General features: G+C 66.9%; 100 protein-coding genes, 2 tRNA genes, 1 pseudogene and 1 riboswitch (2 of these 104 running past the window's edge). Of the genes and pseudogenes, 58 read left to right on the top strand and 45 right to left on the bottom strand.

Features of this window, described 5'->3' with window-relative positions:
- On the bottom strand, positions 1-690 hold the 5' portion of the coding sequence (locus GV001_RS08160; protein ID WP_160079139.1) for a YihY family inner membrane protein. Its footprint begins 534 nt before the window's first position; the window shows 690 of its 1,224 coding nt (coding positions 1-690); the start codon lies at positions 688-690; the stop codon falls past the left edge of the window.
- Between the two features lie 86 nt (positions 691-776).
- Between GV001_RS08160 and arsC the strand changes: the two genes are divergently transcribed.
- From arsC to GV001_RS08140, 4 genes are read left to right on the top strand one after another with little or no spacing between them, the layout of a single operon-like run.
- Complete coding sequence (arsC, locus tag GV001_RS08155; RefSeq protein ID WP_160079138.1) at positions 777-1,130, top strand: arsenate reductase (glutaredoxin); 354 nt, start codon at positions 777-779, stop codon at positions 1,128-1,130.
- Positions 1,127-1,732, top strand: coding sequence for an NAD(P)H:quinone oxidoreductase (gene wrbA, locus GV001_RS08150; protein ID WP_160079137.1), 606 nt, complete (start codon positions 1,127-1,129; stop codon positions 1,730-1,732). Before arsC ends, wrbA begins: the two co-directional genes overlap by 4 nt.
- A complete protein-coding gene (locus GV001_RS08145; RefSeq protein WP_160079136.1) occupies positions 1,725-2,135 on the top strand; it encodes a DUF2069 domain-containing protein in 411 nt (136 codons plus the stop codon). The genes wrbA and GV001_RS08145 overlap by 8 nt, the downstream gene beginning before the upstream one ends.
- Positions 2,135-2,818, top strand: coding sequence for an alpha/beta fold hydrolase (locus GV001_RS08140; RefSeq protein WP_160079135.1), 684 nt, complete (start codon positions 2,135-2,137; stop codon positions 2,816-2,818). The genes GV001_RS08145 and GV001_RS08140 overlap by 1 nt, the downstream gene beginning before the upstream one ends.
- A 21-nt stretch (positions 2,819-2,839) precedes the next feature.
- Here the strand turns inward: GV001_RS08140 and hda are convergent, their stop codons facing one another.
- The 4 genes from hda to GV001_RS08120 all read right to left on the bottom strand — a co-directional run bounded on the left by hda (position 2,840) and on the right by GV001_RS08120 (position 6,828).
- On the bottom strand, positions 2,840-3,544 hold the full coding sequence (hda, locus tag GV001_RS08135) for a DnaA regulatory inactivator Hda (RefSeq protein ID WP_160079134.1): 705 nt from the start codon (positions 3,542-3,544) through the stop codon (positions 2,840-2,842).
- 177 nt (positions 3,545-3,721) lie between these two features.
- On the bottom strand, positions 3,722-4,312 hold the full coding sequence (locus GV001_RS08130) for a hypothetical protein (RefSeq protein WP_160079133.1): 591 nt from the start codon (positions 4,310-4,312) through the stop codon (positions 3,722-3,724).
- Between the two features lie 307 nt (positions 4,313-4,619).
- Positions 4,620-5,693 (bottom strand): AI-2E family transporter, encoded by a 1,074-nt coding sequence (locus tag GV001_RS08125; protein ID WP_160079132.1) that lies wholly within the window; start codon positions 5,691-5,693, stop codon positions 4,620-4,622.
- A 109-nt stretch (positions 5,694-5,802) separates the two neighbouring features.
- Positions 5,803-6,828: a DUF2066 domain-containing protein gene (locus tag GV001_RS08120; RefSeq protein ID WP_160079131.1), complete on the bottom strand. Its 1,026-nt coding sequence runs from the start codon at positions 6,826-6,828 to the stop codon at positions 5,803-5,805.
- Between the two features lie 207 nt (positions 6,829-7,035).
- Here GV001_RS08120 and purM point away from each other — a divergent pair, with 207 nt between their 5' ends.
- The 4 genes from purM (at position 7,036) to GV001_RS08100 (ending at position 9,840) form a co-directional block, all read left to right on the top strand.
- Entirely contained in the window at positions 7,036-8,094 is a 1,059-nt protein-coding gene (gene purM, locus GV001_RS08115) for a phosphoribosylformylglycinamidine cyclo-ligase (protein ID WP_160079130.1), read from the top strand.
- Entirely contained in the window at positions 8,094-8,741 is a 648-nt protein-coding gene (gene purN, locus GV001_RS08110; protein ID WP_372238518.1) for a phosphoribosylglycinamide formyltransferase, read from the top strand. The genes purM and purN overlap by 1 nt, the downstream gene beginning before the upstream one ends.
- Positions 8,742-8,752: 11 nt before the next feature.
- Positions 8,753-9,469 carry a DUF3108 domain-containing protein gene (locus tag GV001_RS08105; RefSeq protein ID WP_160079129.1) on the top strand — a complete coding sequence of 239 codons (717 nt, stop codon included), beginning with the start codon at positions 8,753-8,755 and terminating at the stop codon, positions 9,467-9,469.
- A 95-nt stretch (positions 9,470-9,564) separates the two neighbouring features.
- The gene (locus tag GV001_RS08100; protein WP_160079128.1) at positions 9,565-9,840 is read left to right on the top strand and encodes a Rho-binding antiterminator; all 276 of its coding nucleotides are present in this window, start codon (positions 9,565-9,567) and stop codon (positions 9,838-9,840) included.
- Between the two features lie 131 nt (positions 9,841-9,971).
- Here GV001_RS08100 and GV001_RS08095 read toward each other — a convergent pair whose 3' ends face one another.
- From GV001_RS08095 to cysM, 5 genes are all read right to left on the bottom strand, one after another.
- On the bottom strand, positions 9,972-10,511 hold the full coding sequence (locus tag GV001_RS08095; protein WP_160079127.1) for a DUF2058 domain-containing protein: 540 nt from the start codon (positions 10,509-10,511) through the stop codon (positions 9,972-9,974).
- A 20-nt stretch (positions 10,512-10,531) separates the two neighbouring features.
- Positions 10,532-11,362, bottom strand: coding sequence for a nucleoside triphosphate pyrophosphohydrolase (gene mazG, locus GV001_RS08090; protein ID WP_160079126.1), 831 nt, complete (start codon positions 11,360-11,362; stop codon positions 10,532-10,534).
- A gap of 118 nt (positions 11,363-11,480) precedes the next feature.
- The gene (gene relA / locus GV001_RS08085) at positions 11,481-13,727 is read right to left on the bottom strand and encodes a GTP diphosphokinase (protein WP_160079125.1); all 2,247 of its coding nucleotides are present in this window, start codon (positions 13,725-13,727) and stop codon (positions 11,481-11,483) included.
- A gap of 81 nt (positions 13,728-13,808) precedes the next feature.
- A complete protein-coding gene (rlmD, locus tag GV001_RS08080) occupies positions 13,809-15,161 on the bottom strand; it encodes a 23S rRNA (uracil(1939)-C(5))-methyltransferase RlmD (RefSeq protein ID WP_160079124.1) in 1,353 nt (450 codons plus the stop codon).
- Positions 15,162-15,221: 60 nt separating this feature from the next.
- Positions 15,222-16,115, bottom strand: coding sequence for a cysteine synthase CysM (cysM, locus tag GV001_RS08075; RefSeq protein ID WP_160083236.1), 894 nt, complete (start codon positions 16,113-16,115; stop codon positions 15,222-15,224).
- A gap of 294 nt (positions 16,116-16,409) precedes the next feature.
- Between cysM and GV001_RS08070 the strand changes: the two genes are divergently transcribed.
- The 4 genes from GV001_RS08070 (at position 16,410) to GV001_RS08055 (ending at position 21,112) form a co-directional block, all read left to right on the top strand.
- Positions 16,410-19,163 (top strand): response regulator, encoded by a 2,754-nt coding sequence (locus tag GV001_RS08070; RefSeq protein WP_160079123.1) that lies wholly within the window; start codon positions 16,410-16,412, stop codon positions 19,161-19,163.
- A gap of 85 nt (positions 19,164-19,248) precedes the next feature.
- Positions 19,249-20,244 (top strand): 2-hydroxyacid dehydrogenase, encoded by a 996-nt coding sequence (locus GV001_RS08065; RefSeq protein ID WP_160079122.1) that lies wholly within the window; start codon positions 19,249-19,251, stop codon positions 20,242-20,244.
- A gap of 29 nt (positions 20,245-20,273) precedes the next feature.
- Complete coding sequence (locus GV001_RS08060; RefSeq protein WP_160079121.1) at positions 20,274-20,711, top strand: hypothetical protein; 438 nt, start codon at positions 20,274-20,276, stop codon at positions 20,709-20,711.
- On the top strand, positions 20,708-21,112 hold the full coding sequence (locus GV001_RS08055) for an META domain-containing protein (RefSeq protein WP_160079120.1): 405 nt from the start codon (positions 20,708-20,710) through the stop codon (positions 21,110-21,112). Before GV001_RS08060 ends, GV001_RS08055 begins: the two co-directional genes overlap by 4 nt.
- A gap of 102 nt (positions 21,113-21,214) precedes the next feature.
- On the opposite strand, the gene dinB is transcribed toward GV001_RS08055, so the two are convergent.
- On the bottom strand, positions 21,215-22,270 hold the full coding sequence (gene dinB, locus GV001_RS08050; protein WP_160079119.1) for a DNA polymerase IV: 1,056 nt from the start codon (positions 22,268-22,270) through the stop codon (positions 21,215-21,217).
- A 137-nt stretch (positions 22,271-22,407) separates the two neighbouring features.
- Here dinB and GV001_RS08045 point away from each other — a divergent pair.
- The 6 genes from GV001_RS08045 (at position 22,408) to guaD (ending at position 29,160) form a co-directional block, all read left to right on the top strand.
- Positions 22,408-22,484, top strand: a tRNA-Met gene (locus GV001_RS08045).
- A gap of 118 nt (positions 22,485-22,602) precedes the next feature.
- Positions 22,603-22,679 (top strand) — tRNA-Met (locus GV001_RS08040).
- 341 nt (positions 22,680-23,020) lie between these two features.
- On the top strand, positions 23,021-24,460 hold the full coding sequence (xdhA, locus tag GV001_RS08035) for a xanthine dehydrogenase small subunit (protein WP_160079118.1): 1,440 nt from the start codon (positions 23,021-23,023) through the stop codon (positions 24,458-24,460).
- Positions 24,453-26,807: a xanthine dehydrogenase molybdopterin binding subunit gene (xdhB, locus tag GV001_RS08030; RefSeq protein ID WP_160079117.1), complete on the top strand. Its 2,355-nt coding sequence runs from the start codon at positions 24,453-24,455 to the stop codon at positions 26,805-26,807. The genes xdhA and xdhB overlap by 8 nt, the downstream gene beginning before the upstream one ends.
- A 115-nt stretch (positions 26,808-26,922) precedes the next feature.
- Positions 26,923-27,750: a xanthine dehydrogenase accessory protein XdhC gene (xdhC, locus tag GV001_RS08025; protein WP_160079116.1), complete on the top strand. Its 828-nt coding sequence runs from the start codon at positions 26,923-26,925 to the stop codon at positions 27,748-27,750.
- 99 nt (positions 27,751-27,849) lie between these two features.
- Entirely contained in the window at positions 27,850-29,160 is a 1,311-nt protein-coding gene (guaD, locus tag GV001_RS08020; protein WP_160079115.1) for a guanine deaminase, read from the top strand.
- A 32-nt stretch (positions 29,161-29,192) separates the two neighbouring features.
- Here the strand turns inward: guaD and uraH are convergent, their stop codons facing one another.
- Positions 29,193-29,546, bottom strand: coding sequence for a hydroxyisourate hydrolase (uraH, locus tag GV001_RS08015; RefSeq protein ID WP_160079114.1), 354 nt, complete (start codon positions 29,544-29,546; stop codon positions 29,193-29,195).
- A gap of 163 nt (positions 29,547-29,709) precedes the next feature.
- Between uraH and puuE the strand changes: the two genes are divergently transcribed.
- The 9 genes from puuE to GV001_RS07970 all read left to right on the top strand — a co-directional run bounded on the left by puuE (position 29,710) and on the right by GV001_RS07970 (position 39,172).
- Positions 29,710-30,642 (top strand): allantoinase PuuE, encoded by a 933-nt coding sequence (gene puuE / locus GV001_RS08010; RefSeq protein WP_160079113.1) that lies wholly within the window; start codon positions 29,710-29,712, stop codon positions 30,640-30,642.
- Positions 30,639-31,154 carry a 2-oxo-4-hydroxy-4-carboxy-5-ureidoimidazoline decarboxylase gene (uraD, locus tag GV001_RS08005; protein ID WP_160079112.1) on the top strand — a complete coding sequence of 172 codons (516 nt, stop codon included), beginning with the start codon at positions 30,639-30,641 and terminating at the stop codon, positions 31,152-31,154. Before puuE ends, uraD begins: the two co-directional genes overlap by 4 nt.
- A gap of 15 nt (positions 31,155-31,169) precedes the next feature.
- Complete coding sequence (gene alc, locus GV001_RS08000; RefSeq protein ID WP_160079111.1) at positions 31,170-32,162, top strand: allantoicase; 993 nt, start codon at positions 31,170-31,172, stop codon at positions 32,160-32,162.
- Positions 32,163-32,304: 142 nt separating this feature from the next.
- Positions 32,305-32,820 (top strand): ureidoglycolate lyase, encoded by a 516-nt coding sequence (locus GV001_RS07995; RefSeq protein ID WP_160079110.1) that lies wholly within the window; start codon positions 32,305-32,307, stop codon positions 32,818-32,820.
- A gap of 4 nt (positions 32,821-32,824) precedes the next feature.
- The gene (locus tag GV001_RS07990) at positions 32,825-34,009 is read left to right on the top strand and encodes a urate hydroxylase PuuD (protein WP_160079109.1); all 1,185 of its coding nucleotides are present in this window, start codon (positions 32,825-32,827) and stop codon (positions 34,007-34,009) included.
- A 206-nt stretch (positions 34,010-34,215) separates the two neighbouring features.
- Positions 34,216-34,899 (top strand): TetR/AcrR family transcriptional regulator, encoded by a 684-nt coding sequence (locus GV001_RS07985; protein ID WP_160079108.1) that lies wholly within the window; start codon positions 34,216-34,218, stop codon positions 34,897-34,899.
- Between the two features lie 540 nt (positions 34,900-35,439).
- Complete coding sequence (locus tag GV001_RS07980) at positions 35,440-36,981, top strand: ABC transporter ATP-binding protein (RefSeq protein ID WP_160079107.1); 1,542 nt, start codon at positions 35,440-35,442, stop codon at positions 36,979-36,981.
- A 13-nt stretch (positions 36,982-36,994) separates the two neighbouring features.
- Positions 36,995-38,095 carry an ABC transporter permease gene (locus GV001_RS07975; RefSeq protein ID WP_160079106.1) on the top strand — a complete coding sequence of 367 codons (1,101 nt, stop codon included), beginning with the start codon at positions 36,995-36,997 and terminating at the stop codon, positions 38,093-38,095.
- A gap of 150 nt (positions 38,096-38,245) precedes the next feature.
- Complete coding sequence (locus GV001_RS07970) at positions 38,246-39,172, top strand: ABC transporter permease (RefSeq protein ID WP_160079105.1); 927 nt, start codon at positions 38,246-38,248, stop codon at positions 39,170-39,172.
- A gap of 52 nt (positions 39,173-39,224) precedes the next feature.
- Here GV001_RS07970 and GV001_RS07965 read toward each other — a convergent pair whose 3' ends face one another.
- On the bottom strand, positions 39,225-39,683 hold the full coding sequence (locus GV001_RS07965; protein ID WP_160083234.1) for a transposase: 459 nt from the start codon (positions 39,681-39,683) through the stop codon (positions 39,225-39,227).
- 180 nt (positions 39,684-39,863) lie between these two features.
- Here GV001_RS07965 and GV001_RS07960 point away from each other — a divergent pair, with 180 nt between their 5' ends.
- From GV001_RS07960 to rimO, 7 genes are all read left to right on the top strand, one after another.
- Positions 39,864-41,219: an 8-oxoguanine deaminase gene (locus GV001_RS07960; RefSeq protein WP_160079104.1), complete on the top strand. Its 1,356-nt coding sequence runs from the start codon at positions 39,864-39,866 to the stop codon at positions 41,217-41,219.
- A gap of 225 nt (positions 41,220-41,444) precedes the next feature.
- Complete coding sequence (locus GV001_RS07955) at positions 41,445-42,527, top strand: BMP family ABC transporter substrate-binding protein (RefSeq protein WP_160079103.1); 1,083 nt, start codon at positions 41,445-41,447, stop codon at positions 42,525-42,527.
- Positions 42,528-42,751: 224 nt separating this feature from the next.
- Positions 42,752-43,717, top strand: a complete 966-nt coding sequence (locus GV001_RS07950; protein WP_160079102.1) for an isopenicillin N synthase family oxygenase — start codon at positions 42,752-42,754, stop codon at positions 43,715-43,717.
- Positions 43,718-43,871: 154 nt separating this feature from the next.
- On the top strand, positions 43,872-44,822 hold the full coding sequence (locus tag GV001_RS07945) for an adenosine deaminase (RefSeq protein WP_160079101.1): 951 nt from the start codon (positions 43,872-43,874) through the stop codon (positions 44,820-44,822).
- A gap of 318 nt (positions 44,823-45,140) precedes the next feature.
- A complete protein-coding gene (locus GV001_RS07940) occupies positions 45,141-45,932 on the top strand; it encodes an outer membrane protein OmpK (protein WP_160079100.1) in 792 nt (263 codons plus the stop codon).
- Between the two features lie 317 nt (positions 45,933-46,249).
- On the top strand, positions 46,250-46,798 hold the full coding sequence (locus GV001_RS07935) for a cytochrome b (RefSeq protein WP_160079099.1): 549 nt from the start codon (positions 46,250-46,252) through the stop codon (positions 46,796-46,798).
- Positions 46,799-47,156: 358 nt separating this feature from the next.
- Positions 47,157-48,479, top strand: coding sequence for a 30S ribosomal protein S12 methylthiotransferase RimO (gene rimO / locus GV001_RS07930; protein WP_160079098.1), 1,323 nt, complete (start codon positions 47,157-47,159; stop codon positions 48,477-48,479).
- 135 nt (positions 48,480-48,614) lie between these two features.
- Here the strand turns inward: rimO and GV001_RS07925 are convergent, their stop codons facing one another.
- Entirely contained in the window at positions 48,615-49,580 is a 966-nt protein-coding gene (locus GV001_RS07925; protein WP_160079097.1) for an integron integrase, read from the bottom strand.
- Positions 49,581-50,050: 470 nt separating this feature from the next.
- On the opposite strand from GV001_RS07925, the gene GV001_RS07920 reads away from it, so the two are divergent.
- Complete coding sequence (locus GV001_RS07920) at positions 50,051-51,037, top strand: DUF4062 domain-containing protein (RefSeq protein ID WP_160079096.1); 987 nt, start codon at positions 50,051-50,053, stop codon at positions 51,035-51,037.
- Between the two features lie 1,171 nt (positions 51,038-52,208).
- Here GV001_RS07920 and GV001_RS07915 read toward each other — a convergent pair.
- The 5 genes from GV001_RS07915 to cobG form a co-directional block, all read right to left on the bottom strand.
- Positions 52,209-53,918 carry an amidase gene (locus GV001_RS07915; RefSeq protein ID WP_160079095.1) on the bottom strand — a complete coding sequence of 570 codons (1,710 nt, stop codon included), beginning with the start codon at positions 53,916-53,918 and terminating at the stop codon, positions 52,209-52,211.
- Positions 53,919-54,153: 235 nt separating this feature from the next.
- A complete protein-coding gene (gene cobJ, locus GV001_RS07910; protein WP_160083232.1) occupies positions 54,154-55,806 on the bottom strand; it encodes a precorrin-3B C(17)-methyltransferase in 1,653 nt (550 codons plus the stop codon).
- A 7-nt stretch (positions 55,807-55,813) separates the two neighbouring features.
- Positions 55,814-56,560 carry a precorrin-2 C(20)-methyltransferase gene (locus GV001_RS07905; protein WP_160079094.1) on the bottom strand — a complete coding sequence of 249 codons (747 nt, stop codon included), beginning with the start codon at positions 56,558-56,560 and terminating at the stop codon, positions 55,814-55,816.
- Entirely contained in the window at positions 56,560-57,186 is a 627-nt protein-coding gene (locus GV001_RS07900) for a precorrin-8X methylmutase (RefSeq protein ID WP_160079093.1), read from the bottom strand. Before GV001_RS07900 ends, GV001_RS07905 begins: the two co-directional genes overlap by 1 nt.
- Positions 57,183-58,538: a precorrin-3B synthase gene (gene cobG, locus GV001_RS07895; RefSeq protein WP_160079092.1), complete on the bottom strand. Its 1,356-nt coding sequence runs from the start codon at positions 58,536-58,538 to the stop codon at positions 57,183-57,185. The genes GV001_RS07900 and cobG overlap by 4 nt, the downstream gene beginning before the upstream one ends.
- An 84-nt stretch (positions 58,539-58,622) precedes the next feature.
- Positions 58,623-58,818, bottom strand: a riboswitch (cobalamin riboswitch).
- A gap of 62 nt (positions 58,819-58,880) precedes the next feature.
- Between cobG and cbiE the strand changes: the two genes are divergently transcribed.
- Genes cbiE through GV001_RS07880 form a run of 3 tightly spaced genes read left to right on the top strand, consistent with a single transcriptional unit; the run spans position 58,881 to position 61,541 of the window.
- A complete protein-coding gene (cbiE, locus tag GV001_RS07890) occupies positions 58,881-60,083 on the top strand; it encodes a precorrin-6y C5,15-methyltransferase (decarboxylating) subunit CbiE (protein WP_160079091.1) in 1,203 nt (400 codons plus the stop codon).
- Complete coding sequence (locus GV001_RS07885; RefSeq protein WP_256664882.1) at positions 60,080-60,817, top strand: cobalt-precorrin-6A reductase; 738 nt, start codon at positions 60,080-60,082, stop codon at positions 60,815-60,817. The genes cbiE and GV001_RS07885 overlap by 4 nt, the downstream gene beginning before the upstream one ends.
- A gap of 10 nt (positions 60,818-60,827) precedes the next feature.
- Complete coding sequence (locus GV001_RS07880; protein WP_160079089.1) at positions 60,828-61,541, top strand: ferredoxin; 714 nt, start codon at positions 60,828-60,830, stop codon at positions 61,539-61,541.
- 36 nt (positions 61,542-61,577) lie between these two features.
- Here the strand turns inward: GV001_RS07880 and ttcA are convergent, their stop codons facing one another.
- Positions 61,578-62,405, bottom strand: a complete 828-nt coding sequence (gene ttcA, locus GV001_RS07875) for a tRNA 2-thiocytidine(32) synthetase TtcA (protein WP_160079088.1) — start codon at positions 62,403-62,405, stop codon at positions 61,578-61,580.
- A gap of 85 nt (positions 62,406-62,490) precedes the next feature.
- Here ttcA and GV001_RS07870 point away from each other — a divergent pair, with 85 nt between their 5' ends.
- Complete coding sequence (locus tag GV001_RS07870) at positions 62,491-63,084, top strand: DNA-J related domain-containing protein (protein WP_160079087.1); 594 nt, start codon at positions 62,491-62,493, stop codon at positions 63,082-63,084.
- A 166-nt stretch (positions 63,085-63,250) separates the two neighbouring features.
- Positions 63,251-63,850 (top strand): Yip1 family protein, encoded by a 600-nt coding sequence (locus tag GV001_RS07865; RefSeq protein ID WP_160079086.1) that lies wholly within the window; start codon positions 63,251-63,253, stop codon positions 63,848-63,850.
- A 284-nt stretch (positions 63,851-64,134) separates the two neighbouring features.
- On the opposite strand, the gene GV001_RS07860 is transcribed toward GV001_RS07865, so the two are convergent.
- A complete protein-coding gene (locus GV001_RS07860) occupies positions 64,135-65,913 on the bottom strand; it encodes an acyl-CoA dehydrogenase C-terminal domain-containing protein (protein WP_160079085.1) in 1,779 nt (592 codons plus the stop codon).
- A gap of 171 nt (positions 65,914-66,084) precedes the next feature.
- Positions 66,085-67,029, bottom strand: a complete 945-nt coding sequence (locus GV001_RS07855) for a MerR family transcriptional regulator (RefSeq protein WP_160079084.1) — start codon at positions 67,027-67,029, stop codon at positions 66,085-66,087.
- 388 nt (positions 67,030-67,417) lie between these two features.
- On the opposite strand from GV001_RS07855, the gene folM reads away from it, so the two are divergent.
- From folM to GV001_RS07825, 6 genes are all read left to right on the top strand, one after another.
- Positions 67,418-68,128, top strand: coding sequence for a dihydromonapterin reductase (folM, locus tag GV001_RS07850; protein WP_160079083.1), 711 nt, complete (start codon positions 67,418-67,420; stop codon positions 68,126-68,128).
- Between the two features lie 21 nt (positions 68,129-68,149).
- Entirely contained in the window at positions 68,150-68,707 is a 558-nt protein-coding gene (folE, locus tag GV001_RS07845; protein ID WP_160079082.1) for a GTP cyclohydrolase I FolE, read from the top strand.
- Positions 68,708-69,079, top strand: coding sequence for a dihydroneopterin triphosphate 2'-epimerase (folX, locus tag GV001_RS07840; RefSeq protein WP_160079081.1), 372 nt, complete (start codon positions 68,708-68,710; stop codon positions 69,077-69,079).
- Positions 69,080-69,173: 94 nt separating this feature from the next.
- Positions 69,174-69,464 carry a DUF1244 domain-containing protein gene (locus tag GV001_RS07835; RefSeq protein ID WP_160079080.1) on the top strand — a complete coding sequence of 97 codons (291 nt, stop codon included), beginning with the start codon at positions 69,174-69,176 and terminating at the stop codon, positions 69,462-69,464.
- On the top strand, positions 69,464-69,805 hold the full coding sequence (locus GV001_RS07830) for a HopJ type III effector protein (RefSeq protein ID WP_160079079.1): 342 nt from the start codon (positions 69,464-69,466) through the stop codon (positions 69,803-69,805). Before GV001_RS07835 ends, GV001_RS07830 begins: the two co-directional genes overlap by 1 nt.
- Positions 69,806-70,048: 243 nt before the next feature.
- Positions 70,049-70,636: a putative glycolipid-binding domain-containing protein gene (locus GV001_RS07825; protein ID WP_160079078.1), complete on the top strand. Its 588-nt coding sequence runs from the start codon at positions 70,049-70,051 to the stop codon at positions 70,634-70,636.
- 61 nt (positions 70,637-70,697) lie between these two features.
- On the opposite strand, the gene GV001_RS07820 is transcribed toward GV001_RS07825, so the two are convergent.
- On the bottom strand, positions 70,698-72,572 hold the full coding sequence (locus GV001_RS07820) for a 1-acyl-sn-glycerol-3-phosphate acyltransferase (RefSeq protein ID WP_160079077.1): 1,875 nt from the start codon (positions 72,570-72,572) through the stop codon (positions 70,698-70,700).
- A gap of 176 nt (positions 72,573-72,748) precedes the next feature.
- Here GV001_RS07820 and GV001_RS07815 point away from each other — a divergent pair, with 176 nt between their 5' ends.
- The gene (locus GV001_RS07815) at positions 72,749-74,857 is read left to right on the top strand and encodes a TonB-dependent receptor (protein ID WP_160079076.1); all 2,109 of its coding nucleotides are present in this window, start codon (positions 72,749-72,751) and stop codon (positions 74,855-74,857) included.
- 47 nt (positions 74,858-74,904) lie between these two features.
- Here the strand turns inward: GV001_RS07815 and GV001_RS07810 are convergent, their stop codons facing one another.
- The 4 genes from GV001_RS07810 to GV001_RS07795 all read right to left on the bottom strand — a co-directional run bounded on the left by GV001_RS07810 (position 74,905) and on the right by GV001_RS07795 (position 77,416).
- Positions 74,905-75,234 carry an AzlD domain-containing protein gene (locus GV001_RS07810; RefSeq protein WP_160079075.1) on the bottom strand — a complete coding sequence of 110 codons (330 nt, stop codon included), beginning with the start codon at positions 75,232-75,234 and terminating at the stop codon, positions 74,905-74,907.
- Positions 75,234-75,944, bottom strand: coding sequence for an AzlC family ABC transporter permease (locus GV001_RS07805; protein ID WP_160079074.1), 711 nt, complete (start codon positions 75,942-75,944; stop codon positions 75,234-75,236). Before GV001_RS07805 ends, GV001_RS07810 begins: the two co-directional genes overlap by 1 nt.
- Positions 75,945-76,014: 70 nt before the next feature.
- Entirely contained in the window at positions 76,015-76,842 is an 828-nt protein-coding gene (locus GV001_RS07800) for an AraC family transcriptional regulator (protein ID WP_160079073.1), read from the bottom strand.
- Positions 76,843-76,846: 4 nt separating this feature from the next.
- Positions 76,847-77,416: a GNAT family N-acetyltransferase gene (locus GV001_RS07795; protein ID WP_160079072.1), complete on the bottom strand. Its 570-nt coding sequence runs from the start codon at positions 77,414-77,416 to the stop codon at positions 76,847-76,849.
- A 333-nt stretch (positions 77,417-77,749) separates the two neighbouring features.
- Between GV001_RS07795 and GV001_RS07790 the strand changes: the two genes are divergently transcribed.
- From GV001_RS07790 to GV001_RS07780, 3 genes are all read left to right on the top strand, one after another.
- On the top strand, positions 77,750-81,220 hold the full coding sequence (locus tag GV001_RS07790) for a PAS domain-containing hybrid sensor histidine kinase/response regulator (RefSeq protein ID WP_160079071.1): 3,471 nt from the start codon (positions 77,750-77,752) through the stop codon (positions 81,218-81,220).
- Between the two features lie 139 nt (positions 81,221-81,359).
- The gene (locus tag GV001_RS07785) at positions 81,360-82,058 is read left to right on the top strand and encodes a pirin family protein (protein ID WP_160079070.1); all 699 of its coding nucleotides are present in this window, start codon (positions 81,360-81,362) and stop codon (positions 82,056-82,058) included.
- 111 nt (positions 82,059-82,169) lie between these two features.
- Positions 82,170-83,432 (top strand): MgtC/SapB family protein, encoded by a 1,263-nt coding sequence (locus GV001_RS07780; RefSeq protein ID WP_160079069.1) that lies wholly within the window; start codon positions 82,170-82,172, stop codon positions 83,430-83,432.
- 133 nt (positions 83,433-83,565) lie between these two features.
- Here the strand turns inward: GV001_RS07780 and rmuC are convergent, their stop codons facing one another.
- Together rmuC and GV001_RS07770 are read right to left on the bottom strand one after the other, a co-directional pair.
- Positions 83,566-84,927 carry a DNA recombination protein RmuC gene (gene rmuC / locus GV001_RS07775; protein WP_178091850.1) on the bottom strand — a complete coding sequence of 454 codons (1,362 nt, stop codon included), beginning with the start codon at positions 84,925-84,927 and terminating at the stop codon, positions 83,566-83,568.
- A 177-nt stretch (positions 84,928-85,104) separates the two neighbouring features.
- A complete protein-coding gene (locus GV001_RS07770) occupies positions 85,105-85,527 on the bottom strand; it encodes a tetratricopeptide repeat protein (protein ID WP_160079068.1) in 423 nt (140 codons plus the stop codon).
- 439 nt (positions 85,528-85,966) lie between these two features.
- Between GV001_RS07770 and zapE the strand changes: the two genes are divergently transcribed.
- Complete coding sequence (gene zapE, locus GV001_RS07765) at positions 85,967-87,121, top strand: cell division protein ZapE (RefSeq protein ID WP_160079067.1); 1,155 nt, start codon at positions 85,967-85,969, stop codon at positions 87,119-87,121.
- Between the two features lie 6 nt (positions 87,122-87,127).
- On the opposite strand, the gene GV001_RS07760 is transcribed toward zapE, so the two are convergent.
- From GV001_RS07760 to GV001_RS07745, 4 genes are all read right to left on the bottom strand, one after another.
- Positions 87,128-87,880, bottom strand: a complete 753-nt coding sequence (locus tag GV001_RS07760) for an RES family NAD+ phosphorylase (RefSeq protein ID WP_160079066.1) — start codon at positions 87,878-87,880, stop codon at positions 87,128-87,130.
- A 52-nt stretch (positions 87,881-87,932) separates the two neighbouring features.
- A complete protein-coding gene (locus GV001_RS07755) occupies positions 87,933-88,304 on the bottom strand; it encodes an antitoxin Xre/MbcA/ParS toxin-binding domain-containing protein (protein ID WP_160079065.1) in 372 nt (123 codons plus the stop codon).
- Positions 88,305-88,444: 140 nt separating this feature from the next.
- Positions 88,445-89,833, bottom strand: coding sequence for an oxygen-independent coproporphyrinogen III oxidase (gene hemN, locus GV001_RS07750; protein WP_160079064.1), 1,389 nt, complete (start codon positions 89,831-89,833; stop codon positions 88,445-88,447).
- A 28-nt stretch (positions 89,834-89,861) separates the two neighbouring features.
- Entirely contained in the window at positions 89,862-90,110 is a 249-nt protein-coding gene (locus tag GV001_RS07745) for a hypothetical protein (protein ID WP_160079063.1), read from the bottom strand.
- A gap of 188 nt (positions 90,111-90,298) precedes the next feature.
- Between GV001_RS07745 and GV001_RS07740 the strand changes: the two genes are divergently transcribed.
- Genes GV001_RS07740 through GV001_RS07725 form a run of 4 tightly spaced genes read left to right on the top strand, consistent with a single transcriptional unit; the run spans position 90,299 to position 93,458 of the window.
- Positions 90,299-90,832 (top strand): iron transporter, encoded by a 534-nt coding sequence (locus GV001_RS07740; protein WP_160079062.1) that lies wholly within the window; start codon positions 90,299-90,301, stop codon positions 90,830-90,832.
- A gap of 51 nt (positions 90,833-90,883) precedes the next feature.
- The gene (locus tag GV001_RS07735; RefSeq protein ID WP_160079061.1) at positions 90,884-91,210 is read left to right on the top strand and encodes a cupredoxin domain-containing protein; all 327 of its coding nucleotides are present in this window, start codon (positions 90,884-90,886) and stop codon (positions 91,208-91,210) included.
- Positions 91,211-91,248: 38 nt separating this feature from the next.
- A complete protein-coding gene (locus GV001_RS07730) occupies positions 91,249-92,094 on the top strand; it encodes an FTR1 family protein (protein ID WP_160079060.1) in 846 nt (281 codons plus the stop codon).
- Entirely contained in the window at positions 92,091-93,458 is a 1,368-nt protein-coding gene (locus GV001_RS07725; RefSeq protein WP_160079059.1) for a 4Fe-4S binding protein, read from the top strand. The genes GV001_RS07730 and GV001_RS07725 overlap by 4 nt, the downstream gene beginning before the upstream one ends.
- 136 nt (positions 93,459-93,594) lie before the next feature.
- Here the strand turns inward: GV001_RS07725 and GV001_RS07720 are convergent, their stop codons facing one another.
- From GV001_RS07720 to GV001_RS07665, 11 genes and pseudogenes are all read right to left on the bottom strand, one after another.
- Positions 93,595-94,293 carry an anaerobic ribonucleoside-triphosphate reductase activating protein gene (locus tag GV001_RS07720; RefSeq protein WP_160083228.1) on the bottom strand — a complete coding sequence of 233 codons (699 nt, stop codon included), beginning with the start codon at positions 94,291-94,293 and terminating at the stop codon, positions 93,595-93,597.
- 119 nt (positions 94,294-94,412) lie between these two features.
- Positions 94,413-96,611: pseudogene (locus GV001_RS07710) on the bottom strand (ribonucleoside triphosphate reductase).
- A 708-nt stretch (positions 96,612-97,319) separates the two neighbouring features.
- Positions 97,320-98,657 (bottom strand): NADP-specific glutamate dehydrogenase, encoded by a 1,338-nt coding sequence (gene gdhA / locus GV001_RS07705; protein ID WP_160079057.1) that lies wholly within the window; start codon positions 98,655-98,657, stop codon positions 97,320-97,322.
- A 317-nt stretch (positions 98,658-98,974) separates the two neighbouring features.
- Positions 98,975-99,967: a GTP 3',8-cyclase MoaA gene (moaA, locus tag GV001_RS07700; RefSeq protein WP_160079056.1), complete on the bottom strand. Its 993-nt coding sequence runs from the start codon at positions 99,965-99,967 to the stop codon at positions 98,975-98,977.
- A gap of 48 nt (positions 99,968-100,015) precedes the next feature.
- Positions 100,016-100,990, bottom strand: a complete 975-nt coding sequence (locus GV001_RS07695) for a peptidylprolyl isomerase (protein WP_160079055.1) — start codon at positions 100,988-100,990, stop codon at positions 100,016-100,018.
- 201 nt (positions 100,991-101,191) lie between these two features.
- The gene (gene narI / locus GV001_RS07690; RefSeq protein WP_160079054.1) at positions 101,192-101,887 is read right to left on the bottom strand and encodes a respiratory nitrate reductase subunit gamma; all 696 of its coding nucleotides are present in this window, start codon (positions 101,885-101,887) and stop codon (positions 101,192-101,194) included.
- Complete coding sequence (gene narJ / locus GV001_RS07685; protein WP_160079053.1) at positions 101,880-102,635, bottom strand: nitrate reductase molybdenum cofactor assembly chaperone; 756 nt, start codon at positions 102,633-102,635, stop codon at positions 101,880-101,882. Before narJ ends, narI begins: the two co-directional genes overlap by 8 nt.
- A gap of 2 nt (positions 102,636-102,637) precedes the next feature.
- Positions 102,638-104,176, bottom strand: coding sequence for a nitrate reductase subunit beta (gene narH / locus GV001_RS07680; protein ID WP_160079052.1), 1,539 nt, complete (start codon positions 104,174-104,176; stop codon positions 102,638-102,640).
- 11 nt (positions 104,177-104,187) lie between these two features.
- Positions 104,188-107,940: a nitrate reductase subunit alpha gene (locus tag GV001_RS07675; RefSeq protein ID WP_160079051.1), complete on the bottom strand. Its 3,753-nt coding sequence runs from the start codon at positions 107,938-107,940 to the stop codon at positions 104,188-104,190.
- Positions 107,941-108,008: 68 nt separating this feature from the next.
- On the bottom strand, positions 108,009-109,400 hold the full coding sequence (locus tag GV001_RS07670) for a NarK family nitrate/nitrite MFS transporter (protein ID WP_218583057.1): 1,392 nt from the start codon (positions 109,398-109,400) through the stop codon (positions 108,009-108,011).
- Between the two features lie 36 nt (positions 109,401-109,436).
- Positions 109,437-110,705: a nitrate/nitrite transporter gene (locus GV001_RS07665; RefSeq protein WP_160079049.1), complete on the bottom strand. Its 1,269-nt coding sequence runs from the start codon at positions 110,703-110,705 to the stop codon at positions 109,437-109,439.
- 232 nt (positions 110,706-110,937) lie between these two features.
- Here GV001_RS07665 and GV001_RS07660 point away from each other — a divergent pair, with 232 nt between their 5' ends.
- Both GV001_RS07660 and narL read left to right on the top strand, forming a co-directional pair.
- Positions 110,938-112,740 carry an ATP-binding protein gene (locus GV001_RS07660; RefSeq protein ID WP_160079048.1) on the top strand — a complete coding sequence of 601 codons (1,803 nt, stop codon included), beginning with the start codon at positions 110,938-110,940 and terminating at the stop codon, positions 112,738-112,740.
- On the top strand, positions 112,737-113,375 hold the full coding sequence (gene narL / locus GV001_RS07655; protein WP_160079047.1) for a two-component system response regulator NarL: 639 nt from the start codon (positions 112,737-112,739) through the stop codon (positions 113,373-113,375). Before GV001_RS07660 ends, narL begins: the two co-directional genes overlap by 4 nt.
- 166 nt (positions 113,376-113,541) lie before the next feature.
- Here the strand turns inward: narL and can are convergent, their stop codons facing one another.
- On the bottom strand, positions 113,542-114,210 hold the full coding sequence (gene can, locus GV001_RS07650; RefSeq protein WP_160079046.1) for a carbonate dehydratase: 669 nt from the start codon (positions 114,208-114,210) through the stop codon (positions 113,542-113,544).
- 88 nt (positions 114,211-114,298) lie between these two features.
- Between can and modA the strand changes: the two genes are divergently transcribed.
- Positions 114,299-114,488, top strand: the 5' end (the start) of a protein-coding gene (gene modA, locus GV001_RS07645; RefSeq protein ID WP_160079045.1) for a molybdate ABC transporter substrate-binding protein. 557 nt of this gene lie beyond the right edge of the window; the window shows 190 of its 747 coding nt (coding positions 1-190); its start codon is at positions 114,299-114,301; its stop codon lies off the right edge, out of view.

Raw genomic sequence — 114,488 nt, 5'->3', positions numbered from 1 at the left:
GGGGAACAGGCTGACGAACAGGCCGAACAGCGCCTTGGCCACCTCGAACAGCACGGCGGTGAACAGGCCGCCGAGCAGCGCATTGCGCAGCGGCACCCGGGCATTCGGCACCGTGGCATAGATCAGGGTGAAGGCGGCGACACTGGACAGCAGCGGAGCGAAGCCGAGCAGGGTCTTGGCGCCGATCAGCGCATGCGGCCCGGACAGCAGCGACAGCGAGGTGATGTAGGTGCTCACCGCAAAACCCACGCCGAGCAGCAGCGGGCCCAGGCTGAGGATCGCCCAGTACAGCAGGAAGCTGGACACGCCGCGGCGTGGCTGGCGCACCCGCCAGATGGTGTTGAAGGCCTTTTCGATGGTCACCAGCATCATGAACGCGGTGAGCGCCAGCAGGATCACCCCGGCCCAGGTCAGCTTGCGCGCCTGCACGGTGAACTCGCGCAGGTACTCCTGCACCGTGGCCCCGGACGACGGCACGAAGTTGCGGAAGACGAAGCTCTGGATATCCTCGCCCATGCCCTGGAAGGCCGGGATCGCCGAGAGCATGGCGAAGGTCACGGTCATCATCGGCACCACCGCGAACAGGGTGGTGTAGGTCAGCGCAGCGGCGCTCTGGGTGGCGCGGTCGGCGAAGAAGCGCTGAACCAGGAAACGCCAGAACTCCGTGACATCCTCTAGGCGCTGACGCATTCCCTCTCCTTAGCCATGCTGGACTGCGCTGATCCGCGCCGAGGCAGGTAGAATAGCGCCCACCTCAGGCTAGATGCGACCCATCCATGACCGACTTGACCCTCTACCACAACCCGCGCTGCTCGAAATCCCGCGCTGCCCTGGAACTCCTCGAAGCCCGCGGCCTGACGCCGAACATCGTGCGCTACCTGGAAACCCCGCCCAGCGCCGGCGAGTTGCACAGCCTGCTGGGCAGGCTGGGCATCGGCGCGCGCCAGTTGCTGCGCACCGGCGAGGACGAATACAAGGCGCTTAACCTGGCCGACGGCAGCCTCAGCGAGGCGCAGCTGATCGAAGCCATGGTCGCCCACCCCAAGCTGATCGAACGACCGATCCTGATCGCCGGCGACAAGGCGGTGATCGGCCGGCCGCCGGAGAAAGTCCTGGAGCTGTTGGCATGAGTGCGCCCTACATCCTGGTGCTGTACTACAGCCGCCACGGCGCCACCGCCGAGATGGCCCGGCAGATCGCCCGCGGTGTCGAGCAGGCTGGCCTGGAAGCGCGCCTGCGCACCGTGCCGGCGGTATCCAGCGAGTGCGAGGCGACGGCCCCGGCGATTCCCGCCGAAGGCGCGCCGTACGTCAGCCTCGACGACCTGAAGCACTGCGCCGGCCTGGCCCTGGGCAGCCCGACCCGCTTCGGCAACATGGCCGCGCCCTTGAAGTATTTCCTCGATGGCACCAGCAGCCTGTGGCTGACCGGCGAGCTGGTCGGCAAACCGGCCGGGGTGTTCACCTCCACCTCCAGCCTGCACGGCGGTCAGGAAAGCACCCTGCTGTCGATGATGCTGCCGCTGCTGCACCACGGCATGCTGCTCTGCGGCCTGCCCTACAGCGAGGGCGCCCTGCTCGACACCCGCGGCGGCGGCACGCCCTACGGCCCCAGCCACCATGCCGGGGCCGACAGCAAGCGCGCCCTCGACGAACACGAAATCACCCTGTGCCGCGCCCTCGGGCTGCGCCTGGCCAAAACCGCCCAGCAGCTGGAGACCCCGCGTGGCTAAGCAAGCGAAACCCCTTCCGGCCCTCGACTGGCTGCAACCCCGGCTGAAACTCAGCCGCGCCCTGAGCCTGTTCAGCTTCATCGCCCTGTTCGCCCTGCTGCTGGGCTGGAACCTCGGCTTCGCCGACCTGCACGGCGCGCGCATCTGGGTGGTGCTGAGCATCCAGCTGGTGCCGCTGCTGCTGCTCGCCCCCGGCCTGCTGCTGGGCAGTGCCCGCGCCCACGCCTGGACCTGCTTCGTGGTCAACATCTACTTCATCCAGGGCGTGCTGGCCGCCATCGACCCGGCCCGCGCGCTGTTCGGCATGCTGGAAGCGGTGATCAGCTTCGGCCTGTTCTGCTGCGCCCTGCTCTACACCCGCTGGCGCTTCCAGTACGACCGCAAGCTGGCCGGCGAGGCCTGATGCGCCTGCTGTTGCTGCCGGGCCTGAACGGCAGCAGCCAGCTATTCGCCCCGCTGCTGCCCTGGCTGCAAGGCTTGCAGCCTGTGCCGCTTGAGCTGCCACGCCAGGGTCCGCAGGACAGCGACAGCCTGGTCAGCGCCCTGCTGCCCCGGCTCGGCGCCAGCCCCTTCGTCCTGCTCGGCGAGTCCTTCTCCGGACACCTGGCCTACCAGTTGGCCCTGCGCCAGCCGCCCGGCCTGCGCGGGGTGATCTTCGCCGCCGCGTTCCTCCACCGCCCGCACCCGCTGCTACCACTGAGCCGCTACCTGCCACTGCCCAGGCGCCTGCTCAGCCATGAGCGGCTGTTGCAGCTGCTCTGTGTCGGCCGGAACGCCAGCCCGGCGCTGCTCGAACTACTGCGCGAGGAAATCCGCCAGTTGCCCGACACCCTGCTGCGGGCCCGTCTGCACAGCCTGGCACGGCTGCAGGAACCCGCTCAGCCGCTCGACCTGCCCGCCCTGCACCTGTGGCCGCAGCAGGATCGCCTGGTCTCGCGCAACGCCGCGGCCAGCCTGAACCGGCACTGCAGCGATCTGCGTCGGGTTGCGCTGGACGGGCCGCACTTCGTCCTGCAGAGCCGGGCACAAGCCTGCGCACAGGCGATCAGGGGATTTGTCACGGAGCTAGAAGCGCTGCCGGCCTAACAGCCGGCGCCAGGCAAACGGCTACCAGCCGAGGACTTCCTTGAGGAAGGGAATGGTCAGCTTGCGCTGGGCCTGCAGCGAGGCCTGATCGAGGCGTTCGAGCAGTTCGAACAGCGCGCTCATGCTGCGCTCGCCACGGTTGAGGATGAAGCGCCCGACTTCGTCGGTCAGGTGCAGGCCGCGGCGCGAGGCACGCAGCTGCAGGGCGCGCAGCTTGTCCTCGTCGGACAGTGCATGCAGCTGGAACACCAGCGCCAGGGTCAGACGCGACTGCAGGTCGGCCAGGCCGATCGGCAGTTCGCGCGGTGCGGCGGCAGCGGCGATCAGCAGACGCCGACCGCTGTCACGCAGGCGGTTGAACAGGTGGAACAGCGCCTCTTCCCACTCGGGCCGGCCGGCCACCGCCTCCAGGTCGTCCAGGCAGACCAGCTCGCACTGCTCCAGGTTGTCGAGCAGCTCGGGGCCGTAGTCGGCCACTTCGGCCAGCGGCAGGTAGACCACCGCCTCGCCACGCTGCTCGAAACGCAGGCAGGCCGCCTGCAGCAGATGGCTGCGCCCCACCCCCTCACTACCCCAGAGGTAGATCAGGCTTTCGGTCCAGCCGGCATCGGCCTCGCACAGGCGCTCGACATAGCCGAGGGCCGCGGCGTTGGCGCCGGGATAGTAGTTGGCGAAGGTGGCGTCGTCACGCAGACGCACCCCCAGGGGCAGCTGAATCGGGATCATGCAGGGTTGGGCGGTTCCTCAGAACCGCCTCCGGGCTCACCATAGAGGTCGGAAAGTTTATAGTCTTCGGCGCGCCCTGTCATTGCGGGTCTTTTCCCGTCAATTCAGGTACTTAGCTTTCCTTGACCCTGCTACGTGGTTCTTCGCGGTTCAGTGTTTTCGACACTTTTTCGACAGTTAACCCATGGGGCTAAAGCTGTTGGCTGCTGAGCAGTACCGTTCTTTTAGGCGTTCGCTATGGTCTCTTCGGCATTGTTCACGGAAAAACTGCTTGGCGCCTTTTCTGCATTCGCGGTACTCGATTGATCCGCGTTTGTGATTTGAACACACGGTGCTGCTATCAATGCGGTTGTTAATTGCTGTCCATGTTGCTCGATAGCTCCATTCGCCGCTCCACGCTTTGATTACGTGCCACTCATGGTCAACAGTTTTCTGGCGTGTCTGGCTTTCCTGTTTTCCGCTGCTCTGATAGGCGGACGATTGCCGTATTCCCTCTGTGCTCACAACGTTCACTGCCCCTTTCGGGGTGTAGTTGTTGTCGTTAAACACGGTTTGCTTTGGCTGCTGTTTTTTTTGCTGGCTAGCCCAAAACAGTTCATCCGGGGTTGGCCTGGACGGCTTGGGGGTTTCGTTGAGATCGTACCTAGGCGCGAACTGCTCTTGTGGTTCGGGCTCGGCTGGGGGCGGTGTTTCGCCCTTTATAAGCTTCGAACCTACAAACAGTATCGACGCTGTTATTGCACAGCCTGTGGCAAGCGCCATCCCCATTCGCAGAAATTCGTTCCTCCTGCGTCGTACACGACTCGGGGCGTCATCCCAGTCCGCTCTCATCCTTTCTATCTCCTTCGGGCAATCCAGCGCCTAGCTACTTCCTTGCTAATCGCTATCCCGCGTTTTGATTGGGCAAGTTTGAATGGGCCTCGTCATATTCCGGGCTTGTCTGTCCACATTCCGGCGCGATTGCTCCGCTTGCTATGCGCACCTTTCTCCCGCCCATCTGCGCGATGCGCTGCGCTTGAATCCGCTGGATGGTTTCGACACCCACGAAAAGAGAAAAGACAAAAACCCTTAAAAATCATTCACTTAACCTATCTGCGCCATAGGTGTCTGATTGTTTATAGAAATCATGAGCATGGCGCAGCAAAACCATGATGATCGCCGCCACAGGCAGGGCCAGTAGCACGCCGGTGAAGCCGAACAGCTGGCCGCCGGCAAGGATGGCGAAGATCACCGCCACCGGGTGCAGGCCGATCCGGTCGCCGACCAGCCAGGGGGTCAGCAGCATGCCTTCGAGCAGCTGGCCGATGCCGAAGACCACGGCGATGCCGACCAGCGGGTACAGCTCGAAGCCGCCGAACTGGAACAGCGCCGCCACCAGCGCCGCGCCGAAGCCGACGATGAAGCCCATGTACGGCACGATGCTGGCCAGCCCGGCCAGCACGCCGATCAGCAGGCCCAGTTCCAGGCCGACCAGCATCAGGCCGCCGGCGTAGATGCCGGCCAGCGCCAGCATCACCATCAACTGCCCGCGGATAAAGGCGCCGAGCACCTCATGGCACTCGCCGACCAGGCGCACGATGAAACCCTCACGGGCGCGCGGCAGCAGGCCGCGCAGCTTGGCCAGCATCACGTCCCAGTCGCGCAGCAGGTAGAAGGCCACCACCGGGATCAGCAGCAGATTGCCGAGCCAGCCGAGCAACGCCAGGCTGGAGGCGGTGGCCTGGGCCAGCACCAGGCCGACGATATCGCCGGTCTTGCCCAGGTGTTCGCTGAGCGCCGCCTTGAGCTGGCCCAGACGCCAGAAGTCCTCGGCCAGGCCGAACTGGGCCTGCATCCAGGGCAGCGCCTCGTGCTGCAGGCGGTCGAGCATCAGCGGCACCAGCTCATACAGGCGCACCAGCTGGCGGCCGAGCATGGGCAGCAGCACCAGCAGGAGAATCAGCAGCAGCAGACTGAACAGGCCGAACACCAGCACCACGGCCCAGGTCCGCGACAGCTTGCGCCGTTCCAGGTGATCGACCAGCGGGTCGCCCAGGTAGGCCAGCAGCATGGCCACCAGGAACGGCGAAAGAATCGGGGTCAGCAGGTAGATCAGCCAGCCGCCGAGGAACAGCCCGGCCAGCCACATCCAGCGCCTTGAATCGGTCATCTCGGGCTCTCCGCCTCGGTTCATCCCTGTCTCCGCGCGCCTTGGCCCACGGTTGTGTGCGCTGCTTCAGCCCTTGCGCCCGATGGGCGGGGCGCTGCCGCGCGGCAAGCTACCAGCGAAAACGCAGCAGGTTTGCAGGAGCCGGCGCCGGTGCAGCCCCGGCTGCCGCACTGGCATCCAGTGGCGTGGCATCGGCGGGGATTTCCTGCAGACCGGTCAGGGCCAACTGGGCGCGCAGCTGTTCGGCGCTGGCATTGACCTGCCAGGTCAGCTGGTCGCCCTTGACCTTGATCAGGCGCGCGGCAAAGGGTTCGAGCAGATTCGCCAGATTGGCATAGCGCGCCAGGTCGGTGCCCTGTACTTCGACCAGCAGGGCGCTGGCCGCCCCCGGCTTGACCACGAAACGCGGCGCCAGACGTTCGCTCACGGCCAGCAGCACGGCATCGGCCAGGGCCTTCTGGTCGGCGCCCTGGGCCTTGCCCTGCTCGCGGCTGTCGCCCAGCCACAGGCGCCACTCGGCCTGCCACTGACCACCCGCCTCCGTCGCCTGCACGGCCAGCAAGGCATCGGCGGCATAGCGCTCGGAGGCCGGCTGCAGGGCAGTCGGCTGGTCGGCGCCGAGGGTTTCCGGGGTCGCCAGCAGTTGTTCCTGCAGATCGGCCAGCGGCAGGCGCAGCGGCAGGCCACGGTTCTGCGCGGCCTGGCGCAGCGGCGTGGCCGCTTCCTGGCCATCGCCGAGCAGGCTGGAGCCTTCTACCCCGGCATTCAGCCACCAGGCCAGGATCGCCGGGCGATTGGCACCCCACAGGGCCAGGCCGGCCTGGCGCAGCTTGTTCTCGGTGGTCAGCGGATCGAAGTCGACGATCAGGGTGTCGCCCTCGTAGACGTACTGGCTGACCAGTTGCTGCGGGTCCTTGCGCACCCCCTCCAGGCCCGGCGCCTGCAGCGCCTGGGCATCGCCGGTGAGGCGCAGGACCAGAGTTTCCAGGGCCTTGCCCAGGACCACGCCGCGCTCTCCCGGCTGCTGGCTGGTGACCGCCTCGCGCACCTGGTAGAGGCCGCTGACCGGTTCGGCAAGGGACGGCAGGCTGAGCAGCGCACAGCACAGGGCAAACAGACGGACGAACAGGCGCATGTGAGGTCTCGACGGCTGGAGGTGTGTGCGATGGGCGCACGCGAAGGCTTATACCTTAAACAGCCGCCCGCCACGCGGCAACCGTCGGGGCCGGTGGCCGCTGACGGGCAAGCCTGATAAAATCGCGCGCCTTCGCAGACCGGCACGCGCGTGGACTCCCGCCCGGCCCGGTCGACAACCGCATTTCCCCCTTAAAGGCCTGAACCCATGAGCAAGCAACCCTCCATCAGCTACAAGGACGCCGGTGTAGACATCGACGCCGGCGAAGCCCTGGTCGAACGCATCAAAGGCGTTGCCAAGCGCACCGCCCGCCCGGAGGTCATGGGTGGCCTGGGTGGCTTCGGCGCCCTCTGCGAAATCCCCGCCGGCTACAAGCAGCCGGTACTGGTCAGCGGCACCGACGGCGTCGGCACCAAGCTGCGCCTGGCGCTGAACCTGAACAAGCACGACAGCATCGGCCAGGACCTGGTCGCCATGTGTGTCAACGACCTGGTGGTGTGCGGCGCCGAGCCGCTGTTCTTCCTCGACTACTACGCCACCGGCAAGCTCAACGTCGACGTGGCCGCCACCGTGGTCACCGGCATCGGCGCCGGTTGCGAACTGGCCGGCTGCTCCCTGGTGGGTGGTGAAACCGCCGAGATGCCGGGCATGTACGAAGGCGAAGACTACGACCTGGCCGGCTTCTGCGTCGGCGTGGTGGAAAAGGCCGAGATCATCGACGGCTCGAAAGTCGCTACCGGTGACGCCCTGATCGCCCTGCCCTCGTCCGGCCCGCATTCCAATGGCTACTCGCTGATCCGCAAGATCATCGAAGTCGCCGGCGCCGACATCGAAACCACCCAGGTGGCTGGCAAGCCGCTGACCGACCTGCTGATGGCGCCGACCCGCATCTACGTCAAGCCGCTGCTCAAGCTGATCAAGGAAACCGGCGCGGTCAAGGCCATGGCCCACATCACCGGTGGCGGCCTGCTCGACAACATCCCGCGCGTGCTGCCGCAAGGCGCCCAGGCGGTGGTCGACGTGGCCAGCTGGACCCGCCCGGCGGTGTTCGACTGGCTGCAGGAAAAAGGCAATGTGGATGAGCACGAGATGCACCGCGTACTCAACTGCGGCGTCGGCATGGTCATCTGCGTGGCCCAGGACCAGGTCGAGGCCACCCTGGCCAGCCTGCGCGCCTCGGGCGAAGCGCCGTGGCTGATCGGCCAGATCGGCGTCGCTGCCGAAGGCGCTGCCCAGGTCGTGCTGAACAACCTGAAAGCCCACTGATGGCCGACTGCAATGTCGTGGTGCTGATTTCCGGGTCTGGCAGCAACCTGCAGGCCCTGATCGACAGCCTCGCCAAGGGCGACAGCCCGGCCCGCATCCGCGCGGTGATTTCCAACCGCGCCGATGCCTACGGCCTGGAGCGAGCGAAACAAGCCGGTATCGACACCCGCGTGCTCGACCACAAGCAGTTCGACGGCCGCGAGGCCTTCGATGCCGCCCTGGTCGAGTGCATCGACGGTTTCGCCCCGCAGCTGGTGATCCTGGCCGGCTTCATGCGCATCCTCACCCCCGCCTTCGTCAGCCACTACAGTGGCCGCCTGCTGAACATCCATCCCTCGCTGCTGCCCAAGTACAAGGGCCTGCACACCCACCAGCGAGCGCTGGAGGCCGGCGACCACGAGCATGGCTGCAGCGTGCACTTCGTCACCGAGGAACTCGATGGCGGCCCTCTGGTCGTACAGGCCATAGTGCCGGTGCAGTCGGACGACACGCCGGACAGCCTGGCCCAGCGCGTCCACGCCGAAGAACACCGCATCTACCCGCTGGCCATGCGCTGGTTCGCCGAAGGCCGCCTGCGCCTGGGCAGCACCGGGGCAGAATTGGATGGCCAGGCCCTGCCGCCCTGTGGGCAGCAGCTACGTAACTAGGAGATCGATCGATGCGCCGCGCCCTGTTGTTGCTCCTCGCCCTGTTCAGCCTGCCGCTGGCGGCAGCCGAGCTGACCCCGTTCTCGGCCAGCTACACCGCCGACTGGAAACAACTGCCGATCAGCGGTACCGCCGGACGCAGCCTCAAGCAGCTGGACAACGGCCGCTGGGAACTCAGCTTCGAGGCCGCCATGCTGGTGGCCAGCCTCAGCGAAGTGAGCACCTTCCGCGTGGAAAACGGCACCTTCCTGCCGCTGACCTACCGCTTCGACCGCAGCGGCCTGGGCAAGGCCAAGCAGGTCGAGCATGACTTCGACTGGACCGAGAAGCAGGTGATCGGCAGCGATCGCGGCGAGCCGGTGCGCTTCGCCCTCAACCGCGGCATGCAGGACAAGTCGACCTACCAGCTGGTGCTGCAGGAAGACGTCGCCGCCGGCAAGCAGAGCATGAGCTACCAGGTGGTCGACGGCGACGAGATCGAGGTCTACGACTTCCGCGTGCTCGGCGAGGAGCGCGTGCGCACCAAGGCCGGGCTGATCGACGCGATCAAGGTCGAGCGCGTGCGTGACCCGACCCAGAGCAGCCGCAAGACCGTGCTGTGGTTCGCCAAGGACTGGGACTACCTGCTGGTGCGCCTGCACCAGGTGGAGAAGGACGGCAAGGAATACCAGATCATGCTCAAGGACGGCACCGTCAACGGCCGCACCGTCGAGGGCATCAAGGAGTAAGCACTCCTGCCGAAAACGAGCCGGGCAATGCCCGGCTTTTTTCTGCCTGGCGAAAATGCCCTAGGCTGGTCAGTGAGCCATCAGGGGAAAGCGCCATGAACGACAGCTACCAGCCCATCGCCTGCGACCTCTACGACTACCTGGAGATCGCCTGCCTGCACCATTACCAGTTGCGCATCGAGCTGACCGACGGCAGCGAGCTGGAAGCCGAGGCAGTCAATACAGCGATTACCGCGAACAAGGAGGAGTTCTTCGTGGTACGCGGCACCGGCGGCGAGCAGCGCCTGCGCATGGATCGCCTGCTGGCCATCACCCCGCTGGATGCGGGGGCCAGCTTCGGCCGGGTGCTGCTGGGCAATGCGCGCTGCTAGCAGCGCCACCCGGCCAACACCGATTCCGGGTGCGCCCAGTCCAGATCCGGGGCGGGTAAATCCGGTGGCAAAAGCAAACGGGGAGCGCACAAAAAAGCCGGGCAATGCCCGGCTTTTTCATGCAGCGACCTTCACCACATCAGGTCGTCCGGCACCTGGTAGGCGGCGTACGGGTCGTCGGCGTCCGGCGCCTCGGTCTGGGTGTTGAGCAGCAGCACGCGCTGCGGGTCGCGCTCCTGGATCTTCAGCGCGGCCTCGCGCGGGATGATCTCGTAGCCGCCGGCATGCCGGACGATGGCCAGCGAGCCGCGGCTGAGCTTGTCGCGCAGCATGCCGTTGACCGCGATGCGCTTGACCTTCTTGTCGTCGACGAAGTTGTAGTAGTCCTCGCTGTTGATCTTCGGCAGGCGCGAGGTCTCGATCAGCTGCTTGATCTGCGCGGCACGGGCCTTCTGCGCCGCCTTCTCCTGCTGCTGGCGGTTCAGCTCCTGGTCCTTGGCCTGCTTCTCAGCCATGGCCTGCAGGGCGGCCTGTTTCTGCGAATCGTCGACTTCGACCTGGTTCTTCTTCTCCAGGCGCTGCTGCTTCTGCTTCTGCTTGCCGGCCTGCTTGGCCTGTTTTTCATTGACCAGGCCGGCTTTCAGCAGCTGGTCGCGGAGGGAAAGGCTCATAGGGCATTCAATCTCGACAGTTAACAGCCAGGCAGGCGTTTTTCCTGCTGCTTGGCTTCGCCCCACAGGGCATCCAGTTGTTCCAGGCTGCAATTCTCAATGGGCTGGCCGGCTGCGCGCAAGGTTTGTTCGATAAAGCGAAAGCGCCGCTCGAACTTGCCGTTGGCACTGCGCAGGGCGGTTTCCGGATCGACCTTGAGATGACGCGCCAGGTTGGTGACCACGAACAGCAGGTCGCCGATTTCCTCAGCCACCGCCTCGGCGTCGTTTTCGCTCATGGCCTCCAGCACTTCGTCCAGCTCCTCGCGCACCTTGTCCACCACCGGCAGGGCAGCGGGCCAGTCGAAACCGACCCGGGCCGCGCGCTTCTGCAGCTTGGCCGCGCGGCTCAGGGCCGGCAGCGCGTGGGGCACATCATCGAGCAGGGATAGCTGTTCAGGGGCGGCGGCCTTCTCGGCACGCTCCTCGGCCTTGAGCTCCTCCCAACGCTGCTTGACCGCCGCTTCTTCGAGTTTCGCCGCATCCGGCGCGCCATACAGGTCGCCATCGGGAAACACGTGCGGGTGACGGCGGATCAGCTTGGCCGTGATGCCGTCGACCACCTGGGCGAACTCGAAGCGCCCCTCCTCGCGGGCCAGCTGACTGTAATAGACCACCTGGAACAGCAGGTCACCGAGCTCGCCCGGCAGGTGCGCGAAGTCGCCACGCTCGATGGCGTCGGCCACCTCGTAGGCTTCCTCGATGGTGTAGGGCACGATGCTCGCATAGCTCTGCTTGAGGTCCCACGGGCAGCCGTGCTGCGGGTCGCGCAGGCGGGCCATCAGGTGCAGCAGGTCGTCGAGTTGGTACATGACAAGCCCCGAAACAGGTGAGGGTTAGGGTTGGACATGGCAGCGGAAAAGCCCGCCTGGCTGTAGCCAGCGAGCATTTCCGGCGCCACTGCAACCACGCCAGGCCGAGCGCAGCCGCTCAATTGCTGCGGCTGCGGCGGACCTCGATGATGTTGGGCAGCTGCGAGATACGCCCGAGCAGGCGGCCCAGGGCATCCAGCCCGGGAATCTCGATGGTCAGCTGCATCGACGCGGTGTTGTCTTCCTTGTTCGAGCGGGTATTGACCGCCAGCACGTTGAGCCGCTCGTTGAGCAGCAGCTGCGACACGTCGCGCAGCAGGCCGGAACGGTCGTAGGCCTTGATGATGATATCCACCGGGTAGGTCTGCACCGGCACCGGCCCCCAGCTGACCTGGATGATCCGCTCCGGCTCGCGCCCGGCCAGTTGCAGCACCGAGGCGCAATCCTGGCGGTGGATGCTGACCCCGCGGCCAACGGTGATGTAGCCGACAATCGGGTCGCCCGGCAGCGGCTGGCAGCAACCGGCCATCTGCGTCAGCAGGTTGCCGACGCCCTGGATCTGGATATCGCCACGCTTTCCCGGCTTGATGCTGCCGGCGGCGCGCCGCGGAATCAGCTCCAGCTGCTCGCTGCTGCGCTCCGGCTCGACCAGCTGCTGGGCCATGTTGACCGCATGGGCCAGGCGCAGGTCGCCGGCACCGAGGGCGGCGTACATGTCCTCGGCGGTCTTCATGTTGCACTTGTCGGCCAGCTTGTCGAAGTCCACGTGGGGCAGCGCCAGACGCCCCAGCTCGCGGTCGAGCATGGTCTTGCCGGCGGCGACGTTCTGGTCACGGTCCTGCAGCTTGAACCAGTGGACGATCTTCGCCCGCGCCCGGCTGGTGGTGATGTAGCCGAGGTTGGAGTTGAGCCAGTCGCGGCTCGGCGAGCCGTGCTTGCCGGTGATGATCTCCACCTGCTCGCCGGTCTGCAGGCTGTAGCTGAGCGGCACGATACGGCCGTTGACCTTGGCGCCGCGGCAGTTGTGGCCGATCTGGGTGTGCACCCGGTAGGCGAAGTCCAGCGGCGTGGCGCCCTTGGGCAGGTCGATGGCATGGCCGTCCGGGGTGAACACGTAGACCCGGTCCGGCTCGATGTCGACGCGCAGCTGCTCGGCCAAACCGCCAATATCGCCCAGCTCCTCGTGCCACTCGAGCACCTGGCGCAGCCAGGAGATCTTCTCCTCGTAATGGTCGGAGTTGCCCTTGACGTCGGTGCCCTTGTACTTCCAGTGCGCGCACACGCCCAGCTCGGCTTCCTCGTGCATGGCCGAGGTGCGGATCTGTACTTCCAGCACCTTGCCGTCCGGGCCGATCACCGCGGTATGCAGGGAGCGGTAGCCGTTCTCCTTGGGGTTGGCGATGTAGTCGTCGAACTCCTTGGGGATGTGCCGCCACAGGCTGTGCACGATACCCAGCGCGGTGTAGCAGTCGCGCATCTCCGGCACCAGCACGCGCACCGCGCGCACGTCGTAGATCTGGCTGAACTGCAGGCCCTTGCGCTGCATCTTGCGCCAGATCGAATAGATGTGTTTCGCTCGCCCGCTGATGTCGGCCTTGATCCCGGCGGCGGTCAGCTCGTCGCGCAGCTGCTGCATCACGTCGGCGATGTACTGCTGGCGATCCAGGCGACGCTCGTGCAGCAGCTTGGCGATCTGCTTGTACTGCTCGGGCTCCAGGTAGCGGAAGGACAGGTCCTCCAGCTCCCACTTGATATGGCCGATGCCTAAGCGGTGGGCCAGCGGCGCGTAGATGTCGAACACCTCGCGGGCCACGCGGTGGCGCTTCTCGTCGTCGGCATGCTTGACCGCGCGGATCGCGCAGGTGCGTTCGGCCAGCTTGATCAGCGCCACGCGCACGTCGTCGACCATGGCCACCAGCATCTTGCGCAGGTTCTCCACCTGCGCCTGGGAGCCGAGCACCAGGGAATCGCGCGGGTTGAGGCTGGCGCTGATCGCCGCCATGCGCAGCACGCCCTCGACCAGCTTGGCCACCACCGGGCCGAATTTTTCCTGCACGGTCTTGAGGGTGATCTTGCCTTCGCGCACGGTGCGGTAGATCACCGCGGCGACCAGCGAATCCTGGTCGAGCTTGAGGTCGGCGAGGATCTCGGCGATCTCAAGGCCCGTGCGGAAGCTGGAGTTACCCTCGGCCCACAGGTTCTGCGCGGCATTGGCCTGCTGCTCGGCGTCGCGGGCGAACTCGCAGGCGACTTTCAGCGCCGCGCGGTCCAGCGCCGGATCGGCACTCAGGGTGTGGTCCAGCCACGCCTCCAGGTTGATGCTGCCGTCATCGTTGATCGGCTGATGAGCCCTGACCTGTACCATTGTTTACCTTCCCTACGGCGAGCCCTAGCCCTGCCGGATGATCGCTGGCCTTCTCTGAGCCAGTCGGATTGCGTGAGCGTCCTAGCCCACCTCGAATAACGCCATCGCCTCGACATGCGCCGTCTGCGGGAACATGTCGAGGATGCCGGCCCGCTTGAGCCGATACCCCTGGCGCACCAGCTCGGCCGCATCGCGGGCCAGGGTCGCCGGGTTGCACGATACATAGACCAGGCGCCGGGCACCCAGGGTGCCAATCTGTTTGACCACCTCGAACGCGCCGTCACGCGGCGGGTCGAGCAAGACCGCGTCGAACGGCTGCCGGGCCCAGCCGGCCTCGGTCAGCGGTTTCGACAGATCGGCCTGGAAAAAGTGCAGATTGCCCAGGCCATTGGCCGCGGCATTGCCGCGCGCCCGCTCGACCATCGCCTGCACCCCTTCCACCGCCACCACCTCGCGCACCCGCTGGGCCAGCGGCAGGGCGAAGTTGCCCAGGCCGCAAAACAGGTCCAGCACGCGCTCGCCAGTCTGCGGCGCCAACCAGTCTAGCGCCTGTTCGACCATCGCCTGATTGACCGGCTCGTTGACCTGAACGAAATCGCCCGGCCGGTACTGCAGCTCCAGGTTCCACGGTTCCAGGCGGTAACCCAGGCTCAGTCCGGGCTGATCGGCCGCCGGCTCGCCGGCACCGTGCAGCCACAGCTGCGCCCGATGCTCGGCGCAGAAGCTGCGCAGGCGCGTCAGGTCGGCCTCGCCCAGCGGCGCCGTGTGACGCAGCAGCAGGGCCGCCTGGGTGCCGTGGAACAGCTCGACGTGACCCAGCGCCTGGGGTTTATCCAGGCTGCGCAGTAACAGCGGTAACGCGCGCAGCAAGGGCTGCAAGGGCTGTACCAGCACCGGGCAATCGGCGATGGCGACTATGTCCTGGCTGGTGGCGGCGCGGAACCCCACCTCCAGCTGCCTGGCCTTGGCGTCCCAGCGCACGGCGATGCGCGCGCGGCGGCGGTAGGCGAACTCGGGGCCGACCAGCGGCGCCGCCCATTGGTCCGGCTGCACAGCGGCAACCCGCTGCAGTTGCTCACTCAGGCTGCGCTGTTTCAGGGCGAGCTGCTCGGCGTGCGGCAGGTGCTGCAGGGTGCAACCGCCGCAGCGGCCGGCATGCGCGCAGGGCGGCTGACGGCGCAGCTCCACCGCCTGCAGGATGCGCTCGGCGCGGGCCTCGACCACCTGGCTGCGGGCCGCCAGCACGCGCGCCTCGACCTCCTCGCCCGGCAGGCCGCCGGCGACGAACCAGCTGCGCCCGTCGACGAAGGCGATGCCGCGGCCATCGTTGGCCAGCCGCTCGATGGTCAGCTTCTGTTTCTTGCCCACCGGCACCTGCGCCTTGCGCTCGCCGCCACTGGGTTGGAAACGCAAGCCACTGCTGCGCTTGGCCATCTGCACTACCTGCTGATCAATAGGTGAACATGGGCCGCAGCCTGGCTGCGGCCGTGGTGATTACTGCGGGTCGTCGTAGATCCCGGTGGACAGGTAGCGGTCGCCGCGGTCGCAGATGATCGCCACCATCACCGCATTCTCCACTTCCGCAGACAGGCGCAGCATGCCGGCCACCGCCCCGCCGGAGGAAACACCGCAGAAGATGCCCTCCTCGCGCGCCAGGCGGCGCATCACCTGCTCGGCCTCCTGCTGGCCCATGTCGATCACCCGGTCGACCCGCGTGGCGTCGAAGATCTTCGGCAGGTATTCCTCGGGCCAGCGGCGGATGCCGGGGATCGCCGAGCCTTCCTGGGGCTGCAGGCCGACGATCTGCACCGCCGGGTTCTGTTCCTTGAGGTAACGCGACACCCCCATGATGGTGCCGGTGGTACCCATGGAGCTGATGAAGTGTGTGATGCGGCCCTGGGTCTGCTGCCAGATCTCCGGGCCGGTGCTGCTGTAGTGGGCCACCGGGTTGTCGCCGTTGGCGAACTGGTCGAGCACCTTGCCGCGCCCCTCCTCCTGCATCTGCAGGGCCAGGTCGCGGGCACCTTCCATGCTGTCGACCAGGATCAGCTCGGCGCCGTAGGCGGTCATCGCCGCCTTGCGTTCGGCGGTGGAGTTGTCCGGCATGATCAGCACCATCTTGTAGCCCTTGATCGCCGCGGCCATGGCCAGGGCGATGCCGGTGTTGCCGCTGGTGGCCTCGATCAGCACGTCGCCGGGGCGGATGTCGCCGCGCAGCTCGGCGCGGCTGATCATCGACAGCGCCGGGCGATCCTTCACCGAACCGGCCGGGTTGTTGCCTTCCAGCTTCACCAGCAGGGTATTGGAGGTGTTGCCGGGCAGGCGTTGCAGGCGTACCAGCGGGGTGTTGCCGATGCACTCGGCGATAGTGGGGAACTGCAGGCTCATGGCGAACTGAATGATCCGGGTACAGATGAAGACGCCCATGATACCGGCAAACCGGGCCAGGCCATATTGCGGAACGCTCGCAGTTTATTACCGCGGGTTATGAAGAGGCCGCCGAGCCACGGCTGAAGGCGCCGCCGGGCCAGGGGCGTCGTCGTTTCGCCAGCCTCCACCGGGCGCAGTAGAACAGCCGCACAGTCAGCTCCAAGGCCAGTTGCTGGCAATTGCGCAAAAGCCCTGGGAGATTCCCGATCGATGTACCGCTAAACTGCCGGCAACACCACGATGGAGAAGGTCGTGTTCAAGGAACTCGGTATCAAGGGCCGCGTGCTGCTGCTCACCCTGCTGCCCACCAGCCTGCTGGCGCTGGTGCTCGGCGGCTATTTCACCTGGATGCAGTTGGCCGAGCTGCGCAGCCAGCTGCAACAGCGCGGCGAACTGATGGTGCAGCAGCTCGCCCCGCTGGCCGCCACGGCACTCGGACGCAACGACGCCGCGCTGCTCGAGCGCCTGGCCAAGGAGACCCTCAACCAGGACGATGTACGGGCCGTCAACTTCCTCTCCAGCGAGCGCACGCCCCTGGCCCACGCCGGCCCGAGCATGCTCAGCCCGCCGCCGCAAAGCGATGGCAGCCCGCTGGTGCAAAGCAGCGGGCGCGACGCCACACGCTTTCTGCTGCCGGTGTACGGCCGCCACCGCAGCCTGGTCAGCGCGCAGAGCGATGCCGAGGCCAATCGCCTGATCGGCTGGGTCGAGCTAGAGCTGTCGCACCACCGCACTCTGCTGCAGGGCTACCGCAGCCTGTTCGCCAGCCTGCTGCTGATCGCCGCCGGGCTGACCGTCACCGCCCTGCTCGCCCTGCGTATGAGCCGCAGCATCAACGAGCCGCTGCGCAGCATCAAACAGGGGGTGGCCCAGCTCAAGGACGGCAACCTGCAGACGCGCCTGCCGGCGCTGGGCAATCACGAGCTGGACGAGCTGGCCTCGGGCATCAACCGCATGGCCGAGTCGCTGCAGAACGCCCAGGACGAACTGCAACACAGCATCGACCAGGCCACCGAGGACGTGCGGCAGAACCTGGAAACCATCGAGATCCAGAACATCGAGCTGGACTTCGCACGCAAGGAGGCCCTGGAAGCCAGCCGGATCAAGTCCGAATTCCTCGCCAACATGAGCCACGAGATCCGCACCCCGCTCAACGGCATTCTCGGCTTCACCAACCTGCTGCAGAAAAGCGACATGAGCCCGCGCCAGCAGGACTACCTGAACACCATCGAGAAGTCCGCCGAGAGCCTGCTGGGGATCATCAACGAGATCCTCGACTTCTCCAAGATCGAGGCCGGCAAGCTGATCCTGGAAAGCATCCCGTTCAACCTGCGCGACCTGCTGCAGGACACCCTGACCATCCTCGCCCCGGCCGCCCACGAGAAGCAGCTGGAGCTGGTCAGCCTGATCTACCGCGACACGCCGCTGTCGCTGCAGGGCGACCCGCAACGCCTCAAGCAGGTGCTGACCAACCTGGTGAGCAACGCCATCAAGTTCACCCGCGAAGGCACCATCGCCCTGCGCGCCATGGTCGAGGACGAAAGCGACGACCGCGCGCAGCTGCGCATCAGCGTGCAGGACACCGGCGTCGGCCTCTCCGAGGACGACCAGCGCGCGCTGTTCCAGGCCTTCAGCCAGGCCGACAACTCGCTGAGCCGCCAGGCCGGCGGCACCGGCCTGGGCCTGGTGATTTCCAAGCGCCTGATCGAACAGATGGGTGGCGAGATCGGCGTCGACAGCAGCCCGGGCAGCGGCTCGGAGTTCTGGATCAGCCTGAGCCTGCCCAAGGCCCGCGACGACAGCGAAGACCTGCCGCGCGCGCCACTGGGCGGCCGGCGCGTGGTGCTGCTGGAAAGCCATGCGCTGGTCAACCAGTCCCTGCAGCACCAGCTGGAGGACTGCGGCCTGCAGGTGCATAGCTGCAGCAGCCTCGACAGCCTGCTCGAATGCGTGGAGCAGCAGCACCGGGGCGAGTGGCCGATCGAACTGGCGGTACTCGGCGTGCGCGCCCAGGAACTGTCACCGGAACAGCTCAGCCAGCGGGTCTGGGACCTCGAGCGGCTCAACTGCAAGAGCCTGGTGCTGTGCCCCACCACCGAACAGGCGCTGTACCACCAGAGCCTGCCGGATGCACACCGCCAGCTGCAGGCCAAGCCGGCCTGCACGCGCAAGCTGCAACGCGCGCTGATCGACCTGATCTACCCGCGCCCGCACAAGGTCGAGGCGCGCCAGCCGCTGACCAGCCGCGCCCCGCGCCTGCTCTGCGTCGACGACAACCCGGCCAACCTGCTGCTGGTGCAGACCCTGCTCGGCGACATGGGCGCCGAGGTGATCGCCGTCGACAGCGGCTATGCGGCCCTCGACTGCGTCCAGCAGCACAGCTTCGACCTGGTCTTCATGGACGTGCAGATGCCCGGCCTGGATGGTCGCCAGACCACCGAGGCGCTGCGCCTGTGGGAACAGGAGCACGGCCGCAGCCCGATGCCGATCATCGCCCTGACCGCCCACGCCCTGGCCAACGAGAAGCGCGCCCTGCTGCAGAGCGGCATGGACGACTACCTGACCAAGCCGATCAACGAGCGCCAGCTGGCCCAGGTGGTACTCAAGTGGACCGGCCTGGACCTGCGCAGCCAGCCGGCCACGGAGGCGGCCGAGGCGCAGCCGGCAACCAGTACGCTGTGCGTGCTGGACCCCGAGGAAGGCCTGCGCCTGGCCGCCGGCAAGGCCGACCTGGCCAGCGACATGCTGGGCATGCTGCTGGCCTCGCTGGCCGCCGACCGCCAGACCATCCGCCAGGCCCGCGATGCCGGCGAGCGCAACGTGCTGATCGAACGCGTCCACCGCCTGCACGGCGCCACCCGCTACTGCGGCGTGCCGCAGTTGCGCGCCGCCTGCCAGCGTTGCGAAACCCTGCTGAAGCAGGACGACCCGGCGGCGCAGCAGGCCCTCGACGAACTGGACGCCGCCATCGCCCGCCTGGCCGAGGAAGCCGCAGTCAGCGCCTGAGGCCTCGCTGCCGCGCCATGGCAGCGGTCCCTAACCCACTCACAGACGCAGGCTGGCAGCCTGCGCCCAGCCCCGGAAACCTGCCATGCGCACCCTCCTGTTCAGCAGCAAACCCTATGACCGCGACAGCTTCCTCGCCGCCGACTGGCCCGCCGGCTGGCCGCTGCAGTTCCAGGAGGCCCGCCTGAGCCTGGATACCGCCACCCTGGCCGAGGGCTATGCGGTGGTCTGCCCGTTCATCAACGACGACCTCTCGGCGCCCGTGCTGCAACGCCTGGCCGCCGGCGGCACGCGGCTGATCGCCCTGCGCTCGGCCGGCTACAACCATGTCGATCTGAAGGCCGCGCAGCAGCTGGGCCTGACCGTGGTGCGGGTGCCCGCCTACTCGCCCTTTGCCGTGGCCGAACACGCGGTGGCGCTGATCCTGGCGCTCAACCGGCGCATCCACCGCGCCTTCAACCGCACCCGCGAGGGCGACTTCAGCCTGCACGGGCTGAGCGGTTTCGACCTGCACGGCAAGACCGTCGGCATCATCGGCGGCGGCCAGATCGGCCTGGCCTTCGCCCGCATCATGGCCGGCTTCGGCTGCCACAACCTGCTGCACGACCCCTGCCCGCTGGCCAACCTGGACGCCGTCAACGGCCGCCAGGTTGGCCTCGACGAGCTGCTCGCCAGCAGCGATGTCATCAGCCTGCACTGCCCGCTGACGCCCAGCAGCCACCACCTGATCGACGCCGCGCGCCTGGCGCAGATGAAGCCCGGCGCCATGCTGATCAACACCGGGCGCGGCGCGCTGGTCGACACCCCGGCACTGATCGGCGCGCTGAAAAGCGGCCAGCTCGGCTACCTGGGCCTGGATGTCTATGAAGAAGAAGCCGAACTGTTCTTCGAGGATCGCTCCGACCAGCCCCTGCAGGACGACGTGCTGGCGCGCCTGCTGAGCTTCCCCAATGTCATCGTCACCGCCCACCAGGCCTTCCTCACCCGCGAGGCGCTGAGCGCCATCGCCGTCACCACCCGCGACAACATCGCCGCCTGGGCCGCCGGCCGCCCGGTCAATCAGGTGCAACCTGGGCCGTGATAGCATGCCGGCACCATTCCGGAGGACCCATGGCCGAACACGATTTCCGCTATTCCCTGCTTGCCCCGCAACACACCCTGACCGAGTGCCGTGCCCTGTCGCCCGGCCGCTACCAGGTGACCGGCAACGGCGGCTCGATTCAACCCGGCGACACCCTGCTGGTGACCCTCAAGGGCAGCCGTTCCCTGACCCTGCGCCTGCTCGTGGAGAAGGTCCGCCACATGATCACCCCGCCCGGCCAGTGGCTGGCGGTCGCCAACGGCCCGGCCTTCCGCGAACTGACTATCCTCAACTGGCAGGTCAACTGCAACGGCTGCGCCAGCCAGCTGGACTTCGAGTTCGCCGTGGACGCCGCCCTGGGCGAACAGGCCCGCCCGGCCGCCGCCGAGGCACGCATCCGGGAACTCGGCTGGCACAGCCATGACGGTCAGCACTTCTGCCCCCGCTGCACGGAGAAAAGCGCATGAAGCCAACGCTCGCCCTCGGTCTGCTCGCCGCCTGCCTGGCCGGCTGTGCGGCCGACCCGATTCGACTGGAAAGTGACAAGACCTACCAGGTGGAATGGATCGGCGAGCGCCCGCTGATCGACCGCAGCCACCTGACCCTGACCCTCGGCGAGGATGGCCGCGCCTACGGCAACGCCGGCTGCAACCACTGGTTCGCCTCTTTCACCCTGGAGGGCGACAAGCTGACCTTCGGCCCGGCCGGCAGCACCCGCAAGATGTGCGCACCGGCGCTGATGGAGCAGGAGCAGCGCTTCCTCGCCACCCTCGGCAGCGTGCAGCGCTGGGATGTCTCGGGGATCGGCCAGCTGCGCCTGTGGCCGGCCGAAGGCAAGCCCATCCGCCTGTGGCCGGAAGAAGGCTGAGGCCAGCCCCGCAGCTTTCCAACCTCGCCGTAGGGTGCGCCGTGCGCACCAGAGGCCCGTACGTGGCTTGTGGTGCGCGCGGCGCACCGACTTGAACCCAGCCTAGGGCGCAAACAGCTCCAGCTGTTCATGGCGTCCGCGCAGATCGACCAGCCTGACTCCCACGCCCAATAACCGCACCGGCTTGTTGCCGCGGGCGAAGGCGGCGCTGAGCAGCAACTGGTAGCTGTTCAGGTCGCGCCGCGCGCCGGCCTGTTCCAGGGTGGTCTGGCTGAAGTCGTGGAACTTGACCTTGACGAAGGGTTTGTCCGCCTTGTAGCTGCTGTCCAGGCGCGCCAGGCGGGTTTCCAGCTGCTCCAGCAGCTCCGGCAGGCGCTTCAGGCACAGCGCCAGGTTGGGGATGTCCTCGTCGTAGGTGTTTTCCACGCTCACCGACTGGCGCCGGCTGTCGGTCTGCAGGGCGCGCTCGTCGATGCCGCGGCAGAGGTTCCACAGGCGCTCGCCGAAACTGCCGAACTCGCGGGCCAGGGCCAGCCGGCTCCAGTCGCGCAGGTCCAGGCAGGTGCTGATGCCCAGGCGCCCCAGCTTGTCCGCGGTGACCTTGCCCACCCCGTGCAGCTTGCTCACCGGCAAGGCGGCGACGAACGCCTCGACCTGGTCCGGGGTGATGACAAACAACCCGTTGGGCTTGCGCCAGTCGCTGGCGATCTTGGCCAGGAACTTGTTCGGCGCCACCCCGGCGGACACGGTGATATGCAGCTCCTGCGACACCCGGCGGCGGATTTCCTGGGCGATGCGCGTGGCGCTGCCGGAAAAATGCGGGCTGGCGCTGACGTCCAGATAGGCTTCATCCAGCGACAAGGGTTCGATGATCTCGGTGAAATCGCGAAAGATGCCGTGAATTTCCCGGGAAACCGCCTTGTAGGCGTCCATCCGCGGCCTGACCACCTGCAGATCCGGGCACAGTTTCAGGGCCTGGCGCATGGGCATGGCCGAACGCACGCCCCAGGCCCGCGCCTCGTAGTTGCAGGTGGCGACCACCCCGCGGCGATCGGCGGCGCCACCCACGGCCAATGGCTTGCCGGCCAGGCGCGGGTCGTCACGCATCTCGATGGCGGCGTAGAAGCAGTCGCAATCCACATGGATGATCTTGCGCACGAAAAGTCCGGAAAGCCCCAGCAGGCAAGCCCTGAAGAGCCCGAGTCTACCATCCGCCCATCGCTAAGCACCTGAGTGATCAGGATTTTTTCCAAGTTAAAGGTTGACAGCCGAGGATTTGGCGATAGAATTGGCGCCGCGGGATGGAGCAGTCTGGTAGCTCGTCGGGCTCATAACCCGAAGGTCGTAGGTTCAAATCCTGCTCCCGCAACCAGTTTCGAAGAAAGGCCACTCAAACGAGTGGCCTTTTTCGTTTCCGCCTTTTTATTTAAGTAATTGATTAAAAAGCAGAAATAGATTGACAGAAACTTATCCCGCAGTAGAATTGGCGCCGCGGGATGGAGCAGTCTGGTAGCTCGTCGGGCTCATAACCCGAAGGTCGTAGGTTCAAATCCTGCTCCCGCAACCAGTTTCGAAGAAAGGCCACTCAAACGAGTGGCCTTTTTCGTTTCCGCCTTCCGTATCCTGCCCCGGCCTCGAAAACAGGCACTCCCTCGGCGCACGCACCATTCTGGTGTTCACCCCGCCCGCCCACGCCCTGCGAAATCCCGTCCACACTGGTGGTATCTGGCTGTCCGGCATTCGGCCCGCTTATTGCTTTGCTCGCATAAATACTTGACTGAATAGTCAATTAAATTATCCAGGGCGGCGCCCGTCAGCGAGCGCAACGCCCCCGTGCGGAGCAGAATGTGTGGTAACAGCGATAACCCTGCGCCTTGTCCGGCGAGCCGGGCAAGAAGGAGCGACGGCATGATCCGTTTCCTTCTCAACCAGCGCCTTTGCGAAGAGCGCGACCTCGACCCCAACCTCACGGTGCTCGACTACCTGCGCCGCGTCCAGGGCCGCACCGGCACCAAGGAAGGCTGCGCCTCCGGCGATTGCGGCGCCTGCACCGTGGTGCTGGCCGAACTGGCGGGCGAGCACTTGCGCTACCGGGCGATCAACGCCTGCCTGACCTTCGTCGCCAGCCTGCACGGCAAACAGCTGATCAGCGTCGAAGACCTCAAGCAGCAGGGCCGCCTGCATCCGGTGCAACAGGCCATGGCCGACTGCCATGGCTCGCAGTGCGGCTTCTGCACCCCCGGTTTCGTCATGTCGCTGTTCGCCCTGCACAAGGGCGTGCAGCAGTACGACCCGCACGCCACCCAGCAGGCGCTGGCCGGCAACCTGTGTCGCTGCACCGGCTACCGGCCGATCCTCGCCGCCGCCGAACAGGCCTGCGCCCAGCGCCAGGCGGATGCCTTCGACGTCCATGCAGCCGAGACCATCGCCCAGTTGCAGGCCATCGCCCGCACGCCGGCCGAGAGCCTCGCCGGCAACGGCCACCGCTGCCTGCTGCCGAGCAGCCTGGAGCAGCTGGCCGAGCAATTCGCCGCCCACCCCGAGGCCCGCCTGGTCGCCGGCGGTACCGACCTGGCGCTGGAGATCACCCAGTTGCACCGCGAGCTGCCGCTGCTGATCCACCTCGGCCAGGTCGAGGCACTCAAGCGCATCGCCGTACTGCCCGACCGCCTAGAAATCGGTGCCGGCGTCGCCCTCAGCGACTGCCAGGCCCTGCTCGGCGCCGACTACCCGGACTTCGGCGCCCTGCTGGAGCGCTTCGCTTCCTTGCAGATCCGCAATCAGGGCACCCTCGGCGGCAATATCGGCAACGCCTCGCCGATCGGCGACGCCCCGCCTCTGCTGATCGCCCTCGGTGCCCAGCTGATCCTGCGCCTGGGCAGCCAACAGCGCCGCCTGGCCCTGGAGGACTTCTTCCTCGACTACAAGCTGACCGCCCGCCAGCCCGGCGAATTGATCGAGAAGGTCATCGTGCCGCGCCCCGTCGCCGGCCAGCAGTTCCGCGCCTACAAGGTGTCCAAGCGCCTGGACGACGACATCTCCGCGGTCTGCGCGGCCTTCAGCCTGCAGCTGACTAACGGCATGCTCGGCGCGGTGCGCATCGCCTTCGGCGGCATGGCCGGCATTCCCAAGCGCGCCACGGCCTGCGAACAGGCGCTGAGTGGCCGGCCATTCGACACGGCCACCGTGGAAGCCGCCTGCGCCGCCCTGGCCCGGGACTTCACCCCGCTCAGCGACTTTCGCGCCAGCCGCGACTACCGCCTGCTGGTGGCGCAGAACCTGCTGCGCCGCTGCCACCTGGAATTGACCCAGCCGCACATCGCCACCCGGGTGACCGACCATGCATAAGCCCGCCCCCAGCCAGCAGCAACTGGCCGACCTGTTCCGCCAGGGCCTCGCCACCGGCGTGGGCAAGCCGCTCAAGCACGAGAGCGCGGACAAGCACGTCAGCGGCGAGGCGCTCTACGTCGACGACCGCCTGGAGTTTCCCAACCAGCTGCACCTCTATGCCCTGCGCAGCGAGCGCGCCCACGCGCGGATCACCCGCCTGGACACCACGGCGTGCCAATCCATGCCCGGCGTGGCCCTGGTCATCACCCATGAAGACGTGCCGGGCCAGCTGGATATCGGCCCGCTGCTGCCGGGCGACCCGCTGCTGGCCGATGGCCTGGTGCAGTTCGTCGGCCAGCCGATCCTCGCGGTGGCCGCCGACAGCCTGGACAACGCCCGCCGCGCGGCCCAGGCCGCCATCGTCGAATACCAGGACCTGGAACCGCAGCTCGACGTGGTAGAGGCCATGCGCAACCGGCAGTACGTGGTCGACAGCCACCAGCAGCGCCGCGGCGATGCAGCCGCCGCCCTGGCCGGCGCGCCGCATCGCCTGCAGGGCCAACTGCAGATCGGCGGCCAGGAACACTTCTACCTGGAAACCCAGGTGTCCTCGGTGATGCCCGGCGAAGACGGCGCCATGCTGGTGTACTGCTCCACGCAGAACCCCACCGAGGTGCAGAAGCTGGTGGCCGAGGTGCTCGGCATCCCCATGCACAAGGTGGTGGTCGACATGCGCCGCATGGGCGGCGGCTTCGGCGGCAAGGAGACCCAGTCCGCCGGCCCGGCCTGCCTGTGCGCGGTGGTCGCCCACCTCACCGGGCGCCCGGCGAAGATGCGCCTGCCGCGCTTCGAAGACATGCAGATGACCGGCAAGCGCCACCCCTTCCATGTCGAGTACGAGGTCGGCTTCGACGACGACGGCCGCCTGCTGGCCACCCACATGGAACTGGCCGGCAACTGCGGCTACTCGCCGGACCTGTCGCGCTCGATCGTCGACCGCGCCATGTTCCACGCCGACAACGCCTACTTCCTCGGCGCCGCGCTGATCAACGGCCACTGCTGCAAGACCAACACCGCCTCCAACACCGCCTTCCGCGGCTTCGGCGGGCCCCAGGGCATGCTGCCGATCGAGGAGGTGATGGAGCGCATCGCCCGCCACCTCGGCCTCGACCCGCTGGAGGTGCGCAAGCGCAACTACTACGGCCAGGGCGAGCGCAACGTCACCCACTACGGCCAGACCGTGGAGCACAACCTGCTGGCCGAGATGACCGCCGAGCTGGAGGCCAGCAGCGACTACCACGCCCGCCGCGCGGCGATCCGTGCCTTCAACGCCGCCAGCCCGGTGCTGAAGAAGGGCCTGGCGCTGACCCCGGTGAAGTTCGGCATCAGCTTCACCGCCAGCTTCCTCAACCAGGCCGGCGCGCTGATCCACGTCTACAGCGATGGCAGCATCCACCTCAACCACGGCGGCACCGAGATGGGCCAGGGCCTCAACACCAAGGTCGCCCAGGTGGTGGCCGAGGTGTTCCAGGTCGATATCGGGCGCATCCAGATCACCGCCAGCAACACCGACAAAGTGCCCAACACCTCGCCCACCGCCGCCAGCAGCGGCAGCGACCTCAATGGCAAGGCCGCGCAGAACGCCGCCGAGATCATCAAGGCGCGCCTGGTCGAATTCGCCGCCCGCCACTTCGGCGTGGCCGAGAGCGAAATCGAATTCGGCAACAACCAGGTGCGCGCCGGAACGCAATTGCTGCCGTTCGACGAACTGGCGCGACTGGCCTGGATCGGCCAGGTGTCGCTGTCGTCCACCGGCTACTACCGCACGCCGAAGATCCACTACGACCGCGCCAGCGGCCAGGGCCACCCCTTCTACTACTTCGCCTACGGCCTGGCCTGCGTCGAGGCGCTGGTCGACAGCCTGACCGGCGAGTACCGGCTGCTGCGTGCCGACATCCTGCACGACGTCGGCGCCTCGCTGAACCCGGCCATCGACATCGGCCAGGTCGAGGGCGGCTTCCTCCAGGGCGTCGGCTGGCTGACCTGCGAGGAACTGGTGTGGGACGCCCAGGGCCGCCTGCTGACCAGCGGCCCGGCCAGCTACAAGATCCCCACGGTGGCCGACATGCCGGCCGACCTGCGGATCAAGCTGGTGGAGAAGCGCCAGAACCCGGAAGACACGGTGTTCCACTCCAAGGCCGTTGGCGAGCCGCCGTTCATGCTCGGCATCGCCGCCTGGTGCGCGATCAAGGACGCCGTGGCAAGCATCGCCGACTACCGCGTGCAACCGGACATCGACGCCCCCGCCACCCCGGAACGGGTGCTGTGGGGCGTGCAGCAGATGAAACAGGCGCTCAAGGCATGAGCGCTTTCGCAGGAGGGGCCTTGGCCGCGACCGCAGGCCACACACAAGCATCGCGGCCAAGGCCCCTCCCACAGAAGCAGCAGTCCGCACACGACCCTGAGCAGGGGGGAGCAAGATGAACAACTGGCTCGAAGCCCTGGCCGACCTGCAGCAGCAGGACCGGCCCTGCGTGCTGGTCACCGTGATCGAGGAACGCGGCTCCACCCCGCGCAATGCCGGGGCGAAGATGGTGGTCGCCGCCGAACGCAGCCACGACACCATCGGCGGCGGCCATCTGGAATACAAGGCCCTGCAGATCGCCCGCGAAATGCTCGACGCGGGCGCCCAGCAGCCGCGCCTGGAGCGCTTCGCCCTCGGCGCCAGCCTCGGCCAGTGCTGCGGCGGCGCCACCGTGCTGCTGTTCGAACCCATCGGCCGTGCCCAGGCGCGCATCGCCGTGTTCGGCGCCGGGCATGTCGGCCGCGCCCTGGTGCCGCTGCTCGCCAGCCTGCCGTGCAAGGTGCGCTGGATCGACTCGCGCGAGGCGGAGTTTCCCGACCCGCTGCCGCGCGGGGTGGAGCGCGTCGTCAGCGACGAGCCCGTCGACGAGGTGGCCGAGCAGCCAGCCGGCACTTACTTCATCGTCATGACCCACAACCACCAGCTCGACCTGGAACTGACGGCCGCGATCCTCGCCCGCAACGACTTCACCTGGTTCGGCCTGATCGGCTCGAAGAGCAAGCGTGCGCGCTTCGAACACCGCCTGCGCGAGCGCGGCCTGGCCAGCGAGGTGGTGCAGCGCATGCGCTGCCCCATGGGCCTCGCCGAGGTCAAGGGCAAGCTGCCGATGGAGATCGCCGTGTCCATCGCCGGCGAAGTGATCGCCACTTACAACGCCCATTTCGGCAACCAGTCGGCCAAGGGCAGCCTGGCACAGTTGCTGCCAGACTCACGCCGTGCATAACCAGATTGCTCCTGTAGGAGGGGCCTTGGCCGCGACGCTTTTGGGTTGCCCTCAGTCGCGGCCAAGGCCCCCCCTACAGCCACAGAACCCGGGAAGACCATGAGCCAGATCCAAGCCTTTCGCGCCGCCCTGCTGCACAGCCTGGCCGACCCCGCCGAGGTGGGTAACGCCCACAGCCACCAGTACTTCGCCGACGGCCTGCTGCTGGTGCAGGACGGCAAGATCCTGCGCGCCGGCCCGGCCGCCGAGCTGCTGGCCCAGCTGCCTGCTGAGGTAACGGTGCAGCACTTCCCCGACGCCCTGCTCTGCCCCGGCTTCATCGACACGCATATCCACTACCCGCAGACCGGCATGATCGGCGCCTACGGCGAAGACCTGCTGCACTGGCTGAATACCTACACCTTCCCGGTGGAGTCGCGCTTCGCCGATCCGGCCCATGCTGCCGAGGTCGCCGAGCTGTTCATCCAGGAGCTGCTGCGCAACGGCACCACCACCGCGCTGGTGTTCGCCACCGTGCACCCGCAGTCGGTGGATGCCCTGTTCGGCGCCGCCGAAAAACGCGATCTGCGCCTGATCGCCGGCAAGGTGCTGATGGACCGCAACGCCCCCGACTACTTGCTCGACACCGCGGAAAGCGGCTACGCCGAGAGCAAGGCGCTGATCGAGCGCTGGCACGGCAAGGGCCGCCTGCACTACGCGGTGACCCCGCGCTTCGCCCCCACCAGCAGCCCCGCGCAGCTCGACCAGGCCGCCCGCCTGCTGCGCGAATACCCGGACCTGTACCTGCACACCCACCTGGCGGAAAACCTGCGCGAGATCGACTGGGTGCAGGCGCTGTTCCCCGAGCGCTCCGGCTACCTGGATGTCTACGACCACCACCGGCTGCTCGGCGCGCGGGCGGTATTCGCCCACGGCATCCACCTGTGCGACGGCGACTGCCAGCGTCTGGCGCAAACCGGCTCGGCGCTGGCGTTCTGCCCCACCTCCAACCTGTTCCTCGGCAGCGGCCTGTTCGACCTGGAGAAGATGGAGCGCCACGGCGTGCGCGTCGGCCTGGGCACCGATGTCGGTGGCGGCACCAGCTTCTCCCAGCTGCGCACCCTAAGCGAGGCGTACAAGGTCGGCCAGCTGCGCGGCCACCAGACCCACCCGTTCAAGCTGCTGCACCTGGCCACCCTGGGCGGCGCCAGGGCGCTGTATCTGGATGACCGGCTGGGCAACTTCCTGCCGGGCAAGGACGCCGACTTCGTCGTCCTCGACCGCAAGGCCACACCGCTGCTCGACTACCGCCTGCGCCAGGCCGGCAGCCTGGAAGAGAGCCTGTTCGCCCTGATCACCCTCGGCGACGACCGGGTGATTCGCGCCACCTACGCCGCCGGGCGCTGCGTGCACCAGCGCGAAGCAGGCTGACCTGCGATGTGCCTGAGCGGCACCAGAACGGCTCAGCTGCCGCGATAGGTCGAGTAACTGTAGGGCGAAACCAGCAGCGGCACATGGTAGTGCTGCGTGCTGTCGGCCACGCCGAAGCGCAGCACGATGACATCGAGGAAAGCCGGCTCGGGCAGCGCCACACCGAGGGCCCGGTAGTAGTCGCCCACGGCGAACTGCAGCTGGTAGGTGCCGGCGCTGAGCGCAGCGCCTTCCAGCAAGGGCACGTCGCAGCGCCCGTCGGCGTTGGTCTGCGTGCGGCCGAGCAGCTGCAGCTGCGCGCCGTCCACACGGTACAGCTCGATGGCGATGGCACTGCCCGGGCGACCGTGCGCGGCATCCAGTACGTGGGTGGTCAAACGACCCATAGCATTCTCCTGTCGCTGGCCCGGCGCTGCCCGTGCAGGCCGGCGGCTGATCGGCTTCTATACTTGACCAATCGGGCAAGTTTTTTGCAAGACGCTTGCCAGCACAACCGCCCTGGTTTTCGTCAACCACACTGTATCCATACCACAGCAGAGGAAACCCGACTTGGCCACCGACTACCCCCGCGACCTGATCGGCTACGCCGGCACGCCGCCGCACCCGCAGTGGCCGGGTGACGCGCATATCGCCCTGTCCTTCGTGCTCAACTACGAGGAAGGCGGCGAGCGCTGCATCCTGCATGGCGATGGCGAATCGGAAGCCTTCCTCTCCGAGATGGTCGCCGCCCAGCCGCTGCCCGGCGCGCGCCACATGAGCATGGAGTCGCTGTATGAATACGGTAGCCGCGCCGGCGTCTGGCGCCTGCTCAAGCTGTTCCGCGAACAGGGCATCCCGCTGACCATCTTCGCCGTGGCCATGGCCGCCCAGCGCCACCCCGCGGCGATCCGCGCGATGGTCGCCGATGGCCACGAGATCTGCAGCCACGGCCTGCGCTGGATCAACTACCAGGACATGCCCGAAGCCGAGGAACGCGCGCACATGGCCGAGGCCATCCGCATCCTCGGCGAGATCGCCGGCCAGCGCCCGCTGGGCTGGTACACCGGGCGCACCGGGTCGAACACCCGGCGCCTGGTAATGGAGGAAGGCGGCTTCCTCTACGACAGCGACACCTACGACGACGACCTGCCCTACTGGGAAAAGCGCACCCCGCACGGTCAGCCGCACCTGGTGATTCCCTACACCCTGGACACCAACGACATGCGCTTCACCCAGGTGCAGGGCTTCAACAGCGGCGACGACTTCTTCACCTACCTCAAGGACGCCTTCGACGTGCTCTACGCCGAGGGCCAGGCCGGCGCGCCGAAGCTGCTCTCGATCGGCATGCACTGCCGCCTGCTCGGCCGCCCGGCGCGCCTCGCCGCCCTGCAGCGTTTCATCGCCTATGTGAAGGGCCATGAGCGCGTGTGGTGCGCCCGCCGTGTCGACATCGCCCGCCACTGGCACGCCGTGCATCCCTGCCCGCCGCAGGTGCAGCCATGAGCCACTTCCACAGCCTGACCCCGTCGAGCCTGAGCCGCGCAGCCTTCATCGCCGCCTTCGCCGACATCTACGAGCACTCACCCTGGGTCGCCGCGCGCACCTACGACCAGGGCGAGCCGGCCAGCTTCGACGAGATCGACCGCCTGCACGCGCAGATGGCCGCCGTGCTGCTGGCCGCCAGCCGCGATGAACAACTGGCGCTGATCAACGCCCACCCGGACCTGGCCGGCAAGGCCGCCATCCGTGGCGAGCTGACCGCCGCCTCCAGCGCCGAACAGGCCGGCGCCGGCATCCAGGACTGCAGCCCCGAGGAGTTCGCCCGTTTCAGCGCGCTCAACGCGGCGTACAAGGCGCGCTTCGGCTTCCCCTTCATCAAGGCGGTGAAGGGCAGCAACCGCCAGCAGATCCTCGCCGCCTTCGAACAACGCCTCCACCACAGCCCGGAACAGGAATTCGCCACCGCCCTGGCGGAAATCAACCGGATCGCCCTGCTGCGCCTGCAAGCCCTCTGACTGGATACCGCCACCGTGAAGACCCATGCCGCCCCCTTCGAGAAATACCTCAACCTGGCCGACGCCCGCCTCGGCACCCGCGCCCTGTCCGTCAGCGACGACTGGTTCGCCCCGGTCGAGCGCATGCTGCAACCCACCCCGGCGGTGTGGAAGGAAGGCCTGTACGACGACAACGGCAAGTGGATGGACGGCTGGGAGTCCCGGCGCAAGCGCTTCGAAGGCCATGACCATGCCGTGCTGCGCCTGGGCGTACCCGGCTCGATCAAGGGCGTGGACATCGACACCCGCTTCTTCACCGGCAACTACCCGCCGTCCGCCTCGCTGGAAGCCTGCTTCATCGACGCTGGCGGTGACCCGGACGACTCCACCACCTGGAGTGAGGTGCTGCCCGCCGTCGCCCTGCAAGGCGACAGCCAGCACCTGCACGCCATAGACGACGAGCGGCCGTGGACCCACCTGCGCCTGAACATCTACCCGGACGGCGGCGTGGCGCGCCTGCGCGTGTACGGCATCCCCTACCGCGACTGGTCGGCTGCCGGCGCCGAGCGCCTCGACCTGGCCGCCGCCGTCAACGGTGGCCGCGCCCTGGCCTGCTCCGACGAGCACTACGGCAGCATGAGCAATATCCTCAGCCCCGGCCGCGCCGAGAACATGGGCGGCGGCTGGGAGACCGCAAGGCGGCGCACGCCGGGCTTCGACTGGGTGATCGTGCAGCTGGGCCACCCCGGCGTGATCGAGGAAGTGCTGGTCGACACCCTGCACTACAAGGGCAACTACCCGGACAGCTGCTCGCTGCAGGCGGCCTACGTGAAGGGCGGCACCGACGCGCAGATCGAGACCCAGAGCCTGTTCTGGCGCGAGCTGCTGCCCAGCCAGAAGCTGCAGATGGACTGCGAGCAGCGCTTCGCCGCGCTCAACCAACTGGGCCCGGTGACCCATGTACGGCTGAACATCTTCCCGGACGGCGGCGTCAGCCGCCTGCGCCTGTTCGGCAAGCCGGCCAAGTAATGCACAGCCGTAGGAGGGGCCTTGGCCGCGACGCGCCTGTGTTGCCGGCAGTCGCGGCCAAGGCCCCTCCTACAACAGCCATCTGCCCCTGTGAGAGCGGCTTCAGCCGCGATAAGCGTCATCAAGCCCTGCGAGAACACTCATGCGCACACTGACCATCGAACCGCTGACCGCCCAGGCCTTCGCCCCCTTCGGCGAGGTGATCGAGGCCGAGGGCCGCGAGTTCTTCCTGATCAACAACGGCTCGACCCGGCGCTACCACCGCCAAGCCGAGGTGCAGACCAGCGGCGCGGACGATGCGGCGATCATCAGCCTGTTCCACGCCACCGCGCTGCCGATGCCGCTGACCATCGCCATGCTCGAACGCCATCCGCTGGGCAGCCAGGCATTCATGCCGCTCAGGGGCCAGCCGTTCCTGATCGTCGTCGCCGCGCCCACCGAGCAGCTGCACGGTGACCAGCTGCGCGCCTTCCTCAGCAACGGCCGCCAGGGTGTCAACTACCGCAAGGGCGTGTGGCACCACCCGGTGCTGTGCCTGGCCGATGAAGACGACTTTCTGGTGATCGACCGCGCCGGCCCGGGCGCCAACTGCGACGAACACTTCTTCCCCGAGGCCGAGCAATGGCTGCTCGACCCGGCATCCATCCACAGGGGATAACACCTTGGCTGCACACCTGCTCGAATGGCTCAACCTGGCGGTGCGCTGGTCGCACATGATCTTCGGCATCGCCTGGATCGGCGCCTCGTTCTACTTCGTCTGGCTGGAGAACCATCTGGACCGGCGCGCCCCGCGCGACGGCCTGGCCGGCGACCTGTGGGCGATCCACGGCGGCGGCATCTATCACCTGGAAAAGTACCAGCTGGCGCCGCCGCGGATGCCGGAGAAACTCCACTGGTTCAAGTGGGAGGCCTACAGCACCTGGCTGTCCGGCGTGGCCCTGCTGACCCTGGTGTTCTACCTCGAACCGAGCCTGTACCTGTTGGCTCCCGGCAGCGACCTGGCGCCGTGGCTGGCCGTAGCCATCGGCCTCGGCTCGCTGGCCCTCGGCTGGCTGGCCTATGACCAACTGTGCGACTCGCCCCTGGGGCGCCAGCCGCTGCTGCTCGGCATCGTCCTGTTCGTCCTGCTGGTCGCCGCCGCCTGGGGCTACAGCGAGGTATTCAGCGGCCGTGGCGCCTACCTGCATGTGGGTGCGCTGATCGGCACCATCATGGTCGGCAACGTCTTTCGCACCATCATGCCGGCGCAGCGCGCCCTGGTCGCCGCCATCGAAGCCGGCCGCACACCCGATCCGGCGCTGCCGGCCAAGGGCCTGCTGCGTTCGCGGCACAACAACTACTTCACCCTGCCGGTGCTGTTCATCATGATCAGCAGCCACTTCCCCAGCACCTACGGCAGCGCCTGGAACTGGCTGATCCTGGCCGCCATCGCCGCCCTGTCGATCGGCGTGCGGCACTACTTCAACACCCGCCACCGCAGCCAGCAGTTCGCCTGGACCCTGCCGGCCGCGGCGCTGGGCATGCTCTGCCTGGCCTTCGTCAGCGCCCCGCGGCACGAGCCGGCCGCCGCCAGTGCGCCGGTCGAGTTCAGCCAGGTGCAGGCGGTGATCGCCCAGCGCTGCGCCAGCTGCCACGCGGCCAAGCCGAGCAGCCCGCTGTTCGCCAGCGCGCCGGCCGGGGTGATGTTCGACAGCGACGCGCAGATCCGCCAGCAGGCCACGCGGATCAAGGCCCAGGCGGTGGACAGCCGGATCATGCCGCTGGGCAACCTGACCCAGATGACCGAGGCCGAACGCGCCCTGCTCGGCCGCTGGATTGCCGAACAGGCGCAGCCCATCGCGCCGTAGACGCGCCCTGCTCTTCTAGGAGCGGCTTCAGCCGCGAAAAACCGGCAGCACCAAGCAGCCTGGATTCGCGGCTAAAGCCGCTCCCACAGAAAAGCGCGCCGGCTCGCTGGCATAGTGCAGGACACGTAGGTATTTCGTGATCATCTGGTCAGGAAATTGCAAGGTCAGCGGCGTCAGACCTTTCCACTGCCCGCCCGAGAGCCTCGATGAACCTGTACATCCCTTCGCACAGCAGCAGCCCGGAAAAACCGGCCGGGCGCATCCGCCAGCACAACGAGGAAGTCATTCTCGCCGCCGCCGAGGAGGAGTTCGCCCGTCACGGCTTCAAGGGCACCAGCATGAACGCCATAGCCCTCAAGGCCGGGCTGCCCAAGGCCAACCTGCACTACTACTTCAGCAACAAGCTGGGCCTGTACCTGGCGGTGCTGGCCAACATCATCGATCTGTGGGACAGCACCTTCAACCACCTCGGCGTCGACGACGACCCGGCCGAGGCGCTAAGCCGCTACATCCGCGCCAAGATGGAGTTCTCGCGCAAAAACCCCGACGCCTCGCGCATCTTCGCCATGGAAGTGATCGGCGGCGGGCCCTGCCTCAGCGAGTATTTCAACCAGGACTACCGCAGCTGGTTCAACAGCCGCGCCGCCGTGTTCCGGGCCTGGATCGACGCCGGCAAGATCGACCCGGTGGACCCGGTGCACCTGATCTTCCTGCTGTGGGGCAGCACCCAGCATTACGCCGACTTCGGCTCGCAGATCTGCCGGGTGGTGGGCAAGAGCAGGCTGACCCGCCAGGACTTCAACCAGGCCGGCGACAACCTGATCCGCATCATCCTCAAGGGCTGCGGCCTGACTCCGCCACCTGCGGCCGGCAGCGCTTCGCTCCCGTAGGGAAATCGTGAACAGGTTATAGGGGACGGTTTCAGTCGGAGGTTGGGTTGAGGAGCAGCGCGACGAAGCCCAACGATCCTGCCTCGGTTGTTGGGCTTCGCTGCGCTCAACGCCAACCTACCCACGCAGGCCCGCAAGGCTGCACCCGCCTGCCACCGGCACTTGCCCACAAAGCTCCACAGTTTCTGTGGACGAAGCTGTGCATAACCTCTGTAGCGCTGGCTGCAGGCCAGTCGCCACAGGCCCTGCGCAGCTCTGTATGTTTTTTGACCAATAGATACAAGTACCTGTTTTTGTTTGACTTTTTTATCAAAGTCCCGATAGCGCAGCGGCCACGAGCTGGCCTCGACGCCCTTTCCCGGCCGGCTCCCGGGCAGTGCACGACGCACCAGAGTCGGGCGGTTTCCAGCCGCCGGCCGCCCCTCGACGGGCTGCGCCGCAGCGCAAAAGGCCGCCGGCGCAGGCCCCGGCAAATTTCCTGACTAATTGGCCAAATATTTGCTTAGGCACAGCAGTCGAAACCCAACCACCGAGCCGCCCATGTCCCCATCCGCATCGCCAGCGCGTCTTGAGCTACGCGCCATCAGCAAGCGCTACCCCGGCTGCCTGGCCAACGACCGCATCGACCTGCGCATCCAGCCGGGCGAGATCCATGCCCTGCTGGGCGAGAACGGCGCCGGCAAGAGCACCCTGATGAAGATCATCTACGGCGTGACCCAGCCGGACAGCGGCGAGTTGTACTGGCAGGGCCGGCGCATTCAGGTACGCGATCCGGCCCAGGCCCGCGACCTGGGCATCGGCATGGTGTTCCAGCACTTCTCGCTGTTCGAGACCCTGACCGTGGCGCAGAACATCGCCCTGGCCCTCGGCCGCCAGGCCGGCACGCCGCAGCAGCTGGAGCCGAAGATCCGCGAGGTGGCGCAGCGCTACGGCATGGGCCTGGAGCCGGAACGCCTGGTGCACAGCCTGTCGATCGGCGAACGCCAGCGGGTGGAGATCATCCGCTGCCTGATGCAGGACATCCGCCTGCTGATCCTCGACGAGCCGACCTCGGTGCTGACCCCGCAGGAGGTCGACGAACTGTTCGTCACCCTGCGCGCCCTGGCGGCGGAGGGCTGCAGCATCCTGTTCATCAGCCACAAGCTCGGCGAGGTGCGCGCGCTCTGCCACAGCGCCACGGTGCTGCGCGCCGGCCGGGTGTCCGGCGAGTGCGTGCCGAGCCAGTGCAGCGACCTGCAACTGGCGCGCCTGATGGTCGGCGATGCCGAAGGCCTGGAGGCCAGCTACCCGAAGGTCGCGGGCGGGCTGACCCGGCTGCGCGTGGACGACCTGAGCTGGCACAACGCCGACCCGTTCGGCACCTCGCTGCGCAACCTGCGCCTGGAGGTACGCAGCGGCGAGATCGTCGGCATCGCCGGGGTCGCCGGCAACGGCCAGGACGAACTGCTCGCCCTGCTCAGCGGCGAAGTGCGCCTGGCCCAGGAGGAGCGCGCGCGCATCAGCATCGATGGCGAGCCGGTGGCTGACCTCTACCCGGATGCCCGCCGCCAGCGCGGCCTGGCCTTCGTCCCCGCCGAACGCCTCGGCCACGGCGCCGTGCCGGAGCTGAGCCTGGCCGACAACGCCCTGCTCACCGCCTTCCAGCACGGCCTGCTGAGCCACGGCATGATCCGCTCGCACAAGGTGCTGGAGCTGGCCGAGGAGATCATCCGCCGCTTCGCGGTGAAGACCCCGGACGCCCAGGCCCAGGCGCGCAGCCTGTCCGGCGGCAACCTGCAGAAATTCATCCTCGGCCGCGAGATCCTGCAGAACCCCAGGCTGCTGGTCGCCGCGCACCCCACCTGGGGCGTGGATGTCGGCGCCGCGGCGGCCATCCACCGCGCGCTGATCGCCCTGCGCGATGCCGGCGCGGCGATCCTGGTGATCTCCGAGGACCTCGACGAGCTGTTCCAGATCAGCGACCGCCTCGGCGCGCTGTGCAGCGGCCGCCTGTCGCCGCTGCAGGCCACCGGGCAGACCCATACCGTGGAGGTCGGCCGCTGGATGGCCGGCCAGTTCGCTTCCCCGCAAGACGCCGCCTGACGAGAACGCCGCCATGCTGTTATCCCTCGAACCCCGTATCCAGCAGTCGCGCGCCATGCTCCTGCTGTCGCCGCTGCTGGCCGGGGTGCTCACCCTGCTCAGCGGCGCGCTGCTGTTCGCCGTGCTCGGCCACGATCCGCTGGTCACCTTCCATACCCTGCTGATCGCGCCGATCAGCGACTTCTACGGGGTCTCCGAACTGCTGATCAAGGCCCTGCCGATCCTGCTCTGCGCCTTCGGCCTGGCCGTGGCCTACCAGGCACGCATCTGGAACATCGGCGCCGAGGGCCAGCTGCTGATCGGCGCCCTGGCCGGCAGCGCGGTGGCGGTCAACATCATCGGCTGGGACACGCCCTGGGCGCTGGCCTGCGTACTGGCCGCCGGCGTGCTCGGCGGCGCCGCCTGGGGCGCGCTGGCGGCCTGGCTGCGCACGCAGTTCAACGCCAATGAAATCCTCACCACCATCATGCTCAACTACATCGCCCTCAACCTGTTGCTGTTCTTCGTCCACGGCCCGCTGAAGGACCCGCACGGCTTCAGCTTCCCCGAGTCGGCCATGTTCGGTGACGCCAGCCGCCTGCCACAGCTGTTCGAGGACGGCCGCGTGCACATCGGCGTGTGCTTCGCCCTGTTCGCCCTGGTGGCCGTGTGGGTGCTGCTGCAAAAAAGCTTCATCGGCTTCCAGATCAAGGTGCTCGGCCTGGACCAGCGCGCCGCCGGCTTCGTCGGCTTCCGCGAGAAGAAACTGGTGTGGCTGGTGCTGCTGATCAGCGGCGGCCTGGCCGGGCTGGCCGGGGTCAGCGAAGTCAGCGGGCCGATTGGCCAGCTGGTGCCGCAGGTCTCGCCCGGCTACGGCTACGCGGCGATCACCGTGGCCTTCCTCGGCCGCCTCAACCCGCTGGGCATCCTCTTCGCCGGCCTGCTGATGGCCCTGCTCTACCTGGGCGGCGAAAGCGCGCAGATGACCCTCAACCTGCCGCAATCGCTGACCGAACTGTTCCAGGGAATGATGCTGTTCTACCTGCTGGCCTGCGACGTGCTGATCCTCTATCGCCTGCGCCTGCACCTGAAATGGCGCCAGCGCGCGGCGCTGCCCGAAACGGCCAGCGCCTGATGAACCCGCAATCACCTGTCGGAGGGGCCTTGGCCGCGACTGCTCTGCATGGGCCAAGGGTCGCGGCCAATACGGTTTGCCGCCCAGCCCCTCCTACAAACACCCTTCCGTTCACCTGCCGCCCGCGGCGCGCGGCCTGAGGCTTCGACTATGGATCTCGATCTGGTAAGCAACATCCTCTACGCCATGGTGCGCTGCGGCACCCCGCTATTGCTGGTCGCCCTCGGCGAGCTGGTGTGCGAGAAAAGTGGCGTCCTCAACCTCGGCCAGGAAGGCATGATGCTGTTCGGCGCGGTGATCGGCTTCATCGTCGCCCTCGCCAGCGGCAGCCTGTGGCTCGGCGTGCTGCTGGCCTGCCTGGCCGGCATGCTGCTGGCCGCGCTGTTCGCCCTGGTCGCCCTCGGTTGCCAGGCCAACCAGGTGGCCACCGGCCTGGCCCTGACCATCTTCGGCGTCGGCCTGTCGTCCTTCGTCGGCGCCGCCTGGGTCGGCAAGCCGCTGGCCGGCTTCGAGCCGATCGCCATCCCGCTGCTGGCGGATATTCCGCTACTCGGCCACATGCTGTTCCAGCAGGATCTGCTGGTCTACCTGTCGTTCGCCCTGTTCGGCCTGGTGGCCTGGGTGCTGCTCAACAGCCGCCTCGGCCTGATCCTCCGGGCGGTCGGCGAGAACCCCGACGCGGCCAGCGCCATGGGCCTGCCGGTGCTGCGCGTGCGTACCCTGGCGGTGCTGTTCGGCGGCGCCATGACCGGCATGGCTGGCGCCTACCTGTCGCTGGCCTACACGCCGATGTGGGCGGAAAACATGAGCGCCGGGCGCGGCTGGATCGCCCTGGCCCTGGTGGTGTTCGCCAGCTGGCGGGTGTTCCGCGTATTGCTCGGCGCCTACCTGTTCGGCCTGGCCAGCATCCTCCACCTGGTGGCCCAGGGCATCGGCGTGAGCATCCCGGCCAACCTGCTGGCGATGCTGCCCTACGTGGCGACCATCCTGGTGCTGGTGGTGCTCTCGCGCGATGCGCTGAAGACCCGCCTGTACGCCCCGGTGTCCCTCGGCCAGCCGTGGAAGGCCGGGCATTGACGAGCAGGCAGCCAGGCCCCTGTAGGAGGGGCCTTGGCCGCGACCCGACGAATCAGACCCAAACAGCATCCCACAACGGGTAATCACCCACCCTGCGCACCAGACCGGCCCGCAGGGGATTGGCCACGATGTAACGAGCAACTGCACGCAGGTCTTCTTCCCGCCGTAGCGCGCGGTCATGGTAGCCGTCCTGCCATAGCCGGCCGCTCAGGCCGAGCTGGCGATTGATGCTGCGGGCACTGTTGGACTTGATCCGACGCATCAGCTCGGGCAGTGCGCCATGTTCCAGCTGGATGAGCCAGTGCAGGTGATCAGGCATCACCACCCAGGCCAGCGAATTGACCCTGGCCTGATCATGGGCGGCGCGCAGTTCGGCAATGAGCAGGCGGCCGGTAGAGAAGTTCTGGAAATAGGGCTGGCGGTCTTTGACCACGGCCGTCAGGAGATATACGGCGCCGGCGTGCGAATGGCGCCCGAGTCTTAGCCGATTGGCATGTGGGTTGCTGGTCAGTGGCATTCCATTGCCTCCTGTGAACACGAGCCACGAGTATTGCAGGGCCGATCGCAAGTGTCGCGGCCAAGGCCCCTCCTACAAAGCCAACGCAAGCCCCCGCGCCTCGGCGCCCCTGGATCAGCAGACAGGGCAACACTGAGCTGGCCAACCTGAACCCATTTTTCAGAGGAGCCGGCCATGTCCGCAGCGCGTATCTGGATCAAGAACCCGCAAGCCATCTTCACCGCCAATGAGCAGGACGCCCGCGGCGGCCTGGTCGTCGAGGGCGCGCTGATCGTCGAACTGCTGGCCGCCGGCCAGGTTCCCGCGCAACCCTGTGCGCAGGTGTTCGATGCCAGCCAGCACGTGCTGCTGCCGGGGCTGATCAACAGCCATCACCACTTCTACCAGACCCTCACCCGCGCCTGGGCGCCGGTGGTCAACCAGCCGCTGTTCCCCTGGCTGCAGGCCCTCTACCCGGTGTGGGCGCGGCTGACCCCGGCGCAGCTGGCCCTGGCCTGTCGCGTGGCACTGGCCGAGCTGCTGCTGTCGGGTTGCACCACTGCCGCCGACCATCACTACCTGTTCCCCCGGGGCCTGGAGGAAGCCATCGACGTGCAGGTCGAGGCCGTGCGCGAGCTGGGCATGCGCGCCATGCTGACCCGCGGCTCGATGAGCCTGGGCCAGGCCAATGGCGGCCTGCCGCCGCAGCAGACCGTGCAGCAGGGCCAGGTGATCCTCGACGACAGCCTGCGCCTGATCCGCCGCTACCATCAGCGCGAAGCCGGGGCACAGATCCAGATCGCCCTGGCCCCCTGCTCGCCGTTCTCGGTGACCAGCGAGATCATGCAGGCCAGCGCCGAACTGGCCGCCCAGCAGGACGTGCGCCTGCACACCCACCTGGCCGAGACCCTCGACGAGGAGGCCTTCTGCCAGCAGCGCTTCGGCCTGCGCACCGTCGACTACCTGGACAGCGTCGGCTGGCTCGGCCCGCGCACCTGGCTGGCCCACGGCATCCACTTCAATGCCGAGGAAATCGCCCGCCTGGGCGCCGCCGGCACCGGCATCTGCCACTGCCCGGTGTCGAACATGCGCCTGGCCTCGGGCATCTGCCCGACCCTCGACCTGCAGGCGGCCGGTGCCCCGGTCGGCCTGGGCGTGGACGGATCGGCTTCCAACGACGCCTCCAACCTGCTGCTCGAAGCGCGCCAGGCCCTCTACCTGCAGCGCCTGCGCTACGGCGCCGAGCGGATCACCCCGCAACTGGCCCTGGGCTGGGCCACCCGCGGCTCGGCCAGGCTGCTCGGACGCCGCGATATCGGCGAACTGGCCGTGGGCAAGCAGGCCGACCTGGCCCTGTTCAAGCTCGACGAACTGCGCTTCTCCGGCAGCCACGACCCGCTTTCCGCGCTGTTGCTGTGCGGCGCCGAGCGCGCCGACCGGGTGCTGGTTGGCGGGCGCTGGCGGGTGCTTGATGGGCAGATCGAGGGCCTCGACCTCGGCGCACTGATCGCCGCCCACCGCCAGGCGGCGCGGCAGCTGGTCGGCGGCTGAAGAGCGGGCAGCCCGTGCCCGGAAGCCTTGCACCAGTTTCAGGCCCGAGGTCGCTAAAACGCGCCGTTATTGACCATCAAGACAGGTTTCATCCGCAGGCACGGCCCGCGACATCAACCGCGCAGCGCCAGCCAGAGTTATTTGTCTTGTTGGTCAATTTTTTGCATTGGTCGTCACGCCTCTTTCGGCCCACCCATAAAGACTCGACACGGAGCACTGCAGCCTATGTCCACCCCGTCCCTCAAAGCCCTGGTTCGTGGCGTTGCCGCCGCCATCGGCCTGACCGCATCCCTCGGCGCGCTGGCCGCCGACCCGCTGAAAGTCGGCTTCGTCTATGTCGGCCCGATCGGCGACCACGGCTGGACCTACCAGCACGAACAGGGCCGCCAGGCGCTGATCAAGCAGTTCGGCGACCAGGTACAAACCAGCTTCGTCGAGAACGTGGCCGAAGGCGCCGACGCCGAACGCGTCATCCGCAACATGGCCAAGGGCGGTTACGACCTGGTGTTCACCACCTCGTTCGGCTACATGAACCCCACCGCCAAGGTCGCCAAGCAGTTCCCCAAGGTCACCTTCGAGCACGCCACCGGCTACAAGCAGGACAAGAACCTCGGCACCTACCTGTCGACGTCCTATGAAGGCCGCTACGTCGGCGGCTTCCTCGCCGCCAAGATGACCAAGAGCAAGAAGATCGGCTACGTCGCCTCCTTCCCGATTCCGGAAGTGATCCGCGACATCAACGCCATCCAGCTGGCCCTGGACAAGTACAACCCGGGCAGCGAGATCAAAGTGGTGTGGGTCAACTCCTGGTTCGACCCGGGCAAGGAAGCCGATGCCGCCAACGCCCTGATCGACCAGGGCGTCGACGTGGTGTTCCAGCACACCGACAGCCCGGCGCCGATCCAGACCGCCGAGCGCCGCGGCGTCTACTCCGTGGGCTACGCCTCGGACATGGCCCACTTCGGGCCGAAGGCCGTGCTCACCTCGATCGTCAACAACTGGGGCCCGCACTATGTGAAGAGCACCCAGGCCGTCATCGATGGCAGCTGGGCGCCACAGGACTACTGGGGCGGCCTGAAGGAAGGCACCATCGAACTGCCGATCAGCGACCTGGTCCCGACCGAGGTCAAGGCCGAAGCCGAAACCATCATCGCCAGCATCAAGGACGGCTCCTTCCACCCGTTCACCGGCCCGATCCTGGACCAGAGCGGCGCGGTCAAGATCGCGGCCGGCAGCACCGCCAGCAACGCCGAACTGGCCGGCATGAACTACTACGTCAAGGGCATCACCGCCGAGATGCCGAAGTAAGCAACAGCCGTAGGAGGGGCCTTGGCCGCGACCGTTCTTACGCAGATCGCAGTCGCGGCCAAGGCCCCTCCCACACAAGCCAAGCAACACCAAGCAGTACCAAGCAATCCGCGCCGTCCCTTTCCCCGGAAAGAACCGCGCACCAAGGGCGCACCGCAGTGCGCCCTTTTCGCTGCCCTGGGTACGAGAAGACTCGCAGCACCTACACCCCTCCAGGAGCACCCATGAACTCACTTCCGATCATCGACATCGCCCCCCTGTACCACAGCGACCCGGCCGGCTGGCCGCAGGTTGCCCGACAGATCGACCAGGCCTGCCGTCAGTGGGGCTTCTTCTACATCAAGGGCCACCCGATCGGCGCCGCGCGCATAGCCGAACTCAAGGCCGCCGCCGTGGACTTCTTCGCCCGCCCGGATGCCGAGAAGCTGCGCATCGACATCACCCAGACCCGCCACCACCGCGGCTACGGCGCCATCGCCACCGAGCAGCTCGACCCCGGCCAGCCCTGCGACCTCAAGGAAACCTTCGACATGGGCCTGCACCTGAGCGCCGAGCACCCCGAGGTGCTGGCCGGCAAGCCGCTGCGCGGGCCCAACCGCCACCCGGACATTCCCGGCTGGCAGGCGCTGCTGGAACAGCACTACCTGGACATGCACGAACTGGCCAAGACCCTGCTGCGCGCCATGGCCCTGGCGCTGGGCATCGAGCGCGACTTCTTCGACCGCCGCTTCGAGCAGCCGATCAGCGTGCTGCGCCTGATCCACTACCCGCCGCGGCAGACCGCCAGCAGCGCCGCACAGCAAGGCGCCGGCGCGCACACCGACTATGGCTGCGTGACCCTGCTGTACCAGGACGACGCCGGCGGCCTGCAGGTGCAGAACCTGCAGGGCCAGTGGATCGACGCACCGCCGATCGACGGCACCTTCGTGGTCAACATCGGCGACATGCTGGCGCGCTGGAGCAACGACCACTACAAATCCACGCCGCACCGGGTAATCAGCCCGCTGGGAGTGGACCGCTACTCCATGCCGTTCTTCGCCGAACCCCACCCGGACACCGAAATCAGCTGCCTGCCCGGTTGCCAGAATCCTGAACATCCGGCCAAATACGCGCCGATTTCCTGCAGCGACTACATGCTCTCGCGCTTCGCCGAGACCTACGCCTACCGCCGCGAAGAGGCCAGCGCGTAGAGCCCACACCCGCGCTGTAGGAGGGGCCTTGGCCGCGACCGGGAGCACGTCAAAAGCGGTCGCGGCCAAGGCCCCTCCTACCCAAGCCCGACCCGCGCAACAGCGCCACACCGATTAAACTGCACCTATTACGCCTGACCACGAGACTGCCCCCATGTACGACTGGCTCAACGCCCTGCCCAAGGCCGAACTGCACCTGCACCTGGAAGGCTCGCTGGAGCCCGAGCTGCTGTTCGCCCTGGCCGAACGCAACAAGATCGCCCTGCCCTGGGGCGACGTGGACAGCCTGCGCGGCGCCTATGCCTTCAACAACCTGCAGGAATTTCTCGACCTCTACTACCAGGGCGCCGACGTGCTGCGCAGCGAGCAGGACTTCTACGACCTGACCTGGGCCTACCTGCTCAAGTGCAAGCAACAGAACGTCATCCACACCGAGCCGTTCTTCGACCCGCAGACCCACACCGACCGCGGCATCCCCTTCGAAGTGGTGCTGCGCGGCATCCAGCAGGCGCTCGACGATGGCCACAAGCAACTGGGCATCAGCCACGGCCTGATCCTCAGCTTCCTCCGTCACCTGCCGGAAGAGGCCGCGTTCAAAACCCTGGAGCAGGCCATGCCGTTTCGCGATGCCTTCGTCGCCGTCGGCCTGGACAGCTCGGAGATGGGCTTTCCGCCGCGCCTGTTCCAGCGCGTGTTCGCCAAGGCCCGCAGCGAAGGCCTGCTGACCGTGGCCCACGCCGGCGAGGAAGGCCCGCCCGAGTACATCTGGGAAGCGCTGGACCTGCTCAAGATCGAGCGCATCGACCACGGCGTGCGCGCCATGGAAGACGAACGCCTGATGCAGCGGATCATCGACGAGCAGATCCCGCTGACCGTCTGCCCGCTGTCCAACACCAAGCTCCGCGTGTTCGACGACATGCGCCAGCACAACATCCTGCAGATGCTCGAACGCGGGGTGAAGGTGACGGTCAACTCCGACGACCCGGCCTACTTCGGCGGCTATGTCACGGAGAACTTCGCCGCCCTGCACGACAGCCTCGGCATGACCCAGGACCAGGCCCGGCGCCTGGCGCAGAACAGCCTGGACGCGCGCCTGGTCAAGTGACCCCGGCGCCCCGGCCTGGTCCGGAGCAGCCCCGTCGATCCCCGCAGTACGCCACACAATGGCGCAAAGTTGCGCCAGCTTGAGGCACTCAAGCCCGCGGCGGGCAGCCCATTGCAGCCCGCCGAGGACGCTAAACGCCCCGCGATCCGGCCAGCTGAACCAGGCAGCCAGTCCATGCCATAGCAATACCGGGACAGCCCTCCGTTTTTCAATTTTTCTGTCCATGCAGACAGGAACTGGCGCTGTTCTTGCTCATACAAGAAAGCCTGACCAACACGACAGGTTCAAAACCATAATTCGACCATTCAGGAGCACCCCATGAAGCGCACCCTAACCTCCCTGATGCTGGCAGGCGGCCTGTTGACCGCTGGCCAGGCCCTCGCCGGCGACCTGCTGCAGTGGCAGGACAACAGCCTGACCTACCTGAACGGCACCGACTTCACCGTCGACCCGGACAAGCAGCAGACCATCACCTACGAACATGCCAGCGGCTGGAGCTTCGGCGATCTGTTCGCCTTCGTCGACGTCATCAAGTACAACGGCGAGGCGGAAAACGGTGCCGGTGACGGCCACACCTTCTATGGCGAGATCAGCCCGCGCCTGTCGCTGGGCAAGATCAGCGGCGCCGACCTGTCGTTCGGCCCGATCAAGGACGTGCTGCTGGCCACCACCTACGAGTTCGGCGAGGACGATGTCGACTCCTACCTGATCGGCCCGGCCATCGACCTGAACATCCCCGGCTTCGACTACTTCCAGCTCAACACCTACCTGCGCACCACCGACGGCAAGCGCGACGGGGACAACGTCTGGCAGATCACCCCGGTATGGAGCTACACCATCCCGGTCGGCAACTCCGACCTGGTGATCGACGGCTTCATGGACTGGGTGGTGGACAACGACGACAGCTACCACGCCAACCTGCACTTCAACCCGCAGATCAAGTACGACGTGGCCAAGGCCTTCGGCGTCGGCCAGAAGGTCTATGTCGGGGTCGAATACGACTACTGGAGCGACAAGTACGGCATCGAGGACGAAAGCTTCGTCGGCGAGGACATCCTCGGCGGCACCGACCAGAGCGCCATCAGCCTGCTGGTCAAGGCGCACTTCTAACAGGCCGTTGAAAAACGTAGGCGAGGCAGCCAGTGCAAGGCAAAAACAGGCGAAAAAGCGCAGTTTACGAGCTGTAAATGAGCATTTTGAGCCTGTTTTTAACGCTGCAATGGCAACGCAGGTAGTTTTTCAACGGCCTGCAAAGCACTCGCCGCCCCCAGAGTGCACCGCACGCAGCACACGCCCATGCGTGGCGCCGGATGCGCACGGTTCACCCTAGGGCAGAGCGACCTGTTGATCCAGATTCAGCTTCGGTTAAGACTTTCCGGCTACCCTGCCACGCACCCCGCCAGAAGAGGCGAACCGGAGAAAGCCTGATGACCTGGAAAAACAACCCATCCCGCTACGGCAGCCTGTCCATCGGCCTGCACTGGCTGATGCTGATCCTGATCGCCGGCGTCTACGCCTGCATCGAACTCAAGGGCAACTTCCCCAAGGGCAGCGAACCGCGCGAACTGCTCAAGCAGTGGCACTTCATGCTCGGCATGGCCATCTTCGCCCTGGTCTGGCTGCGCCTGCTGGCCCGCCTGATCGGCCCGACCCCGGCGATCGTCCCGGCCATTCCGACCTGGCAGGCTCTCCCCGCCAAGCTGATGCACCTGGCCCTGTACCTGCTGATGATCGGCGCCCCGCTGGCCGGCTGGCTGATCCTCAGTGCCGCCGGCAAGCCGGTCCCGTTCTTCGGCCTGGAACTGCCGCCGCTGATCGACAAGAACCCCGACCTGGCCGGGCAGATCAAGGAACTGCACGAACTGGCCGGCAGCGCCGGTTACTGGCTGATCGGCCTGCACGCCGTGGCCGGGCTGTTCCACCACTTCGTCAGCCGCGACAACACCCTGACCCGCATGCTGCCGGGGCGCGGCTAACCGCCACCCGCAACCGCGACTCCCCGTAGGAGGGGCCTTGGCCGCGACCAGCCGGCAGCACCGAGCCGCCCGCACCCGCGTCGCGGCCAAGGCCCCTCCTCCAGGCTCACTACCCACACCAATCCTCCTTGTGGCAGCGGCTTCAACCGCGATAAGACGCCCGCCTGCAGCGCCTCATCGCCGCCCCATCCGCTCTCAACCGTACGGGGCTGCCGATGCACCTGCGCATTCGGCGCCCATCTTCATATAAAGCAGGCAAACGGCACCTCGTAACGCTGGCCAAGCCTCGCCGGCGCCGCTAGAATTGCGCACTTTTTGATCAGCGGCGCACCCAGAGCGCCCGATGAGGTTAGCCCCGATGTCCACCGCCACCCCGAAAGTCGGCTTCGTCAGCCTTGGTTGTCCGAAAGCCACTGTCGACTCCGAACGCATCCTCACCCAGCTGCGCATGGAGGGCTACGAGATCGTGCCCACCTACGAGGATGCCGACGTGGTGGTGGTCAACACCTGCGGCTTCATCGACAGCGCCAAGGCCGAATCCCTGGAAGTGATCGGCGAAGCCATCGCCGAGAACGGCAAGGTCATCGTCACCGGCTGCATGGGCGTGGACGCCGGCAGCATCCGCAACGTGCACCCCAGCGTGCTCTCGGTGACCGGCCCGCAGCAGTACGAGCAGGTGGTCAACGCCGTGCACGAGGTGATCCCGCCCAAGGCCGAGCACAACCCGCTGATCGACCTGGTACCGCCGCAGGGCATCAAGCTGACCCCGCGTCACTACGCCTACCTGAAGATTTCCGAAGGCTGCAACCACCGCTGCAGCTTCTGCATCATCCCCTCCATGCGCGGCGACCTGGTCAGCCGTCCGGTCGGCGACGTGCTCAGCGAAGCCGAGCGCCTGGTCAAGGCCGGGGTCAAGGAGCTGCTGGTGATCAGCCAGGACACCAGCGCCTATGGCGTCGACCTCAAGTACAAGATGGACTTCTGGAACGGCCAGCCGGTGAAGACGCGCATGCTGGAACTGTGCGAAGCGCTGTCGTCGATGGGCGTGTGGGTGCGCCTGCACTACGTCTACCCCTACCCCAACGTCGACCACGTGATCCCACTGATGGCCGAAGGCAAGCTGCTGCCGTACCTGGACATCCCCTTCCAGCACGCCAGCCCGAAAGTGCTCAAGGCCATGAAACGCCCGGCCTTCGAGGACAAGACCCTGGCGCGCATCAAGCAGTGGCGCGAGATCTGCCCCGAGCTGACCATCCGCTCCACCTTCATCGTCGGCTTCCCCGGCGAAACCGAAGAAGACTTCCAGTACCTGCTCGACTGGCTGACCGAAGCCCAGCTCGACCGCGTCGGCTGCTTCCAGTACTCGCCGGTGGAAGGCGCGCCGGCCAACGACATGGACCTGGAAACCGTCCCCGACGACGTCAAGCAGGAGCGCTGGGAGCGCTTCATGGCCCACCAGCAGGCCATCAGCGCCGCCCGCCTGCAGCTGAAGATCGGCCAGGAAATCGAAGTGCTGATCGACGAAGTCGACGACCAGGGCGCCGTCGGCCGCTCCTACGCCGACGCCCCGGAAATCGACGGCAGCGTGTTCATCGACTCCACCAGCGTGAAGCCCGGTGACAAGGTGCGCGTGCGCGTGGTCGACGCCGACGAGTACGACCTCTGGGCCGAACTGGCCTGATCGCCACACCGCAAAAGCCCCGCCCCTCAGTGGGGCTTTTCGTTTCAAGTGAGCTGAATATTGTGGGAGCGAATTCATTCGCGATCAGAACCCACTCCCAGTTACCCGCCCGTCACGCGCCCCACCAAACCCTCCCTACACCCGATCGAGCGGACTCAATACCCCCAAACCACCCCGATTGAGTACATGGGTGTAGATCTGCGTAGTCTTCACATCGGCATGACCGAGCAGCTCCTGCACCGTGCGAATGTCCTGACCACTCTCCAACAAGTGCGTGGCGAAGGAATGCCGCAGGGTATGCGGGGTGGCCGGCTTGTTTAGCCCCACACGACGCACCGCATTGCGGATCGCACGCTGAATGGTCTTCTCATGCAGATGGTGGCGGAAGATGCCGCCCGAACGCGGGTCTGCGGAGCGGTTGATCGAAGGGAAAACGAACTGCCAGCACCACTCCGCCGCCGCATTCGGATACTTGCGCGCCAACGCATGCGGCAAATTCGCCCGCCCGTAACCCTCCAGCAGATCCTGCTCGTGCAGTGCGCGAACCCGCTGCAGATGCAGCTCCAAAGGCGCCGCCAGCTTGCGTGGCAGCATGGTCACCCGATCTTTCTGCCCCTTACCATCGCGAATCAGAATCTCGAAACGGGAAAACTCCACATCCTTGACCCGCAGGCGCAGCACTTCCATCAAACGCATGCCCGAGCCATACAGCAGATTGGCCACCAGCCACAGCGTACCGTCCAACTGCGCCAGCACACTCGCCACCTCCTCCCGAGTCAGCACCACCGGCAAACGCTGCGGACGCCGCGCCCTAATCACCCCATCCATCCACGGCAACTCGATCCGCAACACCTGCTTATAGAGAAACAGAATTGCCGACAGCGCCTGATTCTGGGTGGACGCCGCCACATCCCGCCGCACCGCCAGATCGCTCAGAAAAGCCTCAACTTCTGCTGCGCCCATCTCCTGCGGATGGCGATACTTGTGAAAGCGGATAAAGCGCTTCACCCACTCCAGATAGACAGCTTCGGTACGAATCGAATAGTGTCGAAGGCGAATTTGCTCGCGAACCTGATCGAGCAGCTTGGGCTTGTCATCCATGTCGCTGTTGCTCCCGGACTGATGTCGCATCTCCTGATGCGATTTGCAGGCTAGACAAGGACTTGCCAGACGACAAGGAACGTTATCCGACACAAATGGCGCAAAGCATTACGCCACTTGTGTCGTCTACTTATAGTTAGGCGCAAGGGCAAAATTGGTTCTTCAGCACCGAGCCAAGAAACACAATCACCGCATCGGCGCGGTGTTCCTGAATCGAATGGTCGCCTGACAGTAGAGGCCGTTATTTGTGGCCAGCAAAGGAGTTGCTTTCAGAAAATGTGCATATCACAAATAACCTTCCGGGCCAAAACCGACACACCGTGCGCACCGCCGGTTAAGCTCGGCGCTGGCATCATTTCCTGCGCACGGCTGGGCAGTCTAACAATTGGCTCAAGTCGTTCGCTGCGCTCACTTGGACCGGCTAACGCCGGCCCCTTAGCCAAACGTTATATGCCATACGGAGATTATCCGTGGAAAAAAGATACCAAGTATTTGTTAGCTCAACCTATGCCGACTTGAAAGAGGAAAGGCAGCATGTAACGCAAGCGCTTATGGAGATGGACTGCATCCCTGCCGGAATGGAGCTATTTCCTGCTACAGACGAAGAGCAGTGGGAATTCATAAAGCGAGTGATCGACGACTGCGATTACTACCTTCTGATAATTGGAGGCCGGTACGGCTCAACAACAGAAGAAGGAATTAGCTATACCGAAAAAGAGTATGATTACGCCGTAGAGATAGGGCTAAAAGTTGTCGCGCTTCTACACGAAAAACCAGACAATATACCAGTAGGCAAATCAGATATAGCTCCCGAGCTGCGCGAGAGACTTAGAATTTTTAGAGAGAAAGTCTCCAGCAACCGCCTAGTTAAGTTTTGGAATGAACCAACAGAGCTTCCTGGCCTAGTTGCATTAAGCCTATCCAAAACGATTAAAATGTTCCCCGCAACTGGGTGGATAAGGGCCACAGCTGTGTCCAACGAAGAGCTTTTGGGCGAGCTTAATGAACTGAGGAAAGAAAACAGCTCACTCAGAGCTGAGCTATCGAAAGCACCAAAACCAGCCGCAGCCTACCTAATAGACGACATAGCCGAATTAGATGACAAATTCCAAATTTCCGGAACCTACTACAACGATTATGGAAAAAGGGAATGGCACAGCACGCTCTCATGGAAAGAGATATTCACAATAATTTCGCCTTATCTCTCCCAAAATCCTAACCAAGAATATGTAAAAGAAGTTCTTAAAAAGGCAATCATTAAGCGGGACTCAATCAGCGACAGAACCAACAGCCTCAACGATCAAGACTTTCAAACCATTGCAATTCAATTAAAAGCTTTAGGCCTCATTCAAACCAAATATGCGCAAACGGTCAAAGGGGGCATGGCAATGTTTTGGAGCTTCACCCCTGAAGGCGAGCGACTGATGGTTCAGCTTCGCGCCATAAGAAAAAAGTAATGGCATATAACAATGCGTATATGGACTCTCCCCACAAGCAGTGAGGAAAGCTTTTTTCGATCCTGTCGTCAGCGCGGTTGCATTCGTATATCCGGCCTTGTCACGGGCAGTGCCCTGGCCATTCTGTAGTTCGCGCAGCGGGGTAGAACAGAGGGGCCTGAGCGGCCTGCTGACGTCCCATCATCGTGGAGAACTCCACTGCGCTGATGGAGGTTTAGTGAACCAGCTTCGGCCAGCTCACTCAACCGAGTTTTTCAACGGAATAGGCCAGGAGCAGTCTAAGTTCCAACCTCCGAGCAAATCGCACCTCGCATTTCGCCCTTACGGCGAGTCACTTTCTCTTTGCTCGCGCAAAAGAGAAAGTAACCAAAGAGAAAGCGCGCCCGACATCCGGGTTTCGCTGCGCGAAACTTCCCTCGCTCCGGTGTCGCTCCGGGGGCCGGCTTACAAGGGCCGTCCATGGCCCTTTAAGCCTCTCGCCGCATCCATGCGGCTCGTCCCCCTGCGCAACACCTCCACTCGGCCTCCTGACGGGGTTCGGACTCCGAGTTGCTTGGGGGTTCTTCTTGCCGCTTCGCGGATTGTCGTTGATCGGTAGGAGCGAGCTTTGCTCGCGAAGCTCTTGATGGGCCTGATTCGCGAGCAGAGCTCGCTCCTACAGACGAATGATCGTTCCCTCGCTCCGCGTGGGAATGCAGCCTTTGACGACCCTGCGTCCATTCGTTGTTTTGTGCGGGCCAGCAGCTCTGTGGCGCGGAGCGCCACTGGATGGGTTTCCACGCAGAGCGTGGGAACCATCGGGGGAGAAACACAGAACTGTCAGGCAACTCCAAACGCCCCTTCAAAAGGGTGAGCGGAATCGTCGTGGAAGGGGTTGAGCGGCATGGATGCCGCGAGAGCCGCGATGGGCCAGGGATGGCCCTTCGCGGCGTGCCCCTGGAGCGGCGATGGAGTGAACGAACCCGGAGCGAAGCGCAGGGCCGGATGCAGGGGCAAGCGTTTTTGGTTACTTTTTCCGCGACTGGAAAAAGTGACCCGCCCAGCAGGGCGGAACCAATGCCTCAACCAGCGCGACAACCAGCAGCGGCACGAACAAACAAGCTGGCGGACAACGCTCCACGGCCGTCTACCCCTACGAGCTACGGCCCGGCAAGTCAGGCAAAGCCCCCCATCACCCCCGCCCCAACGGCGGAGTCCGCGGCGGCACCAGGCGCTTCGAGCCCGTCGCCTCGAACGCCGCCGCCAGGCGCAGCAACGCCGAGTCGTCATAGGCACGCCCGGCGAAGGTCAGCCCCACCGGCATGCCGATGTCCGCCATCACCCCCATCGGCACGGTGACGGTGGGCACGCCCAGGTGGCGAATGGCCAGGTTGCCGTTGGCCACCCAGATGCCGTTGCTCCAGGCGATATCCGCCGACGCCGGATTCACATCGGCATCCGCCGGGCCGACGTCGGCCACGGTGGGGAACAGCACCGCATCGAGCTTGAGGCCGTCCATCCAGTCATCCAGGTCGAGCTTGCGCGTCTGCTCCAGGCCGCGCAGGCCATCGGGCAGGGTCGGGATCTGCTCCCACGACTTGATGCCGCGCTTAGCCATGCGCACGTACTCGTCCATGCCGGCGGCCAGGTCGCCCTCGCGGTTCGGCAGGGTGCCGGGGTCGTGGGGGAATATCTGCGGGCCATCGACGTCGGCCAGGCGGTTCAGCTTGGGATCGCCGTTGGCCCGCAGGAAGTCGTCGAAGCCCCAAGCCGAGAGGTCCCACAGCTCGTCGTGGAGGAACTCCGGGGTGACGATGCCGCGGTTGAACACGGTCGGCGCGCCCGGCCGATCGCCCTCGCAGTTGGACACCAGCGGGAAGTCGACCTCGATCACCTCGGCGCCGGCCGCCTCCAGCGCCTGACGCGCTTGCTCCCAGAGGGCGATCACCGAGGCGCGGGTATGGATGCGCTGGCCGGTCGGGCCGCCGATGCCGGGATTGTCGCTGGTGCCGGCCGCTTCGTCCTTGTTGATGAACATGCGCGGCACGCCCAGGCGCTTGCCCTTGAGCGCAGCGGCCCCGGCGGCAAGGGCCGGGTAGGACACGGGGCGCACCGTCGAAGCCTGCGGGATCGGCACCCAGGGCTGCAGGCGCCAGAGGTCGCCACGGGTGTCGGGGTCGTCCGCCACCACCAGGTCGAGCACTTCCAGCAGGTCGGCCATGGTTCGCGCGTAGGGCACCACCACGTCCATGGTCGGGGTCAGCGGCCAGTTGCCGCGTACCGAGATCACCCCGCGCGACGGGGTGTAGGCGCACAGGCCGTTGTTCGAGGCCGGGCCGCGGCCGCTCGACCAGGTTTCCTCGGCCAGGCCAAAGGCGGCATAGCTGGCGGCGGTGGCCGTGCCGGCGCCATTGGACGAGCCCGAGGCGAAAGGTGCGGTGAGGTAGGCGGCGTTGTACGGGCTTTCCGCACGGCCATACACACCGCGCTGCATGCCGCCGTTGGCCATGGGCGGCATGTTGGTCTTGCCCAGGCAGATGGCGCCGGCGGCGCGCAGGCGCTCGACGGTGAAGGCGTCGCGCTGGGCCACCAGGTCCTTGAACGCCGGGCTGCCGGAGGCGGCGGTGAGACCCTTGACCAGGTAGCTGTCCTTGGCCGTGTAGGGGATGCCGTCCAGCGGGCCGAGGCTCTCGCCACGGGCGCGGCGGGCGTCGGAGGCCTCGGCCTCCTTCAGCGCCTCGGGGTTGCGCACCACCACGGCATTGAGCGCGGTGGTCGTGTTCGGGCCGTCGTAGGCATCGATCCGCGCCAGGTAGGCCTGGACCAGTTCGACGGCGGTGGTGCGGCCGGCTTCGAGGGCGGCGCGCAGTTCGGCGATGGAAACCTCGGTGACTTCGATCATGGGCTCACCGCCGCCGGACGCTGGCTGACTCGGTGCTCACGGCTCATCTCAGGATGGGTGCTCATAGCGGTTCTCGTGGCTCTGCATTACGCGATAGGGTTAGCCACTCTATTTAGCACCAAGTGCGCCGCAGAAAAATCGCAACCGCGACACTCTGCCCCGTCGCCGGCGACGAGGCACTGCAGGCCGAGTAGCCCGGGCCTGCGCCGCCATAGGATTGAGCACGCGACGCGCACTAGTCCTGCGGATACCAGCGCGGCGTATACACCCACTCGCCACCACCCGCGCGCGGGAAACGGCGGGTCTGGCTGGAGCCGATGATCACCAGGGTGCGCATGTCCACCAGCTCCGCGCTCAGTTCGCCGAGGGTCAGCACGCGCAGTGCCTCGGCCGGGCGGCCGATGTCGCGGCCGAGCACCACCAGGGTTTCTGGCGTGCGGTGCTGGCGGACGATATCGAGGGCGCGGCCGAGCTGCCAGGGGCGCGCGCGGGAGATCGGGTTGTAGAAGGCCATGGCCAGGTCGGCCGCGGCGGCGTGGTCCAGGCGCTTCTCGATCATCGCCCAGGGCTTGAGGTTGTCCGACAGCGACAGCAGGCAGAAGTCGTGGCCCAGCGGCGCGCCGGCCTTGGCCGCGGTGGCCAGGGCGGCGGAGATACCCGGCAGCACCTCCAGCTCCACCGCCTGCCAGGCCGCATCGCCGGAGGCTTCCAGCGCTTCCAGCACGGCGGCGGCCATGGCGAACACGCCGGGGTCGCCGGACGACACCATCACCACCCGCCGGCCCCGGACGGCCAGGTCGAAGGCATGGGCGGCGCGCTGCAGTTCCTCGCGGTTGTCGCTGGCGTGCAGCACCTGTTCGGCGCGGAACGGCCCGGCCATGTTGACGTAGGTTTCGTAGCCCAGCACATCCTCGGCCTGGTCCAGCACCTGGCGCACGGCCGGGGCCATCAGTTCGGCGCAACCCGGGCCGAGGCCGATCACGCTGAGGCGGCCGCGCGGCCGACCGGTTTGCGCGGCAAGCTCTGGGTTGGCGGCCAGGTGCAGGCTGACTCCAGCCTCTTCATACAGGGCGGCGGGCAAGGCGCTTGTCGCCTCGATAAAGCGCAGCGGCACCTTCAGTTCGGCGGCTGCGGCGGCCAGCTGCGGCTGGGCCATGGCGGTGGCATCGGCCAGCAATGCAGCCAACGCCGCCTCGGCCAGGCCGGCCTGCTGCAGGGCGGCGCGCACGGTGCCGGGCAGATCGCCGTCCGGCACACTGCAACGGGCCAGCACCAGGCGCGGATGGATCAGCAGCGCGCCGCCCTGCTCCGCCCGCTGCGGGCTGATGCGGATGCAGCGGCCGGCCTGCGCATTCAGCGGCAGCTTCGCCGCTTCCAGCCAGGGCGCATCGCCGTCGATGCGCAGGGACTCGCCGCCGAGCAGGTCGCTGACCAGGCGCTTGCCCTGCTCCAGGTCGGCCAGCACGTAGCCGGGCGGCGGGTTGAGCACGCAGGTGCCGAAGCGCAGCTCGCCGCTGGTGGTGATGGCCGGCGCCACGGCCAGCCGCGCGGCGATCTCGCGGGCCAGCAGATTGACCCCGCTCAGCCCGCCGAGCAGCGGCACCACGGCGCTGCCGTCCTCGGCCACGGCCAGCACCGCCGGCTCGGCGCCCTTCTCCGCCAAGACCGGCGCCAGACTGCGGATGACGATGCCGGCGGCGCACAGGGCGATGATCGGCGTGCCGGCGCGGTACAGCCCGCGCAGGTGTTCGGCGAACTCACGGTAGCTCTCATCGACCTCGTCGACGCGCCCGGTCAGGCCGTGGATAGCGGCCTGCGGGTAGAGGCCCTGCAAACGGCGGGCGGTGGCCAGGGCAGAGGCGCCGAGAATGACGATGGCTGGAGACATACGGGGATCAGCCACGCCACTGCTCCCCCGGCACCAGGATCATCGAGAAATACGGCGAGGCCAGCGGGTCGACCTCGTCCAGCGGCACGATGCGCTGGCTGTCCATGGTCGCCCGCTCGACGTAGTGCGCGCGCCGATCCAGGCCCAGCTCGCGCAGCACCCGACGGACCTTGTCGAAGTTACGGCCGAGCTTCATCACCACGGCGGCTTCGGCGTCCTGCAGGCGGCGCTTGAGCTCGTCCTCGGGGAGCACGCCGGAGAGCACCGACAGGCTCTGGTTACGGTACACCAGCGGCGTGCCGAGCACCGAGGCGCAGCCGAGCATGGAGCACACGCCGGGCACCACCTCCACCTGATAGTGCGCGGCCAGGCGGTCGTGCAGGTACATGTAGGAGCCGTAGAAGAACGGGTCGCCCTCGCAGATCACCGCCACGTCGCGGCCGGCATCCAGTTCGGCGGCGATCTGCACGGCGCAGGTGTCGTAGAAGTCGGCGATCACAGCCTCGTAGGTCAGCGGCGGTTCGAGCTTCTCGGTGGTCACCGGGTAGACCAGTGGCAGGCGCTGCTGGGCCTCGTTCAGGTGCTGCTCGATGATGGCGAAGGCGTTGCCGCCCTGACCTTTGTTCGCCTTGGCCTTGGCCACGAAGTAACCGACCACCGGCGCCGACTGCAGCAGGCGCAGGGCCTTGAGGGTGATCAGTTCCGGGTCGCCGGGGCCGACGCCGAGGCCGAGCAGACGTCCTTTGCCGCGCATCACTCCACCTCCGTGGCCAGGGCGTTGACCGCCGCGGCGGCCATGGCGCTGCCGCCACGCCGGCCGCGCACTATCACATAGGGCACGCCACGGCTGTCGGCGGCGAGCAGGTCTTTCGACTCGGCGGCGCCGATAAAGCCCACCGGCATGCCGAGGATCAGCGCCGGCTTGGGCGCGCCGGCGTCGAGCATTTCCAGCAGGTAGAACAGCGCGGTCGGCGCGTTGCCGATCACCACCACGCTGCCTTCGAGGTGCTCGCGCCAGCGCTCCAGGGCAGCGGCCGAGCGGGTGTTGCCGAGGTCGCGGGCCAGCTGCGGCACGTTCGCCTCGTTCAGGGTGCAGATGACTTGGTTGCCCGCCGGCAGGCGCGCGCGGGTGATGCCCTCGGCCACCATGCGCGCATCGCAGAGAATCGGCGCGCCCTTGGCCAGGGCGGCACGCCCGGCGGCGCCGGCACCCGGCGAGAAGCGCAGGTCCTGCACCACGTCGACCATGCCGCAGGCGTGAATCAGGCGCACGGCGAGCTTTTCCAGGTCGGCGGGGATGGCCGACAGCTCGGCCTCGGCGCGGATGGTGGCGAAGGACTGGCGGTAGATTTCCTGGCCGTCGCGGATGTAATCGATCATGCAGAGGTTCCTGATGCGGGCTGCGCGGCGAACCAGGCGCCGGCTTCTTCGATGCTGAGAGAAGGCGCCAGCAGGCGGCCGAAACCGGCCACGCCCGCGGCGCGCTGATAGAGCTGGTAACGCCCGCCGGGCTGCGCCAACAGGGTGAAGGGAGCGGTATGCGCGGCGGCGCAGGAGCGCGGGCAGCCGCTGAGGTGCACCTGCGGGCGCGCACTGCCGGCGCGCAGCAGTTCGGCCAGCTTGAGGGCATCGGCCTTGGTGTCGGCCAGGCCCCTGGCGCAGGCGGCCGAGCCGGTGCAGGCGAGCAGCCGGCTCAGCGGCTCGCGGGCATCCAGCAGCAGGCCCAGGGCGCGCAGCTCTTGCAGCACCCGGGGCACCTGGGGCGTGGGGATATTCGGCAGCAGCAGGCCCTGCCAGGGGGTCAGGCGCAGGCTGGCGTCGCCGTACTGCTCGGCCAGATCGGCCAGGGCGTGCAGTTGCCCGGCGCCGATCCGCCCCAGCCGGGCGGCGGCCAGGATCAGCTGCCGGCCGGCCTGGCGCTGCGCGTGCGCGCCGAGCGGGACGGCGCCGGGCCCGGCGGCGCGGCGCCAGCCCAGCACGGCCGGGTCGCGGCGCAGCGGGAACGGCAGGCGCGCCTGCAGGCGGTCGAGGAATTCGCTAACCGGCAGCGCAGCCAGCAGCTGGCGCATGCGGCTGTGCTCGGTGCCGGCCAGTTCGAGGAACAGGCGCAGCACGGCGTCCACCAGCGGCACGGCCTGCGCGGGCGTCACCGCCGCCAGCGGGCCATTGAGCGGGCAGCCGGCCAGGCCGAAGGCCAGCAGCGGCTCGGCGCCGGGCATGGCGCCGAGCCACAGGTCGTGGGGGTGTTCGAGCATGGCCAGGGCTTCGCCGCCGTCCAGCTGCAGGGCGAACTTGGCGGACAGGACGTGGAACTCGCGATGATCCTGCAGCAGGTCGAGCAGTTGCCCGGCCAGCGGACCGACATCGAGCCGCGCGGCAGGGTCGAGACCGGCGGCGGGGCTGAGCAGCAGGTTGCGCACATCGTCGGCGGCTGCAACGCGCGGGCCGAGGCCGGCAGCCAGCAGCGCGGCGATCAGCTCGCCCTGGCCAGCGTCACGCACGCCGCGAATCTGCAGGTTGCTGCGGTTGGTCAGCTCCAGCACGCCGCAGGCCTGGGCCGTGGCGGCCGCGGCGATGGATCGCGCCTGGGCGCTGGAGAGTCGGCCGCCGGGCAGCTTGACACGGCAGATGCCGCCGTCCAGCGCGGCGACGATGCGCAGCAGGCCGGGGCACGCGCCGGGGCGTGGCACGCAGGAATCGACGGCGGCAGGGAGGTTGCGCAAGACGGTCATCCACAACAACGACGCGGCGACCTAACCAGCAGAATCCGCCTACAGGGATTCCTTGGCATCGGTACACCCCGCCCGATGTTGGCACTCGCGACTAGCGTCGTCGGCAGGTCTCCTGGCTGGCAGGTCGGCATCGGTCGCGGCCTTCCCGGTTTCCCAGTGGCATTCGGGCGACAGACTCGCTGCTTACAGTTGCGGGGGCAGCCACGGTTGGTCCGTGTTCCCTCTTAGGCCCATGGTGACATCCGTGAGGACGCCGGGCACCGACGAAGGCGCTATTATGCCCGCTTTTTCCGGCGCCGGGCCAAGCCCGCGCGCCGCCCGCAAGGCATCGAGGAGACGCGCATGACAGCCTGGCTGACGGTGGTGGGCATCGGCGAGGACGGCTACGCCGGCCTGGGCAAGGCCGCGCGCCGGGCGCTGCTGGCAGCCGAATGCATAGTCGGCGCACCGCGCCAGCTGGAGCTGCTGCCAGCGTGCATCCGCGCCCCGCGCGAAGCCTGGCCGAGCCCGTTCAGCCTGGCGCCGGTACTGCAGCGCTGCGGCACGCCGCTGTGCGTGCTGGCCAGCGGCGACCCCATGCTGTTCGGCGTCGGCGCCAGCCTGGCGCGGCAACTGGGCGAAGGCGAGATGCGCGTGCTGCCGGCGCCCTCCTCCTACTCACTGGCCGCCGCGCGCCTGGGCTGGCCGCTGCAGGAGGTGGCCCTGCTCTCGGTGGTGGCGCGGCCGCTGGCGGCACTGCACGCGCAGATCCATGCCGGCCAGCGCCTGCTGATCCTCTGCAACGACGGCTGTAGCCCGGCCGCCATCGCCGCCCTGCTGCGCGAGCGCGGCTTCGGCCCGAGCCGGCTGACGGTGCTGGAACACCTCGGCGGCCCGCTGGAGCGGCGCATCGATGGACTGGCCGAGAGCTGGAGCATCGACGAAGTAGCGGCGCTCAATCTGCTGGCCGTCGAGTGCCGGGCCGATGCGGACGTGCAGCCGCTGCCGCTGACCATCGGCCTGCCCGACGAGGCCTATCGCCACGACGGCCAGCTGACCAAGCGCGACGTGCGCGCCATCACCCTGGCCCGCCTGGCGCCGCGCCCCGGCGAGCTGCTGTGGGACGTGGGTGCCGGCTGCGGCTCGATCGGCATCGAGTGGATGCGCGCCCACCCCAGCTGCCGGACCATCGCCATCGAGGCCGACGGCGGCCGCCAGCAGCTGATCCAGCACAACCGCGACGCCCTCGGCGTACCGACCCTGCAGCTGGTGGCCGGCCATGCACCGGAAGCCTTGGCGGGTCTCGAATGCCCCGACGCCATCTTTATCGGCGGTGGCGTCACCGCCCCCGGCGTGCTGGAGCAGTGCTGGCAGGCGCTCAAGCCCGGCGGCCGGCTGCTCGCCAACGCCGTGACCCTGCAGAGCGAGGCCATGCTGGTGGCCTGGCGCGAGCAGCATGGCGGCGAGCTGACCCGCATCAGCGTGGCCCAGGCCCAGCCGCTGGGCAGCTTCGACACCTGGCGCAGCGCCCTGCCGATCACCCTGCTGGAATGCCGCAAGCCGTGAGCAAACGCATCCTCCTGCTCGGCGGGGTCGGCGACGCCCTGGCCATCGCCCGCCGCCTCGGCCCGGCGCATGTCTACAGCCTGGCCGGGCTGGGCAAGGTGCCGCAGGACCTGGCCTGCCAGGTACGGGTCGGCGGCTTCGGCGGCGCCGAGGGGCTGACCGATTTCATCCGCACCGAGGGCATCGAGCTGCTATTGGACATCACCCACCCCTATGCCGCGCAGATCAGCGCCAACGCCGCCCGCGCCGCGCAACTCGCCGGCATTGCCTGCTGGGCCCTGCGCCGCCCCGGCTGGCAGGCCGGCGCCGGCGACGACTGGCGCGAAGTGGCCGGCTGGGACGCGCTGATCCAGGAGCTGGAGCCCTTCCGCAAGCCCTTCTTCACCCTCGGCCGCGAACCGCTGGAACACCTGGCTGCAATCCCCACCGGGCAGTTCTGGACCCTGCGCCTGCTCGATGCCCATCCGGGCAATGCACGCGCACGGATCATCGCCAGCCGCGGCCCATTCAGTCTCCAAGATGAACGCGCGCTGTTCGCCGCCGAGAGCTTCGACGTGCTGATCAGCAAGAACAGCGGCGGCGCGGCCACCGAGGCCAAGCTGCGGGTGGCCCGTGAACGCGGCTTGCCGGTACTGCTGCTGGCGCGCCCCGAACTGCCCGAGGTGGAGCGCGCCTTCGCCGATCCCGAATCCCTGTGGCAGGCCCTGCAGGAACTCCCTAGCGGCCTGGCCTGAGTAACCAGCAATGAAGACCGACACCTACGCCCGCGTACTGCTCGCCGGGCCAGACCTGAACCAAGGCAGCTTTGCCGAACTGAGCCGCCGCAAGCTGAGCGAGCGCTTCGGCGCCGCCGTGCTGGACCATCTGTGCGATACCGGCGCCGGCTACGAGCCGCTGTGGACGCGGGTGCGCAGTTGCCTGGAAGCCGGCGAACTGCCGCTGCTGCTGGTCGACCTCGACCCGCTGGGCGGCAGTCAGCAGCTGGACTGGTTGCGCGACCGGTTCAAGACCCTGGCCGGCACGCAGGCCGAGCGGGTCTTCGTCTGCGCCGGTGACGCCGGAGACGTGGCCGCGCTGGCCGCACTGATCCAGCAGCCCGATCGCCATCTGGGCTGCGTGGAGGTTCCGCAACTGCCGTCCGCCCACGCCTGGTCGTGCATTCCGCCGCACCAGTACCGCGTGCTGCTGTGCAACGGCCCGCGCTGCACCCGCCGCGGCGCCCTGCCCTTGTGGAAACTGTTGCGTGAGGAGCTGAAGGCGGCCGGCCGGCTGGAGACCGAAGACGGCGTGCATATCACCCGCACCCAGTGCCAGTTCCCCTGCGACCAGGGGCCGACGCTCAGCGTTTACCCGCCCGGCGCCTGGTACCAGGTGCGCGACGAGGCCGATGTGCGGCGCCTGGTGCAGGAGCAGTTCGTCGCGGGCCGCGAGGTGGCCGAGCTGATCATGCGCGGCTAGAAAGCAAACCGGCCGCTCTAGGCGGCCGGTTGCTGATCACAGACTCATCACATCGAGAAAGCGCGGCGTGGCGCTGTCGTCGATCTTCAGGCTGTGGAAGTCGAACAGATTGCGGTCGGCCAGCTGCGAGGGCACCACGTTCTGCAGGGCGCGGAACATGATCTCGGTGCGTCCCGGCGATTTGCGCTCCCACTCGTTGAGCATCTCCTTGACCACCTGGCGCTGCAGGTTCTCCTGCGAGCCGCAGAGGTTGCACGGGATGATCGGGAACTGCTTGAGCTCGGAATAGGCCTCGATGTCCTTCTCGCTGCAGTAGGCCAGCGGGCGGATCACCACGTTGCGCCCGTCGTCGGACAGCAGCTTGGGCGGCATGGCCTTCAGCGTGCCGCCGTAGAACATGTTGAGGAAGAAGGTCTCCAGAATGTCGTCGCGGTGGTGACCGAGGGCCATCTTGGTCGCGCCGATCTCGTCGGCATAGGTGTACAGGGTGCCGCGGCGCAGGCGCGAGCACAGCGAGCAGGTGGTCTTGCCTTCCGGGATCTTGTCCTTGACCACCGAGTAGGTGTCCTTCTCGATGATGTGGTACTGCACACCGATGGACTCCAGGTAGGCCGGCAGCACGTGCTCGGGGAAGCCCGGCTGCTTCTGGTCCATGTTCACTGCAACGATCTCGAACTGGATCGGCGCCACCTTCTGCAGGTACAGCAGGATGTCGAGCATGGTGTAGCTGTCCTTGCCGCCGGACAGGCAGACCATCACCTTGTCGCCATCCTCGATCATGTTGAAGTCGGTGACGGCTTCGCCGGCCAGGCGGCGCAGGCGTTTCTGCAGTTTGTTCTGGTTGACCGAAAGGCTGGTGGACATGGTGCTGAGGAATCCGGGGGAAGGCGAAAAGCTGGCCATTTTACCCGCAAAGGCCGGCGGCGGCAGCCCGTGTTAGGCTCAAGCGATGAATAGCGAACTCAACCCCGCCCTCGACCTGGCCGACCAGTTGCACGAGCTGCTGCGCGCCGCACCGGCCGGAATCAGCGAATTCCAGCTGATCCAGCAGCTCAAGCAACGCCATTCCACGCACATCCCCCATCTCGACCTGGCCGACAAGCTGGTGCTGTTTCGCACCCACTTCTTGCTGTTCAACGCCCTCTACCGGCTGCGCGACAGCCTGTGGCAGGCCCGCAGCGCCCACCTGCAGATCAACCCCTTGTGCATGCAGCTGCTGCCCTGGCAGCCGGGCAGCAGCGAGCTGGCCGAAAGCGACCCGTTGCGCGACTACTACCTCGATCTGCAGCATCTGCGCGACACCGCCGAAGCCGATGTGGAGAAGCTGCTGGCCAGCTTCTGGACGCGCATGCAGGGCGGCGACGAGAAGCGCGCAGCGCTCGAACTGTTCGAGCTGGGCGGCGACCAACCGCTCAATCTCGCCACCATCAAGCTGCGCTACCGGCAACTGGTGAGCCAGCACCACCCGGATCGCGGCGGCAGCACCAGCCGTCTGCAGTCGATCAACCTGGCGATGGAAATACTACAGCGCTATTACAGCTGAGCCACAGAGAGCAATTCGCTCTAAAGCCACGACTCACGTGGCCTCCAGCCTCTGCCTATACTGCGGCATACGGTCGCAGTGATTCGGCCTGCACCCGGCGGCGCTGCCCATGCGCCACGGGCGCTACGCACGGGGCGATCGACAATAAAAAAGCGGAGGTGACTGCATGATTAACCACGTCTGGGGGCTCTTCACCCATCCCGATCAAGAATGGCAAGAAATCCGTGGCGAAGAAGAAAGCATCAGCCACATGTACCTGACCCACGTTCTGATTCTCGCGGCCATCCCGGCGCTCTGCGCCTACTTCGGCACCACCGAGGTGGGCTGGACGATCGGCGATGGTGACCCGGTCAAGCTGACCGCGGCCAGCGCGCTGCAGATGACCATCATGTCCTACCTGGCCATGCTCGCCGGGATCGCCGTGATGGGTGCCTTCATCCACTGGATGGCCCGCACCTACGACTCCAACCCGAGCATGACCCAGTGCGTGGTGTTCGCCGCCTACACGGCCACCCCGCTGTTCATCGGCGGCGTCGCGGCGCTCTACCCGAACCTGTGGCTGGCCATGTTCATCGGCACCGCAGCCATCTGCTACACGGTTTACCTGCTGTATGCGGGCCTGCCGACCTTCATGAACATCCCCGAGGACGAAGGCTTCATGTTCTCCAGCTCGGTCCTGGCCGTCGGCCTGGTAGTGCTGGTGGCGATGATCGCCACGTCGGTGATCCTCTGGGGCTTCGGTGTGGGCCCGGTCTACACCAGCTGAGACGCTTGCCTGGCAACCCCCGGCCTGCCGCCGACAAAGCCGCCTTCTGGCGGCTTTGTGTTTTCCGATGGTTTCACTCTCGGCGAGGACATCGCGAGTGAGTCCGCCCACAAAAGCCTGAGCAGCGGCACCACATGCAATGAGGACTGAGCCTTTTTGCCCAGCAAAAAAAGACCCGCCGGGAGCGGGTCATAAAAAGCAGACCGGATAACGGGTCATGCTCAGGGATAAAAAACCGGCAGCCGAAGGGACTTGGGCGAACGTGGCTGCCGGTTGCGCAGATGTCAGGCGGCGAACTCCTCGTCGTCGAAGGCCATCAGGGTCGCCTTGCCGGCCAGGACTTCGGCCAGCAGGCTGTCAGTTTCGCTCAGCACGCGCGCCATGTAGAAATCCGCCGACTTGAGCTTGGCGCCGTAGAAAGCGCTTTCGCTGCTGCCTGCGGCCAGCTTGTGCCGGGCGGTCAGCGCCATGCGCGACCAGAACCAGGCCAGGGTGGTCAGGGCGAACAGGCGCAGGTAGGGCACGGAGGCGGCGCCCGCCTGCTCCGGGTCCTTCATGCCTTCGCTGGCAATCCACAGGGTCGCCTGCTGCAGCTGCTTGAGCGCCTTGCCCACAGCCGCAGCATGCGGCGCGTCGGCATTGGCCTTGAGCCAGTCTTCGACCTGGGTGAAGTAGCTGCGCACCGCGCGACCACCGCCCAGGGCCAGCTTGCGCCCGACCAGGTCGAGGGCCTGAATGCCGTTGGTGCCTTCGTAGATACGGGTGATGCGGCAATCGCGCACCAGCTGCTCGATGCCCCAGTCTTCGGTGAAGCCGGAACCACCGAGCACCTGCAGGCCATCGTTGGTGCAGTTGAAGCCTTCATCGGTGAGGAACGCCTTGACCACCGGCGTCAGCAGTTGCACCAGGTCGTCGGACTGCTGGCGAACCTGCGGGTCCTCGTGATCGTGGGCGACATCCAGGTGCATGCCGGTGAAATAGGCCAGGGCGCGGCAGCCTTCGATCATCACCTTCTGCCGCAGCAGCATGCGCCGTACATCCGGGTGCACGAGGATCGGGTCGGCCGGCTTGTCGGCCGCTTTCGGTCCGGACAGCGATCGGCTCTGCAGGCGCTCCCTGGCGAAGCCGAGGCTGACCTGGTAGGCGCTTTCGGCAATGCCGAGACCCTGCATGCCGACCATCAGGCGCGCCGAGTTCATCATGGTGAACATGCACTTGAGGCCCTTGTTCGGCTCGCCGATCAGCCAGCCGCGAGCCCCCTCGAAGTTCATCACGCAGGTGGCCGAGCCCTTGATGCCCATCTTGTGTTCCAGGCCGCCGCAGAACGCCGGGTTGCGCGTGCTGTCTGCGAGAAACTTGGGCACCAGGAACAGCGAGATGCCTTTGACGCTATCCGGAGCATCCGGCAGCTTGGCCAGCACCAGATGGACGATGTTGTCGGCCAGGTCATGCTCGCCACCGGTGATCCAGATCTTGGTACCACTGATGGCGTAGCTGCCGTCAGCCTGGGGCAGCGCACGGGTGCGGATCAGGCCCAGGTCGGTGCCGCACTGCGGCTCGGTCAGGCACATGGTGCCGGTCCACTCGCCGCTGATCAGCTTGGGCAGGAACTGATCCTGCTGCTCACGGGTGCCGTGTTCGGTCAGCGCGTTGATCGCGCCGTGGGTCAGGCCCGGGTACATGCCCAGCGACAGGTTGGCCGAGCAGACCATCTCCTCGACCATCATGTTCAGCACATGAGGCAGGCCCTGGCCGCCGAACTCCGGGGTACAGGCCAGCGCAGTCCAGCCGCCTTCGGCGAACTGCTTGTAGGCCGCCGGGAAGCCGTCCGGGGTTTTCACCGCTTTGCTCTGCGGGTCGTACTGGCAACCCTGCTTGTCGCCGGGGCCATTGAGCGGCGCGAGGACATTTTCCGCCAGCTTGGCGGCCTCCTCGAGAATGGCGCCACCGAGATCGTTGCCGAACTCGCGCTGCGTGGGCAGCGACTGCAGGGTGGCATAAGCGTCGAGCACCTCGTCGAAGACGAAGCGCATGTCACGTAAGGGAGCGCGGTAAGCAGGCATTGACTGAACCCTTAGGCTGTACAAGTAAATTTAATGTACAGCTTTTGTATATCAAAAGCTCAATCCACTGCAAACTTTTTCGGGAGACAGGCGAACAATGGCCGCGCCGCACCCGCCGCGAGGCAAAGTTGTACAAGCAAGACCGCCTTGCGGCGGGAGAGAAGTGCCGGCTCAGGTATCCAGGTGGCCGGCGAGGAACTGCTGCAGACGTTGCTGCATCAGGCGCCCTTCATTGCCCAGGCAGGCAATCGGCGAGCCCCTGAGGTCGTCCTCGATCAGGTCGGCGGCATCGCCGGCAAACAGCAGCGGACAGTGCAGTTCCAGCGCCAGGCGGGTGAGCTGCGCAGGCAGGGCATCGGCCGGCGGCTGGTTGGAGAACAGCACCAGCGCCTGCGGCTGGATCTTCTCGCAGACCAGGGCCAGCTCCTCCAGCGGCTGACCCAGCGCCAGCACCTGCACGCCGACCTCGGCACTGCCGAGCAACAGGCCGGCCACCAGCAGCTCCAGTTCGCGGCAGTGCCCGGGCAGCGCGGCCAGCAGCACATCGCCGCGCCCCGTGGTCGCAAGCTGCAGGCGCTGCAGGGCACGGGCCCGCAGGAAGGCATCGAGGAACAGCCACTCGCTGCTGCGCCCCACTTCATCGCGGTGCAGGAGCAATTCCTGCCAGACCGGCACGAAGATGTCCTGGAACACCACCAGCAGCGGGTAGGTGGAAAACACCTGGCCGTACAGGCGCTCCAGCTGGGCGCCGTCGAAGGCGGCCACGGCCGTGCGGATGCGCCCCTGCCACTCGCTCCACTCGCTGGAGGTGACTTCCACATACACCGGCGCCGGCATCTTGATGGCGCTGCTGCGAGCGAGGATCTTGCCGACCTTGCTCACCGACACGCCACGCTCGATCCAGGCCAGGATGCTGCGTACCGACTCGATGTCCGCCGCCGAGTAGAGACGGTGCCCGCTGTCGGTGCGGGTCGGCTGGATCAGCCCGTAGCGCCGCTCCCAGGCACGCAGGGTGACCGGATGCACCCCGGTGACCCGCGACACTTCGCGGATGGGGAACAACTCTTCCTGTTTCAAGGAATCGGAGGCTGGAGGCGTGCTGGCGCATTCGGTCATGGAGTGGATCGCCGAAAAATGATGCCTGAGTGTACCCCAGGCAGCGCCTCGCCTTGAAATCCCGTGCCAGCCGGAGCACGCACCACCCGCCGAACAGCCCGACATAGCACCCACCGGCTAGCCACGCCGCCGTGCCGCCGCCAGGCGTTGCACTCTACAAAACCTGTACATAAACCCGATAGCTGTACACGATAAAACCGGAAAAGCCTTCTCAACAGAAGACAAATATCCATACAAAACAGCCAGTTATGAATCAATAAGACGAACCACCCTATTCCCACAAACAGCGCATGGTTGTACAAACAGCATCACTGGTATAAGTTTATCCAACATCAGCGGTGTCCTTTGCCCACCCGGCCACCGCCCCACCTTCCGTATGCGAGGCGCCATGAGCGGTGCAACTGCCCCCATTCTGATCACCGGTGCCAGCCAGCGTGTCGGCCTGCACTGCGCCCTGCGCCTGCTCGACGCCGGCCAGCCGCTGATCGTCAGCTATCGCAGCGAGCGCGAGGGCGTGCAGCAACTGCGCGAGCGCGGCGCCACCACCCTGGCGGCCGATTTCGCCAGCGAGGCGGGCATCCTCGATTTCATCGCCCGCCTGAAAACACACACCGATTGCCTGCGGGCCATCGTGCACAACGCCTCCGACTGGGAGAGCGAGACGCCCGGCAACGAGGCCCAGGTGTTCCAGCGCATGGTCAGCGTGCACATGCTCGCGCCCTACCTGATCAACCTGCACTGCGAGCCGCTGCTGCGCCGCAGCACGCCGGCCGACATCATCCATATCAGCGATGACGTGGTGCGCACCGGCAGCGCCAAGCGCCCGGCCTACTGCGCCAGCAAGGCCGGCCTGGACAGCCTGACCCTGTCGTTCGCCGCGCGCTTTGCCCCGGCGATCAAGGTCAACGGCATCGCCCCGGCCCTGATCCTGTTCAACCCAGGCGACGACGCGGCCTACCGCACCAAGCGCCTGGCCGAATCCGCACTGGGCATCGAACCCGGCGCCGAGGTCATCTACCAGAGCCTGCGCTACCTGCTGGACAATCCCTACGTCACCGGCACCACGCTTGCCGTCAATGGCGGTCGCCACCTCGTCTGAGGGGCCCGCGAGGACCGATCAATGAATCCGCAACTGCCGCACCACTACCGTGAAATCCTCCTCGGCCTGGGTGAAAACCCCGAGCGCGAGGGCCTGCTGGACACGCCCAAGCGGGCCGCCAAGGCCATGCAGTACCTCTGCCACGGCTACCAGCAATCGCTGGAGGAAATCGTCAACGGCGCGTTGTTCGCCTCGGACAACGACGAGATGGTGATCGTCAAGGACATCGAGCTGTACTCGCTGTGCGAGCACCACCTGCTGCCCTTCATCGGCAAGGCGCATGTCGCCTACATCCCCACCGGCAAGGTGCTCGGCCTGTCCAAGGTGGCGCGCATCGTCGACATGTACGCCCGCCGCCTGCAGATCCAGGAAAACCTGACCAAGCAGATTGCCGACGCCATCCAGAGCGTCACCAGCGCCGCCGGCGTGGCGGTGGTGATCGAGGCCAAGCACATGTGCATGATGATGCGCGGGGTGGAGAAGCAGAACTCGGTGATGAGCAGCTCGGTTATGCTGGGTGCCTTCCGTGAGTCGTGCAACACTCGCCATGAATTCCTGCAACTGATACGGAGCAAGTAAATGCCACGACTGGACCCCGGCATGGCGCGAATCCGCGTCAAGGATCTGCGCCTGCGTACCTTCATCGGCATCAAGGAAGAGGAAATCCTCAACAAGCAGGATGTGCTGATCAACCTGACCATCCTCTACCCGGCCCTGGAAGCGGTGCGTGACAACGACATCGACCACGCCCTGAACTACCGCACCATCACCAAGGCGGTGATCCGCCACGTCGAGGAAAATCGCTTCGCCCTGCTCGAGCGCCTAACCCAGGAACTCCTCGATCTGGTGATGAGCAACCCGGCCGTGCACTACGCCGAAGTGGAAGTGGACAAGCTGCACGCCCTGCGCTTCGCCGAATCGGTGTCGATCACCCTCGCCGCCGAACGCTAAGCCCCGGCACCCGCCGCTGCTCTGGCGTCGGGCGTTGCCGGCCCCGGCCCGGCCTTCTATCATCTGCGTCTCCACCGTCGTCCGGGAGCCCGCCATGACCGATCAACAACGCCTCGAACTCGAAGCCGCCGCCTTCCGCCACCTGGTGCAGCACCTGCGCTCGCGCCCCGATGTGCAGAACATCGACCTGATGAACCTGGCCGGTTTCTGCCGCAACTGTCTGTCCAAGTGGTACAAGGCCGCCGCCGACGACCTCGAGGTGGAAGTCAGCGTCGAGCAGGCCCGCGAAGAGATCTACGGCATGCCCTACGCCGAGTGGAAAGACAAATACCAGAAAGAAGCCAGCGCCGAACAACAGGCCGCCTTCGCCAAGGGAAAGCACTGATGAGCCAGCTGCAAGACTTCCGCGCCCGCCTGCACAACGAGCAGTTCCTGTTTGCCGAGACCCTGGCCTTCATCGCCCAGCACTACGACTACCAGCCCAGCGCCTTTCGCAACGGCGGCGTGGAGAATGCCAGCGGGCAGAACGAAGGCTCGTGCAAGACCCTCGGCCTGGCGCTGCTCGAGGGCCTCAGCCTGGAAGAAACCCTGCGCGCCTTCGGCGAGCATTACCGCGCCGTGCTGGCCAACCCGCACGGCGACGACCACGGCAATATCCGCGCCCTGCAGAACAGCGGCCTGAACGGCGTGCAGTTCGACCGGCAACCGCTCAGCCGCAAGGCCTGAGGCCGGCAAAGCCGCTGCATTGCCACGACTCCGACACCTGGAGCCGATCGGTGACCAGGTGCCGATCCGCAGCGAAATGGCGGGGAAACTGCGCAGACATTGGCGCAATTGTCAGCTTTGGCTGACAGACAAGCCGCGCCAAGCGCTCTATTCTGCACCCGCCTGAACGCCGGGATGCCATCAGGAAGACGCCAGCATGAGGCCGGCGCGATGCCCCCGGACCTTGATCCGTGGAGTGCAAGGATGCAACAAAGCCTGGTCTGGAAACCCTGGAACCATCCGGGAGTCGAGCACCTCAACCTGGATATCGGCAGTGACGGCATCCATGCCAGCAGCCACCTGATGCAGAGCATCCGTGGCAGCAGCATTGCCGCCACCTATGTGCTCAAGTGCGACCCACGCTGGCGTTTTCGCCGCCTCTGGCTGAAGGTCGACAACCAGGGCCCGCGCAGCCTCAACCTGCGCCGCGACATCCGCGGCAACTGGTTCCTCAACGACGAACTGCGCGAAGACCTCAGCCAGTGCCAGCAGGTGATGCTCTCCGCCTCGCCGTTCACCCACACCCCCGCCCTGCAGCGCTGCGCCCTGGAAACCGGGCAGAGCGAGCAGCTCGCCGTGGCCTATGTCGACCTGCTCAGCCTGCGCGTCGAGGCCCGCAGCCAGCGCTACCAGTGCCTGCGCCAGGGCGACGGGCAGACGCTGTACCGCAGCGAAGCCGAAGGCCATGCGCCCAGCGAGCTGCTGGTCGACCAGCACGCCCTGCTGATGAGCGCCAGCGCCGAATACCAGCGCATCAGCTCGCGCACCCTGCAGTTCAACACATTGGCCTGAACCAGCCGCACTTCACCATGAAAATCGCCGCTTGGCGGCCCTCTTTACTCCCCTGGCAGGCTCAGCGCACGTCACCGCGCAGCTGCGCCACCTGCTCCTGCAGCACCAGGCGCCCGGTGTCGGCCGGCATGGGCTGGCCGGCGACCAGGGTGATGCGCGACCAGAAGCGCTTGAACAGGCCCTTGTGCGGCGCGCGGCTGAAGAAGCTGCCCCACAGCCCCTGCAGCGCCATGGGGATCACCGGCACCGGGTTGGCGGCGAGGATGCGCTCCACCCCGGCCTTGAACTCGTCGATCTCGCCGCTGGTGGTCAGCTTGCCCTCGGGGAAGATGCACACCACCTCGCCGTCCGCCAGGTACTGGGCGATGCGCGCGAAGGCCTGCTCGTAGACCTTCGCGTCCTCGTTGCGCCCGGCGATCGGTACGGTGCCGGCGGTGCGGAAGACGAAGTTGAGCACCGGCAGGTTGTAGATCTTGTAGTACATGACGAAGCGGATCGGCCGGCGCACCGCACCACCGATCAGCAGCGCATCGACAAAGGACACGTGGTTGCACACCAGCACCGCCGCGCCCTCGTCCGGAATCGCCTCCAGCCCCTGATGCCTGACCCGGTACATCGAGTGGCTGAGCAGCCAGATGAGGAAGCGCATGGTGAATTCGGGGACGATCTTGAAGATGTAGGCGTTGACCGCGATGTTCATCAGCGACACCACCAGGAACAGCTGCGGGATCGACAGCCCGGCGACGTTGAGCAACAGCATCGCCACCAGCGCCGACACCACCATGAACAGGGCGTTGAGGATGTTGTTGGCGGCGATCACCCGAGCCCGCTCGCTTTCCACCGTGCGCGACTGGATCAGTGCATACAACGGCACGATGTAGAAGCCGCCGAAGATGCCGATGCCAAGGATGTCCGCCAGCAGCCACCAGGCCTGGCCCTGCCCCAGCAGGGTCAGCCAGCTGTAGGGTTCGGCCGCGCTCGGGAAGCCCGCCGAGTGCCACCACAGGAGGATGCCGAACACCGTCATGCCCATCGAGCCGAACGGCACCAGGCCGATCTCCACCTTGCGCCCGGACAGGCGTTCGCAGAGCACCGAGCCGAGGGCGATGCCCACCGAGAACACGGTGAGGATCAGGGTGATGACGGTCTTGTCGCCGTGCAGCAGGTCCTTGGCGAAGCCGGGAATCTGCGCCAGGTAGATCGAGCCGATGAACCAGAACCAGGAGTTGCCGAGCAGCGAGCGCGACACCGCCGGCCGCTGGCCGAGGCCCAGGCGCACGGTGGCCCAGGTCTGGCGGAAGATGTTCCAGTCCAGCACCAGCTCCGGCAGCGCCGCGTGCGAGCGCGGGATGCCGCGGCTGGCCAGGTAGCCGAGGCCGGCCACCAGCACGATGGCCGCGGACACCAGGCCGGCGGAATGGCCGGTGGACATGATTACCCCGGCGCCGATGGTGCCGGCGAGGATGGCCAGGAAGGTACCCATCTCCACCAGGGCGTTGCCGCCGACCAGCTCCTCTTCGCGCAGGGTGGCCGGCAGGATCGAGTACTTCACCGGGCCGAACAGCGCCGAATGGGTGCCCATGCCGAACAGCGCGAGCAGCAGCAGCGGCAGGCTGTTGAGGTAAAAACCGGCGGCGCCGACCAGCATGATGGCGATCTCGGCCAGCTTGATCAGGCGGATCAGCGCGTCCTTGGCGAACTTCTCGCCGAACTGCCCGCCCAGGGCGGAAAACAGGAAGAACGGCAGGATGAACAGCAGGTGGCAGAAGTTGACCAGCAGGTTGCCGGTCTTGTCCGAGAACGCCATGTTGAACAGGATGACGAAGATCAGGCCCTGCTTGAACACGTTGTCGTTGAAGGCGCCGAGCAGCTGGGTGATGAAGAACGGCAGGAAGCGCCGGGTGCCCAGCAGGGCGAATTGCGAGTGTGGGGTCATCGTCCTTGTACCTGTAGCGAAGCGGCAAACGCCGTTCCGCATTGGACAGCATCTGGCCCCGACAAAGCCACACCCAAGATGGCTCGAAACGCCGCAATATCTTAATGCAAATTGTTTGCAATTAGATTAAATTCCGTGCCCTCTCAGAATCACCAACTTCCCCCAGTGAGCACGCAATGCTGCGCAAGACCCTCCTCTGCCTCTCGATCTCCCTCGCCTTCCTCGCCCCGGCCAGCCAGGCCGGGGAAGCCCTGCAACTGGAAAGCACCGCCATCAGCGCCACCCGCTCGCACAGCGAGGCCGGCAAGACCCCGCAGAAGATCACCGTCATCAGCCGCGAGCAGATCGAACAGCAACTGGCGATCACCAGCGACCACGGCCAGGTGCTGAGCAACCTGATCCCCTCCTACTCGCCGAGCCGGCAGAAGCTGAGCAACGCCGGCGAGACCTTCCGCGGGCGTGCCGCGCTGGTGCTGATCGACGGCGTGCCGCAGTCCACCCCGCTGCGCGCCGGTGGACGCGACGGTTACACCATCGACCTGGCGATGGTCGAGCGCATCGAGGTGATCCACGGCGCCAGCGCCGAACACGGCCTGGGCGCCACCGGCGGCATCATCAACTACGTCACCCGCCGGCCCCAGGGCGGCAGCCTGAAGCAGCACGCCGGCGTCAGCCTGGAAGCCGGCGACGACTTCGACAGCGACGGCCTGGGCTACAAGCTGGACTACCGCGTCGAAGGCAGCGAAGGCGACTGGGACTACCTGGCCGCCATCAGCGGGCAGACCCGCGGCATGTTCTACGACGCCGACGGCGAGCTGATCGGCGTCGACGACACCCAGGGCGACATCATGGACTCCACCGGCACCGACCTGCTGCTCAAGCTGGGCTACTGGTTCGATGCCGAGCAGAACCTGGCGCTGATGGTCAACCGCTTCGAGTTGGAAGGCGAGCACGAGTACGTCAACCTGCCCGGCGACCGCGACGCCGGCATCCCGGCCACCTCGCGCAAGGGCGAGCCGCTGGGCGAGGCGCCGCAGAACGAGGTGCTGGCCACCAGCCTGACCTACAGCAACACCGACCTGGTCGGCAACCTGCTCACCGCCCAGCTCTACAGCCAGCGTTTCCGCGCCCGTTATGGCGGCGGCACCCTGAGTGCCTTCCAGGATGCCAGCATCGCCCCGGTTGGCACCCTGTTCGACCAGTCGCAGAACGAGTCCGACAAGTACGGCGGCAAGCTGACCCTGAGCCGCGACGACATGCTCGACGGCCTGCTCAAGCTCACCGGCGGCCTGGACTTCCTGCAGGACACCACCAGCCAGATGCTGATCGCCACCGACCGCGAGTGGGTACCGGAGACCGTGTTCCAGAACCTCGCGCCCTTCCTCCAGGCCGAGGTGCGCGCCACCGACAGCCTGACCCTGCACGGCGGCGTGCGTCACGAGTTCGCCGAGCTGGAAGTCGACAGTTTCCACACCATCGCCTCCACCACCACTCCGCGCGGCGGCGTGGCGGTCGAGGGCGGCAAACCGGACTTCGAGGAAACCCTGTACAACGCCGGCCTGGTCTACCAGCTCAACGACTGGGCGCAGGTCTTCGCCAACTACTCGGAAGGCTTCGGCATGCCCGACGTGGGACGCGTGCTGCGGGCCATCAGCCAGCCCAACCAAAGCGTCGAGCAGTTCCTTGACCTGCAGCCGGTCGTCACCGACAACCGCGAGATCGGCCTGCGCCTGAACTGGCAGACGGTCGACATGGAGATCAGCTACTTCGAGTCCGATGCCGACCTCGGCTCGCGCCTGGAGAGCGTCGGCGGGGTCTACCAGGTGCGCCGCGAGCGCACCGAGATCGACGGCGTGGAGGCCACTGCCGGCTGGCAGGTCAGCGACGTGCACCGCCTGCAGGCGACCTACGCCCAGCTCGACGGCCGCTCCGACACCGATGGCGACGGCGACGTGGATACCGACCTGGACGGCGCCAACATCGCCCCGGACCGCTACGGCCTGAGCTGGCAGGCCAGTTGGAGCGAGCAGCTGAACAGCCGCCTGCAGGTCAACCACTATGCCAGCCGCGGCTTCGACACCGAGGGCTTGAACTTCGACGGCTACAGTCTGGTGGACGCCTCCCTCGGCTACCGCCTGCCGGTCGGCGAGGCCAGCCTGGGCATCGAGAACCTGCTCAACCGCGACTACATGACCTACTACGCCCAGGCCGGCAGCACCCGCGACGACCAGTACTTCGCCGGGCGCGGCCGTACCTTCACCCTGGGTTATCAGGTCGATTTCTGACCCTAGCCGCAGGACCCGAACGGCCTCGCAAGAGGCCGTTCGTCTTTCTACAGCGGCAACTGCCCCAGCCAGGCGCGCAGCAGGAAGAACACCAGCAAGCCGCCGGCGATGGTCGCCAGCAGGTGGCGGGTCAGCGCGGCGATGGCGATGGTCGCCAGCCCGGCCAGCAGGTAGGCGTTGTCCAGCCCCACGGCCCAGTGCTGGCCGTCCGGCAGCAGCATGCCGGGCACGACGATCGCGGTGAGCACCGCGGTCGGCACGTAATGCAGGCCCTGGCGCACCAGCGGCGGAAACTGCAGGTCGGGGAAGGCGAACAGGCTGTAGCGGATGGCGAAGGTGATCGCCAGCATGCCGAGAATCAAAGTCCAGTTGGCCATCACAGCGGCTCCTCCAGCAGGGTTTGCCTACGCTGCTCCAGCAGCACGCCGACCAGGATGCCGCTGAACGCCGCCGCCATCAGCCCGAGCTTGTACGGCAGAGCATGGCAGGCCAGGGCCACCGCCCCGGCCACCAGCGCCGCCGCCACCTGCGGGCGACTGCGCAGCATCGGCACGACGATGCCGATGAAGGTGGCGAGCATGGCGAAGTCCAGGCCCCAGTCACCGATATTCGGCACCGCCTGGCCGAACACCAGGCCGATCAGGGTGCACAGTTGCCAGTTCAGGTACATCGCCAGCGCCGCACCGAGGAAATACCAGTGCTTGTGCGGCGAGGCATCGCTCTCAGCATAGCGGTGCTGGACCACGGCGAAGGCCTCGTCGGTCAGCCAGAAGGCCAGCGGCATGCGCCAGCGCCGCGGCAGATGGCGCACGAAGGGCTGCAGGCTGGCGCTGTACAGGGCGTGGCGCAGGTTGACCACGAAGGTGGTGAGCAGCAGCACGGCCAGGGTCGCGCCGCCGCCGAGCAGGCTGATGGCGATGAACTGCGCCGAGCCGGCGAACACCAGCACGGACATGCCGATGGTCTGCCAGGGCGTGAGGCCGGCGGCGCCGGCCAGGCTGCCGAAGATGATGCCGAAGGGCATGGCGCCGAGCAGCATCGGCAGCATGTCGCGGGCGCCCTGCAGGAATTCGTGATGACGGGACATGGAACCTCCTTGAACCAGCGAGGCTAGCCGGTTGCGCGCCGGGCGTCTTGAACGATCTTGCGCGTCTGTCTCAGCAAGTGGCACAGGCGCGGCGATACTCGCCGGGGCTGACCCCATAGCTCTGCTTGAACTGGCGACTCAGATGACTCTGATCGGAGAAGCCCAGCTGCACGGCCACCTGCAGCGGCGCGCAGCCGGAGCGCAGCAGTGCCCGCGCCTGCTCCAGGCGCCGCTGCCGGAGCCAGGCATGCGGCGGCAGGCCGGTGGCGCGGCGGAACACCCGGGCGAAGTGGAACGGCGAGAGATTGACCAGCGCCGCCAGTTCCTCCAGCGACGGTGGCTCACCCAGGCGCGTGGCCAGCAGCTCCTTGGCCAGAGCCACGGCCCGGGGCTCGCGGCCGGGCTCTGCCGGCTGGGAAATCCGCGCATGGCGCTGGAACAGCAGCAGGATCGCCTCGCGCCAGGCGGACTGCTGCTGCAGGGCGCTGGCCTCGCCATCAAGCAGACGGTGCAGCTGGCCGAAGGCCTGGTGCAGCTCGACATCCTGCAGCACGCTGACGCCGAACGACGGCATGCCGCCGCTCGCCAGCCCCAGTTCCTCCAGCCCCCCCTGCACCTGCGCCGGCGCCGGGTAGAAGGCGCGGTACCACCAGCCCTGCTCGTGGGCCTTGGAGCCGGTGTGCACCTCGTCCGGGTTGATCAGCACCATGCTGCCGACCGGCGCCAGGTGGTCGCTGCCACGATGGCGAAAGCGCTGGGCGCCGCCCTCGATCACGGTGAACACGAAGCCCTCGTGCACATGCGGGGCGAAGCGCTGTTCGATGTAGCGCGCGTGCAGCAGCTCGACGCCGGTCAGCGCCTGGCTTTCCCAGAAGCGTGTCTGCTCGCCGCCCGCCATGGCCTCACGCGCCGAAGCGCGCCTCCAGGCCGGCCTTGACCTGCGGCCACTCGCTGTCGGTGATGCTGTACAGCACCGTGTCGTCGAGGCGGCCGTCGGCCAGGCGCCGATGGTTGCGCAGCACGCCCTCACGCACCGCGCCGAGCTTCTCGATGGCCCGCTGCGAGCGCAGGTTGCTCGCCGCCGTCTTCAGCTGCACGCGCACCAGGCGCCAGTCCTCGAAGGCATGGCGCAGCAGCAGGTACTTGATCATGCTGTTCAGCCCGGTGCCATGCTGGCGCGCCTCCAGCCAGGTGTAGCCGATCTCGGCGGCCGGCAGCGCCGCATTGAAGTCGAAGAAGCGCGTGGTGCCGACCAGCTCGCCGGCCAGGCGGATGGCGAAGACCACGGCCGTCTGCGCGCGGTGCTCGGCCAGGGCCGTGCGGTACCAGTCCGGCCGCGTGGTGCCGCTCATGTATTGCTGCGACTCGCGATTGGCCTCGGCCAACGCCAGCAGGCCGGGCAGGTCGGCCTCGACCAGCGGGTCGAGGCGCAAGGCGCCCTGCTGCAGGGCAATGGGGTGCGGCTGGAACATCACGAAACTCCGGTGAAACGACCAAGGTCGACCACGCTATCAGTGCCCCACCGGCGGCTCAAGCCGCTTGCGACCATGGTCGGCCTGACGGCACGCGCGGCCCATGCGAGACTAAGAACCTGTTCAATGTCTGCTGCGCGTCGGGCCTGCTGCGTTAAAAGCAGGCTCAGAATGCTCATTTACCAATCGTAAACTGCGCTTCTTCGCCTGCTTTTGCCTTGCATGCCTCTAGCTCGCGAGACCTTGAACAGGTTCTAAGCTCTAGCCCAACGGCCGCGCGCCTGGCTGGCGCTGTCCGGAATTGCCCGGGCCCTCTTCTATCGTGGAGTCTGCATGTCGCTGTCCGGCGGATTGATCGCCCTGGTTGCCCTGGTCTACATGGCCGTCCTGTTCGCCATCGCCTTCTATGGCGACCGCCGCCGCGCGCCGCTGTCGCCGCGCCTGCGGGCCTGGGTCTACAGCCTGTCGCTGGCGGTGTACTGCACCAGCTGGACCTTCTTCGGTGCGGTCGGCCAGGCTGCCGGCCAGCTCTGGTCGTTCCTGCCGATCTACCTGGGGCCGATCCTCCTGCTGCTGTTCGCCCCCTGGGTGCTGCAGAAGATGGTGATGATCAGCAAGCAGGAAAACATCACCTCGATCGCCGACTTCATCGCCGCCCGCTACGGCAAATCCCAGGCGCTGGCGGTGGTGGTGGCGCTGATCTGCCTGGTCGGCATCCTGCCCTACATCGCCCTGCAGCTGAAGGGCATCGTCCTCGGCATCAACATGCTGATCGGCGCCACGCCCAGCACCAGCAGCGGCCAGGACACCGCGCTGATCATCTCCCTGGTGCTGGCCCTGTTCACCGTGCTGTTCGGCACGCGCAACCTGGATGTCACCGAGCACCACCGCGGCATGGTGCTGGCGATCGCCTTCGAATCGCTGGTCAAGCTGCTGGCCTTCCTCGCCGTCGGTGTGTTCGTCACCTGGGGCCTGTTCGACGGCTTCGCCGACCTGTCGCGCCAGGCCGTGCAGGCCCCTGCGCTGCAGGAATTCTGGGCGGAAACGGTGAACTGGCCGGCGATGCTGGTGCAGACCGGGCTGGCCATGACCGCCATCGTCTGCCTGCCGCGGCAGTTCCACGTCACCGTGGTGGAAAACATCGAACCCAGGGACCTGCGCCTGGCGCGCTGGGTGTTCCCCGCCTACCTGGTGCTGGCCGCGCTGTTCGTCGTGCCCATCGCCCTGGCCGGCCAGCTGCTGCTGCCGGCCGGCGTGCAGCCGGACTCCTTCGTCATCAGCCTGCCGCTGGCCGAGGCCCATCCGGCCCTGGCCCTGCTGGCCTTCATCGGCGGTGCCTCGGCCGCCACCGGCATGGTCATCGTCGCCTCGGTGGCGCTGTCGACCATGATCTCCAACGACATGCTGCTGCCGGTGCTGCTGCGCCGGCAGAGCGCCGAGCGGCCGTTCGAGGCCTTCCGCCACTGGATGCTCAGCGCCCGCCGGGTCAGCATCGTGGCCATCCTGCTGCTGGCCTACGTGTGCTACCGCCTGCTCGGCACCAATGCCAGCCTGGCCACCATCGGCCAGCTGTCGTTCGCCGCCATCGCCCAGCTGGCGCCGGCCATGTTCGGCGCCCTGGTGTGGAAGCAGGCCAACCGCCGCGGCGTGTTCGCCGGCCTGGCCGCCGGCTTCGCGCTGTGGTTCTACATCCTGGTCCTGCCGCTGGTGGCCGGCGGCCTGCGCTGGTCGCTGGACAGCTTCCCGCTGCTGCCGGAGCTGCTGTACTACCCGGTAGGCTTCGAGATCGACCCACTGACCCGCGGCGTGCTGCTGTCGCTGGCCGGCAACTGGCTGCTGTTCGCCTGGGTGTCCTGGTTCTCGCGCACGCGGGTCTCCGAGCACTGGCAGGCCGGGCGCTTCATCGGCCAGGAAATCGCCGCCCGCCCGGGCAGCCGCAACCTGCTGGCGGTGCAGGTCGCCGACCTGCAGGAACTGGCCGCCCGCTTCGTCGGCGAGGACCGCGCACGACAGAGCTTCATGCGCTTCGCCTACCAGCAGGACAAGCCGTTCAACCCGACCCAGAGCGCCAACAGCGAATGGATCGCCCACACCGAACGCCTGCTCGCCGGCGTGCTCGGCGCCTCCTCGACCCGCGCGGTGGTGCGCGCGGCCATCGAAGGGCGGGAGATGCAGGTCGAAGACGTGGTGCGCATCGTCGACGAGGCCTCCGAGGTGCTGCAGTTCAACCGCGCCCTGCTGCAGGGGGCGATCGAGAACATCACCCAGGGCATCAGCGTGGTCGACCAGTCCCTGCGCCTGGTGGCCTGGAACCACCGCTACCTGGAGCTGTTCGACTACCCGGAGGGGCTGATCAGCGTCGGCCGGCCGATCGCCAACATCATCCGCTACAACGCCGAACGCGGCCTGTGCGGCCCGGGCGAAGCCGACAAGCACGTCGAGAAGCGCCTGTACTGGATGCGCCAGGGCACCGCCCACACCTCCGAGCGGCTGTTCCCCAACGGCCGGGTCATCGAGCTGATCGGCAACCCCATGCCCGGCGGCGGCTTCGTCATGAGCTTCACCGACATCACCGAGTTCCGCGAGGCCGAACGGGCCCTCAAGGAAGCCAACGAAGGCCTGGAGCAGCGGGTCGCGGCGCGCACCCGGGAACTCTCCCAGCTGAACCAGGCGCTCACCGAGGCCAAGGGCGTTGCCGAGGCCGCCAACCAGTCGAAAACGCGCTTCCTCGCCGCCGTCAGCCACGACCTGATGCAGCCGCTGAACGCCGCCCGGCTGTTCTCCGCCGCCCTCTCCCACCAGCAGGAGGCCCTGCCGCGCGAGGCCCAGGAACTGGTGCGCCACCTGGACAGCTCGCTGCGCTCGGCCGAGGACCTGATCAGCGACCTGCTGGACATCTCGCGCCTGGAGAACGGCCGCATCACCCCGGACCTCAGCAGCTTCCCGCTGGGCCATCTGTTCGAGGCCCTGGGCGCCGAGTTCAAGGCCCTGGCCCAGGAACAGCGCGTGGACTTCCGCCTGCGTTCGAGCCAGCTGCGCATCGAGAGCGACCCCAAGCTGCTGCGCCGGGTGCTGCAGAACTTCCTGACCAACGCCTTCCGCTATGCCAAGGGCCACGTGCTGCTGGGCGTGCGCCGCGAAGGGCAGAATCTGCGCCTGGAGGTCTGGGACCGCGGCCCGGGCATTCCCGAAGACAAGCGCAAGGTGATCTTCGAGGAGTTCAAGCGCCTGGACAGCCACCAGACCCGCGCCGAAAAGGGCCTGGGCCTGGGCCTGGCGATCGCCGACGGCCTGTGCCGGGTACTCGGCCATCGCCTGGAAGTACGCTCCTGGCCGGGCAAGGGCAGCGTGTTCAGCGTCAGCGTGCCGCTGGCCAGGCAGGCCAGCGCCGTGGCGCCGCGCCTGAGCGGCGAACTCAACGGCCAGGCCCTGGGTGGCGCCCAGGTGCTGTGCATCGACAACGAGGACAGCATCCTCACCGGCATGCACAGCCTGTTGTCACGCTGGGGCTGCCAGGTGTGGACGGCGCGCAACCGCCTGGAATGCGAACACCTGCTGGACGAGGACGTGCGCCCGCAACTGGCGCTGGTCGACTACCACCTCGACGAGGGCGATACCGGCACCGAGCTGATGGCCTGGCTGCGCACCCGCCTGGGCGAACCGCTGCCCGGCGTGGTGATCAGCGCCGACGGCCGCCCGGAACTGGTCGCCGCCGTGCATGCCGCCGGCCTCGACTACCTGGCCAAGCCGGTCAAGCCGGCCGCCCTGCGCGCCCTGATCAGCCGCCACCTGAGCCTGAGCTGAAAGCGGGCCTGCCCGGCGGCAGGCCTGGCAACAAATCGAATAAACAGATCAATAAGCCGGGTTTTTTGCGCTTTTTAACCATGCAAAACAGATAGATCATGCAGCCCTAGCCCATCGCCACCCCAGCAGGAGCACCGCCATGATCGAACTGCGCCCCTTCAACAGCCTCGGCCACGCCCAGCACGGCTGGCTGAATGCCCGCCACCACTTCTCCTTCGCCGAGTACCACGACGAGCAGCGCCTCAACTGGGGCGCGCTGCGAGTCTGGAACGACGACGAGATCGCCGCGCACAGCGGCTTCCCGCCGCACCCGCACCGCGACATGGAGATCATCACCTACGTCCGCGAGGGTGCCATCAGCCACCGCGACAACCTGGGCAACCAGGGCCGCACCACCGCCGGCGATGTCCAGGTGATGAGCGCCGGCACCGGCATCACGCATTCCGAGTACAACCTGGAAGAGACCACCAGCAAGATCTTCCAGATCTGGATCATGCCCAACCAGCGCGGTACCGCGCCGTCCTGGGGCAGCAAGCCGTTCCCCAAGGGTGAGCGCGCCGGCCGCTTCGTGGTACTGGCCAGCGGCCATGCCGACGACGAGGACGCCCTGCCGATCCGCACCGACGCCCGTCTGGCCGCCGCCACCCTGAACGCCGGGCAGAGCGCCGAATACCAGCTGGGGCGCCTGCGCAAAGGCTACCTGGTGGCCGCCAGGGGGCAGATCGAGGTCAACGGCGTGCGCGCCGCCGAACGCGATGGCGTGGCCATCTCCGGCGAGGATATGGTGCGGGTCACGGCACTGGAAGACAGCGAGGTGATCCTGGTCGACGTGGCCTGACCCCAGGGGCCGCCCCCTATCGTGGCGGCAAGGAAACGGCAGCGCCCCTGGCACGCCACGGCCCCCTGCGCGCGGTTACACTAGGGCAAAGCCACCGCTCAAGGACGCGCCATGCCGACCACCGCCACGCTCGAACTCGCCCTGGCCCTGGCCACCTCCCTGGCGGTCGGCCTGCTGATCGGCACCGAGCGCGGCTGGCGTGCCCGCGACAGCGACGACACCCACCTGGTGGCCGGCATCCGCACCTTCGGCCTGGTCGGCCTGCTCGGCGGCCTGGCCACCCTGCTCGGCAGCCATTTCGGCGTCGCCGCGTGGATCGCCGTGCTGCTGCTGGTCGGCCTGCACGCCCTGGCCGGCTACCTGGGCGAGGTCAGGCGCAGTGGCGACCTGGGCCTGACCAGCGAGATCGCCCTGCTGCTGACCTTTCTCCTCGGCAGCCTGGCGCTCAGCCACGGCAGCGCCCTGGCCGCCGCCGGCGCGGTGGTGGTGGCCCTGCTGCTGAGCCTCAAGGAACCCCTGCACAGCGGCCTGCGCCGCCTGTCGGAGGCGGAACTGTCCGGCGCGCTGAAGCTGCTGTTCATTTCCCTGGTGCTGCTGCCGGTGCTGCCCAACCAGGGCTACGGCCCCTGGCAGGCCTTCAACCCCTACGCCACCTGGTGGATGGTGGTGCTGATCGCCGCCATCGGTTTCGCCGCCTACGTCGCCATCCGCCTGGTCGGCACCCGCCACGGCATGCTGGTCACCGCCCTGCTCGGCGGCATCGTCTCCTCCACCGCCATGACCCTGACCCTGTCGCGCCTGCATGATGGCCGGCAGATGCGCGCCCTGCTCGCCTGCGCGCTGCTGGCCACCTCGGCGCTGATGTTCCCGCGCATGCTGCTGGAAGTCGGCGTGGTCAACGCCACCCTGCTGCCGGCCCTGCTGGTGCCGCTGCTGCTGGCCGCGCTGGTGTATGCCGCGGGCGCCCTGGTCTACTACCAGATTGCCGGACTGGAACTGAAGGAGGCCATCGAACCGCCGCTGAAGAACCCCTTCGAACTGGGCCCGGCGCTGCGCTTTGCCGCCCTGCTGGTGCTGATCCTGTTCCTGATCGAGGCGGCGCGGGCCTGGTTCGGCGATGCCGGAGTGTATGGCGTGGCGGTCCTGTCCGGGCTCAGTGATGTCGACGCCATCACCCTGTCGCTGGCGCGCAGCGCGCACAGCGACCTGGCCGCGGACCTGGCCGTGCAGGGCATCTACCTGGCCGCGTTCAGCAACAGCCTGGTCAAGGCCGGGCTGATCGCCCTGATCGGCGGCCGCGAGCTGGCCCTGCGCACGGTGCCGGTGATGCTGCTCGGCCTGCTGGTCGGTTTCGCCGCCCTGCTGGTGCTCTGATCGGCACACCGGCACGCCAGCGCAGGTTTCGTGGCAGCGGCTTTAGCCGCGACAGCCGGCCGCACCGAGGCGCTGCCGATCGCGGCTAAAGCCGCTGCCACGGGAAATCGCCCACCAGATTCTGCGCCAGGGCCTACTCGCCCGCCTCGTCCAGCAACGGCACGCCGGCCGCCCGCTCCAGCAGCTCCGCCGGCAGGCTCTTGCTGGCGCGGGCGCCGAGCAGCTTGAGGTTCTCCACCCGGTTGATCAGGTTGCCGCGGCCCTCGCAGAGCTTGTTGCGCGCCGCCGCATAGGCCTTGTCCAGCTGCTGCAGGCGGCTGCCGACCTCGTCCAGGTCGCCGATGAAGGCGACGAACTTGTCGTACAGCTGGCCGGCGCGCTCGGCGATCTCGCGGGCGTTCTGGCTCTGCCGCTCCTGGCGCCAGAGGCTGTCGATCACCCGCAGGGTGGCCAGCAGGGTGGTCGGGCTGACGATCACCACATGCTGCTCGAAGGCTTCCTGGAACAGGTTCTGGTCGGCCTGCAGGGCCGCGGCGAAGGCCGCCTCGATGGGCACGAAGAGCAGCACGAAGTCCAGGCTGTGCAGGCCGTCCAGGCGCTTGTAGTCCTTGCCGGCCAGGCCCTTGAGGTGACTGCGCAGGCTCAGCAGGTGCTGCTTGAGCGCCTGCTGGCGGATCACCTCGTCGTCGGCCGCCACATACTGCTGGTAGGCGGTCAGGCTGACCTTGGCGTCGACTATCACCTGCTTGTCGCCCGGCAGCTGGATCAACACGTCCGGCTGGAAACGCTCGCCATCGGCGCCCTTGAGGCTGACCTGGGTCTCGTACTCGCGGCCCTTCTCCAGGCCGGCGTGCTCCAGCACCCGCTCCAGCACCAGCTCGCCCCAGTTGCCCTGGGTCTTCTGCCCCTTGAGGGCGCGGGTCAGGTTGGTCGCCTCGTCGCCCAGGCGCTGGTTGAGCTGCTGCAGGCGCTCCAGCTCCTTGCCCAGGGAGAAACGTTCGCGGGCTTCCTGCTGGTAGCTTTCCTCGACGCGCTTCTCGAACGCCTGGATGCGCTCCTTGAGCGGGTCGAGCAACTGGCCGAGGCGCTGCTGGCTGGTCTCGGCGAAGCGCTGCTCGCGCTCGTCGAAGATCTTCCCGGCCAGCTCGGCGAACTGCGCGCGCAGCTCGTCGCGGGCCGCCTGCAGGTCGGCCAGGCGCTGCTGATGATGTTCCTGCTGTTCACGCAGCTCGGCGGCCAGGCCGGCGCTGTGGCTTTCCAGGCGGCGCAGCTCGCCTTCCTTCTGCTCGCGCTCGCGGCTCCAGTCCTGCGCGGCCACCCGCGCGCCCTCGCGCTCGATGCCGAGCAGCTCGGCCTCGCGGCGCAGGGCCGCCAGCTCGGCCTGCTGGCGCGCGCCCTCGCCCTGCAGGTGGCGCAATTCATCGAGGCTGCTGTCGAGCTGGGCGGACAGCCCTTCCTGGGCCAGGCGCGCACTGCTCAGGCGCTCTTCCAGCAGCAGCCGCTCGGCGGCCTGGACCGCCAGCTGGCGCTGCAGACGCCAGGCCAGCAGGGCCAGGGGCATGGCGGCCAGCAACAGGCCGAGCAGCAGGTTGGAAAGATCGAGGGTAAAGGACACAGGCACGGGCACACTCACTGTCGGGGACGCGATGCCCGGCAGTATACCCGCCCGTCGTCAGGCGGTTTTGTTCAGCCTGCCGAGCAGCCGGGTGGCTTCATGGGAGCCCTGGGCCGCCGCCAGTTCCAGCCAGTGGCGGGCCTGCAGCGGCTCGCGCTGGCGCGGCTGGCTGTACTGGCGGCCCAGCTCCAGCTGGGCGCGCAGATCGCCGGCGCGCGCCGCCTGGCGCAGCAGCTCGAGGCCGATGCGGCGGTCGCGGGCATTGCCGCAATCGCGGCAGAGCAGCTGCCCGAGGCGGCTTTGCGCCTCGACCACGCCGCGCCGGGCGGGCAGCTTGAGCATGTGCCCGGCCAGGCGCTTGATGCCGGCACTGTGCCCCAGGCGTGGCCGGTCCAGCAGCCACAACGCCATGCGCAGGGGCAGACGCGAGCTCTCGGTGGACGAAGAATAAGCGGTGGCGGACAGCGTGCGAGACTTCATGAGGGCAGCTGATGGCGGCTGGGGCGCGCCACTCTACACGCTTTTTTTCACCGGTAAAGACTTGCCAGTGCGGCAAAAAAGCGCTCTAGAACAAGCACTCTAAACAATCCACAAAAGCTGTGGATAACTCCGTGGACAACTTGCGGGAAAAGCGGCCCACCACCGATGGCTTGGGGCTTTCGGTCAAACTGGTGGTTTTTTCACCAATAAAAAAACTCCATATTTTTCAGTAACTTGAAAAATCACAACGAAGAATCAAGCGCTTAGGCGAGTTTATGACAGCAGGTTGACAAGCCGCCTCGCAATTGTGCACAAGTCCCCGCGCCCGGGCCGCGCCCTGCCCCGTTTGGGGGCGCCGCAGGCACCCCGCCGCTGGCCTGCGGGCGCGGCACGGGCTATAAAGCTGCGCCGCCCATCGAAGCCACTGCAGCGACCGCCCATGCCCCTTCTCGCCGCCTACCGGCACGCCATCGATCACCAGGGTTTCCACGCCGATCTCGCCCAGTGGCAGGCCGTCGAAGCGCTGCAGAATTGCCACGATGCCCTGCATGCCGGCGACCAGCCGGTACCCGGCGTCTACCTGTGGGGCCCGGTCGGGCGGGGCAAGACCTGGCTGATGGATCGCTTCTACGAGAGCCTGCGCGTACCGGCGCGGCGCCAGCATTTCCACCACTTCCTGCAGTGGGTGCACCGACGCCTGTTCCAGCTCACTGGCACGGCCGAGCCCCTGCAGGCCCTCGCCCGCGAACTGAGCGGCGAGGTGCGGGTGCTGTGCTTCGACGAGCTGTTCGTCGGCGATATCGGCGACGCCATCCTGCTCGGCGGCCTGCTGCAGGCGATGTTCGCCCAGGGCATGACCCTGCTCGCCACCTCCAACCAGCCGCCGCAGCAGCTGTATGCCGACGGCTTCAACCGCGAACGCCTGTTGCCGGCAATCGACGCCATTGGCCGCCACATGCAGGTGGTCGGCGTCGATGGCGGCCAGGACCATCGCCTGCATCCGGGCCAGCAACACCAGCGTTACTGGCTCGGCCAGGCCGGCCAAGGCAGCGCCCTGGCGGCGGTCTTCGAGCACCTGAGCGCCGGCCAGGCGGTCTCGCGCGAGGCGATCCAGCTCGGCCGCCGGCCGATCCGGGTGCAGCGGCGGGCGAGCACGGTGATCTGGCTGCACTTCGCCGACCTGTGCGCGCAGCCGCTGGCGGCCCTCGACTTCATCGCCCTGTGCGATCAGTTCCAGGTGATCCTGCTCGGCGCGCTGCCCAACCTCAGCGCGGCCACCCGCCCGGCGAAGATTGCCCGCGGCACCGAGGACGGCGTCGAGCGGGTGGTGGCCGGGGATCGCCAGCTCGCCGCGCTGTCGGTGCACGACGACGCGGTGCGCCGCTTTATCGCCCTGGTCGACGAGTGCTACGACCGCAAGGTGCCACTCTACCTGGAGGCCGAGGTGCCGCTGAGCGAGCTGTACACCGAGGGCCACCTGGAGTTCGCCTTCCGCCGCACCCTCAGCCGCCTGCAGGAAATGCAGCTGCAGCGTTTCGCCAGCCCGGCGGACTCGGCGGCCCGGGCCGCGCCGCAGCCCGCCGGGGTTGACTGAGCCGGCTCAGGCCGGCTGCGGCAGGCGCCCGTCGAGCAGGAACAGCTCCAGCGCAAACAGCCGCGGCGTGTCCAGGCCCTGGGCGCCCTTGAAGGCCACGTAGCCGGCCGTGGTTTCGCACAGCCAGGGCTGCAGGTTGCGCGGCCGCCGCTCGCTGAAGGCCTGCGGGCGGTACAGCGCCACGTTGTTGCCGTGCAGCGGGCAACGCGCCGAGGGGAACTCGAACGCCTCCACGCCGGCCTCGCGCATGGCGCTGCCCAGTGCATGGGTGGCGCGGTAGTCGCTGCGGTGCACCAGCACCTCGCGGTGGCGGTCGAATGGCGGCAGCTGCAGACGGATGCCGCGCTCGACCTGATAGCGCGCCTCGAACGAGGCGTGTTCGCTGAGGATCCGCCCGCTCGGCGGCGCTTCGAGCATGCCGTGCCACAGCACGAAGCGGTAGAAGGCCGTCTCGGCCATCGCCGTATCCAGGCGGCAGGCGGCGTAGAACAGGCTCGGCTCATGCCGGCGGCCGAAGCGCGAGCCCCAGCGCAGCGGCGGGTAGCGAAACGGCGTATGCAGCAGGTAGTGCAGCGGTTCGTCGCTGGCCGGCAGCGGTGGCTTGCTGCTTTCCAGCAGCTGTTCGAGCAGGGCCTGTTCCTCCAGGGTGTCGACCAGCTGCAGGGTGGCCACCTGCTCCTGGCTTTCCACCAGGCGCACCAGGCGCCCGCGCAACGGGGCAATCTGTTCTACGCCAGCACAGGCCTGCCAGATATCCATATCGGTGCTCGCTGGGGCCCGCCGGCGGCGGGGCGTGGAAGTCGGGGCTGCTTCAGACCTTGCCGCGGATGGCGTCGAGATACTCGACCACCCGCACCAGGCCCTGCACCTGGCCCATCTGCTGCAGCGGCACGCCGGCCAGGTGGCGATTCTCGGTGCGCAGGAAGTGGCGCATGTCCTCCAGGTTGCCGCCGAACAGGGCGAACAACGCCCGGTAGGCGCGGATCAGCAGCAGCGCCAGCTCGCCGGTCTTGCTCTGCGGGCGCAGGCCGCCGCTGTCGCTCCAGCGGCTGATGGCCGAACGATTGACCCCGACTATCTGCGCCAGCTCCTGCTGAGTCAGGCCCAGCTGTTCGCGGCTGTTGAGCAGGGCCTTGAGCAGAACCGCATCCGCGGCAACGCGGGGCTTGCCGAGCGCACTCATGGCGGCCTCCTGATGTCTGTTTGATACAAACATAGCAAGAAAACAGCAAAACGAACACCAGGCTATGCGCCGGGCACAGCACCGGCCCACGCGGGGCCGGTGGTGCGCGTGGCGCAGCCTACGGGAGCGGGAGCAGGCGCTTAGACGGTGCGGGAAAAGCGCCCCTGCTGCGCCTCGCCCAGGTAGGCATCGAAGGCCATGGCGATGCTGCGCATCAGCAGGTGGCCCGGCGGCAGCAGTACCAGCTCCTGCTCGTGAAGCTGCAGCAGGCCGTCGGCGAGCGGCTCGGCGAGGGACTCCAGGGCCGCGGCGAAGTACTCGCGGAAGCGGATACCATGGCGGCTTTCGATACGGGCGAAGTCGACCCGGCCGTGGCACATCAGGTCGGTGATCACCTCGCGGCGCAGGCGGTCGTCGGCGCTCAGCCGATAGCCGCGCTGCACCGGCAGCAGGCCCTCGTCGAGACGGGCGTAGTACTGCGAGAGTTCCTTGACGTTCTGGCTGTAGCTGTCGCCGACCTTGCCGATCGAGGACACGCCCAGGCCGATCAGGTCGCAGTCGGCGTGGGTGGAATAGCCCTGGAAATTGCGCTGCAGGGTGCCCCGCTCGCGGGCCAGGCTCAGCTCGTCGTCCGGCAGGGCGAAGTGGTCCATGCCGATGTAGACGTAGCCCGCCGCCGTCAGGCGCTCGATGGTCAGTTCCAGCAGCTCCAGCTTGCGCTCCGGCGGCGGCATGTCCTCGCGGCGGATCAGGCGCTGGGCGCGCACCAGCTCGGGCAGGTGGGCATAGCTGTAGGCGGCGATGCGGTCAGGCCGCAGGTCGATGATCTTGTCGAGGGTGACCGCGAAGCTGGCCCGGGTCTGCAACGGCAGGCCGTAGATCAGGTCGACGCTGACCGACTTGAACGCGGCGCGGCGGGCCGCGGCGACCAGCTCGCGGGTCTGCTCCTCGCTCTGCAGGCGGTTCACCGCGGCCTGGACCGCCGCGTCGAAGTCCTGCACGCCGAAGCTCAGGCGGTTGAAGCCGAGGTCGCGCAGGTGCTGGATCTGCGACGGACTGATGGTGCGCGGGTCGACCTCGATGGAGAACTCGTGGGCGTCGCTTTCATCCATGGCGAAGGCCGCGTGCAGGGCCGCCATCAGCTCCTCCAGCTGCTCGGCGGTCAGATAGGTCGGCGTGCCGCCGCCGAGGTGCAACTGGGTCAGCTTGCGCGTGCCGTCGAACAGCGCGGCCTGCAGGGCGATTTCCCGCTTGAGGTAGGCCAGGTACTCGACTGCCCGGTGGCTCTTCTGGGTGATGATTTTGTTGCAGGCGCAGTAGTAGCAGAGGCTCTTGCAGAACGGGATGTGGATATACACGGACAGCGGCTTGGGCGCGGCGGCCTCGTTGCTCCGCCTGGCCGCGGCGCGGTAGTCGTCCATGGCGAAGGCCTGGTGGAACTGCGGCGCCGTGGGGTAGGAGGTATAGCGCGGCCCGGGGCGGTCGTACTTCTCGACCAGGGCGCGGTTGAAACTCACCGGCTCAATCATGCTCGCTCACCTGAACAGGGGATGCCGCTCAACCCGGGTCGTTCGCCGGCTGCCGATCCACGGCAGCGGCCGGTTCCAGCAGGCCGGCCAGCCGGCTGTTGATCAGCAGGGAATTATTCACCAGCAACTCCAGGTGCGCCTGCAGGCTGCCGGTGACCTCGCTCACACCATGGCGCTGGAACCAGGCGGAGATCAGCTGAATGGCCTCGCCCAGGGCGACCTGATTCTGATGAATCAGCGCCAGCGTGGTGGCGGTGACCAGCTGTCGATCCTGCATGGCCGAAACTCCTTGTGCGGCACCTCAGTCTGACAAGGGTCGGTGATCCGGGCCGGCATGGCCATACCTCTGGATGGGTACCTCTTCGGCGCCGGCCTTATCCGGGGGGAAATTGACGAGAATCATTATTGATTGCATCCCACCTTCCTATGCTGGCGCCATCGACTACAGCCAAAGGAAGCTCCCGGATGAACCCTCGCCTCTTGCTCGCCCTGACCGGCCTGCTCGCCGCCACCACCAGCCAGGCCAAGGAATACCCGATCGGCGAACCGCAGCAGTGCGCCGGCATGGAAGTGGGTGCCGTGTACCTGCAACCGATCGAGATGGACCCGCCGGGCATGATGCGCCCGGCGGTGGATTCCGACGTGCACATGGAGGCCGACATCAGCGCCCTGGAGAACAACACCCACGGCTTCCAGGAAGGCAGCTTCGTGCCCTACCTGAGCGTGCGCTACCGCCTGAGCAAGGTCGGCAGCGAGCAGACCCTGCAAGGCGACTTCCACGCCATGGTGGCCAACGACGGCCCGCACTACGGCGACAACCTCAAGCTGATGGGCCCCGGCCAGTACCAGCTGACCTACTGGGTCGGCGCCCCGGGCGGGCATGGCCAGCACTTCGGCCGGCATACCGACAAGGAAACCGGCGTGGCGCCCTGGTTCGCCACCTGCGAGCTGCACTACAGCTTCACCTTCGCCGGCATCGGCAAAAAAGGCGGCTACTGAGTCTCTTTCGCCGCGCGCCCCTGTGCGCCGGCTTTCACAGGAGCGCGCTCCATGCACTACAGAGTCCTCTACCTGCTGCTCGCCGCCCTGCCCGGCGGACTGCTGGCCGCCCCGCTGCCGAGCTACGAGCTGAGCATCCGTGACGGTCACTTCACCCCGGCCAGCCTGCAGGTGCCCGCCGGGCAACGCTTCAAGATCGTCGTGCACAACGTCGGCCAGGGACCCATCGAGTTCGAGAGCACGCCGCTGCGCGTGGAGAAGGTACTCAACCCCGGCGTCAGCTCCTTCGTCGTGATCCACCCGCTCAAGCCCGGGCGCTACCTGTTCTTCGACGAGTTCCATCCCGAGCTGCCGCAAGGCGTGATCGAGGCTCGCTGAGCCGCACTCTTCGAGGTACCCGCAATGGAGCAAATCCTATGGAGCAAGCCCTGTTGATCGTCTGGCGCGAAAGTGTCGAGGCCCTGCTGGTGATCGGCATCCTGTATGCCTGGCTGCGCCACCAGCCCGGCCGGCACCGTGCCCTGCTGCACTTGTGGGGCGGGGTCGGCGCCGGCCTGCTGCTGGCCGGGCTGCTGGCCGCGCTGATGGCCCTGGCCGGCAGCTGGATGAGCGGCCCGGGCGGGGAATGGTTCCAGGCCGGCCTCAGCCTGCTCGCCTGCGTGCTGATCCTGCAGATGGTGCGCTGGATGGCCCGCAACGGCGGGCAAATGCGCCAGCAGCTCGAACAACAGGCCGACAGCGCCCTGCAGCACGGCCGCCTGGCCAGCCTAGCGCTGCTGGTGGCCCTGGCGGTGGCGCGCGAAGGCAGCGAGACGGTGATCTTCCTCTATGGCGTCAGCGCCTCGGCCAACCCCGCCAGCCTGGCGCTGGGCGCCGGCCTCGGCCTGCTGCTCGGCCTGCTGTGCTTCGCCCTGCTGCAGGCCGGCAGCCGCTTCATCGCCTGGCGTCAGTTCTTCCTGGTCAGCGAAGTGCTGCTGTTGCTGCTCGGCGGCGCCCTGCTGATGAGTGCGGTGGACCGCGCCAGCGGCCAGTGGATGGCCCTGGACCTGCCCGAACACATCTACGCCCTGCTCAGCGAGCCGATGTGGGACAGCTCGGCGCTGCTCGACGACGGCAGCAAGCCCGGCGCGCTGCTGGCCAGCCTGAGCGGCTACCGGGCCATGCCCTCGGCCCTGCATGTGGGCCTGCTGGGCTACTACTGGCTGCTCGCCTGGAGCCTGTTGCGAGCGCCGCGGAGGGTTTTGCAGAGCCGCGCGGCATGAACGCCGCGCTCAACCGCCAGCTCACCCGCCTGGGCCACGCCATGCGCCGCCACGCCGGACTGATCCGCCGGCTGCAGTGGCTGGTGGTGCTGGTCTACGCCGCTCTGCTGCTGATCCCCGCCCTGCTGCCCCTGCCGCCCGGTTCGGCGCGCCTGCTGGACAACCTGACGCTATTCGCCCAGTTCGTCTTCTGGGGCCTGTGGTGGCCATTCGTGCTGCTGTCGATCGTCCTGTTCGGCCGCCTGTGGTGCGGCGTGCTGTGCCCGGAGGGCTCGCTCAGCGAATGGGCCAGCCGGCACGGCCAGGGCCGTGGCACCCCGCGCTGGATGCGCTGGGCCGGCTGGCCGACCCTGGGCTTCCTGCTGACCACCCTGTACGGCCAGCTGATCAGCGTCTACGACTACGCCCAGGCCGCCCTGCTGATTCTCGGCGGCTCGACCCTGGCGGCCATGCTGGTGGGCTACCTGTACGGCCGCGGCAAGCGCGTGTGGTGCCGCTACCTGTGCCCGGTCAGCGGGGTGTTCGCCCTGCTGGCCAAGCTCGCCCCCGTGCATTTCCAGGTCGACGAGGCGCGCTGGCAGGCCAACGCCGCGCCGCACCTGCCGCCGCCCAACTGCGCCCCGCTGCTGGATATCCGCCGCATGCGCGGCGCCTCGGCCTGCCACGCCTGCGGCCGCTGCAGCGGCCAGCGCGATGCGGTGCGCCTGATCGCCCGCTCCGGCAACGAGGAAATCGTCCGCTACGGCGCCGACGGTGACACCCGCTGGAGCATACGGCTGCTGCTCTACGGGGTAATCGGCCTGGCCATCGGCGCCTTCCAGTGGACCGTCAGTCCCTGGTTTATCGCCTTGAAGCAAGCCCTGGCCGAATGGCTGGTGCGGCGCGACATCCTCTGGCCGCTGGAGGCCGACGCGCCCTGGTGGCTGCTGACCCATTACCCACAGCTCAACGACGCCTTCACCTGGCTCGATGGCCTGGCCATCTGCCTGTACCTCGGCGCCAGCAGCCTGCTGCTCGGCGGCGGCCTGCACCTGTTGCTCACTGGGGCCGCAAGGCTGGCCGGGCAAGGCGCGGCCTTCGCCCGCCAGATCACGCTGTGCCTGCTGCCAACCGGCGCGGCCGGGCTGTTTCTCGGCCTCTCCGCCACCACGGTCAAGCTGCTGCGCTACGAGGGCCTGGCCCTGCTCTGGGTGCCGGCCTGCCGCGCCGCGCTGCTGGCCGCCGCCCTGCTCTGGAGCCTGCACCTGGGCTGGCAGGTCTGCCGTGCCCTGACACCCGCACAACGCCTGCCGATCCTGGGCGCCCTGCTGCTGGCCAATCTGCTGATCGCCACGGCCTGGTGGCTGCAGTTCTGGGGTTGGTGAGAACCAGGCACACCGTCAGACGGCTGACTCTGCGTAGGGTGCGCCGTGCGCACCAGGGGCTCTGCACGGGCTTGCCGGTGCGCACGGGCTTGCTGGTGCGCTCGGCGCAGCCTAGGGCAAGTCGGAGAAACTCTGCTCAGGCCTCGCGCAGCTCGAAGCGGGGAAACAGCTGCTGCAGATAGGGCCATAGCTGGGCGGCCTCGGCCGGCATCGGTGCGGCGCCGAGCTCCGGGTCGAGCATCTGCTGCGGGCGCGCCAGCTGCACCACGAAGCGCTGCACGCCGAGCGCCGCCAGGCGTTCGCCCAGGCGTTGCAGGCGCTGGCAATCGAACAGCTGCCAGTGCACGGTGGTGCGGCATTCGTAGTCCACCCCGCTGTCCAGCAGCAGCTCCAGGCTGTGCCAGTTGGCCTGGCCGCTGCCGCTGACGCCGGTGATCAGCTCGGCCTCCTCCTCCAGCGCCTTGACGTCGAAGCCGACCCAGTCGCACAGCGCCAGCACGCGGCGGAACGAGGCCGGCTTGATCCCGGCGCTGTGCAGGCCGACCTTGAAGCCCAGCTCGCGCACCTTGCGCATGGCCCCGGGCAGGGCCTTCTGCAGGGTCGCCTCGCCGCCGCTGAAGACCACCGCGTCGAGCAGGCCGCGGCGCTTGCGCAGGAAGCGCAGCACCTCGTCCCAGCTGATCGGGGTGGGCACCTTGGCGCGGATCAGTTCCGGGTTGTGGCAGTAGCGGCAGCGCCAGGCGCAGCCCTGGCAGAACAGCACGCAGGCCAGGTGTTCGGGGTAGTCGAGGGTGGTCATCGGCAGCAATCCACCCACCCGCAGCGGAGCGTCCAGCGGGCCACTGCCGAAAGACTGACAAGGACTGTTCATGACCACCTCCTGAAACTACAGATGACAAAGCCAGACCCGTGCTGATCAACGCACGGGCCTGGCCGGATGGCGCCGCTGGCGGCCTACTTCGGTTCGCAGAAGTGCTGGCGCTCGCGGTGCTCGGACTGCTTGCCCGGGTTGAAGGCCGCCACCGGGCGGTGGTAGCCCATCACGCGGGTCCAGACTTCGCAGCGCTGGCGTTGGGCTTCTGGCAGTTGCATGGCTTGGTTCATGGTGTTGCTCCTTGCTGTGGGTGAATGTCTTTATCCGCCGCAGGCGCCGCAGCACTGCTGTTTACTCAGCAGGGCCTCGTCGCACTTCGGACAGAATTCGTGCTCGCCGGCCAGGTAGCCGTGCACCGGGCAGATCGAGAAGGTCGGGGTGATGGTCAGGTACGGCAGGCGGAAGCGACTGAGGGCAGTGCGCACCAGCTTCTTGCAGGCCTCGGCCGAGGACACCCGCTCGGCCATGTACAGGTGCAGCACGGTGCCGCCGGTGTACTTGCACTGCAATTCGTCCTGCAGTTCCAGGGCCTCGAACGGGTCGCTGGTGAAGCCCACCGGCAACTGCGAGGAGTTGGTGTAGTACGGCGCCTCGAGCGAGCCGGCCTGGAGGATGTCGGGGAAGCGTTTCTTGTCTTCCTTGGCGAAGCGGTAGGTGGTGCCCTCGGCCGGCGTGGCCTCGAGGTTGTACATGTGCCCGCTTTCCTCCTGGAACTGCACCAGCCGCCCACGCACATGGTCGAGCAGGCGGATCGCCAGTTCGCGCCCGGCCTCGTTGTGCAGGCCGTCGCGGTCGCCGCTGAAGTTGCGCAGCATCTCGTGCAGGCCGTTCAGGCCGATGGTGGAGAAGTGGTTGCGCAGGGTGCCCAGGTAGCGCCGGGTGTAGGGGTAGAGGCCGGCATCCATGTGGTGCTGGATCACCTTGCGCTTGACCTCCAGGCTCTCGTAGGCCATCTGCAGCAGCTGGTCCAGGCGCAGCAGCAGGCCGTCCCAGTCCTGGCGGTGGACATAGCCCAGGCGCGCGCAGTTGATGGTCACCACGCCGAGGGAGCCGGTCTGCTCGGCCGAGCCGAACAGGCCGTTGCCGCGCTTGAGCAGCTCGCGCACGTCCAGCTGCAGGCGGCAGCACATCGAGCGCACCTGGTTAGGCTGCATGTCGGAATTGAGGAAGTTCTGGAAGTACGGCAGGCCGTAGCGCGCGGTCATGTCGAACAGGCGCGTGGCGTTGTCGCTGTCCCAGGGGAAGTCGTGGGTGATGTTGTAGGTCGGGATCGGGAAGGTGAACACCCGGCCCTTGGCGTCGCCGGCCATCATCACCTCGATGTAGGCGCGGTTGATCAGCTCCATCTCGGCCTGCAGCTCGCCGTAGCAGAACGGCATCTCCTGCCCGCCGATCACCGGCACCTGCTCGCGCAGGTCTTCCGGGCAGACCCAGTCGAAGGTCAGGTTGGTGAAGGGGGTCTGGGTGCCCCAGCGCGACGGCACGTTGAGGTTGTAGATGAACTCCTGCAGCGACTGGCGCACCTGCGCAAAGCTCAGGTTGTCCTTGCGCACATAGGGCGCCAGGTAGGTATCGAAGGAGCTGAAGGCCTGGGCCCCGGCCCACTCGTTCTGCAGGGTGCCGAGGAAGTTGACCATCTGCCCGAGGGCGCTGGACAGGTGCTTGGGCGGCCCGGCCTCGACCCGCCCCGGGATGCCGTTAAGGCCCTCGTGCAGCAGGGTGCGCAGCGACCAGCCGGCGCAGTAGCCGGCGAGCATGTCGAGGTCGTGGATATGCAGGTCGGCCTCGCGGTGGGCCCAGCCGATCTCGGCGCTGTACACCTCGTCCAGCCAGTAGTTGGCGGTGACCTTGCCGGACACGTTGAGGATCAGCCCACCGAGGGAGTAGCCCTGGTTGGCGTTGGCCTGCACCCGCCAGTCCTCGCGGGACAGGTATTCGTTCATCGACGCGGCCACGTCGACCAGGCTGCGCCGGTCGCGGCGCAGCCGGCCGTGGCGTTCGCGGTAGACGATATAGGCGCGCGCCGTGGCGTAGTAACCGGCCTCCATCAGCACCAGCTCGACCTTGTCCTGCACCTGCTCGACGCCCAGGCTGTCGAACTCCAGCAGGCGGGCCAGCACCGCCTCCATCAGGGCCTGGGCCTCGGCGGCGCGAAACTCGCCACTGGCCTCGCCGGCCGCGGCGATGGCGCGCTGGATCTTGCTGCTGTCGAATGCCGCTTCACTGCCGTCGCGCTTGTACAGCAGGGTCGGCCGATAGGGTTGTTTACGCGGAAGCACTCACCACCTCCAAACACATCATGTAGTTATTGTTTAGCACATCTAACACAACATGCTGTGCAATCTACGGCTTGGCGGCGGTAACGAATTGATCATGATCAAGAATGCGCAAAAGCCGAACGTGATCGGCTTCGCGCCTGCGGCAAACGGATCGCCGGCGGCGGACAGAGGGGTCGATTGCGCGGCGCCCCTCCTCGCCCACGACGGCTCCATGGTTTGCATAGGTGGAAACCAAATCCGCGTAGCGGCAAGAACGAGCCATCAGGCAGCCCGGAGCTCGAGTCCCCGTCAGGAGGCCGAGTGGAGGTGTTGCGTAGGGGGACGAGCCGCAGGGATGCGGCGAGAGGCTTAAAGGGCCAGGGATGGCCCTTGTAAGCCGGCCCCGGAGCGGCACCGGAAGGAGGGAACCCGGAGCGAAGCGCAGGGCCGGATGTCGGGGGGCGCTTTCTTTTGCTTACTTTTCTTTGCGCAAACAAAGAAAAGTGAGTCGCCCGGGTGGGCGAAACCCAAACCATCAGCCCGCTCGGCAATCAGCTCGGCAGGGTGCCCCGAGGCCATCAGGTGCGCACGGCGCACCCTACAAGGCAGAGCTCGCGCCCACGGATGGCATCCGCCCATTCAATAGGCTATCGGGACAGGCCAATGAAAAATGCCCGCCCCTTGCGGGGCGGGCATCTGCACGGACGGCGCCGCGGCGCGGGCGGCGGGTTACACCACGCCTTGCGCCAGCATGGCGTCGGCGACCTTGACGAAGCCGGCGATGTTGGCGCCCTTGACGTAGTTGATCCGGCCGTTTTCCTCGCCGTAGTGCACACAGGCGTTGTGGATGCTCTGCATGATGCTGTGCAGGCGCTGGTCCACCTCGCCGGCGCTCCAGTTCAGGCGCATGGCGTTCTGGCTCATCTCCAGGCCGCTGGTGGCCACGCCGCCGGCATTGGAGGCCTTGCCCGGGGCGAAGCAGATGCCGGCCTCGATGAACAGGTCGACCGCTTCCAGGGTCGACGGCATGTTGGCGCCTTCGGCCACGCAGAAGCAGCCGTTCTTCAGCAGGGTGCGCGCATCCTCGGCATCCAGCTCGTTCTGCGTGGCGCACGGCAGGGCGATGTCGCACGGCAGGTGCCACGGACGCTGGCCGGGCAGGAAGTTCAGCTGGAACTGCGCGGCCATCTCGCTGAGGCGGCCACGGCGGACGTTCTTCAGCTCCATCAGGTACTGCCACTGCTCCTCGCTGAGGCCGTCCGGGGTGTGCAGGGTGCCTTCGGAGTCGGACAGGGAGACCACCAGGCCGCCCAGTTCCATGACCTTCTGCGCGGCGTACTGGGCCACGTTGCCGGAGCCGGAGATGGTCACCCGCCGGCCTTCGAAGCCGCGCTCGATGCGCTTGAGCATTTCCTCGGCGAAGTACACGCAGCCGTAACCGGTGGCTTCCGGACGGATCAGGCTGCCGCCGTAGGTGATGCCCTTGCCGGTCAGCACCGAGGTGAACTCGTTGGACAGGCGCTTGTACTGGCCGAACAGGTAGCCGATCTCGCGGCCGCCGACGCCGATGTCACCGGCCGGCACGTCGAGGTCGGCGCCGATGTGGCGGTACAGTTCGCTCATGAACGCCTGGCAGAAACGCATCACTTCGTTGTCGCTCTTGCCCTTGGGGTCGAAGTCCGAGCCGCCCTTGCCGCCGCCCATGGGCAGCGAGGTCAGCGAGTTCTTGAACACCTGCTCGAAGGCGAGGAACTTGAGCACGCCGAGGTTGACCGAGGGGTGGAAGCGCAGGCCGCCCTTGTACGGGCCGATGGCGCTGCTCATCTGCACGCGGTAGCCGCGGTTGACCTGCACCCGCCCGGCATCGTCGACCCAGGACACGCGGAACAGGATGGCGCGCTCCGGCTCGACCATGCGCTCGACGATGCCGGCCTGCAGGTAGCGCGGATTGGCTTCGAGGAACGGCCACAGCGAGCGCAGCACTTCTTCCACGGCCTGGTGGAACTCGGGCTGGTCGGGATCGCGCTGCTTCAGGCGGGAGAGGAAAAGGTCGACGGACTCGCTCATGTGGATACCCCTGCAATGCCCATGCGGCTGGGCAGATCGACTAAAAAGTGCGCCGCACTCTATCAGCCGACAGGGCACTGCAATAGTGCAATATGTCGCCTTAATGAATCTTTTTGGTGCATTTATGTAAAAAGCCTAGCGAATCCAGGGCTTTGCCCGCGTCAAAGACTCACACCGGACCCAACCCGCTCCACGCGGATAAACGCCTCGTATTGGTGCGCACGGCGAAGCCTTGCCTCATGGCCGTGCACGCCGGCCAGGCATTGCTCGCAGCAAAAAAAGGCCGCACAAGGCGGCCGAAGGGAGATTTGCTCGGTTCAACCGCCGCTGGCGTTCATGAAGCGCAGCACCTGCACCTCGCCGCCGACGCTGAATTCGTGACGCAACGGCTTGCGCGCCAGGCCGGCATGGATCGCCTGCAGCAGCGGCGCGTCGCTTTCCGGGTGGCGGCGCAACAGGGCGCGCAGGTCGATGGAGTTCTCGTGCCCCAGGCACAGCAGCAGGCGCCCTTCCACGGTCAGGCGCACGCGGTTGCAGGTGCTGCAGAAGTTGTGGCTGTGCGGCGAGATGAAGCCGATGCGGCTCTCGGGGAAGTCCTTGAGGCGCACGTAGCGCGCCGGCCCGCCGCTCTGCTCGGCGCTGTCGAGCAGGCTGTAGCGCTCGGCGATGCGCTCGCGCACCCAGTCGCTGGAGCAGTAGCTTTCGCCGCGCGAGCGGCCCACCTCGCCCAGCGGCATTTCCTCGATAAAGCTGATATCCAGGCCTCTGTTGACCGCGTAGTCGACCAGGTCGAGCACCTCGTCGGCATTGCGCCCCTGCATCACCACGGTATTGAGCTTGACCCGGGCAAAGCCGGCGGCGCTCGCCGCGTCGATGCCGGCCAGCACCTGGGCCAGCTCGCCGGTGCGGGTGATCGCCTTAAAGCGCTGCGCATCGAGGCTGTCCAGGCTGATGTTGAGACGCTTGACCCCGGCGTCGGCCAGCGGCTGCGCCAGCTTGACCAGCTGCGAGCCATTGCTGGTCATCACCAGCTCGCGCAGCCCCGGCAAGGCGGCGATCTGCGCGCACAGCTGGACGATGCCCTTGCGCACCAGCGGTTCGCCGCCGGTGAGGCGGATCTTCTTCACCCCGTTGCGCACGAACAGCGCCGCCAGGCGGTACAGCTCCTCCAGGCCGAGCACCTGCTGGCGCGGCAGGAAGGTCATGTCCTCGGCCATGCAGTAGACACAGCGGAAATCGCAGCGATCGGTCACCGACATGCGCAGGTAATCGATACTGCGGCCGAAGCCATCCTGCAGAATGCTATCCATCACGCGCTCCCCGGTTGCCTGGGCGACCCCTGTCGCCCGGCCCTGTGATTACTGCAGCAGCGGCGAGTCGGCGCCTTCCAGGACGATGCCCTGGATGTCCGCCTCACCGATCAGGCTCTTGATGTACTGCACCACCGCCACCTGCCAGACGCGCTGGTCCAGCTCGGCACGGATGGAGCCCTCGACCACCTCGAAGGGCAACTGCTCGCCCTCGATGCGCTGGTCGACCCACACCAGGTGGAAGCCGTAACGGCTTTCCAGCGGGCGTCCGGCCAGGCCCAGCGGCAAGCGGAACAGCTGGCGCTCGAACTCCGGAACGGTCTGCCCCTGGCTGATCTGCCCGAGCGCACCGCCCTGCAGTTTCGACGGGCAGGCCGAATGGGCCGCCGCCAGCTCAGCAAAACGAGTGCCATCGGCCTGCAGCTGCGCCAGCAACTCCTGCGCCTGCTCGCCCACCCGGCTGCGTTCCTCGGCGTCGTCCGCCTCGCAGGCCAGCAGGATATGGCGGGCCGCCAGCAGCGGGGCACTGGCGAAGCGCGCCCGGTTGCTTTCGTAATACTGCCGGCAGGCGGCCGCGTCGGCGTGCGGCAGCGGTACTTCCCGCTCGATCAGCGCGCGGGTGGTCGCCTCCTCTTCGGTTTCACCCTCGACCGGGCGCACCTTGATGTTCAGCGCGTTGATGCGCTGGCGCAGCAGCTCGCGGATCACCAGCGCCTGGCTGGCGAGGAAAATCGCCTCCTGGCGGGTATCGGCCGGGTGGTACTGCAGCTCCTGGGCAATTGCCTCGGGGGCGATGCCCAGGCCGTTGACCTTGATCCGCGGCCACTCCTGCTCGCTGGTGGCGATCAGCTCGGGGGCTGACTCGCCCTCCTCTTCAGCATCGGCTTCGGGCTCGTCGGCGCTGGGCGCGCGCTCGGGCAGCACCTCGCGCACCACCGGCGCACTCAGGTCCACTTCGACCGCCGCGCCTTGCCCGCCGCCGCAGCCACCACCATTACCGTTACCACCGCATCCACAACCCATGATGATTACCTCGCATAACGCACGTGCACCGGGTGCACGCTGCAAATTGCTGATTCATGAAAAACTGGTCACGCATGGATCGAGCGAGCTAGAGCCAGGCAAGGCGCAAGCAGGTAAGGAGGCGGAGTTGACTCTGGTCAATGAGCACTCCGCACCTGCTTGCAACGCTGCATGGCCGACGCGCAGCCGATCCAATCATGCTTAGCCTTTCTGGCGGACGATCTGGTAGCGCCGCCCCAGGTACCACACCGGGGCACTGACGATGTGCACCAGGCGAGTGAAGGGGAACAGCACAAACAGGGTCAGGCCGAGGAACACGTGCAGCTTGTACACCAGGCTGACCGGGGCGATGCTCGCGGCGGCGGCCTGCGGCTGCAGGGTCACCACCTGCTGCGCCCAGTTGGCCAGCAGCACCATCACCGAACCGTCCATGTGCGCGGTCGAGGCGACGATGGTCAGCAGGCCGAGCACCAGCTGCGCCAGCAGCACCAGCAGGATCATGATGTCGGAGGCGTTGGAGCTGGCCCGCACGCGATCGTCGAACAGCCGCCGCTTGAGCAGCATGAGCAGGCCGATCAGGCACAGGAAGCCGAAGAAGCCGCCGGAAACCATGGCCAGCAGCTGCTTGTTCTGGGTGCTGATGACCTTGTGGTAGATCGCCTCGGGAGTCAGCAGGCCGACGAAGTGACCGGCCAGGACGAACAGCACGCCGACGTGGAACAGGTTGCTGGCCGCGCGCATATAGCGCTGCTCCGCCGCGGTGCGGTTGAACAGCTGGCTGGAGCCGGCCTTCCAGCTGTACTGCGACAGGTCGAAGCGCGCCCAGCTGCCGATGATGCAGATGGCCAGGGCGATATAGGGATAGATCCCGAACAACAGCAGATTGACGTTAGACATTGCGCACCTCCGGGGCCACCGTCACGGCCGGCCCATCGACCTTGAAATCCACCCAGTGCAACGGCACCGGCACTTCCTCACGCACCTTGCCCGGCAGCGTGGTCTGGCTCGGGCAGCGGTCCTGCTGCTCGGCCTGCATGAAGTCCACGGCCTCCTCCTCCCAGATCTTGTCCAGCGCCTCCAGCGAGTCGTCGCGCACTTCCGCGGCGACCTGCTCGCGCACCTCGGCCACGGCCTGCTGCGGCTGCACGCCGGCAATCTGCAGCAGGGCCTGGAAGCAGGCGGCGTAGGGGCATTCGCGCTCATCCAGCCGCGCGGCCAGCAAGGCCAGCAGATGGGATACATCGGCCAGGCCCTCGCGGGCCTCAAGGTCTTCGCGGGTGGCCAGGTACTCCAGATACAGCGGGATGTAGTCGGGCAGCTCGCGCACGCCGATGGCGAAGCCGGCCTGCTCGTACTGGGCCATCAGGTCGACCATGGCCTGACCACGGTCGCGCGATTCGCCATGCACGTGTTCGAACAGCAGCAGCGACAGTGAGCGACCGCGGTCGAACAGCTCGCAGTAGCGCTCCTGCACGTCCATCAGGTCGCCACTGCTCAGCTCCTCGAGCAGCTCGATCAGCGCACTGCGCTGCTCCGGGCTGATCTCGCGGGCGCGGCCGATGGCTTCATCCAGTTCACCCTGCGCATCGCGCAGGGCCTCGGTGGGGTAGTCGAGCAACAGGGAAATCACCTTGAGAATTTGCATGCTCAGTCCTCCCACAACTGCACGGTTTTCAGGATGTCGCGCTGGTTGGCCTTCTTCGCCCCGAACATATTGGTGTCGGAGCTGCCGCTGCAGCCGCTGCCGAAGCTGAAGCCGCAACCGGAACGCTCGGCGAAGGCGTCGCTCATGGCCTCCTCGCGGTGCGCGGTGGGGATCACGAAGCGATCCTCGTAGTTGGCGATGGCCAGGTAGCGGTACATGTCCTCGACCTGGGCCACCGACAGCCCGACGTCCTGCAGCACCTTGAGGTCCTGCACGCCATCGACCTGCTCGGCGCGCTTGTAGGCACGCATCGCCAGCAGACGCTTGAGGGCCAGCTTGACCGGCTGCACGTCACCGGCGGTGAGCAGGTTGGCCAGGTAGCGCAGCGGGATGCGCAGGCTGTCGACGTCCGGCAGCACGCCGTCCATGCTGACCTTGCCGGCGGTGGCGGCGTTCTGGATCGGCGACAGCGGCGGCACATACCAGACCATCGGCAGGGTGCGGTATTCCGGGTGCAGCGGCAGGGCCAGCTTCCAGTCCACGGCCATCTTGTACACCGGCGACTTCTGCGCGGACTCGATCACCGACATCGGCACGCCATCGGCCAGGGCCTGCTTGATCACCTTGGGATCGAACGGGTCGAGGAAGATGTCCAGCTGCTTCTGGTACAGGTCCTGCTCGTTCGGCGTGCTGGCCACCTCATGGATGCGGTCGGCGTCATACAGCAGCACGCCCAGGTAGCGGATGCGACCCACGCAGGTTTCCGAGCACACGGTGGGCATGCCGGCTTCGATGCGCGGGTAGCAGAAGATGCACTTCTCGGATTTGCCGCTCTTCCAGTTGAAGTAGATCTTCTTGTACGGGCAGCCGCTGATGCACATGCGCCAGCCGCGGCACTTCTCCTGGTCGATGAGGACGATGCCGTCCTCCTCGCGCTTGTAGATCGCCCCGCTCGGGCACGAGGCCGCGCACGCCGGGTTGAGGCAGTGCTCGCACAGGCGCGGCAGGTACATCATGAAGGTGTTTTCATACTCGCCGTAGATATCGGCCTGCACCTGGTCGAAGTTCTTGTCCTTGCGCCGCTTGGCGAACTCGGTACCGAGAATCTCCTCCCAGTTCGGGCCCCACTCGATCTTCTCCATGCGCTTGCCGCTGATCAGCGAGCGCGGCCGGGCGGTCGGCTGGTGGTCGCCGAGCGGCGCGGTGTGCAGGTGCTGGTAGTCGAAGTCGAACGGCTCGTAGTAGTCGTCGATGCTCGGCAGGTCCGGGTTGGCGAAGATGTTCGCCAGCACGCGGAACTTGCCGCCGATCTTCGGATTGATCGAGCCGTCCTTGTTGCGGACCCAGCCGCCCTTCCACTTGTCCTGGTTTTCCCACTCTTTCGGGTAGCCGATACCGGGCTTGGTCTCGACGTTGTTGAACCAGGCGTATTCCATGCCTTCGCGGCTGGTCCAGACGTTCTTGCAGGTGATCGAACAGGTGTGGCAACCGATGCACTTGTCCAGGTTCAACACCATGCCAATTTGTGAGCGAATCTTCATGGCATCAGTCCTCAGATATCTTGCGGCAGGGGTTGCGGCAGGTCGTCGCCGTTGGGGCCGTCGAGCCAGTCGATCTTGTCCATCTTGCGCACCACGACGAACTCGTCACGGTTGCAGCCCACGGTGCCGTAGTAGTTGAAGCCGTAGGCCAGCTGCGCGTAGCCGCCGATCATGTGGGTGGGTTTCAGGACCACGCGGGTCACCGAGTTGTGGTGGCCGCCGCGGGTCTTGGTGGTCTCGCTGCCAGGCATGTTCACGATGCGTTCCTGGGCGTGGTACATCATCACCATGCCCTCCTTGACCCGCTGGCTGACCACCGCGCGGGCGACCAGCGCACCGTTGGCGTTGAAGCACTCGATCCAGTCGTTGTCCTCGATGCCGGCCTTCTTCGCGTCGATCTCGCTCATCCACACGATCGGCCCGCCACGGCTCAGGGTGAGCATGATCAGGTTGTCGGTGTAGGTGCTGTGGATGCCCCACTTCTGGTGCGGGGTGATCCAGTTGAGGACGATCTCCGGATTGCCGTTGGACTTCTTGCCCTTCACGTAACCGATGCTGCGGGTGTTGATCGGCGGCCGGTAGCTCATCAGCTGCTCGCCGAAGGCCTGCATCCACGGATGATCCTGGTAGAACTGCTGGCGACCGGTGATGGTGCGCCACGGGATGTACTCGTGGACGTTGGTGTAGCCGGCGTTGTAGCTGACGTGCTCGTCTTCCAGGCCGGACCAGGTCGGGCTGGAGATGATCTTGCGCGGCTGCGCCTGGATGTCGCGGAAGCGGATCGCCTCGTGCTCCTTGGGCAGCGCCAGGTGGCTGTGATCCAGGCCGGTGAATTCCGACAACGCGGCCCAGGCCTTGACGGCGACGTGGCCGTTGGTTTCCGGGGCCAGGGAGAGAATCACCTCGGCCGCATCGATGGCCGACTCGATCTTCGGCCGGCCCTGGCTGACGCCCTCCTCGCGCACCTTGTAGTTCAGCTCGCCGAGGAACTCGACCTCATCCTCGGTGTTCCAGTTGATGCCCTTGCCGCCGTTGCCCAGCTTGTCCAGCAGCGGGCCGAGGGAGGTGAACTTCTTGTAGGTGTTCGGGTAGTCGCGCTCGACCACCGCCATGTTCGGGCAGTTCTTGCCCGGGATCGGCGTTTCGCCGGCGGTTTTCCAGTCGGTGCCGCCGAACGGCTGGGCCAGTTCGCCGGGGCTGTCGTGCAGCAGCGGCACGGTGACCAGGTCCTGCTCGACGCCCAGGTGACCCTTGGCCATTTCCGAGAAGGACTTGGCGATGCCCTTGTAGATCTCCCAGTCCGAACGCGCTTCCCAGGCCGGGTCGATGGCGGCCGACAGTGGGTGGATGAAGGGGTGCATGTCCGAGGTGTTCATGTCGTCCTTCTCGTACCAGGTGGCGGTCGGCAGGACGATGTCGGAATACACGCAGGTCGAGGACATGCGGAAGTCGAGGGTGGTGACCAGGTCGAGCTTGCCGATGGCGCCGTCGTCCTGCCACTCGGCTTCGTTGGGCTTGAAGCCGCCGCGCTTGCCGAGGTCCTCGTTCATCACGCCGTTCTTGGTACCGAGCAGGTACTTGAGCATGTACTCGTGGCCCTTGCCCGAGCTACCCAGCAGGTTGGAACGCCAGATAAACATGTTGCGCGGGAAGTTGACCGGGTTGTCCGGCTGTTCGCAGGCGAAACGCAGCGAACCCTGCTTGAGCGCATTGACCACGTACTCCTTGGGCTCCATGCCGGCGGCCTTGGCGTCGCGGGTGATCTGCAGCGGGTTCTTGTTCAGCTGCGGCGCGCTGGGCAGCCAGCCGGCGCGTTCGGCGCGGATGTTGTAGTCGAGCATATGCTCGGGATACGCGGATTTATCAGCCAGCGGCGAGAGCACCTCGTGAATGCTCATCTTCTCGTGGCGCCACTGCGAGCTGTGGTTGTAGAAGAAGCTGGTGCCGTTCATCTGCCGCGGCGGACGGCTCCAGTCCAGGCCGAAGGCCAGCGGCAGCCAGCCGCACTGCGGACGCAGCTTTTCCTGGCCGACGTAGTGGGCCCAGCCACCGCCGGTCTGGCCGACGCAGCCGCACAACATCAGCATGTTGATCAGGCCGCGGTAGTTCATGTCCATGTGGTACCAGTGGTTCATCGCCGCACCGACGATGATCATGGAACGGCCATGGGTCTTGTCGGCGTTGTCGGCGAACTCGCGGGCGATCTGGATCGCCTTCTCGCGGCTGACACCGGTGATCAGCTCCTGCCAGGCCGGGGTGCCCGGCACGCTGGCGTCGTCGTAGCTGCGTGCGACGTTGCTGCCGCCCAGGCCACGGTCGATGCCCAGGTTGGCGGCCATCAGATCGAACACGCTGGCGACCTTGGCGCTGCTGCCGTCGGCCAGGCTGATCGAGCGCACCGGCACGCGGCGCAGCTGGACTTCCTCGCCTTCGACATGGGCGAAGTGCTCGTGCACCTGACCACCGAAGTAGGGGAAGGCCACCTCGGCCACTTCACCGCTGTCGATCTGGCTCAGTTTGAGGTCGATCTCGCGACCCTCGCGGCCTTCACGGGCCTCGATGTTCCACTTGCCCTTCTCGCCCCAGCGGTAGCCGATCGAGCCCAGCGGCGATACCAGCTCGCCACTGGCGTCAACGGCGATGGTCTTCCATTCCGGGTTGTTGTCCTGGCCCAGGTTGTCGGTGAGGTCGCTGGCACGCAGGAAACGGTCGGCCTGCAGGCGACCGGCCTGGTCCTTGAGCAGCACCAGCACCGGCAGGTCGGTGTAGCGCTTGGCGTAGTCGGTGAAGTAGGCGCTCGGTTTCTCCAGGTGGAATTCCTTGAAGATCACGTGGGCGAAGGCCTGGGCCAGCGCCGCGTCGGTGCCCTGCTTGGGGTTGAGCCAGAGGTCGGTGAGCTTGGCGACTTCCGCGTAGTCCGGGGTGATGGCCACGGTCTTGGTGCCCTTGTAGCGCACCTCGGTGAAGAAGTGGGCGTCCGGGGTACGGGTCTGCGGGACGTTGGAACCCCAGGCGATGATGTAGTTGGAGTTGTACCAGTCGGCCGATTCCGGCACGTCGGTCTGCTCGCCCCAGACTTGTGGCGACGCGGGAGGCAGGTCGCAATACCAGTCATAGAAGGACAGGCACACGCCGCCGATCAGCGACAGGTAACGGCTGCCTGCGGCGTAGCTGACCATGGACATGGCCGGGATCGGCGAGAAGCCGACCACGCGGTCCGGGCCGTACTGCTTGACGGTGTAGACGTTGGAGGCGGCGATGATCTCGTTGGCCTCGTCCCAGCTGGAGCGGATGAAGCCGCCCATGCCGCGCTTGCTCTTGTAGCTCTGCGCCTTGACCGGGTCCTCGACGATGCTGGCCCAGGCCTCCACCGGCGACAGGGTCAGACGCGCCTCGCGCCACAGCTTGAGCAGCGGCTTGCGGATCTTCGGGTACTTCAGGCGGTTGGCACTGTAGATGTACCAGCTGTAGCTGGCACCGCGCGGGCAGCCGCGCGGCTCGTGGTTGGGCAGGTCGTTGCGGGTGCGCGGGTAGTCGGTCTGCTGGGTTTCCCAGGTGATCAGGCCGTTCTTCACGTAGATCTTCCAGGAGCACGACCCGGTGCAGTTCACCCCGTGGGTGGAACGCACGATCTTGTCGTACTGCCAGCGCGAGCGGTAGACGTTCTCCCAGTCGCGCGACTCCTTGCGGGTCTCGCCATGACCGTCGGCGAACTCACCTTGCTTGCGATTGAAGAAGCGCAGCTGGTCGAGTAGGTGGCTCATTTTTTCTTCCTCTCAGGCTGAGTGCAGGCGGCCCTGCACTCGTCATTTCTTGGATTCGGGGGTTCGGCTTAGCAGGGCGTCTCGGCACCCTTGCGCGAGTACCACCACCAGGTCAGCAGGATGCAGCTGACGTAGTAGCCGACGAACACGTACAGGGCGACTTCCGGGCCGCCGGTGAGGGCGATGGAGGAGCCGAACGACTTGGGAATGAAGAAGGCCCCGAAGGCACCGATCGCGGAGCTGAAGCCCAGTACCGCGGCCGACTCCTTGCCGGCGGCCTTGATCGCCTGCTCCTTCTCGGCCGCGCCTTTGCCGGCGCTGAGGCGCTCGTGCAGGGTGCGGAAGATCACCGGGATCATGCGGAAGGTGGAGCCGTTGCCGATGCCGGTGGTGACGAACAGCAGCATGAACATGGCCAGGAAGCCGTAGAAGTTGCCGCTATCGCCCTGGGTCGGCAGGAAGGAAATCACCCCGAACACCGCGGCGATCATCAGCACGAAGTTCCACAGGGTGACCCGCGCACCGCCCAGCTTGTCCGCGATCCAGCCGCCCAGCGGGCGTACCAGGGCGCCGACCAGCGGGCCGAGGAAGGCGAACTGCAGGGCGTTGACCGCGGGGAAGGAATGCTTGATCAGCAGCGGGAAGGCCGCGGCGAAGCCGATGAACGATCCGAAGGTGGCCAGGTACAGCCAGCACATCAGCCAGTTGTGCTTGCGGGTGAAGATCACCGCCTGCTCGGCGAAGGAGGCCTTGGCGCTGGCCAGGTCGTTCATGCCGAACCAGGCGGCCACGGTCACCGCGGCGATCAGCGGCACCCAGACGAAGCCGGCGTTCTGCAGCCACAGCTGGCTGCCATCGGCCAGTTCCTGCGGCTGGCCACCGACCGCGCCGAACAGGCCCAGGCCGATCACCAGCGGCACCAGGAACTGCATGGCCGACACGCCGAGGTTACCCAGGCCGGCGTTCAGGCCCAGGGCGGTGCCCTGCTGCGCCTTGGGGTAGAAGAAGCTGATGTTGGACATGCTGGATGCGAAGTTGCCGCCGCCGAAGCCGCACAGCAGGGCGATGATCACGAAGATGCTGTAGGGCGTGTTCGGGTCCTGCACGGCGAAGCCCATCCAGATCGCCGGCGCCAGCAGGGATGCGGTGCTCAGTGCGGTCCAGCGGCGGCCGCCGAAGATCGGCACCATGAACGAGTAGAAAATGCGCAGGGTGGCGCCGGACAACCCCGGCAGCGCCGCCAGCCAGAACAGCTGGTCGGTGCTGAAGGTGAAGCCGATGGCGTTGAGGCGCACGATCACCGTGCTCCACACCATCCACACGGCGAAGGCGAGGAACAGCGCCGGGATGGAAATCCACAGGTTGCGGGTGGCGATGGCCTTGCCGGTACTGCCCCAGAAGTGCGGGTCCTCGGGGCGCCAATCCTGAATTACCGCCCCCTGCCGCGGAGGCTGGCCCATGGCCGGGTTCTTGGTTGCGGACATGCTCTGTCTCCTTCAAGCGTCGGAAGCGGAAGCCATGGGGCCGGAAGAGCCCTGGCCCATGACTGGGGTTTTGCGAACTTCGCTGAGGTACATCCAGATCAGGGAGACCCAGACCACGCCGTACATCAGCATGAAACAGGAGCTGCGCACGCCGGTCAGGTCGACCAGGGCGCCAAACATGATCGGCAGGACGAAGCCACCCAGGCCGCCGGCCAGGCCGACGATGCCGGACACCGCGCCCATGCGCTGCGGGAACTCGTCGGAGATGTACTTGAACACCGAGGCCTTGCCGAAGGCGAAGGCGATGCCCATGACGAACAGCAGCACGGTGAACAGGGTGGCGCTGAGGCCGATATGGAAGGTCTGCGGGCCGTTGACCGTCTGCACGGTGAAGTCGGTCTGCGGGTAGGACAGCAGGAACAGGCAGATCCAGCTGACCCACATCACCCACCAGGTCACGCTGTGTGCGCCCCACTTGTCCGACATCCAGCCACCGATGGCGCGCAGCACGCCGCCCGGCAGGGAGAAGGCCGCAGCCAGCAGGGCGGCGGTCTGCAGGGTGAAGCCGTATTCCTGCACGTAGTACTTGGTCATCCACAGGGCCAGGGCCACGTAGCCGCCGAAGACGATCGAGTAGTACTGGCAGTAGCGCCACACGCGCGGGTCTTTCAGGGTCTTCAGCTGCTCGGCCAGCGATACGCTGCTCGGCACCCGGTGGGCCTTGTTCTCGTAGGTGAGGAACCAGAACGCCAGGGCGGTGAGGAACATGATCGCCGAGTAGACCTTCGGCACCATCTGCCAGCTGGCGGCGGCGATGATCGCCGGGGCGACGAACTTGGTCACCGCGGCGCCGGCGTTGCCGGCACCGAAGATGCCCATGGCGGTGCCCTGGGTGCTCTTGTCGAACCACTTGGCGACGTAGGCGATGCCCACCGAGAAGGAACCGCCGGCCAGGCCAACGAACAGGCCGAGGACGAGGAACTGCCAGTACTCGGTGGCGTAGCTGATCAGGTAGATTGGCAGCACGCAGACCAGCATCAGGATGAAGAACACGATGCGCCCGCCGAAACGGTCGGTGAGCATGCCCAGCGGCAGGCGGATCAGCGAGCCGGTGAGCACCGGCGTGGCAGCCAGCAGGCCGAACTGGGTTTCGTTAAGCTGCAGCAGTTCCTTGATCGGCACGCCGAGCACGGCGAACATCATCCAGACCATGAAACAGATGGTGAACGCCAGGGTGCTCATGCCGAGCACCAAGCCTTGCTGGAGTTTCTGACTGGCCATGACGGTCCTCCGGGAAATCTGTCATGGCTGGAGGCTAGACCGCGAAGACTTAAAATTCTTGACACGGATCAAGGGAAAGACCGGCCATCCGGCCCTACCATCGGCCCTCCTACCACTTTAGTGGTAGGGCTTTTAAAACCAATTTAATCCTTATAAATCAACTAGTTAACACATCACAAACACTCCAGGAGCCGGCCTTACCCCCTCCTCGAACTCTTTAGAGGTAGCCGCCATGCTGGACTGGTTGAAAAGCTCGCTGCCGGCACGTGCCGGGCTCGCGGTCCTGCTGATCGCCGCCCTGGCCTTCTCCAGCGCCTTCAGCGCCGTGCTGATCGCCTGGGTCAGCGAGGACGATGCCGCCGCCATCAACACCGCCGGTTCGCTGCGCATGGCCACCTACCGCCTCAACTGGCAGCTGGAAGCCAATGCCTCGGCGGAACGGATCCAGCACCTGCGCGACGACATGCAGCGCCGCCTGGACAGCACCGCCCTCCACCACCTGCTCAGCGACCAGCCCGAATCGCCCCAGCAGCAGGCCTTCCAGGGCATCCTGCAGCAGTGGCAGGGGCAGCTCAAACCGGCCCTCGAGCGTGGCGACGCGGCCACCTTCCAGCAGCAGTCGGAAGTCTTCGTCGGCCAACTGGAGCACTTCGTCCTGCTCCTGCAGCGCCTCAGCGAGAAGCGCCAGGGCTGGCAGCAGAGCATCCAGGGCGCCGCCCTGCTGCTCACCGTGGTGATCCTGCTGATCGGCATGTTCGAGCTGCAGAGCAGCGTGATCAGCCCGCTGCAGGAACTGGTCGGCGCCACCGAGCGCTTTCGCGCCGGCGATCTGGATGCGCGCATCGAATACCGCTCCGACGACGAGCTGGGGCAGATGGCCGTGAGCTTCAACAGCATGGCCGACGCCATCGAGGAGTCGCACCGCACCCTGGAATCACGGGTGGCGGAGAAGACGCAGAACCTGGAGCAGAGCAACTCGGCCCTGGAACTGCTCTACCAGAGCAGTCGCAGCATCGCCAGCAGCCCGGCCAACGCCGAACAGCTCGACGAGCTGATCGACAGCTTCCAGCAGCGCCTGCCTGGCCTGCGCCTGACCCTGTGCCTGCGCGGCGATGCGGCCGAGCCGGTCGAACAGCTGATCGCCCTGCACGGCAGCGAGTCGCGGGAAATCTGCTCGCGCAACGACTGTGCCAGCTGTGAGCGACACCAGGGCCCGAGCCGCCTGATCTTCACCGTCAGCGCCCAAGGTGACAGCCTCGGCGAGCTGCGCGCGCACTACCTGGACGGCCATGTGCCGCGCCCCTGGGAACAGGAGCTGATCCAGGCCCTGGCCAACCTGATCGGCACCTCGCTGCTGCTGGAGCGTCAGCGCGAACAGGACAACCGCCTGCTGCTGCTCGACGAGCGCACCACCATCGCCCGCGAGCTGCACGACTCGCTGGCCCAGGCGCTGTCCTACATGAAGCTGCAGGTCAGCCGCCTGCAGACCCTGATCCGCCGCGGCGAACCCGGCGAACAGCTGATCCAGGTCAGCGACGAGCTGCGCGAAGGCCTGAACAATGCCTACCGCCAGCTGCGCGAGCTGCTCACCACCTTCCGCCTGCAGATCCAGGAAGGCGGCATCGACCAGGCGTTCAACGACACTGCCCGCGAATTCGCCGAGCGTGGCAACATGCGCGTGCTGTTGCACTGCGAGCCGCTGGCCTTCACCCTGACCGCCACCGAACAGATCCACCTGCTGCAGATCGTCCGCGAGGCACTCTCCAACTGCGCCCGGCATGCCCAGGCCAGCCAGGCCTGGGTGCACCTGCGGCAGAGCGGCGAAGAGGTCGAGTTGCTGATCGAGGACGATGGCTGCGGTATCGCCCCCGGCTTCGACAGCCGCCAGCACCATGGCTTGAACATCATGCAGGAACGCGCACGCAGCCTGGGCGGCAGGCTCGCCATCGAGCCGCGGCCACCCCACGGCACCCGCGTGCACCTGCTGTTCTGCCCCGATTTCCTGCGTCAGCCCACCCACGAGATAGCGCAATGAGCCTTGCAAGTCCGCACACGCTGCTGCTGGTCGACGACCACCCGATGATGCGCCGCGGTATTCGCCAGTTGATCGAGCTGGAATCCGACCTGGTGGTGGTCGGCGAAGCCAACAACGGCGAGGAAGCCACCGTCCTGGTGACCCAGCTGAACCCGGACCTGGTCCTGCTGGACAACAACATGCCGCAGCTCAACGGCGTGGAAACCCTCAAGCGCCTGCGCGACCAGGGCTATGCCGGCAAGATCCTGCTGTTCACCGTGTCCGATGCGGAGAACGACGTGCGCGACGCCATGCGCTTCGGCGCCGACGGCTACCTGCTCAAGGACATGGAGCCGGAGCACCTGATCACCCGCCTGCGCGAGGCGCTGCAGGGCAACCTGGTGGTCAGCCCGGCCCTAACCACCGTGCTGGCCCAGGCCCTGCGCTCGCCCCAGGGCGCCAGCTCGCTGGACCTCACCGAGCGCGAGCGGCAGGTGCTGAAGATGATCGCCGGCGGCCTGAGCAACAAGATGGTCGGCAACAAGCTGGGCATCACCGAAGGCACGGTGAAAGTGCATGTGAAGAACCTGCTGCACAAGCTGGGCCTGCGCTCGCGGGTCGAGGCCGCGGTCTGGGCCATGGAAAACCTGCACTGAGGCCTGAGCGCGCACAGGCCTCTGGTGCACACGGTGCACCCTACGCAAGAGCTGCCCAAGCCTGGAACGGGTGGGAACTGGAACCGATCGTCAAGCGACGCTAACCCTAGGGTGCGCCGCACCTACTTGGACCCTGCACCGACTGAGGCCAACGCCACACCGCCCCTCACTGATCGTAGAGAAAGCTCGCGTCTAGCTGCTCGGCGCTGTCGACCGTGACCTGCAGGTCCTTGACCAGGCCGTCGTGCAGGCCGTAGATCCAGCCGTGCACGGCCAGGGCCTGGCCGCGGCGCCAGGCGTTCTGCACGATGGTGGTGTGGCACACGTTGCGCACCTGGCGCTGCACGTTCAGCTCGCAGAGCAAATTGACCTGCTGTTCCGCCTCCAGGTCGGCGAAGCGTTCCAGGTTCTGGTGATACAGCGCCTTGAGCGCGCGCAGCCAGTTGTCGATCAGGCCCAGCTCCTCGTGACCCAGGGCCGCCCGCACGCCGCCGCAGCCGTAGTGGCCGCAGACGATCACCTGCTTGACCTGCAGCACGTCCACCGCGTACTGCAGCACCGAGAGGAAGTTCATGTCGGTGGCCACCACCATGTTGGCCACGTTGCGGTGCACGAACAGCTCGCCCGGCATCAGGCCGACCACCTCGTTGGCCGGCACCCGGCTGTCCGAACAGCCGATCCAGAGAAACTCCGGGCGCTGCTGGCGCGCCAGGCGGGCGAAGAACTCGGGGTCCCGGGCGCGCAGGGACTCGGCCCAGTAACGGTTGTTGGCCAATAGCTGTTTGACATCCACGCGGCATTCCTCGACTAACCCACTCGTGCACCGAAATAGCATGGGCCAGGCGCCGCCGACTTGTCCAAAATCAAGCCCGCCCGGCGCCGCGCCGCTTAGGCTGGACACCCCTAGTCGCCCAGACCCGACCATGCGCCCGATTGCCCTGCTCTGCCTGCTCGCCCTGCTGCCCGGCCCGTTGCTGGCCGCCGCCGAACTGTCGGTGGCCGCCGCCGCCAACTTCGCCGCGCCGCTGCGCGAACTGGCCAGCCGCTTCGAGGCGCAGCAGGGCGGGCGGCTGCTGATCTCCCTCGGCGGAACCGGCCAGCTGTATGCGCAGA

This window comes from Pseudomonas sp. 8AS (assembly GCF_902506505.1).
Taxonomy (GTDB): domain Bacteria; phylum Pseudomonadota; class Gammaproteobacteria; order Pseudomonadales; family Pseudomonadaceae; genus Aquipseudomonas.
The sequence above is the reverse complement of the archived record's forward strand: the minus strand, read 5'-3'. Positions and strand labels throughout refer to the sequence as shown.

Bases quoted from the DNA above. Each gene is read 5' to 3' on its own strand.
- arsC (WP_160079138.1), top strand. From the start codon at position 777: ATGACCGACTTGACCCTCTACCACAACCCGCGCTGCTCGAAATCCCGC.
- wrbA (WP_160079137.1), top strand. From the start codon at position 1,127: ATGAGTGCGCCCTACATCCTGGTGCTGTACTACAGCCGCCACGGCGCC.
- GV001_RS08140 (WP_160079135.1), top strand. From the start codon at position 2,135: ATGCGCCTGCTGTTGCTGCCGGGCCTGAACGGCAGCAGCCAGCTATTC.
- hda (WP_160079134.1), bottom strand. From the start codon at position 3,544: ATGATCCCGATTCAGCTGCCCCTGGGGGTGCGTCTGCGTGACGACGCC.
- GV001_RS08130 (WP_160079133.1), bottom strand. From the start codon at position 4,312: ATGGGGATGGCGCTTGCCACAGGCTGTGCAATAACAGCGTCGATACTG.
- GV001_RS08125 (WP_160079132.1), bottom strand. From the start codon at position 5,693: ATGACCGATTCAAGGCGCTGGATGTGGCTGGCCGGGCTGTTCCTCGGC.
- GV001_RS08120 (WP_160079131.1), bottom strand. From the start codon at position 6,828: ATGCGCCTGTTCGTCCGTCTGTTTGCCCTGTGCTGTGCGCTGCTCAGC.
- purM (WP_160079130.1), top strand. From the start codon at position 7,036: ATGAGCAAGCAACCCTCCATCAGCTACAAGGACGCCGGTGTAGACATC.
- purN (WP_372238518.1), top strand. From the start codon at position 8,094: ATGGCCGACTGCAATGTCGTGGTGCTGATTTCCGGGTCTGGCAGCAAC.
- GV001_RS08105 (WP_160079129.1), top strand. From the start codon at position 8,753: ATGCGCCGCGCCCTGTTGTTGCTCCTCGCCCTGTTCAGCCTGCCGCTG.
- GV001_RS08100 (WP_160079128.1), top strand. From the start codon at position 9,565: ATGAACGACAGCTACCAGCCCATCGCCTGCGACCTCTACGACTACCTG.
- GV001_RS08095 (WP_160079127.1), bottom strand. From the start codon at position 10,511: ATGAGCCTTTCCCTCCGCGACCAGCTGCTGAAAGCCGGCCTGGTCAAT.
- mazG (WP_160079126.1), bottom strand. From the start codon at position 11,362: ATGTACCAACTCGACGACCTGCTGCACCTGATGGCCCGCCTGCGCGAC.
- relA (WP_160079125.1), bottom strand. From the start codon at position 13,727: ATGGTACAGGTCAGGGCTCATCAGCCGATCAACGATGACGGCAGCATC.
- rlmD (WP_160079124.1), bottom strand. From the start codon at position 15,161: ATGGCCAAGCGCAGCAGTGGCTTGCGTTTCCAACCCAGTGGCGGCGAG.
- cysM (WP_160083236.1), bottom strand. From the start codon at position 16,115: ATGAGCCTGCAGTTCCCCACTATCGCCGAGTGCATCGGCAACACCCCG.
- GV001_RS08065 (WP_160079122.1), top strand. From the start codon at position 19,249: ATGCGCACCCTCCTGTTCAGCAGCAAACCCTATGACCGCGACAGCTTC.
- GV001_RS08060 (WP_160079121.1), top strand. From the start codon at position 20,274: ATGGCCGAACACGATTTCCGCTATTCCCTGCTTGCCCCGCAACACACC.
- GV001_RS08055 (WP_160079120.1), top strand. From the start codon at position 20,708: ATGAAGCCAACGCTCGCCCTCGGTCTGCTCGCCGCCTGCCTGGCCGGC.
- xdhA (WP_160079118.1), top strand. From the start codon at position 23,021: ATGATCCGTTTCCTTCTCAACCAGCGCCTTTGCGAAGAGCGCGACCTC.
- xdhB (WP_160079117.1), top strand. From the start codon at position 24,453: ATGCATAAGCCCGCCCCCAGCCAGCAGCAACTGGCCGACCTGTTCCGC.
- xdhC (WP_160079116.1), top strand. From the start codon at position 26,923: ATGAACAACTGGCTCGAAGCCCTGGCCGACCTGCAGCAGCAGGACCGG.
- guaD (WP_160079115.1), top strand. From the start codon at position 27,850: ATGAGCCAGATCCAAGCCTTTCGCGCCGCCCTGCTGCACAGCCTGGCC.
- uraH (WP_160079114.1), bottom strand. From the start codon at position 29,546: ATGGGTCGTTTGACCACCCACGTACTGGATGCCGCGCACGGTCGCCCG.
- uraD (WP_160079112.1), top strand. From the start codon at position 30,639: ATGAGCCACTTCCACAGCCTGACCCCGTCGAGCCTGAGCCGCGCAGCC.
- GV001_RS07995 (WP_160079110.1), top strand. From the start codon at position 32,305: ATGCGCACACTGACCATCGAACCGCTGACCGCCCAGGCCTTCGCCCCC.
- GV001_RS07985 (WP_160079108.1), top strand. From the start codon at position 34,216: ATGAACCTGTACATCCCTTCGCACAGCAGCAGCCCGGAAAAACCGGCC.
- GV001_RS07980 (WP_160079107.1), top strand. From the start codon at position 35,440: ATGTCCCCATCCGCATCGCCAGCGCGTCTTGAGCTACGCGCCATCAGC.
- GV001_RS07975 (WP_160079106.1), top strand. From the start codon at position 36,995: ATGCTGTTATCCCTCGAACCCCGTATCCAGCAGTCGCGCGCCATGCTC.
- GV001_RS07970 (WP_160079105.1), top strand. From the start codon at position 38,246: ATGGATCTCGATCTGGTAAGCAACATCCTCTACGCCATGGTGCGCTGC.
- GV001_RS07960 (WP_160079104.1), top strand. From the start codon at position 39,864: ATGTCCGCAGCGCGTATCTGGATCAAGAACCCGCAAGCCATCTTCACC.
- GV001_RS07955 (WP_160079103.1), top strand. From the start codon at position 41,445: ATGTCCACCCCGTCCCTCAAAGCCCTGGTTCGTGGCGTTGCCGCCGCC.
- GV001_RS07950 (WP_160079102.1), top strand. From the start codon at position 42,752: ATGAACTCACTTCCGATCATCGACATCGCCCCCCTGTACCACAGCGAC.
- GV001_RS07945 (WP_160079101.1), top strand. From the start codon at position 43,872: ATGTACGACTGGCTCAACGCCCTGCCCAAGGCCGAACTGCACCTGCAC.
- GV001_RS07940 (WP_160079100.1), top strand. From the start codon at position 45,141: ATGAAGCGCACCCTAACCTCCCTGATGCTGGCAGGCGGCCTGTTGACC.
- GV001_RS07935 (WP_160079099.1), top strand. From the start codon at position 46,250: ATGACCTGGAAAAACAACCCATCCCGCTACGGCAGCCTGTCCATCGGC.
- rimO (WP_160079098.1), top strand. From the start codon at position 47,157: ATGTCCACCGCCACCCCGAAAGTCGGCTTCGTCAGCCTTGGTTGTCCG.
- GV001_RS07925 (WP_160079097.1), bottom strand. From the start codon at position 49,580: ATGGATGACAAGCCCAAGCTGCTCGATCAGGTTCGCGAGCAAATTCGC.
- GV001_RS07915 (WP_160079095.1), bottom strand. From the start codon at position 53,918: ATGATCGAAGTCACCGAGGTTTCCATCGCCGAACTGCGCGCCGCCCTC.
- cobJ (WP_160083232.1), bottom strand. From the start codon at position 55,806: ATGTCTCCAGCCATCGTCATTCTCGGCGCCTCTGCCCTGGCCACCGCC.
- GV001_RS07905 (WP_160079094.1), bottom strand. From the start codon at position 56,560: ATGCGCGGCAAAGGACGTCTGCTCGGCCTCGGCGTCGGCCCCGGCGAC.
- GV001_RS07900 (WP_160079093.1), bottom strand. From the start codon at position 57,186: ATGATCGATTACATCCGCGACGGCCAGGAAATCTACCGCCAGTCCTTC.
- cobG (WP_160079092.1), bottom strand. From the start codon at position 58,538: ATGACCGTCTTGCGCAACCTCCCTGCCGCCGTCGATTCCTGCGTGCCA.
- cbiE (WP_160079091.1), top strand. From the start codon at position 58,881: ATGACAGCCTGGCTGACGGTGGTGGGCATCGGCGAGGACGGCTACGCC.
- GV001_RS07880 (WP_160079089.1), top strand. From the start codon at position 60,828: ATGAAGACCGACACCTACGCCCGCGTACTGCTCGCCGGGCCAGACCTG.
- ttcA (WP_160079088.1), bottom strand. From the start codon at position 62,405: ATGTCCACCAGCCTTTCGGTCAACCAGAACAAACTGCAGAAACGCCTG.
- GV001_RS07870 (WP_160079087.1), top strand. From the start codon at position 62,491: ATGAATAGCGAACTCAACCCCGCCCTCGACCTGGCCGACCAGTTGCAC.
- GV001_RS07865 (WP_160079086.1), top strand. From the start codon at position 63,251: ATGATTAACCACGTCTGGGGGCTCTTCACCCATCCCGATCAAGAATGG.
- GV001_RS07860 (WP_160079085.1), bottom strand. From the start codon at position 65,913: ATGCCTGCTTACCGCGCTCCCTTACGTGACATGCGCTTCGTCTTCGAC.
- GV001_RS07855 (WP_160079084.1), bottom strand. From the start codon at position 67,029: ATGACCGAATGCGCCAGCACGCCTCCAGCCTCCGATTCCTTGAAACAG.
- folM (WP_160079083.1), top strand. From the start codon at position 67,418: ATGAGCGGTGCAACTGCCCCCATTCTGATCACCGGTGCCAGCCAGCGT.
- folE (WP_160079082.1), top strand. From the start codon at position 68,150: ATGAATCCGCAACTGCCGCACCACTACCGTGAAATCCTCCTCGGCCTG.
- folX (WP_160079081.1), top strand. From the start codon at position 68,708: ATGCCACGACTGGACCCCGGCATGGCGCGAATCCGCGTCAAGGATCTG.
- GV001_RS07835 (WP_160079080.1), top strand. From the start codon at position 69,174: ATGACCGATCAACAACGCCTCGAACTCGAAGCCGCCGCCTTCCGCCAC.
- GV001_RS07830 (WP_160079079.1), top strand. From the start codon at position 69,464: ATGAGCCAGCTGCAAGACTTCCGCGCCCGCCTGCACAACGAGCAGTTC.
- GV001_RS07825 (WP_160079078.1), top strand. From the start codon at position 70,049: ATGCAACAAAGCCTGGTCTGGAAACCCTGGAACCATCCGGGAGTCGAG.
- GV001_RS07820 (WP_160079077.1), bottom strand. From the start codon at position 72,572: ATGACCCCACACTCGCAATTCGCCCTGCTGGGCACCCGGCGCTTCCTG.
- GV001_RS07815 (WP_160079076.1), top strand. From the start codon at position 72,749: ATGCTGCGCAAGACCCTCCTCTGCCTCTCGATCTCCCTCGCCTTCCTC.
- GV001_RS07810 (WP_160079075.1), bottom strand. From the start codon at position 75,234: ATGGCCAACTGGACTTTGATTCTCGGCATGCTGGCGATCACCTTCGCC.
- GV001_RS07805 (WP_160079074.1), bottom strand. From the start codon at position 75,944: ATGTCCCGTCATCACGAATTCCTGCAGGGCGCCCGCGACATGCTGCCG.
- GV001_RS07800 (WP_160079073.1), bottom strand. From the start codon at position 76,842: ATGGCGGGCGGCGAGCAGACACGCTTCTGGGAAAGCCAGGCGCTGACC.
- GV001_RS07795 (WP_160079072.1), bottom strand. From the start codon at position 77,416: ATGTTCCAGCCGCACCCCATTGCCCTGCAGCAGGGCGCCTTGCGCCTC.
- GV001_RS07790 (WP_160079071.1), top strand. From the start codon at position 77,750: ATGTCGCTGTCCGGCGGATTGATCGCCCTGGTTGCCCTGGTCTACATG.
- GV001_RS07785 (WP_160079070.1), top strand. From the start codon at position 81,360: ATGATCGAACTGCGCCCCTTCAACAGCCTCGGCCACGCCCAGCACGGC.
- GV001_RS07780 (WP_160079069.1), top strand. From the start codon at position 82,170: ATGCCGACCACCGCCACGCTCGAACTCGCCCTGGCCCTGGCCACCTCC.
- GV001_RS07770 (WP_160079068.1), bottom strand. From the start codon at position 85,527: ATGAAGTCTCGCACGCTGTCCGCCACCGCTTATTCTTCGTCCACCGAG.
- zapE (WP_160079067.1), top strand. From the start codon at position 85,967: ATGCCCCTTCTCGCCGCCTACCGGCACGCCATCGATCACCAGGGTTTC.
- GV001_RS07760 (WP_160079066.1), bottom strand. From the start codon at position 87,880: ATGGATATCTGGCAGGCCTGTGCTGGCGTAGAACAGATTGCCCCGTTG.
- GV001_RS07755 (WP_160079065.1), bottom strand. From the start codon at position 88,304: ATGAGTGCGCTCGGCAAGCCCCGCGTTGCCGCGGATGCGGTTCTGCTC.
- hemN (WP_160079064.1), bottom strand. From the start codon at position 89,833: ATGATTGAGCCGGTGAGTTTCAACCGCGCCCTGGTCGAGAAGTACGAC.
- GV001_RS07745 (WP_160079063.1), bottom strand. From the start codon at position 90,110: ATGCAGGATCGACAGCTGGTCACCGCCACCACGCTGGCGCTGATTCAT.
- GV001_RS07740 (WP_160079062.1), top strand. From the start codon at position 90,299: ATGAACCCTCGCCTCTTGCTCGCCCTGACCGGCCTGCTCGCCGCCACC.
- GV001_RS07735 (WP_160079061.1), top strand. From the start codon at position 90,884: ATGCACTACAGAGTCCTCTACCTGCTGCTCGCCGCCCTGCCCGGCGGA.
- GV001_RS07730 (WP_160079060.1), top strand. From the start codon at position 91,249: ATGGAGCAAGCCCTGTTGATCGTCTGGCGCGAAAGTGTCGAGGCCCTG.
- GV001_RS07725 (WP_160079059.1), top strand. From the start codon at position 92,091: ATGAACGCCGCGCTCAACCGCCAGCTCACCCGCCTGGGCCACGCCATG.
- gdhA (WP_160079057.1), bottom strand. From the start codon at position 98,657: ATGAGCGAGTCCGTCGACCTTTTCCTCTCCCGCCTGAAGCAGCGCGAT.
- moaA (WP_160079056.1), bottom strand. From the start codon at position 99,967: ATGGATAGCATTCTGCAGGATGGCTTCGGCCGCAGTATCGATTACCTG.
- GV001_RS07695 (WP_160079055.1), bottom strand. From the start codon at position 100,990: ATGGGTTGTGGATGCGGTGGTAACGGTAATGGTGGTGGCTGCGGCGGC.
- narI (WP_160079054.1), bottom strand. From the start codon at position 101,887: ATGTCTAACGTCAATCTGCTGTTGTTCGGGATCTATCCCTATATCGCC.
- narJ (WP_160079053.1), bottom strand. From the start codon at position 102,635: ATGCAAATTCTCAAGGTGATTTCCCTGTTGCTCGACTACCCCACCGAG.
- narH (WP_160079052.1), bottom strand. From the start codon at position 104,176: ATGAAGATTCGCTCACAAATTGGCATGGTGTTGAACCTGGACAAGTGC.
- GV001_RS07675 (WP_160079051.1), bottom strand. From the start codon at position 107,940: ATGAGCCACCTACTCGACCAGCTGCGCTTCTTCAATCGCAAGCAAGGT.
- GV001_RS07670 (WP_218583057.1), bottom strand. From the start codon at position 109,400: ATGGGCCAGCCTCCGCGGCAGGGGGCGGTAATTCAGGATTGGCGCCCC.
- GV001_RS07665 (WP_160079049.1), bottom strand. From the start codon at position 110,705: ATGGCCAGTCAGAAACTCCAGCAAGGCTTGGTGCTCGGCATGAGCACC.
- GV001_RS07660 (WP_160079048.1), top strand. From the start codon at position 110,938: ATGCTGGACTGGTTGAAAAGCTCGCTGCCGGCACGTGCCGGGCTCGCG.
- narL (WP_160079047.1), top strand. From the start codon at position 112,737: ATGAGCCTTGCAAGTCCGCACACGCTGCTGCTGGTCGACGACCACCCG.
- can (WP_160079046.1), bottom strand. From the start codon at position 114,210: ATGCTATTTCGGTGCACGAGTGGGTTAGTCGAGGAATGCCGCGTGGAT.